Source organism: Bradyrhizobium sp. Pha-3 (assembly GCF_042258325.1).
GTDB lineage: Bacteria > Pseudomonadota > Alphaproteobacteria > Rhizobiales > Xanthobacteraceae > Bradyrhizobium > Bradyrhizobium elkanii.
On record NZ_CP170151.1, the window covers coordinates 1,358,693 to 1,470,615 of the forward strand.

Genomic DNA, 111,923 nt, shown 5'->3' on the forward strand with positions numbered 1-111,923 from the left:
TGCACGCATCTCCATCGAAGGCCGAGCTCCGGGCACTTGCTCTCGCCAAGCGCGATGCGCTGAGCGACGAGCAGCGCGCGACGGCTGCCGAAGCGCTCGCCAAGCGCGGCGCGCCGTTCGAGATCGCGCAGGGCATGATCGTCTCGGGCTATGCGCCGATCCGCAGCGAGCTCGATCCGGCGCCATTGATGAAGAAGCTTGCCGACAAGGGCGCGCGGCTCGCGCTGCCCTGCATCAACGCGCGCGGCCAGTCGCTGATCTTCCGCAGCTGGTCGCCGCAGGACCGGCTGATGCTCGGGCCGCTCGGCATTCCCGAGCCGTCGCCGGCCGCCGCCGAGGTGCATCCGGACGTGATGCTGGTGCCGCTCGCGGCTTTCGACAAGCTCGGTCACCGCATCGGCTACGGCGCCGGCTATTACGACTATACCTTCGCGCATCTGCGCAAGGCCAAGCATGTGATCGGGGTCGGACTTGCCTTTGCTGCACAGGAAACCAAGGCGATTCCGGCGCTGTCGCACGACGTCCCGCTCGATTATGTGCTAACGGAGCGCAAGACGTTCGATTTCCGGAGTAGCTAGCCTTGCGAATTCTCTTCGTTGGTGACGTCGTCGGCAGGACCGGCCGCACCGCCATCGCCGACCACCTTCCCGGCATGATCAGGGACTGGTCGCTCGATCTCGTGGTCGTCAATGGCGAGAATTCCGCCGGCGGCTTCGGCATCACCGAGGCGATCTATCAGGAGCTGCTCGACGCCGGCGCCGATGCGATCACGCTCGGCAACCACGCCTGGAATCAGAAGGAGGCGCTGGTCTTCATCGAGCGCGCGCCGCGCCTGATCCGCCCGCTGAATTTCCCGCGCCATTCGCCCGGCCGCGGCGCCACGCTGGTCGATACCAAGAGCGGCAAGCGAGCGCTGGTCATCAACGCGATCGGCCGCGTCTTCATGGAGCCGTCCTCGAACGATCCGTTCAGCGCCATCGAGCGCGAGCTCGAGGCCTGCCCGCTGCGCGAGGGCTGTGACGCCATCGTGCTCGATTTCCATGCCGAGGCGACCAGCGAGAAGCAGGGCGTCGGCTTCTTCTGCGACGGCCGCGTCAGCCTCGTGGTCGGTACGCATACCCATGTGCCGACATCAGATCATCAGGTGCTGCCCGGCGGCACCGCCTATATGAGCGATGCCGGCATGACCGGCGACTATGACTCGGTGATCGGCATGCAGAAGGAGGAGCCGCTGCAGCGCTTCCTCACCGGCATTCCCTCCGGCCGTTTTGAGCCGGCGGGCGGTGTGGCAACGCTGAGCGGCGTCGCGGTCGAGACCGACGATGCGACCGGGCTCGCGGTGAAGGTCGCGCCGGTGCGCGCCGGTGGGCGGCTCGAGCCCGCGGTGCCGGGATTTTGGGTGACCCGTTAGTGCGCGGAGGGGGGAGCCGCGTTAGGGTCGTCCCGATAGGCTGACGCATCCGGAGCCACGGCAAAAACCGGCACTTGCTCATCGTATCCCTTGATCGTAACGCTCCCAAGAGCCAGCAGCGGTATATGTCCATCGACCGCTGTAGCAACAGCCTGATCAACAAGGATCTGGCCATCGATCGCGGCAGAGCACAGTCGAGCCGCCAGGTTCACTGCGTTTCCTATTGCCGTGTAGGCAAACTGACCTTCGTATCCAATGCGCCCCACTGTCGCCGGGCCCATCGCAAGTCCAATTCCCATGCCGATCCCGTAATTGTGCTTGCGCCAGCCGGCCACGAGGCTTTGCGCCACGGATCGCATCTCGATTGCGAGGTTGAGCGCTGCAAGCGCGGGATCCGGGCAACTCACTGGAGCGTTGACCAATAGCATGAGGCCATCGCCGGTAAAATTGGTCAGCGTCGCCCCATGTCTTACGATGATCGTTCCGACAGCCGCGTGATACTCATCGAGGACTCTCATCACGACCTCAGGCTCGTTGCGATTCGAAAACGACGTGAAATCGCGCAGGTCGACGAAAACGGCCACCACCTCCCGCCGCTGCCCCTCGAGCACGGTATCGTCGCCGGCACTCTCGACAAGTTCGGCAATCTGCGGGGCGAGGAAGCGCTTCAATCGATTGATGCGATCTGATTTCTCCTTTGAGAGGCCAAGCTCCCTTGCCATCCCGTTGAAGCGAACGGCTAACCGCTCGAGTTCGTCACCCGTCGAGATCGTCACGCGGTGATCGAATTGACCGGCACCGACCCGCTGTGCGCCTTCTTCGAGCAGCCGAATCGGTCCCGACATCCGGCCTGCAAGCCAGTAGGCCAGGACGATGGCAAGCAAGGTGCCGATCGCCGCCAGCAGCAGCGAGCGCCACAGAGAGGCCCGGAAGGGAGCAAATGCTTCCGCCGCCGGCTGCTGGACGACCACGGTCCATCTCAGGCTGGGGATTTCCGCCGCCAGGGCAACGACCGGGCGACCCTCGATATCTTCTGTTTCGGTGGCGGAGTCGCCCGATTTGGCTATATCGTGCCGCAGACGATTGAAGGCGTCGGCCGTCGCGTCACCGCGCAGCACAAGGCTGATGTCGGGATGAGCCACCAGCCGGCCAGTGTCGTCGACGACGAACGCGTCTCCGGTCTCGCCGATCTTGATGGCCGTGACCACATCCCAGATCAGCTTCAGGTTGACGTCCGCAACGGCGAACCCGGTCGCGTTCCGGTTTCCGCTTATTGCGATTGCCATGTGAGGCTCCGAGCCGCGCTGGTATCTGACGGGGCCGTACCACACCTTGGAGCCGCCCTCGCGGAGTTTGTCCACGGCCGGGTCGCTCCGAGAACTCGTGTCTTCGCCAACGCGGTTGATTGCCAGTCGGGATATCATCGCGTGTCGGACACCTGCTCCATCGAACAGCGAAACCGAGGAGATCGCCGGCACCTGCCGCAAGAGGCGCTGAGCATCAATTTTGTGCTGCTCGTCCTGGCTGTCCGTCCAGGGAAACTGCACGAGCCATCCGAGCTGGTCACGAATGCCATCGGTAAAGGTCTGAATCCGGTCGGCGGCTGATCGGGATTCGGATCGGAGGAGTTCGGTTAGATGAACGCGTTGCTCGCGATAGCCAAACCAGGCTTCCCCCATCGCTCCCAATGCCAAAGGCAAAACCACGGCAACGAACAGCGTGAAGAAATATTTGACAAAAAGCGTCCGGTGCGGGTTCGGCACGTGGAGTACCTTTTGAAAGCACCACTTCTCGCCTGATACTATCACGCCATCGAGCCCAAGGCAGGTTCGGCGACGGCCGCCTTAGGCCGAGTGAACCTTTCAGGGGGAGCAAGGACAAATTTCTATTACTACGTCCGTTCGGGAGGAGGCGCGATATGCATCGACGCGCGTTCCTTGCTTCGACACTAGCCGCGACGTTCGTGCCGAAGTCGCTGGTGGCGCAATCCTCGGAGAGGGTTCGTCGCATCGGCTGGGTGACCGCACAGACGGCGGCGAGTCTTGCACCCTATATCGAGGCATTCCGCCAGGGCCTCAGCGAGCATGGCTATACTGAAGGGCGAAACCTTGCGATCGAATATCGCTACGGCGAGGGGGTCGACGGCCGCGTGTCGGAACTCGTTCGCGAGCTGGTGCGGCAGCCGGTCGACCTGATCGTGGCTCAGGGGACGGCGGCCTTCGAGCTTCCTCAGCTCGATCTACCCGTCGTCTTTGTGATCAGCGCGGATCCCGTTTCTTCCGGCTTTGCGGACAGTCTCGCGAAGCCTCGCGGGAATAAATCCGGCCTCACCCTGATGGCGGTCGAACTCAACGGGAAACGCCTCGACCTGCTCAAGGATATCATCCCGAAGCTTCGCCGCGTCGCGGTTATTGGCAACCCCGAACATCCCGGCGCGCATCTCGAGCGCGGTTTTTCCGAAGAGACGGGACGCCAGCTCGGAATCACGATCGACTACTTCCCAACCCAGACCCGGGACAAGCTCACAGCCGCGCTGGCAGCGATGGCCGACGATCCTCCGCAGGCGGTCTCCATTCTCGCCGACGGCTTCGCGATCCAGAACCGGCAGATGATCATTGATTTCGCGATGAGCAAGCATATCCCGGCCATATCCGGATGGCCGATTTTCGCTCAGAGCGGAGCGCTGTTTACCTATGGACCGAAGGTCGCTGATTCCTACCGGCGTCTCGCCTATTATGTCGATCGCGTCTTCAAGGGGGCGAGGCCGGTCGATCTGCCGATCGAACAGCCGACCACGTTTGAATTCGTCATCAACATGCGCACGGCGAAGGCCCTGGATATCGCGATCTCACCGTCCCTGCTCATGAGGGCCGATCGCGTCATCGAGTAGGACGGACTCTAGTCTTGCCGAAAACCCATCCGGAATGCGCCCGAGTGGCGGCCGTTCACGACGATCGGCGAACACAGGTCTTTCATCAGCACGAAATTGCCGCCGCCCATGTCGCGGAGCCCGCGGTGCCGGGTTTTGGGTGAAGTGAGTTTCAGCGCTCGCTCGCTGCAGATTTTTTCGTCATTGCGAGCGAAGCGAAGCAATCCATCTTACCACAAGCGGCGGCATGGATTGCTTCGCTTCAGCGCAAAATTGCTTTGCAATTTTGTCGCGAGCTCCTCGCAATGACGTGGGATGGAGCCGCGGATTCCGCGACGAGGAGTGTTCGTACTATTTCGGAATAATAGAAGAATAATTCCGAGTTGCCCGACATGTCAAGTGCAGTGTCGACCGCCGGCAGCCGCCGGCTACTGTGCATGGGGTTGTTTTCCATTTTTTTGGCCGTGCACCCCGCCATCCCGGCGAGGGGCTGGGCTAGCCCTGGCGAAAACCCATCCGGAATGCGCCCCAGTGGCGGCCGTTCACGACGATCGGCGATGACAGATCCTTCATCAGCACGAAATTGCCGCCGCCCATGTCGCGGCGATAGGTCTGCAGCAGGAACGGTTTTGTGTTGGCCGCGACCTTGCTCACGGCGCGGTCGTTGAACAGGCGGCGGTTGCGGCAATTGGCGTTGTTCCAGACCGGGTCCGGCCCCTGCGGTTGCCGGTAGTTCGGATTGTGGGTCGGCAGATAGCCGCTGCGCGCCCAGGCGACGCAGAACACGATGCGCGGGTCGCTCTTCTGGATCGGATCCTGGATCGCGGGCAATACGCGGTCGGTGAAGGCGACGTAGTCGGTCAGGTACTGCTTCGGATTGGTGCCGGCGATCTCGCGATAATTCTCGTCCATCAATTGCGCGAGCGTGATCTCGCCGCGCGCGACGGCAGTCTCGAACAGGTCCGAGATCTGCCTTGCGGTGTCGATCACGACGCGGATCAGCGGCGTGTCACTGGTCTCCACGCCGCTGTCGGCGATGGTCACGATCAGGCTCTCGGAGAGCTCGAGCAGTTTCGCGACGCGGCTGTCGGCGTGCTTGAGGTCGCGCGAGGAGAGATCGACGCCCTTGGCCAGTTCGTTCAGCTCGGCGATCACGCTGTCGCAATGGCCGAGATTGGAGGTCGCGGCGCGCGCCACGTTGCCGATCTCGGCGCCGACGGATGAAAAGCCTTCCTGCACGCGCATGATGATGCCCGAAATCTGCTGCGCGCCTTCGCCGGCGCTTTTGGCGCGCAACGAGGCATCGCTGCTCTCGCCGATCAGGCTGCCGATCTGGCCGTCGAGATCGCGCACGGTGTCGGAAATCTGATGCGTCGCCTGGCGGGTCGCTTCCGCAAGGTTCTTGACCTCGCTCGCGACCACGGCAAAGCCGCGGCCGGCATTGCCGGCGCGCGCCGCCTCGATGGTGGCGTTGAGCGCCAGCAGATTGGTCTGCTTGGCGATCGCCTCGATCGAACCGGAGACCTTGGCGACCTGGCTCAGCGCGGAGCCGACCGCGGCGAGCCGTGCCTCGATCCGTCCGACCGCGGCGACGAGCTCGGCAATATGGCTGACCGCCGTCTCGACCACATGGCGGGACTCCGCGATCTGGCCGACCGCGGCGGATGCGGTCGTTTGCACCGCCTGCGATGCATTGGCGATGTCGTGATTGGCGGCGACCATCGTCTCGGCCGTCGTCTGCAAATGATGGAAGCGCTCGGACTGGCTGCTGACGCGGTTCGCGACCTCCTGGACGTTGCCTGCGATGTCGGCGAGTTCCACCCCGAGGCCGCCGATGCGGTCGGCGAGCTGGTCCACCAGCCGCTCGGCCAGCGTTCGGTCCGATGACGTATCCAGAACTGCAAGCTGCGCGGCCGACATATCGACGCTTCCTCCGTTACAGCGGCCTGTCGGCCGCCGCAGCATTCCCCATTCCAATCCTAGAGCGTGATTCGCGCTGCCGGTCTTGCCTGAGCGCGCACTGTGTAGCCCGGATGCAGCGCAGCGAAATCCGGGGCTCCTGCCCGTGGAAACACGTGTCCCGGATTACGCTTCGCTTCATCCGGGCTACGAAGTGTTCAAAGCTTGTAGGCGGTGCGGAACCCGCCCCAGTGCCGGCCGCGCACGCGGATCGGTACGTCGATCTCGCGCATCATCACCGTGTTGCCGCCTCCCATGTCGCGCGCATAGGTCTGGATCAGATAGGCGCGTTGGTTGCGGCCGGCGGCGAGACCCGCGGCGTCGTTGAAGATGCGGCGGTTGCGGCTGTTGGCGGTGTTGTATGCCACGTCGCCCGGCCGCTGCGGCTGCGAGTAGACCTTGTTATGGACCGGCAGATAGCCGTTCTGGTCGATCATCACGCAGAACGCCATCCGCTTGTCCCTGGCGAGGAACGCCTCCTGGAACGCCGGCAGCGTGCGCTCCGCCCAGTCCAGCATTTTGGTGCGGTACTGCACCGGATTGGTGCCTGCGATCTCGACATAGTCGGTGTCGAACATGTCGGCGATCGTGATCGCGCCGCTCGCCAGCCCGTTCTCGAAGATCTTGCTCAGCGCGCTGCCGGCTTCGATCGCGCGGGTGACGAGCTCGGCGTTCTCCTCGTGGATCGCCCACATCCGGTCTTCGATTTTTTCGCGCAGCTCGGCGGTTGCCGCCTCGAAGCGGGCCTGGCTGCCTGCCTTGGAGCGCTCGCCGATCCGGATCCGGCAAGCGCCGATCTCCTGCAAGGTCGCGTTCAGGGTCTCCTGCACCGGCAGCTTCTCGGCATCGGGGCCGCCGATCAGGATGCCGTCCATCGCGATCTCGTAGACCGGTGCGATGACGATGCCGCGCGCGGTCGTGATCTCGATCTTGAGGCTGCAAGGCAGGCGCTCGTTCTTGCGCGGATCGCCGCGCTCGTCCTGGCGCAGCAGCACCGCGCAGCGCGCTTTCAGCTTCTGCGCAAAGGCGGTCACCGCCTTGCCGGCCTTGGCGACATTGTCACCATGCGCGGCGGCTTCGCGCGTTGCCGAATCGATCTCGCCGGCGCTGGTGCCGACCGAGATGATGAAGTGCGAGGCGGAGGCGGCGTTCTGGCCCATCTCGCCGGTGATTTCATTCTGCTCGGCGACCGAGCCGTTGACGTTCTCGAACACCGGGCGGATCTTTTCGATCGCCTGCGAGATGCGGTGCACCGCGTCGGCCGATCCGGTGGCGTCCCTCTGCAGCGCCTCGATCTTGCGGGTGATCTCCTCGGTCGCGCTCTGGGTCTGCACCGCCAGCGCCTTGACCTCGGTTGCGACGACCGCAAAGCCCTTGCCGGCGGCACCGGCGCGTGCCGCTTCAATGGTCGAGTTGAGCGCGAGCAGCGTGGTCTGCCGCGCGATCTGCGCGATCAGATTGACGACGTTGCCGATCGCGGCTGAGGACTCGCGCAGGCGATCGACATTGGCGGTGGCCTCGCGCGCCGCGGCCGCGGCTTCGTCGGCGAGCTGGCTCGCGCTGCGCACCTGCGCCCCGATGCCCTCGGCGGAGTGGGTGAAGCGATCAGCGGCTTCCGAGAACGTCGTCGCGGTGCTCTGTGCATCGCTGCTGCGGCCGGTCAGCGCGTCGGTGCGGGCGCGGATGGTGGCGAGCTTGGCTGCGGTCGCCTCGGTGCCGTCGGCGACCGAGCTCGCGGCACGCTCGAGCTGGCGGATCATCGCGCCGAGCTCGAGTTCCAGCAATTCCAGGATCTCCTTGGACGAATCCTTAGCCGAATCCTTGGCCGAATCAGTCTCGGTCGAGACACCAGGGGCCGTGGCCGCGGTTGGAACCTGCGGCGCGACGGCCGGCGTAGCCGGCTCCGGCACTTGCTTTCGAAACAAACCGAACGCCATGTGGGCTCTTTGGGGGCTCTGGAAAGTTGCGGCGGGACGGGGCGATCCTCGCACCCGGGCATGAAGTCATGGTTAACAAGTGCCTCATATTCCGGCTTGCGGTAGTATTCCTCCGCCGGAAGGCCCCGCCGATCCTTTGATTTTGACCGTGAGGGGCCTATAAGGCCGCGTTTTCCATCCCTGTTCAGACCCTAAGCTCCGAAGAGACGTCGCATGGCCGGCCATTCCCAATTCAAGAACATCATGCACCGCAAGGGCCGGCAGGATGCCCAGAAGTCGAAGCTTTTCGGCAAGCTGGCCCGCGAAATCACCGTGGCGGCCAAGCTCGGCACCCCGGACCCGGCGATGAATCCGCGGCTGCGCGCCGCCGTGGTCGCGGCCCGCGCCGAGAACATGCCCAAGGACAATATCGACCGCGCCATCAAGAAGGCGGCGGGCAATGAGGGCGAGAACTATGACGAGATCCGCTACGAGGGTTATGGCCCCGGCGGCGTCGCCGTGATCGTCGAGGCGCTGACCGACAACCGCAACCGCGCCGCCTCCGATATCCGCTCCTTCTTCACCAAGTCGGGCGGCAATCTCGGTGAGACCGGCTCGGTCGCCTTCATGTTCGACCGCACCGGCATCATCGAATACGACGCCAAGGTCGCCTCCGACGACGCCATGCTGGACGCCGCGATCGAGGCCGGCGCCGACGACGTGGTCTCCAGCGAAGGCGGCCATGAGGTCTACGCCTCGCAGGACACCTTCCGCGAAGTGGCAAAAGCGCTGGAAGCGAAGTTCGGCGAGCCGCGCAAGGCGGCGCTGACCTGGAAACCGCAGAACACCGTCGCGGTCGACGACGAGACCGGCGAAAAGCTGCTGAAGCTGATGGACCTGCTCAACGAGCACGACGACGTGCAGAACGTGTTCGCCAATTTCGAGGTGTCCGACGCGCTGATCGCGAAGATGGGCGGCTAGAGCTTTTCCCGTTCCGATGGAATCGGAACGGGGCTCTAGATTCTTGTTTTGACGCGTTTTCTTCACGCGAACCGGTATCCACTTCGCTCGAAAACGCTCTAGTCGCTTGCACTGCTGTCGTCGCCCGGCTGGACCGGGCGACCCAGTATTGCAGAGACCCGCATTCGAGCCGAGAAGCCGCGGCGTACTGGATTCCCGCTCCCGTGCGCAATTGCGCCTAGGCGGGGATGACGAGTGGGCCGAGTTCAACGACCGCGGCAGGGGATGAGGCTCCGTTTGTGTTTCGTTCTCCCGGCGCAGGCGGTATCACTAGCCCATGACATCCCAGCCGATTCGCTCTCCCGTCCGCATCATCGGTATCGATCCGGGTCTCCGCCGCACCGGCTGGGGCGTGATCGAGACTGAAGGCAATCGTCTCGTCTATATCGCCTGCGGTTCGGTCGAGCCGCCGGACGATCTGCCGCTGGCGAGCCGGCTGCTCGCGATCCATGAGGGGCTCGCCGCCGTGCTCGGCGACTACAAGCCTGCGGAGGCGGCGGTCGAGCAGACCTTCGTCAACAAGGACGGCGTTGCCACGCTGAAGCTCGGCCAGGCGCGCGGCGTCGCCATGCTGGCGCCCGCAATGTTCGGTATCTCGGTTGCCGAATACGCGCCCAACCAGGTCAAGAAGACCGTGGTCGGCGCCGGACATGCCGAGAAGAACCAGATCCAGGTGATGTTGAAGATCCTGCTGCCGAAAGCCGAGCCGCCGTCCGCCGACGCCGCGGACGCGCTCGCGGTCGCGATCACCCACGCGCATCACCGCCAGAGCACCGCGCTGCGGCTCAGGGTGGCGAGCCTATGATCGGCAAGCTGAAGGGCCTGATCGATTCCTATGGCGAGGACTACGTGATCCTCGACGTCGGCGGCGTCGGCTATCAGGTGCACTGCGCGAGCCGCACGTTGCAGGCGCTGCCGTCGCCAGGCGGTGCCGCCGTGCTCTCGATCGAGACCTATGTCCGCGAGGATCAAATCAAGCTGTTCGGCTTCCGCAGCGATCATGAGCGCGAATGGTTTCGCTTGCTGCAGACCGTGCAGGGGGTCGGCGCCAAGGTCGCGCTCGCGGTGCTCGGCACGCTGCCGCCGACCGATCTCGCTAATGCCATCGCGCTGCGCGACAAGGCGGCGGTGGCGCGCACGCCGGGGGTCGGGCCGAAGGTCGCCGAGCGCATCGTCAGCGAATTGAAGGACAAGGCGCCGGGCTTTGCCGATGTCGATCCCGCGGTGGTGCAGCTCTCGGGTGCGATCGACAACAATCGCGCGCCGCGTCCAGTCACCGACGCGATCTCCGCGCTGGTCAATCTCGGCTACGGCCAGCCGCAGGCCGCCGCCGCCATCGCCGCCGCCTCGCGCAGCGCCGGTGAGAAGGCCGAGACCGCGCAGCTGATCCGGCTGGGCCTGAAGGAATTATCGAAGTGATCAGTGGATACCCGTGCCAGCCGTTCTTCACCTCTCCCCGCAAGAGCGGGGCGAGGGGGAACTACCAGCCTCGTGTTAGTCTCGCATCATGAATACGCCCTCGCGCATGGTCTCGCCCGAACGCCGCTCCGATGATGTCGGCGACACCGCGCTGCGGCCGCAGTCGCTGACGGAGTTCGTCGGCCAGGCCCAGGCGCGCAAGAATCTCTCGATCTTCATCGAGGCCGCGAAGAAGCGCGGCGAGGCGCTCGATCACGTGCTGTTCGTCGGTCCCCCCGGCCTCGGCAAGACCACGCTGGCGCAGATCGTCGCGCGCGAGCTCGGCGTCGGCTTTCGGGCCACCTCCGGCCCTGTCATCGCCAAGGCCGGCGATCTCGCGGCGCTGCTGACTAATCTCGAAGAGCGCGACGTGCTGTTCATCGACGAGATCCATCGCCTCAGCCCGGCGGTCGAGGAAGTGCTCTATCCCGCGATGGAGGATTTTCAGCTCGACCTGATCATCGGCGAAGGTCCGGCGGCGCGCTCGGTCAAGATCGAGCTGTCGAAGTTCACGCTGGTCGGCGCGACGACGCGCGCAGGCCTGCTCACCAATCCGTTGCGCGACCGCTTCGGCATTCCGATCCGGCTCAATTTCTACACCGAGGAAGAGCTCGAGAAGATCGTCACCCGCGGCGCCCGCGTGCTCAATATCGGCATGAGCCCGGATGGCGCCAACGAGATCGCGCGCCGCGCCCGCGGCACGCCGCGCATCGCCGGCCGCCTGCTGCGCCGGGTGCGCGACTTTGCCTCTGCGGCGGACGCCGATTCCGTCGACCGCGGCATCGCCGACCGGGCGCTGAGCGCGCTCGAGGTCGACAGCGCCGGGCTCGATGCGATGGACCGACGCTATCTCACCACCATCGCCTTGAACTATGGCGGCGGGCCGGTCGGCGTCGAAACCATGGCGGCGGCGCTATCGGAGCCGCGCGATGCGATCGAGGACATCATCGAGCCCTATCTGATCCAGTGCGGCTATCTGCAGCGCACCCCGCGTGGCCGGCTCCTGACCTCGCACGCCTTCCGCCATCTCGGCCTCGCCGAGCCGAACCGCGACCCCTCGCAGTTCGGCCTGTTCGGCGGCAATGGCGACGAGGACTGACGCATGCTCCGGAACAGCGCGAAGCAGTTTTCATGCTCGAACAAAAGGCCTCCGCTCCCAAAGACGTGAATGACGTGTTGATGCAGCGCGTCGCGCTTACCGGTAACCTTGCCTACTAACCATTGCGGCATCTCTGCAGGCCGTCTGCACAAACGCGGCCCAATTTCGCTCCAATCAAAGGGCCTATGATAGCCCAGAGTGTTTTCGACAAGCGCCAGGCATCACCGATCACACATCCATGATTTCACGTCGTCATTTTCTGCGCGGGTTCGGCGGATTGACCGCCGCCACCGCTTCGACCGCGGCCTATGGCTTGAGCGAACCGGTCGTCCGCCTCGCGCTCACGCGCTACGATCTGTCGCCGCGGCAATGGCCGGCGGACTTTCCGCTCAAGATCGCCGCGCTCGCCGACATCCACGCCTGCGATCCCTGGATGTCGCTCGATCGCATCGCTGAGATCGTCGAGCGGACGAACGCCCTGAACCCCGACATCGTCGTGCTGCTCGGCGACTATGTCGCCGGGCTACGTCATGTGACGCGCTTCATTCCGGCCTCCGACTGGGCCGCGGTACTCAAGGGCCTGAAGGCGCCGCTCGGCGTGCACGCCGTACTCGGCAACCACGACTACTGGGAAGACAAGGCGGTCCAGCGCTTGGGGCGCGGCATCCCGCTCGCGCGCCGCGCGCTGGAGGGGGCGGGGATTCCGGTCTACGAGAACGACGCGGTGCGGCTCGCCAAGGACGGTCGTCCGTTCTGGCTCGCCGGTCTCGGCGACCAGCTCGCCTTCATGGCGGCGCGGCCCTATCGCCAGGTCTCGCGCATCGGCGTCGACGATCTCAACGCGACGCTTGCCAAGGTCACCGACGACGCGCCGGTGATCCTGCTCGCACATGAGCCCGACGTCGCGCTCCGCGTGCCCTCGCGCGTCGCGTTGCAGCTGTCCGGCCACACCCATGGCGGACAGGTGCGGCTGCTCGGCTGGTCGCCTGCGGTGCCGGTGAAGCACGGCATGCGGCTCGCCTATGGCCATATCAAGCTGAAATGCGACGTCGTTGTCTCCGGCGGCCTCGGCTGCAGCATCATGCCGTTCCGCCTCGGCGTGCCGCCCGAGATCGTCCAGATCACGCTTGGCGCAAAGGGGCCGGTGCTGTCCTGATCGCGCTTGCGTGATCGCGCGATTTGCGCAACACGATTGTTCTTCCAGAGCATGATCCGGAAAAGTGCGAAGCGGTTTTCCGAAAAGATTATGCTCAAACGACGAAGCCTTAGCGCGATGACGCTTCAAGCTGAATTCATCGCGCTCTAGCGCAATCGAGGGCCGCAATTGACCTTACCCCATATCGACGGCGCGATCCGAGATGGCCGCCACCATATGCAGGTCCGCGTCTATTACGAGGACACCGATTTTTCCGGCATCGTTTACCACGCCAATTATTTGCGCTTCATGGAGCGCGGGCGCACCAATCATCTCCGATTGATGGGCGCCGAACAGAACGCGCTGTTCGAAGAGGCGCAGGAGGAGACCGGCGGCTTCGCCTTTGTGGTGCGCTCGATGACGCTCGACTTCCTCAAACCGGCGCGGATGGACGACATGCTCGATGTCGTGACCTGGCCGATCGCGGTGAAGGGCGCCTCCATCATGCTCGCGCAGGAGGTCAGGCGCGGTGATGACGTGCTTGTGAATGCGCATGTGCGCGTCGCCTTCGTCAGTCAGGGCAGGGCACAGCCGATTCCGAAGTCCATCCGTGCGCTGATGAAGGCCGATCTGGCTTAACTATGGGGCGATAGGAAAGGGCCTATCGACTCTTCATCCGGCGGCGATAGATTTGCGCGTGACAAAACAACCGCGAGGGATCGCCGATGTCACGCCCGCCGCTGCCACCCTTCACCCGCGAGACCGCCGCGCAGAAAGCGCGCATGGCGGAGGACGCCTGGAATTCGCGCGACCCCGTTCGGGTTGCCGGCGCCTATACCGAGGACAGCCGCTGGCGTAACCGCTCCGAGGTGATTCAGGGCCGCGAGGCGGTCGTGGCCTTCCTGACCCGCAAATGGGAAAAGGAGCAGGAGTATCGCCTGATCAAGGATCTCTGGGCATTCGACGGCAACCGCATCGCGGTCCGCTTCCAGTACGAATGGCACGATGCCGGCGGCAACTGGTTTCGCTCTTACGGCAACGAGCAGTGGGAGTTCGACGAGCACGGCCTGATGCGCCGCCGCGAGGCCTCGATCAACGACATCGCGATCGCAGAGAAGGATCGCCGCTTCCACTGGCCCGCCCCGGGCCCGCGTCCGGCCGATGTGCCGGGCCTGGGGCCGGAGCCGTTCTGACTGGCGCGTAGCCCGGATGGAGCGAAGCGAAATCCGGGGCGGCGGTCTCGTCTGTGGCTGACCCTCCCCGGATTGCGCTTCGCTCCATCCGGGCTACTTACAAACGGCGGGAGCTGGGCCGTCGTGCTTCGAGACGCGCGTTCCGCGCTCCTCAGCATGACGGGGATGAGATTGAGTGCGCGGCTAGAGTTAAGCGCGCGGATCCTCGCTCCGTCACCCCCGCGCAAAGGCTTCGCCCTGGCCGCTGGAGGTGCGAGCGGAGCGAGCCTCGAAGGGTGGACGGCCCCGCGCTCGGAGCCGTCGCATCTCAGTGTCCCTTACGCCGCAGCCTTATGCCGCGCGATCTCGGCCTTGTAGAGTTCGAACTCCTCCGCGAGCGCCTTCGCAACCGAGGGCCGAGTGCGCAGGCGCTCGTAATAGGCCTTCAGCGCCGGCCATTTCGCGAGCTCGATCGGCGGCGTCGCCATGGTCCAGTTGATCACCGTGACGAGATAGGCGTCGGCGACGCTGAAATGATCGAGCAGGTAGTCGCGGCCTTTCAGATGATCCTCGAGATAGTCGAGCCGCGAGACGTATTTCTCCAGCGCATAGGTCTTGGCCTCCGGCGGCGCCTTCTTGTCGAGCAGCGGCAGGAACAAGCCCTTGTGCAGCTCGGTGCCGATGAAGCACAGCCATTGATGCAGCTTTGAACGCTCGGCGTTCGATACGGTGCCGATGCCGGCCCGCGGAAACTGGTCGGCGACATATTGCAGGATCGCGGCGTTCTCGGTCAGCACGACGCCGTCGTCGGTGCGCAGCGTCGGCACCAGGCCGAGCGGGTTGACCTTGTTGAAGTCGGAGCCGTCGTTGCGCACCGCCTTGGTCTTCGGGTCGACCTCGAGATAATTGGCCGGCTGGCCGGCTTCATAGAGCGCGACGCGGGTCGCCATCGAGCAGGCGAGGGGCGAGAAATAAAGGTCCATGGGTGCCTCCAGTGTCTGGCGCGGGTGTCCGGCCGTTGTTGATTTTTGTACTGTCTTGGATAATATTGGCGGCGTCAAGGAATTAAATGCGAAATGGTACAAAAAACTAGGAAGCCGCCATCTGCTGCCAAAATCGCGGCGCCGGTCGCCCCGAAGCGCCGCGGGCGGCCGCGCGCCTACGAGCCCGATGTCGCGCTCGGCAAGGCGCTCGATCTGTTCCGGCGCGACGGCTTCGCCGCGACCTCGCTCGACGACCTGAGCGCGGCGACCGGCATGAACCGGCCGAGCCTCTATGGCGCGTTCGGCGACAAGCGCGAGCTCTACATCAAGAGCTACCAGCGCTATCGCGACGACGCGCGCGCCGCGATGGTCGACATCTTCCGCGCCGACGCGCCGCTGCGCGAGCGGCTCGAGCGCATCTATCGGATCGCGCTCGACATCTATCTCTCCGGCGAATCCGGCCCGCGCGGTTGCTTCACCGTGATGACGGCTGCGTCGGAGGCGGTGTCGGATCCGGACATCTGCACCATGGTGGTCGAGGGCCTGACCGAGCTCGACAAGGCGTTCGGCATCTGCTTCCGCCATGCCAAGGAGCGCGGGGAACTGCCTGAGGGGACCGATCCGGCGGCGCTGGCGCATCTGGCCTCGGCCACCATCCACACCATCGCGATCCGCGCCCGTGCCCGCGTGCCGCGCAAGGAGCTCGAGGCGATCGTGAAGGGCGCCGTCGACGTGCTGTGCGGGGCGAAGTAGCGGCCGAAGAAACTTTCTCGCGCGGCGAATGTCGGGCGCTGGCTTTCCCGCCCGTCTTCCGTAAGGTCTCCCCACTCACGGAAGCGGAACATCATGGGAAAAGTCAGGACTTCAGTATTCACGGTCTCGATCGACGGATTTGGCGCGGCGCTGAATCAGAGCCTCGAACATCCGTTTGGCGTGGGCGGCCTGGCGCTGCCCGCCGCCTGGTTCTTCGAGACGCGAACCTTTCGCGCGATGACCGGCCAGGACGGCGGCACCACCGGGCTCGACGACGAGATCGCCCGCAAGTCGATGGAGCGGATCGGCGCCTGGATCATGGGCCGCAACATGTTCGGCCCGATCCGCGGGCCGTGGCCGGATCATGCCTGGAAGGGCTGGTGGGGCGACAATCCGCCGTACCACACGCCGGTGTTCGTGCTCACCCATCACGCGCGGCCGGACATCGAGATGGAAGGCGGCACCACGTTCCACTTCGTGACCGGCGGCATGCTTGCCGCACTCGAGCGGGCGCGCGCGGTTGCGGGCGACAAGGATATCCGCGTCGGCGGCGGCGTTTCGGTGGTGCGGCAATTCCTGCAGGCGCGCCTGCTCGACGAGCTGCAACTGGTGTTGCCGCCGGTCGCACTCGGCGCCGGCGAGAGTTTGTTCGCGGGCCTCGATCTGCCCGCCCTCGGCTATGCCGTCGTCTCGCGTGTCGCGAGCCCGCACGCGACCCACGTCACCTTCGCGCGCAAATCCTAGACCGCTCACGCCTGCGTCAGCAGCGCCACCTCAACTCCGGCATCCAGAAGGGCGTCGAGCTCGCCTACGACCGGCTCGCCGAACTCGTTGCCGGGATGGGAGAAGCGGCCTCTCCACTTGTCGTCCCGGCGAAAGCCGGGACCCATAACCACAGGACCTCGTTGTTGCGCAGGATGGTTTCCCCGCATGCCCCAATGAGGGGCCGCGGAGTATGGGTCCCGGCTTTCGCCGGGACGACACTCTGTGTTGGGTGACGGCGGTGCTAATACCCCCGCTTGCGATCGACGAGGTTCTCCAGCGCGCCGCCGGCCTCGAAACGCGCGATCTGCTGCGCGACATATTTCGAGATCTCGTCGGCGTCGGTGTCGGCGGCGTTGTGCGGCGTCAGCACCACCTTCGGGTGGCTCCAGAACGGGCTCGCCTCGGGCAGCGGCTCGGTCTCGAAGACGTCGAGCGAGGCGGCGCCCAGCGTGCCGTCATCGAGCGCGCGCAGGATGTCGGCCTCGTTCTGCAAGCCGCCGCGGCCGGCATTGATGATGACGGGCGCGCCAAGCGGGCTCTCGCGGTTCAGCTTTGCGAACGCGTCGCGGTTCAGCACGTGCCTTGTGTCCGGCGTCAGCGGCAGCAGGCAGACCAGGATGTTGGTCTCGCGCAGGAATGCGTCGAGCCCGTCCGCGCCGTGATAGCAGGCGATGCCGTCGATCCGCTTCTCGCTGCGGCTCCAGCCGACGACGCGAAAGCCGAGCGCGCGCAGCACCTGCGCCGAGGCGGCGCCGAGCGTGCCGAGCCCCATCACGCCGACGGTGATCGCGCTCGCCGCCCATTGATAATCCGGCGCCCAACGCTTCACCCGCTGCGACTCGCGCAAATAGAGCTCCTGGCGGTGATGCATCAGCACATGCAGCACGACATATTCGGTCATGCGGTCGGTGAGATCGGAGACCGCGACCCGCACCAGCGGCACGTCCGGCAGCGAGCGATCGGCCATCAGCGCGTCGACCCCGGCGCCGAGATTGAAGATGACGCGCAGGTTCTTGAATGCCGCGAGCTCGCCCGGCTTCGGCTTCCACACCGCGGCGTAATGCACCTCGGCGGGATCGAGTGCGCCGTCCGGCAGCAGCACCACGCGGCGGTCCGGGCAGACCGCATCGAACCGCGCCTTCCAGCGCGCCGACGACCAGTTTTCCGAGCCGCCATTGATCAGCAGCGCGAGTGCGCCCTTACCCATCCCGATACCTCCAACATCAATGTGACGTATGTCACAGAGCGGGTCCAGCCCGCATTCATCTCCTGCCATCAACAGGGGAGAACTTCCATGCGCAAACTGATCCTGGTGTCGGCTCTCATCCTCGCCGCCGTCGCCACGGCCCACGCCGATCAAAGCCGCGGCCTCGTGCTCGCAAGCGCTGATGCGCCGGCGCGGGCGCAACCGGCCGTTGCTCCAGCTCAGGGCGAGGCCCAGCGGGCCCCATCACAGGCCCAGGCACAACCCGTGGAGTCCCCGCGGCAGCAGGCGTCCCGTCCGGCGACGAGGAGCCACGTCCGCCATCGCGAGAGCGATGAAGCCAAGGCGCGTCGGATCGACGGCCGCTACGGCGTCTATTGGTGACAGCGTGCTCATCGTCGCGGTGACGGCCTGACATGCCGTCGCCGCGGCTGAGGTCCAGTTTGTCGAAGCTCGCCATGGAGCCTCGATCAAAATCCACCGTCGGCATCCGGAACCTAAATTTCTTTCGCGCCCCCTGTCGGCAGCGGGCATAATCGTTCGTTCTTGCAATGAACGGAGATGCCTTTTCGATGCTGTACGCCATCCTCTGCTATCATGACGAAGACATGGTCGGTTCCTGGAGCAAGGAACACGACGCCTCCGTCATGCAGAAACTGTCCGTCGTGCAGGACAAACTCGCCAAGCAGGGCAAGCTCGGCCCGGTGGCGCGGCTGTTGCCGACCACCGCGGCGACCACGCTGCGCAAGGAAAATCCGCCGCTGGTGCTGGACGGCCCGTTCGCCGAAACCAAGGAGCAACTGCTCGGCTTCTATCTGGTCGAGGGCAAGAACCTCGACGAGGTGCTCGACATCGCGCGCGACCTCGGCGAGGCCAATCCCGGCGGCACCTATGAGATTCGCCCGGTCGGCTACTTCAATCAGGGGGGTACCAAGGCGTGAGCGTGACCGACACCGCCTGGATCGATGCTGCGTTGACGTCCGCGCGTCCCCAGGCGGTTGGCGCACTGCTGCGCTACTTCCGCAATCTCGACACCGCCGAGGAAGCGTTCCAGAACGCCTGCCTGCGGGCGCTCAAGAGCTGGCCGCAGAACGGCCCGCCGCGCGATCCCGCGGCGTGGCTGATCATGGTCGGCCGCAATGTCGCGATCGACGAGGTCCGCCGCAACAAGAAGCAGCAGCCGCTGCCCGACGACGACCAGGCGATCTCCGACCTCGACGACGCCGAGGACGAGATCGCCGAGCGGCTCGACGGCTCGCACTACCGCGACGACATCCTGCGGCTGCTGTTCATCTGCTGTCACAAGGATCTGCCGGCGACGCAGCAGATCGCGCTCGCGCTGCGCATCGTCTCAGGTCTCACGGTGAAGCAGATCGCGCGCGCCTTCCTGGTCTCGGAAGCCGCGATGGAGCAGCGCATCACGCGGGCCAAGGCGCGCGTCGCCGATGCCAACGTGCCGTTCGAGACGCCGGGTGCGGTCGAGCGCAGCGAGCGGCTCGCCTCGGTCGCGGCGATGATCTATCTGATCTTCAACGAGGGCTATTCGGCGAGCGGCGACACCAACGAAATCCGCGCGCCGCTGTGCGAGGAGGCGATTCGCCTCGCCCGCCTGCTGCTGCGGCTGTTCCAGAGCGAGCCCGAGATCATGGGGCTGACGGCGCTGCTGTTGCTGCAGCACGCCCGCGCCGAGGCGCGCTTCGACGTTGACGGCCAGGTGATCCTGCTCGATGACCAGGACCGCAGCCTGTGGAATCAGAAGCAGATCGCCGAGGGCCTCGCGCTGATCGACAAGGCGATGCGCCACCGCCGCAGCGGGCCGTATCAGGTGCAGGCGGCGATCGCAGCGCTGCACGCCCGTGCGGAAAAGCCCGAGGATACCGACTGGACCCAGATCGATCTGCTGTACGGCGCGCTCGAGGTCATGCAGCCGTCGCCGGTGATCACGCTCAACCGCGCCGTTGCGGTCTCCAAGGTGAAGGGGCCGGAAGCCGCGCTCGAGATGATCGAGCCCCTGGCACCGCGGCTCGCCAATTACTTCCATTATTTCGGCGTGCGCGGCGCCTTCCTGATGCAACTCGGCCGCAACGAGGAGGCCCGCATCGCCTTCGACCGCGCCATCGCGCTCGCCAACACCACCGCCGAAGCCGCCCACATCCGCATGCATATCGACCGCCTGATGCGCGACAGCCAGCCGCGCAACGCGAAGGCGGGGAAATAGTCGTCAGGCTGTCGCGCGGCCGTCACGCTCTGCGTCGCTTCCTCCCCGAACACGATGCTTCCCCCGAAGCCCCGATTGCCGCCCGGCGTCGAAACGACGCCGCTGCTGCCATTACCTGCTTCCCTGCGGCGCACCTCCGCAGTAGCCTGCATGAATTGCACACAAAACCATTGCCCGGAGAATGAAATGATTGATCGCCCGCTCGATGAATCGATGCATTCAGCCGCAAGGCAATCGCCAAATAAATCGCCGCGATCTCCTGTTGAACGGCAGCTCGGTCCTGGCCATGCTTGCGTTGGCCTCAATTGCGACTGCGAACCCCACGTCTGCCGCCGCGCAATCGACCGCGCCGCGCCCGCACATCGTTTGCATCGTCGCGGACGATCTCGGATGGAAGGACGTCGGATTTCACGGCTCCGACATCAAGACCCCAAATATCGACAAGCTTGCGCAGGACGGGGCCCGGCTCGAGCAATTCTACGTCCAGCCGATGTGCACTCCCACCCGCGCAGCATTGATGACCGGCCGTTATCCGTGCCGCTACGGCCTGCAAACCCTGGTCATTCCGACGCCCGCCAAATACGGATTGCCGACTGATGAATGGCTGCTGCCGCAGGCGCTCAAGGAACCGGGCTACAGGACCGCCATGGTCGGCAAGTGGCATCTTGGGCACGCCGACCGCAAGTTCTGGCCGCGTCAACGCCGGTTTGATTACCACTATGGATCGATGGTGGGCGAGGTCGATTACTTCACCCATTCATCTACAAATGTGCGCGACTGGTATCGCAACGACAAGCCGGTGAACGAGCCGGGCTACGTCACTCAATTGTGGGGTGCGGATGCAGTCGCGCAAATCGACGCCCATGATCCAAAGACACCGCTGTTTCTGTATCTAGCCTTTACCGCTCCGCATTCCCCTTACCAGGCTCCGAAGGAATACATCGACAGGTACCGGCATATCGAAGATCCGACGAGACGCACCTACGCCGCCATGATCACGTGCATGGACGACGAGATCGGCAAGCTGGTCTCCGCGCTCGAACGGAAGAAGATGCGCCAGAACACCTTGATCGTTTTCATGAGCGACAACGGCGGCAACCAGACCGCGCTCCTTGCCGGGGATGCCGACGTGTCGAAGCTGAAGCTGCCGGCCGACAACGGTTCTTACCGCGGCGGAAAAGGCATGTTGTACGAAGGCGGGACGCGCGTCGCCGCGTTCGCGAACTGGCCCGGGCAAATCAGAGCCGGGGAGGTGAGGGAGACGATGCACGTCGTCGATATGTTCCCGACGCTCGCCGGCGCCAACCTCGCCAAGCCGGGCAAGGGAAAGCCGCTCGATGGACTGGACGTCTGGGCCACCGTCAGCAAAGGCGCCCCCTCGCCCAGGCAGGAGGTGGTCTACAACATCGAGCCGTTCCGCGGCGGTGTGCGCGCAGGTGACTGGAAGCTGATCTGGCGGACACCGCTCCCTTCGGCGACCCAGCTGTACAATATCCCGCAAGACCCGTCGGAAAAAAAACCAATCTGGCCGAAAGCAATCCGCAGAAGGTCAGGGAGCTGCAGTCCCGCATCGAACAACTCGCCAGGGAGAGCGCCAAGTCCCTGTTTCTTGCCGACGCGTTCGCGGCGGTCAAGGGGGTCGCTCACGGGCCGCCTTCGCTGCCCAACGAGGGAGCCTTTTTCACGCAAGGTGACTGAGGGCGAGGGACTGCGGGGCCGACCCCGTTGAAGGGGCAAACCACATTGAATCTGGCTGGATGCCCGTGACTCGAGCTCCCGCACCGGGAGCCTCGATCATGCATTGCGACGACATGCAAAAATCTTCACCGGGGGTGTCGGCCTCGCATTCCGCCGTACGTCTTGATGACAGAGCATCACCAAGCGTTACGGAGCCTGTCATGCCGACGATCGTCGACACCGAAGTCTCAAAGCCCGCCCGCATCACCGGACGCGTCATGAGCGGCGTGGTCGTCCTGTTCCTGCTGTTCGACGGCGCGATCAAGCTAGTGCCGCTCTCTGTCGTCACCGAGACCATGGACAGGATGGGCTTCGGCGCGAGCGATGCGCTGGCGCGCAGCCTCGGCATCATCACCATCGTCTGCACGCTGCTGTACTCGGTGCCGCCGACCTCGATCCTCGGCGCGATCCTGCTCACCGGCTATCTCGGCGGCGCGATCGCATTACATGTGCGGATCGGCAGCCCGCTGTTCACCCACACGCTGTTCGGGCTTTATCTCGGCCTGATGTTGTGGGGCGGGCTCTATCTGCGCGACGGCAATCTGCGCGCAATGCTTCCATTTCGCCGGTGAGGTATTGTTCAATCCATCCTTGTGGAGACTGTCATGTTGGAGACCATTGTCGTCATCGCGATCGTCCTCGGCATCGCGATCGCCGTCATCCTCGTCCTCGCGGCGACCAAGCCGGGCACGCTCCGCGTCACGCGTGCGATCAGCATCAACGCGCCGGCCGAGCGGATCTTTCCATTGATCGACGATTTCCATCAGTGGACGCTCTGGTCGCCCTACGAGAACCGGGATCCGGCCATGAAGCGGATTTATGGCGGCGCCGGGCGCGGGCAGGGTGCAGTCTACGCCTGGGACGGCAACAAGAATGTCGGCGCCGGCCGCATGGAGATCCTGCAATCCTCCGCGCCGTCGAAGATCGTCATCAAGCTCGACTTCATCAAGCCGTTCGAAGGCCACAACACCGCCGAGTTCACAATGCTGCCGCAGGGAGATGCGACCAGCGTCACATGGACCATGTATGGTCCGGCCGTCTTCATGTCGAAGGTGATGCAGGTGTTCATGAACCTGGATCGCATGATCGGCAGGGATTTCGAGGTCGGTCTCGCCAATCTGAAGAAGCTGACTGAAAAGTAGCGCGTTTTCGCGCGAAGTGATTACCGGTTCGCGTCAAGAAAACGTGTCAAGATAACAATCCAGAACCCTCGTTCCGATACCATCCGGACGAGGCTCGAATGACCCAAGGGAGCGTGCGATGCAAGTCAACCCCTATCTCTCCTACGACGGCAATTGCGGCGCCGCGCTGAAATTCTACGAGAAGGTTCTCGGCGCGCGGATCGAGGAAACCTTCCCCTACGGCGAGGGCAGTGCGGAGATGCAGACGCCGCCCGGCTGGAAAGACAAGATCATGCACGCTCGCCTCACGATCGACGGCGAGATCATCATGGCGTCCGACGCCCCGCCCGGCCACTTCCAGAAGTCGCAGGGTTTTCACGTCGCGTTGCAGGTCGAGGATCCCGCGGAGGCCGAACGCCGCTTCAAGGCGCTGTCCGAGGGCGGCACGGTGACGATGCCGTTCGGCAAGACCTTCTTCTCCAACGGCTTCGGCATGTGCGTCGATCAGTTCGGCATCCCCTGGATGGTGAACTGCCCGCAGGGGATGTAACCCCGAGCAGCCTGATTGGACCGTCATCCTGAGGTGGCCGCTTCTTCAGCGGCCCTCGAAGGATCGACGGCCACCGGCGGGGCCGTTCATCCTTCGAGGCTCGCAAGGGCTCGCACCTCAGGATGACGGTCCGGTAGCGTCGGCGGGTCAAGAAAGACGCAATCCACGCCGCTACCTGCACCGCGGATAGATCGCCGCGAGCTCGCGGCCGCGCAGCAGCAAGAGGCGCGAGGTCAGGCCGCCGCGGCGGACGATCCAGCCGCGCACCGGTGCCGGATAGGCTTGCAGCACCGCGACGGACGCTTCCGGCTCGGCATACGTGCGGCCGCGCTGGTCGATCGAGCGCGCGGCGTGGAAGCCGAGCACGGCGCGCCGCGTCACGCAGATGCGGTCGCCCGGCACCATCGAGAGCACCAGGGTGCAGGCCGACAGGCAGGGCCCGTCGATCACGACGCGCTCGCCCGACTCGCGCACCTTGTCGAACAGTTCGATGAACGGGCCGACCTCCCCGCCGGGGCTGGCGAGGATACGAACATCGGCTTGCGCGCAGCTAACCGTTGCGCAGAGAGCTGCCGCCGCGACAAGTATTTTCATGCGCGCAATCCCTGCCACGATGCGATCGAGGTGCCGCATCTGAAGCCGCAAGGCTCGCGCCGGAATGGGGCATCGTCAAGACCGATGTCCCGGTCGCGACAGCAGGTGGCTCAGGCCGCGCGGTTCTTGAGCGCCCCCACGATCGCAGTGAGCACGGCGCCGGCAACGCCGCCGCCGGCGACCTGGCCGATGATGCTGCCGATGTCAGGCGTCGCGCCGGAATTGGCGAGCAGCGGGATCAGCATGCCCAGAAGCTGTCCGCCCGCGCCGCCGCCGATGGCGCCTGCGATGGTGTTACCGAGCGTGCCGAGATCGATGTTCTTGGCCGCTCCCGCCGCGACATTGCCGCCGACGGCTCCGCTGATGACTTGAATGATCAGATTGATGAGAACGCCCGACATGAGGTAATTTCTCCCCGGCATCTGGTTCAGCACGGCTGAGACGCCGGCCGGCGCCCCACCGCCGCGAAGGTTAGGCCCTAAGCGCGTGGAGGTCATGCTGCACACGCGAAGATTGCGGCCCGTGCCGACGCTATGCACCGGCTTTTTGAGGGACCTTCCGGCTCTCCCGAGAGCCTCAGTCCGCGCCGGAGACGCCGGCCTCGGCAAAGGTCGCCATGCCGCCATGACAGGCGAGCGCCGCGCGCAACAAAAGGATCGCAACCCCCGCGCCGGAGCCTTCGCCGAGCCGCATGTTAAGATCGAGCAAGGGGGCGAGTTCGAGCTCGCGCAGCAATTCGCGGTGGCCGAGTTCGGCCGACACATGTCCGGCGCGGCAATGCGCGAGGCTGTCGGGTTGAAGCCGCGCCAGCGGCAGCACCGCGGCTGTCGCCACGAAGCCGTCGAGCAGCACCGGAATGCAGCGTGCGCGCGCCGCCAGCACGGCGCCCGCGATCGCCGCGAGCTCGCGTCCGCCGAGCGACATCGCGGTGGCGAGCGGATCGTCGATCACGCCGCGATGCAGCTTGAGCGCCGCGTCGATCGTGGTGCGCTTGCGTATCAGCCCGGCATCGTCGACGCCGGTGCCGCGGCCGGCCCAGCGTACGCCGCGCCCGCCCATCAATGCCGCGCACAGCGTCGCGGCGACCGTGGTGTTGGCGATGCCCATCTCGCCGACCACGAGCAGATCGCATTGCTCGGGCACCGTGCGCCAGCCGGTATCGAGCGCGACGAGGAAATCGGCGGCGTCCATCGCCGGCCCGGTCGTGAAGTCGCGGGTCGGGCGCGCCAGCTCGAGCGGCTCGACGCGCAGCTCGGCACCGGCAAGCTTGGCGATCTGGTTGATCGCAGCGCCGCCGGCGGCGAAGTTCGCCACCATCTGCGCGGTGACCTCGGAGGGATAAGCTGAAACGCCGCGCTCGGCGATGCCGTGATTGCCGGCGAACACGGCGATCGTGACGTGATCGAGCCGGGGCATCTCGCGCCGCTGCCAGCGCGCCAGCCAGATCGCAACCTCTTCCAGGCGGCCGAGGCTTCCCGGCGGCTTGGTCAGGTTCTGCTGGCGCTGCGTGGCGGCCGCGGCACTGGCCTCGTCGCCCTGCGGCAGGTCGCGACAAAAGCCGCGGATGTCGTCTAGAGTACTGAACTGCATGCGATTCCCTCGTCGAGCGGGCCGCAAGCTAATGCATGATCCGGAAAAGTGTGAAGCGGTTTTCCTCGCGACAAATGCGTGGCATTTGCGCGGAGATCATGCCCTAACAGGAAGCTAAAGCGCGATGAGATCGAGCCCGATCTCGTCGCGCTTTAGCCCAATTTCCAGGCCTTCACCATGAATCAATGGCTCGACGAACTCAGGACCGCCACCGCCTTCCTGACCCGCCTGCCGATGCCGCATCCGGGCGGCGCGCGGCCGGAGAGCTTTGCCCGGGCGCAGCGGCTGTTTCCCTTGGTCGGGGCCGCCATCGGGGCGGCGATCGGCCTGTTTTGCCTGCTGCTGCGGGCGATCGGTGTGCCGGATCTGGCCGCTGCCGCGCTCGCGCTCGGCGGCGGTGCGCTGCTCACCGGCGCGCTGCATGAGGACGGGCTCGCCGATGTCGCCGACGGGTTCGGCGGCGGCCGCGATGTTGCGGCCAAGCTCGAGATCATGCGCGACAGCCGGCTCGGCACCTATGGCGCGCTGGCGCTGGTGGTGAGCTTTGCCGCCAAGCTCGCGGCGCTGGCTGCACTTCCGAACGGATTTGTGGTGCAGAGCCTGATATCTGCGCACGCGCTCGGCCGCGGCGTGCTGCCATGGATCGCGATCAGCTTGCCTTATGCGCGCAAGGACGGGCTCGCCGCCAATGCCGGAAGGCCCGATGGGACAATTGCCGTGGTCGCAGCCGGCGTGGCGCTGCTGATCGCAGTCCTCGCCTTGCCGTTCGGCAGCGCGCTGCTGGCGGCGATCGCGGCCGGTGCGAGCGCACTGATCATGGTGCTCGTGGCAAAGCGGCAGATCGGCGGCCAGACCGGCGATGTGCTCGGCGGCGCCGAGCAGGTCGCGGAGACCGCGATCCTGGTGTTGCTTGCGGCGCGGTTAGGTTAGAGCGTCGATGGACAGTGAAACGCGTCTTTGGCTGATCCGCCACGCGCCGGTCGACGGCCCGCGCGGTGTGATCCATGCCCCCGATGCGCCCGCGGACCTCAGCGATGCCGCCGCGTTCGCAGCGTTGCAGGCGCGGCTGCCGGCTGAAGCCTTCGCGGTCTGCAGTCCGGCGCGTCGCACCCGCGAGACCGCAGCAAAGCTCGGCCTGACGGCAGCCGAGGACGACGCGTTTCGCGAGCAGGATTTTGGCGATTGGACCGGCCGGCGTCACAGCGAGATCGAAGCCGAGCTCGGCGCAGCCTATCGCGCGTTCTGGCTATCGCCGGGCAGCAACCGGCCGCCGGGCGGCGAAAGCTTTGCCGATCAGATCGTGCGAGCGCGGGCAGGGCTCGCGCGTCTGCCGGCTGGCGATGTTGTGCTGGTCGTGCATTCCGGCACCATCCGCGCGATCCTGGCAATCGCGCTCGAGCTTGCGCCGGAGCTCGCGCTGCGCTTCGTCATCGATCCGCTGTCATTGACGCGGATCGACCGATTGGCCGATGCCTGGCGCGTGGTCGCGGTGAACGGGCGCTAAGCCAATTGCGCTAATGTTAGTTCCGTCATCCTGAGGTGCGAGCGAAGCGAGCCTCGAAGGGTGCACGGCCACCAGCCGGGCCGTCGACCCTTCGAGACCAGCTGAAGAAGCGGCCACCTCCAGCGACAAAGGCGAAGCCTTTGCGCGGGGGTGACGGTGATAGATTGCGCGCGTAGCGTCGGTTCTGTCATTGCGAGGGGCGATGGATTGCTTCGCTTCGCTCGCAATGACGGGAGGACTTGCGTGTCCTCAGCCATTCCGTCGCGCGCCGCGCAGGGTCGGCAGGCCGATGCCGGCGGCGTCGAAGCCGCCGTCGACGGCGAGGATCTGGCCGGTGATGTAGCTGGCACGGTCCGAGCACAGGAAGAAGATCGCTTCCGCCAGCTCTTCCTCCAGCCCGTAGCGGTTGAGGGGAATGGCGTCGTGGTAGTCGGCGCGGATCTCCGGCGTGTGCACGGCTTTCGCCATCGCGGTCTCGACCGGCCCGGGCGCGACGCCGTTGACGCGGATGCCGAGCGAGGCGAGTTCGACCGCGAGCTGCTTGGTGAGGTGCGCGAGGCCAGCCTTGCTGGTGCCGTAGGCCGAGCGGAGCGTCGAGGCGCGCACCGCCGAGATCGAGGTGATGTTGACGATCGCGCCGCCGCCATGCTCGCGCATCACAGGCGCGGCCGCCTTGGTGCACAGGAACGGGCCGGTGAGGTTGACCGCCATGATCCGGCTCCAGTCGGCGTCCGAGGTCTCCAGCACCGGCGTGAACACGGCAATGCCGGCATTGTTGATCAGCGCGTCGAGCCGGCCGAACCGGTCCGTGATCGCAGAGATCGCGGCTGCCACGCCAGCGGCATCCGATACGTCGCAGGTGAGCGCCAGCGTGTCGTCGGGCTGCCTCAGCGCCGCGACCGCCGCGCGCAGCAATTCGCCCTCGATATCGAGCAGCGCGACGCGCCAGCCGTCGGCGAGAAAGCGTTTCGCCGCGGCAAGCCCGATGCCACGCGCGGCGCCGGTCACGAGTGCGACTTTGGGGGAAGCGGAATTCATTGGATGGTCCATCGGTTCGGGCGGGAAGTCCCGACCGTCTGCGACCTTTACTCTGACGTGTCAACCCGATGGCGTCCTGAGAAAGGGAGCGCGTCTCGAAGGATGCACGGCCCCCAGCCCGGGCCGCCCATCCTTCGAGGATCGCACCGTGGCTTACGCTGCGAGTTCGGCAGAGGCGCGCTGCATGTTGGTGGACATGTCCTGCGTCACGATGCTCTGCTCCTCGACCGCGGCGGCGGTGGAGGTGATGTATTCGTTGACGCCGGCGATCGCCGCCTTGATCTCGGACAGCGAGCTCACGACTTCGGCGGCGATCGAGTTCAGCGCGTCGATTTCGGAGGAGATCGTGTCGGTCGCCTGCTTGGCCTGATTGGCGAGGCTCTTCACCTCGGAGGCGACCACCGCGAAGCCGCGGCCGGCTTCGCCGGCGCGTGCCGACTCGATCGTGGCGTTGAGCGCCAGCAGGTTGATCTGCCCGGTGATGCTCGAGATCATCTCGACGATGCCGCTCATCGCCTGAGCTGCGGCATTGAGCTTCTGCGCCTGTCCGTCGGCAGCCTCGACCCGGCCGGTGGCGACCGCGGCGTTCTGCTTCGACTTGGTCATGGTTTCCGAGATCTCGCGGATCGAGGCGCTCATCTCCTCGCTGCCGGCGGCGACCGCCTCGATCAGGCCGCGCGCGCTGTCTGCCTTCTTGCGGCCGATCGCCTGCGCGGTGATGTCGGTGGCGTACTTCACCACCTTGTAGGGCTTGCCGTTGAGATCGAGGATCGGGTTGTAGGAGGCCTGGATCCAGATCTCGCGGCCGCCCTTGGCGATGCGCTTGTATTCGGCGGCCTGAAATTCGCCGCGGTTCAGCGCCCCCCAGAACTCGCGGTAGCCGGCCGCGCTCGCCTCAGTGGGCTCGACAAACATGCTGTGATGCTTGCCCTGGATCTCGGCAAGCGAATAGCCCATCGCGGCGAGGAAGTTCGGGTTCGCGGTGCGGATCGTGCCGTCCATGTTGAACTCGATCACCGCCTGCGACTTGCCGATCGCATCGATCTGGCCGTCATTGTCGGCGGTTTTCACCTTCTGCTGCGTGACGTCGGTGGCGAACTTGACGACCTTGAACGGCTTGCCGCGGTCGTCGAGGATCGGGTTGTAGGTGGCGAGGATCCAGATTTCCTTGCCGCCCTTGCCGAGCCGCTTGAATTCGCCGGCCTCGAACGCGCCCCGGTTCAGCCGTGCCCAGAAGTCGCGATAGGTCACGCTGTCGCGGTCGGCCGGCGGCACGAACATGCTGTGGTGCTTGCCCTGGATCTCGGCGAGCGAATAGCCGAGCGCGCTTAGAAAATTCTCGTTGGCATTGACGATGGTGCCGTCCATGTTGAACTCGATCACCGCCTGCGCCCGGCCGATCGCGGCGATCTTGCCGGCATCCTCCATGCTGTGGATCTTCTGCGCCGTGATGTCGGTCGCGAACTTGATCACGCCGACCGGCTTGCCACCCTTGTCCAGGATCGGGTTGTAGGAGGCCTGGATCCAGATCTCGCGGCCGCCCTTGGCGACGCGCCTGTATTGGCCGGCCTGGAATTCGCCGCGGTTCAGGTTGGCCCAGAACGCGCGATAGTCCTGGCTGTCGCGAATGGCCGGATCGACGAACATGCTGTGGTGCTTGCCCTTGATCTCGTCGAGCGTGTAGCGCATCGCATTGAGGAAGTTCTCGTTGGCGTCGACGATGGTGCCGTCGAGCTTGAACTCGATCATCGCCTGCGACTTGCCGATCGCGGCAGTCTGCGCCAGCGCATTCTCGATCTTGGCCTTGTTGCTGAAACTGAACATCAGGGCTCCGTGAAGGTCCAAAATGAAAGGGATGGGGAAAAGCGGATCGCGGCAACTCACGGAAAGGTTGCAGCGAGCCGTTTAGCATCGGTAAAGCCTGTTGCTCGCGCGCGCCTGGCACGATCTGCATAATGGGCCGATGCATCCGCGCATCTCTTTCAACTTGCGGCGTATTTTTTCAGTATGCACGTTATCATCCGTAGTCTGCATGCGATGTTCACCGTAATCTTACGGGCGAAAATCGATGACAACCTTCGTCTGATGCGGATGATCGCATCGCGTTCACTTCAGCAGCGCTGATAGGCCTATTACGAAGTTTGATATTACTGGCCGCTTCGTCGATCGATCTCGCTCTCTAATTCGCGTCCTCGATGAAGGCGCGTCGAGGTTCGAGTATCTGCTCACCGCGATCGCAAAATAATCGTGGCACGAGATGTCGGCCGGGCGGCCTCCGATTCGTCCTCCGGGCACTGGTTCCATGATGGAGTTCCGATGTCGCTCACCCTGCATTACCACCCGCTGTCCTCGTTCTGCTGGAAGGCGCTGATTGCGCTCTACGAGAACGGCACGCCGTTCAAGCCGAACTTGGTCAATCTCGGCGATTCCGCCGAGCGCGCGGCGCTGCTCGCGCTGTCGCCGATCGGCCGTTTTCCCGTGCTCCGCGACGAGACGCGGGACGAGACGGTGCCGGAATCGAGCATCGCATCGAATATCTCGACCGGCATTATCCCGGTGCCGTCAGGCTGATCCCCGAGGATCCGGACCTCGCATTGCAGACCCGGCTGCGCGACCGCTTTCTCGATCTCTATGTCCATCTGCCGATGCAGAAGGTCGTCGGCGACCGCCTGCGGCCTGCCGATCGCAAGGACCCCCATGGCGTCGCCGAGGCGCGGGCGCAGCTCCGCACCTCCTATGCGATCCTTGATCAGCAACTGGATCCGCAACGCGCGCAGGGCGGCTGGATGATGGGCGAGCATTTCTCGTTGGCCGATTGCGCGGCTGCGCCGACGATGTTCTACGGCAACAAGGTCGAGCCGTTCGGAGATGGGCATCGGCAACTGGCCGCCTATCTCGAGCGGCTGATGGCGCGGCCGTCCTTCGCGCGCGTCCTGAAGGAGGCCGAGCCCTATTTCGGCATGTTCCCGCAGGAAACCTGAAGCAGGCGGGCTTCCGATCGGGTTCCAAAAATAGACTGTGGCGTGATGTCGCTTTTGCGGCGTCTCGCTCGTCATCTCCCTGAGGCCCGGGTTTCCGGAGCGCTGGCCGCTCCGGAGGCCCGGGCGATACGTGTGGGGGACGACATGGCTGCAGCTGGCAACAGGGCGGAGATCATCCGCTCCCTTTTCGCCGCCTACCTCGCCAATGACCGCGCGAGTGTCGAGGCGGCGTTCGCGGAGGATTTCCGCTTCTCGACGCCCAATGGCGAGAACATCGACAAGCCGACCTATTTCGCGGAGTGCTGGCGCGACTCCGGCTGGATCGGCCGCCACGAGATCGAGCGCATCATGGTCGACGGCGTCGAGGCCTTCGTCACCTATCGCTGCGTCGCCCGGGACGGCAAGAGCTTTCGCAACACCGAGTTCTTCGTGTTCGACGGCGACAAGGTGTCGCGCATCGACGTCTATTTCGGCCCGTCGCACCAGGACGGAGAGCTCGTCAGGCAGGAGCGCTGAGGGCTGTGGCGCGCGACGCAATGACCTCCGAAATAATTTCGCAAACCCTGTCGGCGTGGCAAGCCCCGCGTCGTCCTTGAGACGAGCACCGGAGATACCGGCAAAGCAGTTGAACAAGACAACGGAGCAGGACGATGAAGTTCATGGTGATCGTGAAGGCGAGCAGGGATACCGAGGCCGGCGTGATGCCGAGCACCGAACTGCTCGCCGCGATGGGCAAGTTCAACGAGGAGATGGTCAAGGCCGGCGTCATGCAGGCCGGCGAGGGCCTGCACCCGACCAACAAGGGCGCGCGGGTCAAATATGCCGGCGGGCAGAGCACCGTGACCCACGGACCGTTCAGCCTGACCGGCGATCTCGTCTGCGGCTTCTGGCTGATCGAGACCAGGTCGCTCGATGAAGCGATCGACTGGATGAAGCGCGCGCCGTTCGACGTCGGCTCCGAGATCGAAATCCGCCAGGTGTTTGCCGCGGAGGATTTCGGCGAGGCGCTGACGCCCGAACTGCGCGAGCGGGGAGAGCGCCTGCGCGCGCAGGTTGGCAAGAAATGACACCCGACGTCATTCCGCGATATCGCGCCGGCGATGCGCTCCGAATACATGATCACCGTCGCAAGTCATGGATTCCGGGCCGGTGCCGTGCGGGGCTTCCCGGCATGACGAGGGTGAGGATTGCGAGTGATTCAACAGGCAAGGAAATCCGACCAATGCGTTTCATGATGCTGATGATCCCGCTCGGCTACGAGTCCGCGCCGGCCAAGCTCGAGCTCGACCCCGAACGGGTCGCCGCGATGATGCGATACAATCAGGCGCTGAAGGACGCCGGCGTGCTGATCACGCTGGAAGGCCTGCATCCGCCGGCTGCCGGCGCGCGCGTCAAGTTCGATACCGGCATGCCGGTCGTGATCGACGGCCCGTTCACCGAGGCCAAGGAAGTGATCGGCGGCTTCTGGATGATCGAGGTCGCCTCGCGCGCCGAGGCAATCGAATGGGCCAGGAAATGCCCGGCCACCGCGAACGAGATGATCGAGATCCGCCAGGTGCAGGAGATGGCCGATTTCTCCGAAGAGGTGCAGCAGGCGGCCGCGACCTTCGAGCATCCGCAGGGCGGCTGGGGCAAGGCGCTGCGCTGACACCGCATGATCCAAGTCGCGATGCTGCCGCAGGGCGGCATCGCATCACTAACCATCGTCAACCAGCAACAACTACAATGGAGACGCAAGATGAGCACCAACACCTTCCTCGCCGTCTATCTCGGTGGCGGCAGCACCGGCTCGCGCATGGCCGCCTGGAACGCGCTGCCCGAGGCCGAGCGGCGCGCCAAGGAGCAGCAGGGCATGGCGGCCTGGGGCGCCTGGGTCGAGAAGCACCATGACGTGATCGTCGAGATGGGCGGACCGCTCGGCAAGACCAAGAAGGTCGGGCAGGGCGGCGTCACCGACATCGCCAATCTGATGACCGGCTTCACGGTGGTGCGCGCGCCCTCGCATGAAGCGGCGGCAAAGCTGTTCGAGGACCATCCGCATTTTTCGATCTTCCCGGGCGAAGCCGTGGAGATCATGCCGGTGCTGCCGATCCCGGGGCGATAGTGCCCCCGGGGCGATAAGGCAGGAGCATTCACCTCCCCTTGAAAAGGGGAGGTCGCTTTGCTCGCCAGAGCAAAGCGGGTGGGGATTTGCTCTCCCCGCATGCAGCGTCGCCTGCGGCAGACCCCCATCCCGACCTTCCCCCTTTCAGGGGGAAGGGGAAGACGGAGCCATTGGCTTGAGCCGGTCAGGCGAGAGCAGCGAGCCCCAAGCCATCTATCCGTTAATCTTGATTGACGCGCCGCCGCCCGCTAGTGACCTTTACCGCAGGCTCATGTAAAAGCCGTTCACATGAGCTGGCGCAAGGACCAAGGCCGCGCCGAGCGCGGCTATCATCACGGCAATCTCAAAGAGGCGTTGCTGCAGGCTGCCCTCGACCTGATCTCGAAGAAGGGGCCGGCCGGCTTCACCTTCGCCGATGCGGCGCGGATGGCCGGCGTCAGCCCCGCCGCGCCGTACCGCCACTTCCGCGACCGTGACGAGTTGATCGCCAGCATCGCGCAACGCGGCTTCGAGCAGTTCGAATCGCTGCTGACGCAGGCCTGGGACGACGGCCGCCCCGACACCGTCACGGCGTTCGAGCGCGTCGGCAAGGCCTATCTGGCCTTCGCCCGCGAGGAGCCCGCGTTCTATTCGGCGATGTTCGAATCCGGCCTGCCGGTCGATTCCAATCCGACCTTGATGGCGGCAAGCGAGCGCGCCTTCGCGATCATCCGCGCCGCCGCCGAACGGCTCGCGGCATTGGCGCCGCCCGGCATGCCGCGTCCGCCGGCGATGATGATGGCGCTGCACATCTGGGCGATGTCGCACGGCGTTGCCTCGCTGTTCGGCCGCGGCGATGCCGCGCGGCGCAAGCTGCCGATGTCGCCGGAGGAGCTGCTCGAGGCCGAAGTGCTGATCTATCTGCGCGGGCTGGGCTTCCCGACCGACCGCAGGCCTGGAACCGCGGCAGCCGACGAAAAGCCGGCCGGTCCGTGGGGCAAGCCGAAATAAGGTTCAACGGCAGAGCCAAAAATATTCCGAAGAGTGCGTCATCCGCGCTGCTTGACTTTCCCAAGGGATCGGCTACCTATGTAAATGTTATTTACATTCACAACGGCGTGATGCCGTGATGGAGAAGGAAATGGCCTACACCGCTGATGTCAATCGCTGGCGCGGCCCCGTCGAAGAGCCCTACCGTCCCTACTTCTACGCGACGCCGTGGCATCCCCTGAAGATCGCCGGGATCATCCTCGGCTTCATGATCTGGTGGCCGATCGGCCTCGCCCTTCTCTTTTTCACACTCGGGAGCAGAAAGATGGCCTGTTGGAGTCACAACGACATGGATCGCTGGCAGAACAAGATGGAGCGGATGAAGAGCCGCATGGAGCGCCGCGGCTTCCCGTTCGGCGGCTTCGGTCCGCCTTCCAGCGGCAACCGCGCCTTCGACGAGTACCGTCAGGACACGCTGCGCCGTCTCGAGGAGGAGCAGGTCGAGTTCAAGAACTTCCTCGATCGCCTGCGCCACGCCAAGGACAAGGAAGAGTTCGACGCCTTCATGGCGCAGCACAAGACCCGTCCGACCCCGCCGACCGACCAGCCGCCGCAGAGCTGATCACGCGAGGCAACAGCTAGCCTTCAGGCGATGTGCCCCCATAGAACCTGATGGCCCTGAGCCGCCCGTTTGCGATGAGCAAGCGGGCGGTTTGCATTTTGGCGGGGCCACGCCCACTCTATCGTTTGGGATCCGGACGATGAGGTGAAGACCATGGCGGGATCGGTGACTGTGACGGCTGGCGAGCTCTGGCTTGCGATCCGGCGCGAAGCGGCAGCCGCGATCGCGGCTGATCCCTTCCTCGAGGCGTCGGCCGCCTTCATCCTCGATCAGGGCGACCTTGGCGGCGCTCTCGCCTTTCTGATCGGCCGGCATATCGGCCGCGCGGAAGAGGATCGTGCGCAGTTTATGCGTGCGGCCCGCGAAGCCTATGCGGCCGAGCCCGCGCTGGTCGATGCCGCGGCCACTGATCTCACGGTCATCGTGCGCCGTGATCCGGCGATCACGGGCTTTCTGCCGCCGCTGCTCAACTTCAAGGGCTTCGTCGCGCTGCAAGCCTGGCGGGTATCGAACTGGCTGTGGCGCGAGGACCGCCCCGACCTTGCGCTCATGATGCAAAGCGCGACGGCGGACCAGTTGCAGATCAGCATTCACCCGTCGGCCCGGATCGGAACCGCTGTTTTCCTCGATCACGGCACCGGCATCATCATCGGCGCGCTGGCCTCGGTCGGCGACGAGGTCACGATTTTGCAGAACGTCACCATCGCGCGGCATCAGGATGATCCGCGCCGCGCGCCGAAGATCGGCCGCGGCGTGCTGCTCAGCGCCGGCGCCACGGTGATCGGACATTTCTCGATCGGCGATTTCGCCAGAATCGGCGCCGGCGCGCTTGTCACGACGGATGTGCCCGCCGGCTGCACCGCCGTCGGCGTTCCGGCGCGGCTAACGAATTGCGCGGAGGCAGGGCCGCTTTCGTGAGGTGAGCACTCTCTCAGGCTCCCTCTCCCCTTGCGGGAGAGGGTGGGGAGAGGGGGGCCCCGGGCGTGGTGTCAGAGATTGGATGATGCTGTTGCATCAGCGCGCAGCAGGTGTCGCCGCTCTAACTGAGTGCGGAGCAAGCGGTACCCCTCTCCCCAACCCTCCCCCGCAAGGGGGGAGGGAGCCCTACTAGAGCGTTTTCGAGCGAAGTGGGCACCGGTTCGCGTGAAGAAAACGCGTCAAAACAAGAATCTGGAGCTTCGGTTCTGATTCAATCAGAACCGAAAATGCTCTAGCGTGCTCGCCTCACTGCATGATGCGAAGCGACCGCCCCCTCACACATTCGACCCATGGATCGCGTCGATCACCGCGTCGGTGACTTCCTTGGTTGTCGCCTTGCCGCCGACGTCGGGCGTCAGCACGCCGGCGGCGCACACCTTCTCCACCGCCGCCATCAGGCGCGCCGCGGCGTCCTTCTCGCCGAGATGCTCCAGCATCTGCGCACCGGTCCAGAAGGTCGCGACCGGGTTGGCGATGCCCTTGCCGGTGATGTCGAAGGCCGAGCCGTGGATCGGCTCGAACATCGAGGGGTAGCGGCGCTGCGGGTCGATGTTGCCGGTCGGCGCGACGCCGAGGCTGCCGGCCAGCGCGCCGGCGAGGTCGGAGAGAATATCGGCGTGCAGATTGGTCGCGACGATGGTGTCGAGGCTCTTCGGATTGAGCGTCATCCGCACCGTCATGGCGTCGACCAGCATCTTGTCCCAGGTGACGTCGGGGAAGTCCTTCGCCACCTCGGCGGCGATCTCGTCCCACATCACCATGCCGTGGCGCTGCGCGTTCGACTTGGTCACCACGGTGAGGAATTTGCGCGGCCGCGACTGCGCCAGCTGGAACGCATAGCGCATAATCCGCGTCACGCCGACCCGGGTGAAGACAGCGACTTCGGTGCCGACTTCCTCCGGCAGGCCCTTGTGTGCGCGGCCGCCCATGCCGGCATATTCGCCTTCGGAATTCTCGCGCACGATCACCCAGTCGAGATCGCCGACGCCGACATTGCGCAGCGGCGAGGCGACGCCGGGCAGGATCTTGGTCGGCCGCACATTGGCGTACTGGTCGAAGCCCTGGCAGATCGGCAGGCGAAGGCCCCACAGCGTGATGTGGTCGGGCACATCGGGCGCGCCGACCGCGCCGAAATAGATCGCGTCGAAGTTCTTCAGCTCCGCGAGCCCGTCGGCCGGCATCATCACGCCGTGCTTCTTGTAATAGTCCGAGCCCCAGTCGAAGGTTTTGACGTTGAAGCTGATGTCGCCGCTGCGCTTCGCCAGAGCCTCCAGCACGCGGACGCCCGCGGAGATCACTTCGGGGCCGATGCCGTCGGCGGGGATGGCGGCGATGGAATGGGTACGCATGGGTTGTCTCCGGATGAGTGGTTAGCGGGTTCGCACGGGATTGGGTTGCGGTTCGGATTGTGCCGGTGCGCTCTGCGCGCGCGACAGCAGCAGCGTGAGCACGGCCGAGAGCACCAGGAGGCCGGCGACGAAATAGAGGCCGCCGTCGAAACTGCCGGTGCGTTCCTTGATCCAGCCGATCATCGCCGGCCCGACGAAGCCGCCGAGGTTGCCGATCGAGTTGATGGTGGCGATCCCGGCCGCCGCGGCCGAGCCGGACAGGAACATGGTCGGCATGCTCCATAGCGGCGGCTTCGACGAGGAGATGCCGATATTGACCAGCGTCAGCGCCGCGATCACGGCGGCAAGGCCGGTCCACAGCCCGGCAAGCGCAAGTCCCGCCGCGGCCATCAGGCAGGCCAGCACCACGTGCCAGGTGCGCTCGCCGGTGCGGTCGGAATGCCGCGCCCACAACACCATCGCGATCACGGCGATGGTCGCCGGCACCGCGTTGAGGAAGCCGACCTGGATCGACGACAGGCCGAACGCCTTGATGATCTGCGGCGCCCACACCCCAAGTGTGTAGAGCCCGGCCGAGGTGCCGAAATAGACCAGCGCCAGCGCCAGCACGCGCGGGTCGGCGAGGCCGCGCCAGATGCTGTGGCTGGCGGTTGAGGCCTTGCCGTCGGTCTCGGCCTTCATGGTCTTGACCAGCCAGGCGCGCTCGTCGTCGGCAAGCCATCTGGCCTGCTCCGGACGGTCGGTCAGGAAGCCCAGCACGACGAAGCCGAGCAGCACGGCGGGCACGGCCTCCAGCACGAACAGCCATTGCCAGCCTTTGAAGCCGAGCATTCCGTCCATCTCCAGCAGTGCACCTGAGAGCGGCGAGCCGAGCACGGTCGAGAGCGGCGCCGCCGCCATGAACAGCGCGGTGACGGCGGCGCGCTGCCGCGCCGGGAACCAGTAGGAGAGATAGAGGATGATGCTGGGGAAGAAGCCGGCCTCCGCAGCGCCGAGCAGGAAGCGCAGCACGTAGAAGCTGGTCGCGCCCTGCACCAGCGCCATCGCCGCGGAGACCAGGCCCCAGGTGATCATCACCCGCGCGATCCAGATCCGCGCGCCGATCTTATGCAGGATGATGTTGGAGGGCACCTCGAACAGGAAGTAGCCCCAGAAGAAGATACCGGCGCCGAAGCCATAGACGGTCGGCGACAGGCCGATGTCCTTGTTCATGGTCAGCGAGGCGAAGCCGATATTGACGCGGTCGATGAAGGCCACGAAGTACAGCAGCATGATGAACGGCACGATGCGCAGTGAGATCTTGCGCAATACGCGCGTGCCAAGCTCGCTTTCCATGGGCTTCTTCCCCGGGTTCGTCTTGTTTGTTGGGACGGCGCCTGTCGCGCGCCATCGGAAAGCCTAGAAGCTCGCGCCCTTTCGCTTCAACCCGCGCCGGTTTATACAAAAAAATGATATAATCCCCGCAGCCGGCAACGGCGGCTCGGAACGCACAGGAATCAGCTTGGAACTGCACCAGCTTCGCTGCTTCGTCGCGGCTGCCGAGGAACTGCATTTCGGCCGCGCCGCGCAGCGCCTGCAGATGATGCCGTCGGCGCTGGGCCGCCACATCAAGCTCTTGGAAGAGGATCTCGGGGTACGGCTGTTCGCGCGCACCACGCGCGCGGTGTCGTTGACCGAGGACGGCGCTGTTCTGCTGCGCGAGGGCCGCGCGCTGCTCGGCCGCGCCGAGGCGATCGAGAACGGCTTTCGCCGCCGCCTGCGCAAGCCACAGGCGCGGCGCTTCCGGATCGGCGCGATCGACAGCGCCGCGGCCGGCCTCTTGCCGCCGCTACTGCGCGACGTTCGCGCCGCCTATCCGGACGTCGCGGTGCAGTTGCTCGAGGAGAAGACCATCCGCCTGCTGCCGAAGCTCTTGTCGGGCGCGCTCGACCTTGCGTTCGTGCGCCCGCCGGAACGGCCCGACCGGCGCATCGAGTTTGTCCCGCTGTTGCAGGAGACCGCAGTGGTGGCGCTGTCGCACAAGCACGCACTGGCGCGGCGCAAGCAGATCGTGCTGCCCGACATCGCGGATCAGCCCTTGATCGTGCCGGAGCGCCGTTCGCGGCCGCACAGCCACGATCTGACGACAAAACTGTTCGACGAGGCCGGGCTGACGCCGCGCATCCAGGAGATCGCCGACGAGAAGCAGACCATCGTCAACATGGTCGCAGCGCGGCTCGGCGTTGCCATCGTGCCGCGCTGGACCGCGCGGATGGCGATCCCCGGCGTCCGCTTTGTGCCGCTCCGCCTGAAGCGCGGCAGCAGCGCCGGCCGCCTGCCGCTCGCCGCCGCCTGGCTGAAAGGCTCCCGCGATCCGGTCCGCGACCAGGTGATCACGGTGCTCGAGGCAAGGTTGAAAAGTTACGCGCGCGAGGCGTGAGGCTGCCTCGTTGCGTGATGCCTCGACGGCCGACGAATGATTTTGGCCGGTTGACCTAGGTCAACGCGGCCTGCGCCGGCCAGGGTGAGCCTGTCCGGCATGGCGAAGCGTCAGGACTGGGTCATGATCGCAGGGTGCGTCGCTACCGCTTTGGCGGTGGTGGCGCTCGTCGCGCTTTTCTCTGCCTGAGCTGTTTCGTCCCCGTAGTATTACGGGAGCGTCCAGCTAGGTACCGGAGATAACTCGCTAATTCCCGAAGCCCGAACACCGCTGGCACAAACTGCACTGGCTTGCCGAGTTCCTCCCGGCATAGCTTCCCGTTCCAACGTAGGGCGGCGTTATGAGCAACCTACTTTACAGCGTGTTTGTCGTGCTGATGGGGCTAAGCCCGGTCATCCTCATGGCGATTGCCATGTTCTTGTATTGAGGGCCGGGGCTGTGTCTTTCGGCGTGCCAACCACCAATCCATTCCGCTGGCGTGCTTAGTGAACAAATCCGCGATGCCTTAACCTGGTGAAAGGTTGGTGTCAGCGCGGGCGTGTACGCTCGCGCCCATGAGTCGGGACCTGCTGTATTTCCGTCTCTCGCTCGTCTGGATGGCGATCACCGCTGCCGTGCTGGTCTATGTGCTGGTCGCATAGGGGCTGTCTCTCGGTCGCCGAAGGCCTTCCGCCGGTATTTTCCTCACGCGCCAATCGAAAACATGCCGCGAGACTGCGAAGCTGCGTCACCATTAATGCTGTCATCGCCCGGCTCGCCCCGGGCGATCCAGTACGCCGCGGCCTCTCGGCTCAGGCACCACTGCCTCTGGGATACTGGATCACCCGCCTGCGCGTGCGCGGGTGATGACACCGCGTGCTCGGCTGTTTGACAATTGAATCTGCTCTACATCCCGTCATCCTGAGGTGCGAGCTCCTGCGAGCCTCGAAGGATGCACGGCCACCAGCCGGGCCGTCGCCCTTCGAGGCTCGCTCTGCTCGCACCTCAGGGTGACGGGATTGGCAGCTTTGGGTCTGGCTCACATGGACAAGCTGGTAGACAAGCGACTTGCACCCCCGCCGCAGCTCAAATCTCCCCGGTTTTGCGGGTCGGCCATGAGTTCCTCGTTTGTAGACTCGCGTTATGTTATAATATAACAGTCGTTCCATGGCGCATACGCACACCCACGAGGACCACCATCACGGCCACGCCCATCCCCACGGGCACAGCCACGCCCCGCAGGCGCATCCGGCGCAGGCCGCGCACTGGTCGATCTTGCGCATGCCCGTGCCGGCCCGGCTGCTCGCGGCGCTGGCGGTCAGCGCCGGCCTGTGGGCGGTCGTCTGGCTGGCGATGAGGTGAGACCCGTGGCTGCTCTTGTTACCTTCCGCGACGTCACGCTCGGCTATGACCGCCACCCGGCGGTGCATCATCTCAATGGTGCCGTCGAGGCGGGTGCGCTGCTCGCCGTGATCGGCCCGAACGGCGCCGGCAAGTCGACCCTGCTGCGCGGCATCGCCGGCGTGCTCAAGCCGCTGTCCGGCGTGATCGATCTCGACGGGCTGGATCATCGCGATATCGCCTATCTGCCGCAGTCTGCCGACATTGACCGCAGCTTCCCGATCTCGGTGTTCGACTTCGTCGGAACCGGGCTGTGGCGCTCGACCGGATTCTTCGGCGGCATCGGCAGGGCCGCGCGCGAGAAAATTTTGGCGGCACTCGCCGCGGTCGGCCTCAACGGTTTCGAGAACCGCCCGATCGGCACGCTCTCCGGCGGCCAGACCCAGCGCATGCTGTTCGCGCGCGTGCTGTTGCAGGACGCCCGCCTGATCGTGCTCGACGAACCGTTCAACGCCATCGACGCCAAGACGACCGCTGACTTGCTGGCGCTCGTGAAGCGCTGGAACGGCGAGGGGCGCACGGTGCTGGCGGCGCTGCACGACCTCGACATGGTGCGCAACAATTTCCCGGAGACGCTGCTGCTGGCGCGCGGCCCGGTGGAATGGGGACCGACCGCCGAGGCGCTGACGGCGGACAATCTGATGGTCGCGATGCGAATGTGCGAGGCGTTCGACGACAGTGCCGCGGCCTGCGCCGCCGATCCGCGCCCGCGGGCCGCCTGACGCCGATGCTATCCGACGCGCTGGTCACGCCCTTCACCGAATTCGAGTTCATGCGCCGCGCGCTGGCGGCGGTGATCGCATTGTCGCTCGGTGGTGCGCCGATCGGCGTGTTCCTGATGCTGCGGCGGATGAGCCTGGTCGGCGACGCCATGGCGCATGCGATCCTGCCGGGGGCTGCGATCGGCTTTCTGCTGTCCGGGCTCAATCTGTTCGCGATGACGACCGGCGGCTTGATCGCTGGCTTCGCGGTGGCGCTGCTCGCGGGCCTCGTCGCCCGTACCACCGAATTGAAGGAGGACGCCTCACTGGCGACCTTCTATCTGGTCTCGCTCGCGCTCGGCGTCACGATTGTTTCGATCAAGGGCACCAATATCGACCTGCTGCATGTGCTGTTCGGCAACATCCTGGCGATGGACGACCAGACGCTGCTGGTGATCGCGTTCAACGCCACCCTCACGTTGCTGGTGCTTGCGGTGATCTATCGCCCGCTGGTGATCGAATGCGTCGATCCGGTATTTTTGCGCACCGTGAGCCGGGCCGGCGCTCCAGCGCATCTCGCCTTCCTCGCACTCGTCGTGGTCAACCTCGTCAACGGCTTCCACGCGCTCGGCACGCTGCTCGGCGTCGGACTGATGATCCTGCCCGCGGGCATCGCGCGGTTCTGGTCGCGCGACATCACCACCATGATCTGCATCGCGGTCGCGAGCGCGATTGTGTCGGGTTATGCCGGACTGGTGCTGTCGTACCAGACCCGGATTCCATCCGGTCCTGCGATCATCCTGGTCGCGGCGGGGCTCTATATTGTGTCGCTGCTGTTCGGCAATGTCAGCGGCCTGGTGCGGCAGCTGTTTCCAGGCCGCCATCTCGAGGCATGAGTACGATGCGGCGATTGTTCGGTTTGATTGGTCTGGCGCTACTGCTGGCGAGCGGACCGGCGCGCGCCGCGGAACGCATCAATGTCGTCGCGAGCTTCTCGATCCTCGCCGACATGGTGCGCAACGTCGGCGGCAATAATGTCGACGTGACGGCGCTGGTCGGGCCCGACGGCGACGCACATGTCTACGCGCCGACGCCGGCAGACGCCAAGAAGGTCGCCGACGCCAAGCTCGTGGTCATCAACGGCCTCGGCTTCGAAGGCTGGATGCCGCGGCTGCTGCAGGCCTCGGGCAGCAAGGCGTTGGTCGCAGTGGCGACCAAGGGGATCATGCCACGGAAGATGGGCGGCCATGACGACCCGCATGCCTGGCAATCCGTGGCCAATGCGAAGATCTACGTCGTCAATATTCGCGACGGGCTGATCGCCGTGGCCCCCGACCAGGCGGCTATCTTCAAGGCCAATGCCGACGCCTATCTGGCCAAGCTCGAGGCGCTCGACGGCGAGGTACACGAAGCGGTGGCGAAAGTGCCGGAGGCGCGGCGCAAGGTGATCTCGACCCACGGCGCCTTCGGTTATTTCGCCGATGCCTACGGGGTCACGTTCTTCTCGCCGCTCAGCGTGTCCACCGATTCCGAGCCCAGCGCGCGCGATATCGCCGCGATCATCGCCCAGATCAAGCTTGCGAAAATTCCGGCGGTTTTTCTCGAAAATATCAGCGATCCCCGCCTGATCGAGCGGATCGCGGCCGAGACCGGCGCCCGGGTCGGCGGCACCCTGTATTCGGACGGTTTGACGGCCGAAAAGGGCGATGCACCCACTTACATTGATATGGTCAGGCACAATATAAAGGCCCTGACCAGCGCGCTCGCCGAGTAGGGCAGGGGCCTCCTTGCCGGGGTTGAGTGCCGTGATCCAAGTTCCTTCGGAGTTGTTATGGCTGAAGCTTCGCAAAAAATTCCTGTGACCGTGCTGACGGGCTATCTCGGCGCCGGCAAGACCACGCTGTTGAACCGCATCCTGTCGGAAAACCACGGCAAGAAATACGCCGTTATTGTCAACGAATTCGGCGAGATCGGCATCGACAACGACCTCATCATCGGCGCCGATGAGGAAGTGTTCGAGATGAACAATGGCTGCGTCTGCTGCACCGTGCGCGGCGACCTCGTCCGCATCATGGACGGCCTGATGAAGCGCAAGGGCAAGTTCGACGCCATCATCGTCGAGACCACCGGCCTTGCCGATCCGGCGCCGGTCGCGCAGACCTTCTTCGTCGACGAGGACGTGCAGAAGAACGCCCGGCTCGACGCGGTCGTGACCGTCGCCGATGCCAAATGGCTCAGCGACCGGCTCAAGGACGCGCCGGAAGCCAAGAACCAGATCGCGTTCGCCGACGTCATCGTGTTGAACAAGACCGACCTGGTCTCCAAGCCCGAGCTCGCCGAGGTCGAAGCCCGCATTCGCGGCATCAATCCCTATGCCAAGCTGCACCGCACCGAGCGTTGCCAGGTCGGGCTGACCGATGTGCTGGAGCGCGGCGCGTTCGATCTCGACCGCATCCTGGAGATCGAGCCGGATTTCCTCGAGGCCGGCGACGATCACGACCATGGTCACGATCATCACCATGACCATAATCACCACCACCATGATCACGACCACGGCCATGGCGGGTTGAAGCATTATCACGACGAGGACATGCAATCGCTGTCGCTGCGTTCCGAGAAGCCGCTCGACCCGACCAAGTTCATGCCCTGGCTGCAGCAGCTCGTCGCCACCGAGGGCCAGAAGATCCTGCGCTCGAAGGGCATTCTCGCCTTCACCGGCGATGACGACCGCTACGTCTTCCAGGGCGTCCACATGATGCTGGAGGGCGACCATCAGCGGAAATGGAAGGACGGCGAGAAGCGCGAGAGCCGCGTCGTGTTCATCGGTCGCGAACTGCCCGAGCAGGCGATCCGCGACGGCTTCGAGCAGTGCATCACCACGTGATGAAAGAGTTCGATCCGGGCGAGGCCCGTTCTTCCATCGTTTCGATCACTGACCGCGTCAAGCCGCTGTCGCTCGGCGCGGCGGTGAGCTCGGTGCATTTCCTCGGCGACCGCGCGTTCTTCGTCGGCGCCGAGGAGGGTGTTGCGATCGCGACCGCCGACGGCGAGATCACACGGACGGAGACGCATTTCGGCGCCATCCTGTGCGCCGCCTCCGACGGCAAGCGGCTCGTCACCGGTGGAGACGACGGCAAGCTGATCGCGATCGACGCCAAGGGAGAGACCTCTGTCATTGCGACCGACGCCAAGCGGCGCTGGATCGACAACGTCGCCCTGCACAGCGACGGCACGCTGGCATGGTCGGCGGGCAAGACCGCCTTCGTGCGCAATCCCAAGGGCGAGGAGAAAACCTTCGAGGTACCGTCGACCGTCGGCGGGCTTGCTTTTGCGCCGAAAGGCCTGCGGCTCGCAATCGCGCATTACAACGGCGTGACCTTGTGGTTTCCAAACATGGCGGCCAATCCGGAGTTTCTGGAATGGGCCGGCTCGCATCTCGCCGTCATGTTCAGCCCGGACAACAAATTCCTCGTCACCGCGATGCACGAACCCGCGATGCATGGCTGGCGCCTCGCCGACAACCGGCACATGCGGATGAGCGGCTATCCCGGCCGCGTCCGCTCGATGTCATGGAGCGTCGGCGGCAAGGGGCTCGCGACCTCGGGCGCCGATACCGTGATCGTCTGGCCGTTCACCAGCAAGGACGGGCCGATGGGCAAGGAGCCGGCGATGCTGGCGCCGATGCCGGCGCGGGTCGCGGTGGTCGCCTGCCATCCGAAGAACGACATCATGGCGGTCGGCTATGCCGACGGCACCGTGCTGATGGTCCGGCTCGAGGACGGCGCCGAGATCCTGGTGCGCCGGAACGCCGGCACGGCGGTGTCGGCGCTCGGATGGAATGCCAAGGGCACGCTGCTCGCCTTCGGCACGGAAGATGGTGACGCGGGCATCGTGGAAATGTAAGAGATCGCGGCAGACGAGGCGTTTTCGAGCGAAGAAAACGCGTCAAAAGACGAAGCTCGCGCCGGGGCCGCAGCGTCATGCGATTTCTCACCACGTTCCAGCTCGCCGACTTCATCGACACGCTGGTCAGCCTGACCACGGCCTTTGTGTTCGGCACCCTGATCGGCGCCGAGCGGCAGTACCGGCAGCGCACCGCGGGTCTGCGCACCAATGTGCTGGTCGCGGTCGGCGCTGCCGCCTTCGTCGACCTCGCGATGCATCTGGCCGGCGCCGACGGCGCGGTGCGGGTGATCGCCTATGTCGTGTCGGGGATCGGCTTCCTCGGCGCCGGCGTCATCATGAAGCAGGGCATGGACGTGCGCGGCCTCAACACCGCGGCGACGCTGTGGGCCTCGGCCGCGGTCGGCTCCTGCGCCGGTGCCGACCTCGTGGCGCAGGCGGCGGCGCTGACCGTGTTCGTGATCGCCGGCAACACGCTGCTGCGTCCGCTGGTCAACGCCATCAACCGCATCCCGCTGAACGAGAAGGCCTCGGAGGCGACCTACTACTTCAAGCTCGCCGTGACTCCCGAGGCACTGCCCGACATGCGCGACCGCCTGGTCGAGAAGCTGGAGGCCGCGAACTATCCGGTCGCCGATGTCGACGTGGTCGAGGCTGGCGACGACTTCCTCGAGATCGTGGCGACGCTGGTCTCGACCGCGGTCGAGCCCAACGAATTGAACGCCGTGGTGGTCGACCTGCAGCATCAGCCCGGCGTTCGGCACGCGACCTGGGAGGTCAGCACCACGGATTGAGCCGAGGTTCCCGCAGGCGCAGCTTCGGAACCATGCCGTGGCAGGATCGTTGACCTCGCTGACAGGACGGGGTGAACGAGATGGCTGCGGATCGGACCAGGCTGCGAATCGACATGCTGATCGCCTCGACGCTGGTGGCAGCGGGCGTTGCGATCGCAGTGCTTTCGCTGCACGCGATCAATGCGACGCCGCCGCAGGAGATCGCGCAGGCGACCCAGCCGCTGCAACCGACGCCGACGCCGGAGCCGCAGAAGACGGCGCCGCCGGCCGAGTCGAAGCCGGGCGGCGAGCGGCCGACCACGCCGGCGCCGCAGCCCGCGCGTCCCGACGATGAGGCACAGAAGTCCGGCGCCAAGCCGGTGCTGCCGCCCGCGCCCGCGGAGAAGACCGCGCCGCCGATCGAGAAAAAGTAAGCGCGCGGCGGCCCGCATTGTGACGCGGATTTGACGGACGCTGCCGATTATACGGTCTCGCCTCCGCCGCCGACGCCCTCCATAATCTGTCGTCTTGCCAACGACAGATGGGGCCTGCCATGAAGATCGAGGACGTTCGGCGCACCGCCTATTCGATGCCGCTCACCAACCCGTCGTTTCCGCCGGGGCCCTACCGGTTCTTCGACCGCGAATATTTCATCATCACCTACAAGACCGACCCGGAAGCGCTCGCCGCCGTGGTGCCGGAGCCGCTCGAGGTCGCCGAGCCGGTGGTGAAGTACGAGTTCATCCGCATGCCGGACTCGACCGGCTTCGGCGACTACACCGAGACCGGGCAGGTGATCCCGGTTCGCTTCAGGGGCGAGGAGGGGGCCTACACCCACGCGATGTATCTCGACGACGAGGGTCCGATCGCCGGCGGCCGCGAGCTGTGGGGATTTCCGAAGAAGCTGGCCAAGCCCAGGATCGCGGTCGAGAGCGACGTGCTGGTCGGCTCGCTGCATTACGGCTCGGTGCTCTGCGCCTCCGCCACCATGGGCTACAAGCACCGCAAGGTCGACCATGACACCGTCTTGAAATCGATGACGGCGCCGAACTTCATTCTGAAAATCATCCCGCATGTCGACGGCAGCCCGCGGATCTGCGAGCTGGTGCGGTTTCATCTGGAAGACATCACGCTGAAGGAGGCCTGGACCGGTCCCGCCGCGCTCGGGCTGTTTCCACACGCGCTGTGCGACGTCGCCCGCCTGCCGGTGCGCGAGGTGGTCTCGGCGCTGCATTTCAAGGCGGACCTGACGCTCGGCCTCGGCTCGGTGGCGTTCGACTACATGGCGAGATGAGCCGCGCCAAATAGCAAAATGCCCGGCACAAGGCCGGGCATTTTCGTCTCAAGGCGCGATGCGCGATCAGCGCACCAGAATATTCTTGAACTGCCAGGGATCGCTGGTGTCGATATCTTCCGGAAACAGTCCCGGACGATCCGTCAGCGGGGTCCAGTCGGTGTAGAAGCCCTTCACGGGGCCGAGATACGGCATCTGGATTTCCAGCAGACGATCGAAGTCCATCTCGTCGGCCTCGACGATGCCTTCGTTCGGGTTTTCCAGCGCCCACACCATGCCGCCGAGCACGGCGGACGTCACCTGCAGGCCGGTGGCGTTCTGATAGGGCGCGAGCTTGCGGGTCTCCTCGATGGAGAGCTGCGAGCCGTACCAGTAGGCATTGTTGTCATGGCCGAACAGCAGGACGCCGAGCTCGTCGATGCCATCGACGATTTCGTTCTCGTCGAGGATGTGGTGCTTCTCCTGCATCTTCGCTGCGCGGCCGAACATTTCATGCAGCGACAGCACGGCGTCGTCGGCCGGGTGATAGGCATAGTGGCAGGTCGGCCGATAGATCGCCGTGCCCGATGCGTCACGCACCGTGAAGTAATCGGCGATCGAGATCGACTCGTTGTGAGTGACGAGGAAGCCATACTGCGCGCCGCGGGTCGGGCACCAGGTGCGCACGCGCGTATTGGCGCCGGGCTGCATCAGATAGATGGCTGCGCCGCAGCCGGCTTCGTGGGTATGGGCATTCTCGGGCATCCATTTCTCATGGGTGCCCCAACCGAGTTCGGACGGCTGCACGCCTTCCGACAGGAAACCTTCTACCGACCAGGTGTTGACGAAGACGTCAGGCTCTTTCGGCGACTTGGAGCGCTGGGTGTCGCGTTCGGCGATGTGGATGCCCTTCACACCGGCCTGCCGCATCAAGTCCGCCCATTCGGCCTTGGTCTTCGGCTTCGGGGCATTGAGCTTCAGATCCGCGGCGACGTTGAGCAGCGCCTGCTTGACGAAGAACGAGACCATGCCGGGATTGGCGCCACAGCAGGAGACGGCCGTCGTCGAGCCCGCGGGGCGCGCCTTCTTGGCGGCCAGCGTCACTTCGCGAAGGGCGTAGTTGGAGCGCGCTTCCGGGCCCTTCGACGAATCGAAATAGAAGCCGAGCCAGGGTTCGTTGACGGTGTCGATGTAGAGAGCGCCGAGTTCGTTGCAGAGCTCCATGATGTCGGTCGAGCCGGTATCGACCGACAGATTGACGCAAAAGCCCTGGCCGCCGCCTTCAGTGAGCAGCGGGCTCAGCAGGTCGCGATAATTGTCCTTGGTCACGGCCTTCTGGATGAATTTGACGTTGTGCTTCTCGCAATGCGCCTTGCGGCCCTCGTCCTTGGGGTCGATCACGGTGACGCGCGACTTGTCGTAATCGAGATGCCGCTCGATCAAAGGCAGCGTGCCTTTGCCGATCGAGCCGAAGCCGATCATGACAATGGGACCTGTGATCTTCGCGTAGATCTGCGAGGCGGGGCTCATCATTTTCTCCAGGAGAGTGCCTAGCGGCGGATAGAGTGGATCAGGGGTTGCGACGCTTCGCGGTGACTTCGATCTCGACCTTCATCTCGGGCTTGTAGAGCCCCGCGACGATCAGCATCGTTGCGGCCGGGCGGATGTCGCCGAGGACCTCGCCGCAGACCGCGAAATGGGCATCCACGTCACGGGCATCGGTGAGGTAGTAGGTCGCGCGGACGATGTCGGCCATCGCAAAGCCTCCCTCCTTGAGGGCGGCCTCGATGGTCTTGAAGCAGTTCCGTGACTGGCTCGTGACATCCGATGGCATGGTCATCGTGGCGTAGTCATAGCCGGTGGTTCCCGCGACGAAGGCGAAGTCGCCGTCGATCACGGCGCGGCTGTAGCCGGCGGTCTTCTCAAAGGGCGAGCCGGTGGAAATCAGGCGGCGGGACATCTGGACCTCGACGAAAAATGGCTTTGCGCGGGGTTTACGGGCATTTTTGCCGCCCGCGCAACCCCTTGGTTCAGGCCTGGTGCGGCCGGCACTAGTGGGACTGCAGCGTGGTGTCCGGCGGCGATGGCGGCGTGCCAGTCCAGCGTCGGACCAGGATATCCCTGACGATCATCACCGAGATCAGGATCAGCATGACCGTGGTGACGAGGCCGCGCCAACGCGGGCGCGCGCCATCGGTGATGGGAAGGTGCTCCGACATGACGGCCCGCCTTACGCCGCGTGCGGCACGGCGAGCGGTGCCTTCCGGGTCCGGGATCGCGTCCGCGATGCCTTGGCCTCGGGCAGCGGCGCGCCGGTCGGCCTGATCATGCCCCAGGCGCCGTCCAGCGCGCCGGCGACAAGCTCGAGGCCGAGCAGCCGCTCGCGCTCGAACGTGCCAGGCAGCGACAGCTCGCCGGTCTTGGCCGCGGTGAAGCCGAAGCGGGCGTAGTAGGGCGCATCGCCAAGCAGGATCACGGCGCCGTGGCCGCGCGCCTTCGCGACCGCCAGCGCGCGCTGCATCAGCGCGGCGCCGACGCCGAGGCCGCGGCAGTCGTCGTCGACTGCCAGCGGCCCCAGCATCAGCGCGCTGCGGCCCCCCGCGCTGACGTGCCACAACCGCACGGTTCCAACCAGCCGGCCGTCCTGGCGCACGGCCGCAAGGCTCAGGCCTTCGGCGGGCGCGCGTCCGTCGCGCAGGCGCTGGCAGGTGCGCGTATGGCGATTGCAGCCAAAGCAGGCATCCAGCAGCGCTTCGCGTGCGACGACGTCCGAGCCACGCTCCGCACGGATCGCGAACGGGGCGGCATCTCGGATGAGGGCAACGGGGGTGTTCCGTTTTGCAGTCATGGCACGTCAGTCCCCGCTTGCAACGGCATGTCGTACGCCGCGGCAAGCGTCGTTCAGGAAAATCAAAAATGATCGGGGAGGAGCCGGCGCGGCCGGCTCCCGGTTTATCGGGCCTCGAAAAGGAGGCGGGTCAGATGTGGTAGGTCTTCAGCGGCGGAATGCCGTTGAACGCCACCGACGAGTAGGTCGACGTATAGGCGCCGGTGCCTTCGATCAGCAGCTTGTCGCCGATCTCGAGCGTCACCGGGAGCGGATACGGCAGCTTCTCGTACAGCACGTCGGCGCTGTCGCAGGTCGGGCCCGCGAGCACGCACGGCGTCATGTCCGCCCCGTCATGCGGGGTGCGGATGGCGTAGCGGATCGACTCGTCCATCGTCTCGGCGAGGCCGCCGAACTTGCCGATGTCGAGATAGACCCAGCGCACCTCATCCTCGTCGCTCTTCCTCGAGATCAGAACGACTTCGGTCTCGATGATTCCGGCATTGCCGACCATGCCGCGGCCCGGCTCGATGATCGTCTCCGGGATCTGGTTGCCGAAATGCTTGCGCAGCGCGCGGAAGATCGACCGGCCATATTGCAGGACCGGCGGAACGTCCTTGAGATACTTGGTCGGGAAGCCGCCGCCCATGTTGACCATGGTGAGGTTGATCCCGCGCTCGGCGCAGTCACGGAACACGGTCGACGCCATCGCGAGCGCGCGGTCCCACGCCTTCACCTTGCGCTGCTGCGAGCCGACATGGAACGAGATGCCGCACGGCTCCAGACCCAGGCGCTTGGCGAGGTCGAGCACCTCGACCGCCATCTCCGGGTCGCAGCCGAACTTGCGCGACAGCGGCCACTCGGCGCCGGCGCAGTCATAGAGGATGCGGCAGAACACCTTGGCGCCGGGGGCGGCGCGGGCGACCTTCTCGACCTCGCCGGCGCAGTCGACCGCGAACAGGCGAATGCCGAGCGCGAAGGCACGCGCGATGTCGCGCTCCTTCTTGATCGTGTTGCCATAGGAGATGCGGTCAGGCGTCGCACCGGCAGCCAGCGCCATCTCGATCTCCGCGACGGTCGCGGTGTCGAAGCAGGAGCCGAGCGAGGCCAGCAGCGAGAGCACTTCGGGCGCAGGATTGGCCTTCACCGCGTAGAACACGCGGCTGTCCGGCAGCGCCTTCGCGAAGGTCTGGTAATTGTCGCGCACGACTTCGAGGTCGACGACGAGGCACGGCTCGGTGTCGAGACCATCCTGGCGGCGGTTGCGCAGGAATTCCTGGATACGTTCAGTCATGGCACTCTCCAACGGCCCCAGCGACGGGATCCGCATCAACGTAACGTCGGGTAAGAGCGCTTCGGCCACATCGCGCGATGGAGGCGCGTTGAGGCCAAGAGACTCAAACCAGACTGTGCTGCCGTGGATTGGTTGGGAGAGTTTCCCGCCCGCTCACCTGGCAATGAAGGACAAGCCTTTTCAGTAGCCCGGGCCGGCGTTGGACCGCCGGTAGAGACCAAAAAAGCCCGATCCGTCGTTGCTTTAAGTCGCGTCCCCCGTTGAGAGCGGGGTGCGCCGGTTCGCCTCCGGCTGCCAGTCACGGTTGCAAAGAGTGGTGAGACCTTCAACGGCATCCCTGGAGAGAGATGCTGGCCGCCTCGTGTCCTGATGGACGTAAGCGACCCTCGGTTCTTCCACCCCTTGGCGGCTGTCCGGCCTCTTGTCCGGATACCTACCGACTGACACACGACCACAGGCACGTGCGAAATTGGGCAAGGCAGGAAATAAGTCTTTTGACTTCGCGGCGCAAGAATTTTTTTGCGATAGCGGCAAATTTCCCTAACGCGTGCTTGCGATGTCGCGCGCAGCACACGTCGGAGGCGCTGAAGATGAACGGCTGTTAAGAATGACTAACGAAGCGTGTGTGCGTTTTAGCCCTGTGCCGCAGCGCTTTCTTGAATCGCTCAAAGCTCACGCGCGACGCGTGAACGGCTCGACGCGCTGCGCGGCGCGGATGAAGGCGATCATGATCAAGACGCCGATGCCGAACAGCACCGCCTGCAGGATGTGCGCGGCGACGTCGTCGAGCCCGAGCAGGATCGCGAGCGCCCAGCCGCCGGCGAACGCCGCGCCGAACACTTCCGCGCCGATCAGGATCGCCGCCGAGATCACAGTGATGACGCTCGGCCAGACGATGGTGCGGTTGCCTGAGGTGGAGGGCTGCATGGTCATGGAATAGGTCCTGTTCAGGGGGCGCAATCTCTCCGAAAAGTGCCCATCTATCAAGCGCAAAAGGCCCAAAAATGCCGTATCGCGTGATATAGATCGGGCAGCATTTTCAAGGCGAAAAACGGGACATTCGATGTCAGGAACCAGCGCAGACGCCAAGGTCGAGACTTTGGCCAATCCCCTCCTGAAGGCATGGCAGACGCCGCTCGAGACGCCGCCCTTCGCCGAGATCAAGCCGGAGCATTTCCTGCCCGCCTTCGAGCAGGCCTTCGCCGATCATTCGGCGGAAGTGGCTGCGATCACCCACGATCCGGCACTGCCCGACTTCGACAACACCATCACGGCGCTGGAGCGCTCCGGCAAGCTGCTGTCGAAGGTCTCGGCGGTGTTCTACGATTTGGTCTCGGCGCATTCGAGCCCGGCGATCCTGGAGATCGACAAGGAAGTGTCGCCCCGAATGGCGCGCCACTGGAATCCGATCATGATGAACGCTGTGCTGTTTGGCCGCATCGCCATGCTGCACGAGAAGCGCGCCGCGCTCGGCCTGACCGGCGAGCAGATGCGGCTTCTGGAACGCACCTACACCCGCTTCCGCCGCTCCGGCGCCGGCCTCGACGATGCGGCAAAGGCCCGCATGGCCGAGATCAACGAGCGCCTCGCCCATCTCGGCACCTCGTTCAGCCACCATCTGCTCGGCGACGAGCAGGAGTGGTCCATGGAGCTCGGCGAGGACGACCGCGCCGGTCTCTCCGACACATTTGTGGCGGCTGCCAAGGCTGCGGCGGAAGAGCGCGGCATGCCCGGCAAGGCGATCGTGACGCTGTCGCGCTCTTCGGTCGAGCCGTTCCTGCAAAGCTCGTCGCGGCGCGATCTGCGCGAGAAGGTCTATAAGGCCTTCACGGCGCGCGGCGACAATGGCAACGCCAACGACAACAACGCGACCATCGTGGAGATCCTGAGACTCCGCGAGGAGACCGCCAAGATCCTGGGCTTCCCGACCTACGCCGCCTACCGCCTCGAGGATTCCATGGCGAAGACGCCGGAGGCCGTGCGCGGCCTGCTGGAGCGGGTCTGGAAGCCGGCGCGGGCCCGGGCGCTCGCCGACCGCGACGCGCTGCAGGCGCTGATCGCGGAGGAGGGCGGCAATTTCACCTTGGCGTCCTGGGACTGGCGCTACTACGCCGAGAAGCTGCGCCAGCGCCGCGCCAATTTTGACGATTCCGCGATCAAGCCCTATCTGGTGCTCGACCACATGATCGAGGCCGCGTTCGACTGCGCCACCCGCCTGTTCGGCGTCACCTTCGAGGAGCGCAAGGACGTCCCGGTGTGGCATCCGGACGTCCGGGTCTGGGAGGTCAAGGGTCGCGACGGCCAGCACAAGGCGCTGTTCTACGGCGACTACTTCGCGCGGCCGTCAAAACGTTCCGGCGCCTGGATGACCTCGCTGCGCGACCAGCAGAAGCTCGACGGCGAGGTCGCGCCGCTGGTCATCAATGTCTGCAACTTCGCCAAGGGCGCCGACGGCGCGCCGTCGCTGCTGTCGCCCGACGATGCGCGGACCCTGTTCCACGAGTTCGGCCATGGCCTGCACGGCATGCTGTCCAACGTGACCTATCCGTCGCTGTCCGGAACCAGCGTGTTCACCGACTTCGTCGAGCTGCCCTCGCAGCTCTACGAGCACTGGCAGGAGCGGCCCGAGGTGCTGCAGCGCTTCGCCCGCCACTACCAGACCGGGGAGGCGCTGCCGGACGACCTGCTCAAGCGCTTCCTCGCCGCGCGCAAGTTCAACCAGGGCTTTGCCACCGTGGAGTTCGTCTCCTCGGCGCTGGTCGACCTCGAATTTCACACCCAGCCGGCGGCGGCGAGCTGGGACGTCCGCGCCTTCGAACAGAAGGAGCTGGAGAAGATCGGCATGCCCACCGAAATCTCGCTGCGGCACCGGCCGACCCAGTTCGGCCATATCTTCTCCGGCGACCACTATGCCTCCGGCTACTACAGCTACATGTGGTCGGAGGTGATGGACGCCGACGCCTTCGGCGCCTTCGAGGAGGCCGGCGACATCTTCGATCCCGCGACCGCCAAGCGGCTGCATGACGATATCTATTCGTCGGGCGGCTCGCGCGATCCGGAGGAGGCCTATGTCGCCTTCCGCGGCCGCGAGCCCGAGCCGGACGCGCTTTTGCGCCGTCGCGGTCTGCTCGAGACGCCTGAGGCGGCCTGAAGGTGCGGCCGTCGTTGAAGCGCCTGATCGCTGGGCTCGTGCTTGCGGTGTCCGTCGTGCTCGGCACGGCGGCCGCCGAGGCCCATCCGCATGTCTGGATCGTCGCCAGGAGCGAGCTGATCTACGCGCCCGACGGCACCATCACGGGGGTCCGCCACGCCTGGACCTTTGACGACATGTTCTCGACCTATGCGCTGCAGGGCATCGAGACCAAGGTGAAGGGCGCCTACAGCCGCGAGGAGCTGGCGCCGCTGGCGCAAACCAATGTCGAGTCGCTGAAGGAATACGCCTACTTCACCTTCGCCAAGGGCGACGGCAAGAAGCAGAAGTTCACCGAACCGGTCGACTACTTCCTCGAATACAAGGATTCGGCGCTGACGCTGCACTTCACTTTACCGCTGAAGACGCCGTTCAAGGCGAGGCAGCTCTCGCTCGAAGTGTTCGACCCGACCTATTTCATCGACTTCCAGTATGCCGAGAAGGAGCCGGTCAAACTGGTCGGTGCCGCGGCGGACTGCAAGATGCAGTTCGAACGGCCGAACAGCGACGGCACCGCCGCCGCGCAGAAGCTCGGCGAGCAGACCTTTCTCGACGGCGGCCACGGCAATTTCGGCATGATGTTTGCCAACAAGGTCTCGGTGGAGTGCCCATGACGCGAATCGTCTTGCGCATGACGCGCGGCTTCGCTGTGTCCGCGGCCGTGCTGGCGGCATTCGCGCTGCTCGATGGTGCCGTTCATGCGCTGCTCGCGCAAAATCCGTTCGGCGCACCGCGTGCGCCCGAGCCGCAGGGCGGGCTGGTCGGCTGGCTCTTGGCCAAACAGTCGGAGTTTTATCGCGAGATATCGCAGACCATCCGCGCCGCAAAATCCGACGGCTCGGCGGTCTGGACGCTGCTCGTGATCTCCTTTGCCTACGGGATTTTCCATGCCGCCGGCCCCGGCCATGGCAAGGCGGTGATTTCCTCCTACATGGTCGCCAATCGCGAGACCGCGCGGCGCGGCATCGTGCTGTCGTTCGCCTCGGCGCTGATGCAGTCGGTGGTCGCGGTTCTCATCGTGGGCGTCTGCGCCTGGCTGCTCAATGCGACGGCGAAGACCATGTGCGGGGCGGAGAAGGCGATCGAGATCGCAAGCTACGCGCTGATTGCGGCGTTCGGCGCCCGGCTGGTGTGGGTCAAGGGCGGTGGCTTCTTCCGCGCGCTGCAGATGCCGCGCCCGGCGCTGGCGATGGCCGGCGCGCATCAGCACGATCACGATCACGGCCAGCATGACCACGATCGCCACGACCACGGCCATGATCACCATCATCGTCACGCGCACGACGATCACGGGCATCATCATGACCATGGCCACGAGCACGGTCACGACGCGCAGCACGTCCATGACGAGCATTGCGGCCATTCGCACGGGCCGACGCCGGCCGAGCTTGCCGGTCCCGGCGGCTGGCGGCGGGGGCTCGGCGCGATCTTGACCGTCGGGATCCGGCCCTGCTCGGGCGCGATCCTGGTGCTGGTGTTCGCGCTGGCGCAGGGTCTGTTCTGGGCCGGCATTGCCGCGACCTTCGTGATGGGGCTCGGCACCGCGATCACGGTGGCGGCGATCGCGCTCGTCGCGGTGTCGGCGCGCGGCGTGGCGGAGCGGCTGAGCGCGGCGCGCGACGGCGGCGGCATGGTCATCATGCGCGGCCTGGAGTTCGCCGCCGCGGGCCTCGTGCTGCTGTTCGGGCTCGGCCTGCTGTTCGGCTACGTCGCGGCCGAGCGCGCGACCTGCCTGTAGGGTCCTAACTTCAAGTGATCCGTCATCCTGAGGAGCCTGCGCAGCAGGCCTCTCGAAGGATCGACGGCCACCAGCTGGGCCGTGCATCCTTCGAGACGCGCGCAAGGGCGCGCTCCTCCAGCGACAAAGGCGGTTGCGCGGGGATGACGGGGAGGTGAGCGGATTCGCGGCTCAACTCGTCAGATATCCCCTGATCGCCGGCAGCAGGAAGATCGCGATGTTGATCGCAAAGCCGATGCTCCAGAGGATCGAGCGCAGCGTCGGGCGGTTGCCGATATAGGTGAAGACGTAGGCGATCCGCACGATCAGGAACAGCACGGCCAGCTCGTCGATCAGCCGCAGCGGGCCGACGCGGAATTCGGCGAGCAGCACGGCGAAAGCGAAGAACGGGAAGGCCTCAATGCCGTTCTGGTGCGCGCCGAGCGCCCGCGAGCGGATCGGATCGTCGTAGAAGTCGGGATCGCGCGGCCTGGCATTGTCGAAGCTGCGGAAGCCGGTCCACTTCACCGATACGATCGTCAGCAGCGAGAGCATCAGCGTCCCGAAGACGCACCATTCGGCGATCGTCATGGTTCCCCCTTATTCCGCACGGGAACGTAGCCAACCCGCACTCGGCTTGACAAGGTTGGAGCAACGCGCGAAGCCCAAAGCTCCCAAGCGAAGGATATCAAGCGCAAGGCTATCATGAGCACGGTGATCCCCTTCGAGAGCGCGAAGCCTGCCGGGGCGCCGAAGCCGGAACGCGTCGGCGTGCTCCTGGTCAATCTCGGCACGCCCGATACGGCGGATGCCGCCGGCGTGCGGGTCTATCTCAAGGAGTTCCTGTCCGATCCGCGGGTGATCGAGGATCAGGGCCTGCTCTGGAAGCTGATCCTCAACGGCATCATCCTGCGCGTCCGTCCGGCCCGCAAGGCGCGCGACTATCTGAAGATCTGGAACACCGAGAAGAACGAGTCGCCGCTGAAGTCCATCACGCGCTCGCAGGCCGACAAGCTGGCGGAGGCGATCGCCGATCACGACCACGTCGTGGTCGACTGGGCGATGCGCTACGGCAACCCTTCGATCAAGGAGCGCATCGAGGCGCTGGCGGCACAGGGTTGCGGCCGACTCCTTGTGGTGCCGCTCTATCCGCAGTATTCCGCCGCGACGTCGGCGACGGTCTGCGACGAGGCGTTTCGCGTGCTGGCCGGCATGCGCGCGCAGCCGATCCTGCGGGTGACGCCGCCTTACTACGACGATCCCGATTACATCGAGGCGCTCGCGGTCTCGATCAATGCGCATCTTGCGACTTTGGCGTTCCAGCCCGAGATCATCGTCGCCTCGTTCCACGGCATGCCGAAGGAATATGTCGACAAGGGCGATCCGTATCAGGCGCAATGCATCGCCACGACCAACGCGCTGAGCAAGCGGCTCGGGCTCGATGCCAACGGGCTGATCCTCACCTTCCAGTCGCGCTTCGGCAATGCCGAGTGGCTGCAGCCCTATACCGACAAGACGGTCGAGAAGCTGGCCAAGGACGGCGTGCGGCGCATTGCCGTGGTGACGCCCGGCTTCTCCGCCGATTGCCTGGAGACGCTGGAGGAGATCGCGCAGGAGAATGCCGAGATCTTCCGGCACAATGGCGGCGAGCAGTTCGCGGCGATCCCCTGCCTCAACGACAGCGACGGCGGCATGGACGTGATCCGCCAGCTCGTGCTGCGCGAGCTTCAGGGCTGGATCTGATTGTTAACGATCAGTGACACCGGACACGGCTATTCATTTGCATCTGGTAGTCGGACGGCAGCTTCCTATGTGCTAGGGAGAACAACAGCCGGCTGAACCGGCGGAGCGGTCCTGCCGACCAATGCACGACCGTGACTGGCGACGGTCTCGCCGGCCCTGGAGGACTTTATGACTGGCTTCGACGTCTTCGCGATCGCGTTTGTTCTTCTCGTCATCGTTACGCTGTTCGCCGGGATCAAGACCGTTCCGCAGGGTTATGACTGGACCATCGAGCGGTTCGGCAAATACACCCGCACGCTGTCGCCCGGCCTCAATCTGATCGTGCCCTATTTCGACCGCATCGGGCGCAAGATCAACATGATGGAGCAGGTGATCGACATCCCCGAGCAGGAGGTGATCACCAAGGACAACGCCACCGTGACGGTAGACGGCGTCGCGTTCTACCAGGTGTTCGATGCCGCCAAGGCGAGCTACGAGGTCGCCAATCTCAACCAGGCGATCACCGTCCTGACCATGACCAACATTCGCTCGGTGATGGGCTCGATGGATCTCGACCAGGTGCTGTCGCATCGCGACGAAATCAACGAGCGGCTGCTGCGCGTGGTCGACGCCGCAGTGTCGCCCTGGGGCGTCAAGGTCAACCGCATCGAGATCAAGGACATCGTGCCGCCGGCCGACCTCGTCGAGGCGATGGGCCGGCAGATGAAGGCCGAGCGGGTCAAGCGCGCCGACATTTTGCAGGCCGAGGGCCAGCGGCAATCCGAAATCCTGCGCGCCGAGGGCGCCAAGCAGGGTCAGATCCTGCAGGCCGAGGGCCGCCGCGAAGCCGCCTTCCGCGACGCCGAGGCGCGCGAGCGGCTCGCCGAGGCCGAGGCCAAGGCGACCCAGATGGTGTCGGAATCGATCGCCAAGGGCGACGTCGCCGCGCTGAACTATTTCATCGCCGACAAGTACATCAAGGCGTTCGGCCAGCTCGCGGAATCGCCGAACCAGAAGGTCTTGATGCTGCCGATCGAGACCTCCAGCGTGCTGGGCTCGCTGGCCGGCATCGGCGAGATCGCCCGCGCCACCTTTGGCGAGAGCGCGGCGTCCGCTACGGCCGCGGCGCGGCGCGGCGGCTCGGTGCCGCCGGCCGGCCCGACGGCGCCGCCGCCGGTGCCGCCGCAGCGGTGAGGGCGTGACGGCGTCGCGCCCGCAATGGTAGAGGTCGTGTCATGGCCGAGATGTTTTCGACATTGGGTACCTGGAACTGGCTGATCTTCGGCTTCATCCTGATGGCGCTGGAGCTCGCGGCGCCCGGGGTATTCCTGTTCTGGCTCGGGCTCGCGGCGCTCCTAGTGGGCTTGCTGTCGTTCGTTTTCACGCCGTCCTGGCAGATGCAGCTCTTGATGTTCGCGGTGTTCGCCGCGTTGGCGGTGCCGGCATGGCGGCATTTTGCCAAGGGCGCGACGGCGGCGAGCAAGACCAACCCGTTCCTCAACCGCCGCAACGAAGCCCTGGTCGGCCGCGAGTTCACGCTGGAGAAGCCGATCATCGACGGATCGGGCACGGTGCGGATCGACGATACGGTCTGGCGCGTCGCCGGCCCCGATGCGCCGGCCGGCAGCCGGGTGAAGGTGGTCCGCGCCGACGGCGCTAGCCTGACGGTGGCGATCGCTTAGTTTGACCTGAGCCATCGACGACGACTTGGCCCGAGCGTCGAATGCTGCTTCGGACGAGTAATCCGTAGCCCGGGTGAGCCAACGGGTCGCGCGAATGCGCGCCCGATGACAGGCTCCGCGATACCCGGGGAAACCGCTCCCGCATATCGCTCCGCTCATGCGGGCTACACACTGACGGTCGCCGAGGTCTTGCTGCCGCCCCGCTTGCTCCAGCGCTCGGCGAAACGATGGAGCGGCGTGAAGGTCTGGAACAGCTCCCGCCCGAGCGCGGTGAGGCCGTAACCATCCTCCGTCAGCTCGACGAAGCCGGCCTCGCGCAGCTCGGTCAATCGCGTCTGCAGGATGGTCGGCGAGGCCTCGTCGCAGGCAGCGCGCAGCGCGCGCGAGGTCAGCGCGCCCTCCCGCAGCTCCCAGATGATGCGCAAGGTCCAGCGCCGTCCCAAGAGATCGAGCAGCGCCATGATCGGGCGGCCGGTCCGCGAGCCGCGAACGCCGGGCCTGGTGGCCGGAGCCTGTTTCGGCATGTCGCGAATCCCTCTTCGAATCCCGCTTGCGTCATCCGCTACAGATACTGTAGCGTGTTGCTACATTAAATGTAGCAACGGGATCAGCCCATGTCACGCCTCGCGCCGCTCGATCCGCCCTATCCGGCGGACGTTCAACAGCATTTCGACCGCATCATGCGCGGCAAGCCGCCGCTGCTGCTGTTCCGCATGATGGCCGGCCATCCGCGCGCCTGGGAGAAGTTTCGCGGCGGCAGCCTGCTGGATCGTGGGCCGTTGTCGCTCAGGGAGCGGGAGATCGTGATCGACCGCACTTGCGCGCTCAACGCCTGCGAATATGAATGGGGCGTCCATGTCACGGCGTTCGGCGCGGCCGCCGAACTGACGGAGCAGCAGGTCTACGCCACCGTGCGCGGTGCGGCCGATGCCGACTGCTGGTCGCCGGCCGAACAGGCGATGATCGCGGCGGTCGACGCGCTGCATGCCCGCGCGACGCTGGATGACGCGGAATTCGCGGCGCTGTCGGCGCATTACGATGAGGACCAGATCCTGGAGATCATCCTGCTGTGCGGCTTCTACCGCACGGTCTCCTACCTCGCCAACGCGTTGGCTCTGCCGCTGGAGCCGACCGCGGCAAGATTTCCCAAGTAACCGCTGTCATTCCGGGGTTCGCGCCAACAGGCGCGCCCTCAGATGCGCCATTGCGCATCGGGGAATGACAAAGGACCTACGCCACACCCGCGCGCAGCAGATCGTGCAGATGGATGATGCCGACCGGCTTCTTCGCATCGGTCACGATCAGCGTCGTGATCTTCGAGGCGTTGAGCAGCTCCAGCACTTCGCCGGCCAGCGTGTCGCGGCTGATCGTCTTCGGCGTTTTGGTCATGACCTCCTCGACCGACAGCGTCAAAAGGTCGGGGCGCATCTGCCGGCGCAGATCGCCGTCGGTGACGATGCCGACGAGATGGCCGTGGCGGTCGACGATGCCGACGCAGCCAAAGCCCTTGGAGGTCATCTCGACCAGCGCGTCGGACATCTTGGTGCCGAGCGGCTTCAGCGGCAGCGCGTCGCCGCCATGCATGAGGTCGCGGGCATATTTCAGGAGTGCGCCGAGCTTGCCGCCCGGATGCAGCACGCTGAAATCGGTCGAGGTGAAGCCGCGGCCCTCGAGCAGCGCGATCGCCAGCGCATCGCCGAGCGCCAGCATCATCAGCGAGGAGGTGGTCGGCGCCAGATTGTGCGGGCAGGCCTCGCGGGCCTTCGGCAGCGTCAGCTGCACGTCGGCGGCCTTGCTCAGCGTCGAATCCTTGTCGGCCGTCATCGCGATCAGCGGAATGCCGAAGCGCGCGGCATAGGCGATCAGGTTGCGCATCTCCGGCTGCTCGCCGGACCATGACAGCGCCAGGATCACGTCATCGATCGTGATCATGCCGAGGTCGCCATGGCTCGCTTCGGCGGCGTGCACGAAGAACGCCGGCGTGCCGGTCGAGGCAAAGGTCGCGGCGATCTTGCGCCCGATATGGCCTGACTTGCCGAGTCCGGTGACGATCAGCCGTCCCTTTGCATTGCCGATCAGCTCGGACGCTGCCGCGAACGGCGCGCCCAGGTCGGACTTCAGTGCCGTGGAGAGGGCTGCGACGCCGCTTGCTTCGGCATCGAGGGTGCGGAGCGCCGATTGAACGGCGCCGTCATCGGGGCCGGATGATTTGGTCATCAGCGGTTTCGGTTTGGCCATTACGGATTCCAGGGGAGGGGTTTTGCACCCGGGCGTCTCCCTTAGCACGTTCGATTCCGCGATGCGACGCGCGGCGACCGATCCTCAACGGCTCATTAACCATAATTGTTTTAACTCCATTAACGACGTTTTCCGCCGCCCGGTGGAGAGCGTCCAACAAGTATATGAATTCGTTGGAGTATTTCCATCGTGTTGCGGCGGCCAGCAAGCGGCCCAGACCGGCGTGGATGCGTTGTCCGCGCGGTTTTGCCATGTCTTGCCGTGACTGTTCTGGCGCTGACCGTGACCACCGGGCTCGCCCAGGCCCAGACCGTGACGCCCGATCTGTTCAGCCCCAATCGCCAGAGCCAGGTGATCACGCAGGATTCGCCGCTGCGCCGGACCACGGCCGACGCCATGGATCCGCTCAACGGCCTGAAGCTGCCCGACGCCGATCGCGATCGCCGTTCCTCCTCATCCTCATCGATATCGACGACGACGCGGATCGGGCAGGTCCCGACCTACGGGCTCCCCGCGGCGAACGGCGCCTCGACGTCGGGCTATGACTCGCTCAACCGCAAACGCCAGAAGCCGAAATATTATCCGGGCCAGGCCAAACCGAAGCCGCCGGCCGGACCCGGCTCGCCGCAGCCGACGCCATTGAACGCCACGGGGCAGCTGCGGCTGTCGATCCCGCCCTCGGAGACCGCCAACAAGACGCCGCTGCCGCCGTCGATGGCCGGCACCATCGTCGGCCAGCCGCCGCGTAAGCGGCTCAAGATCGACGACGATCCGTTCGGCGCGGTCGGCGACTACGCCGGCTCGTTCATGGTCAAGACCGCGGTCGAGGTGATGGCGGGCTACGACACCAATCCGGGCCGGCTCTACTCGCCGCAGGGCAAGGCGTTTTACATGGTCGCGCCGGAATTCCTCGCGGTCTCCGACTGGGAGCGTCACGCCGTCGTCGCGGATTTGCGCGGCTCCTTCACCGGCTATGGCTCCGGGCTGACGCCGAACGCCGACGGCACGCCGCTGTCGGCGCCGCTCGACATCGACCGTCCGAACTTCACCGGTCATATCGACGGCCGGCTCGACGTCTCAAGAGACACGCATCTCCTGGGGCAGGCCCGCCTGCTTGTCTCGACCGACAATCCCGGCAGCCCGAACGTGCAGGCCGGCCTCGCCAGATATCCGATCTACACCGCCGTCGGCGGCACCTTCGGCATCGACCAGAATTTCAACCGCATGCAGGTCTCGCTCGGCGCCACTGTCGACCGCACCGATTACCAATGGTCGAAGCTCACCGACGGCACCTCGTCGTCGAACGACGATCGCAACTTCACGCAATATGGCGGCGTCGGCCGGGTGAGCTACGAGCTCAATCCGGCGGTGAAGCCGTTCGTCGAAGTGCAGGGCGACAGCCGCTTCCACGATCTCTATCTCGACCGCAATGGTTACGCGCGCAACTCCTCGGGCGGCTACGTCAAGGCCGGCACCTCGTTCGAGTTCACGCGGCTGCTGTTCGGCGAGGTCTCGATCGGCTACGCGATGCGCGATTACGCCGACACGCGGCTCAACCGTCTCGAAGGCCTGCTCACCACCGCCTCGCTGACCTGGACCGCGACGCCGCTGACCACCGCAAAATTCTATTCCGACACCCAGATCGGCGAGACCACGCTGCCCGGCACCTCGGGCGTGCTGTCGCGCACCTACACCGTCGAGGTCGACCACGACTTCCGCCGCTGGCTGACCGGCATCGGCAAGTTCACCTACGGCACGCTCGATTACCAGGGCGACAACCGCAACGACACGATCTACTCGGTGTCCGCCGACCTGATCTACAAGATGACCCGCAGCCTCTGGATCAAGGGCACCGTGCGCCGCGACTGGCTGGATTCGAATTTGGCGGGACAGAGCTCGGCGTCAACGGTGGTGATGCTCGGCGTGCGGGTGCAGAACTAGCGGTGGGGATGCGCGAGTCGCATCTCAATGAGGCGTCAGCCCCGCGAAGGCGGAGCATCCGGTACGCCGCTGCTTGTCCGTTCAAGCTCTGACGTCTCTGGAATACTGGATCGCCCGCTTTCGCGGGCGATGACAGCTGAGTTTGTGGGATGCAGTTAGGCGAAATCGCCGGGGTGCTTACCCCGGCAGATCAGTCTTCCCCATCAGGAAGGTGTCGATCGAGCGCGCGCACTGGCGGCCTTCGCGGATCGCCCAGACCACGAGCGACTGGCCGCGGCGCATGTCGCCGGCGGAGAAGATCTTCGCGCGCGAGGTCTGGTAGTCCTGCAGGGAGGCGCGGACGTTGCCGCGCTGGTCGAGCTCGACGCCCAGCGTCTTGAGCAGGCCCTCGTGCACCGGATGGACGAAGCCCATCGCCAGCAGCACGAGCTCGGCGTCGAGCGTGAACTCGGTGCCGGGCAGCGGCTTGAACTTGTCGTCGACCTTGACGCAATGCAGCTTGGTCACCTTGCCGTCGGCGCCTTCGAACTTCGTCGTCAGCACGGCGAATTCGCGCACCGCGCCTTCGGCCTGGCTCGACGAGGTCCGCATCTTCAGCGGCCAGTTCGGCCAGGTCACGCCCTTGTTCTCGTGCTCGGGCGGCGCCGGCATGATCTCGAGCTGGGTCACCGACTTGGCGCCTTGCCGGAACGAGGTGCCGATGCAGTCCGAACCGGTATCGCCGCCGCCGATCACGACGACATGCTTGCCGTCGGCGAGGATGTCGGCGGCGCCGTTCAGCGGCTCGCCGGAGACGCGGCGATTCTGCTGCGGCAGGAAGTCCATCGCGAAGTGGATGCCGGAAAGCTCGCGGCCGGGGATCGGCAGGTCGCGGGGGGCTTCCGCGCCGCCGGTCAGCGCCACGGCGTCATACTGCTTGGCGAGCTCCTGCGGATCGATCGCGCCCGGCGTCGAGCCGCCGACAGCCTTGCCGTAATGGAAGGTGACGCCCTCGGCTTCCATCTGGGCCACGCGGCGGTCGATGACGCCCTTCTCCATCTTGAAGTCGGGAATGCCATAGCGCAGCAGGCCGCCGGCCTTGGCGAATTTCTCGTAGACATGCACCTCGTGGCCGGCGCGCGCGAGCTGCTGCGCAGCGGCCATGCCGGCGGGACCCGAGCCGATCACGGCGACCTTCTTGCCTGTCTTGACGGCTGCGATCTCCGGCTTCACCCAGCCATTGTCCCAGGCGCGGTCGACGATCGCGCATTCGATGGTCTTGATGGTGACCGGGTTGTCGTCGATGTTGAGCGTGCAGGACGCCTCGCACGGCGCCGGGCAGATGCGGCCGGTGAATTCGGGGAAATTGTTGGTCGAGTGCAGGTTGCGCGAGGCTTCTTCCCAGTTGCCCTGATAGACGAGGTCGTTGAAATCGGGGATCTGGTTGTTGACCGGGCAGCCCGGCGTGCCCGGCGCGGTCGAGCCGGTGCCGTGGCAATAGGGGATGCCGCAATTCATGCAGCGCGCAGCCTGGTCGCGCGTGTCCTTCTCGCTCAGCGGAATGACGAACTCGTTGAAGTTCTTGAGCCGCTCGGCGACCGGCTCGTACTTGCGGTCATGCCGCTCGATCTCGAGAAAACCTGTGATCTTGCCCATTGAAACCCGATGCCCCTGCATCATGTGTTCGTCTGTTCTGTTTGACCCTCATCCTGAGGAGCGGCGCGTGCGCCGCGTCTCGAAGGATGGAGGCCCGTGTGGCGGCCTCATGATTCGAGACGGCGCTGCGCGCCTCCTCACCATGAGGGTCTTTCAGGCTTACGCGCCGATCGCGATCTTCGGCTCGGCGTCGGCGTTGGCCTTCATTTCCTTCAGCGCGCGGCGGTACTCCACCGGCATCACCTTGCGGAATTTCGGCAGCCAGCTCTTCCAGTCGGCGAGGATCTCCGCCGCCTTCTTCGAACCCGTCAGCTTGGCGTGACGCGTGATCAGGACGTGCAGCCGCTCCACATCGGAGTCGAGCAGGTTCTGGAACACGTCGACCCGGCCATGTGCCTCGAGATCGCCGGAGTGGTGGTAGGTGTCGGCGTTGATCATCTCCTCCGACAGCACCGGCTCGAGCTCGACCATCGAAAGATTGCAGAGCTTGTCGAAGTCGCCGGCCTCGTCCAGCACATAGGCGATGCCGCCGGACATGCCGGCCGCGAAGTTGCGCCCGGTCTTGCCGAGCACCACGACGATGCCGCCGGTCATGTATTCGCAGCAATGATCGCCGGCGCCTTCGACGACCGCGACCGCGCCGGAGTTGCGCACCGCGAAGCGCTCGCCGGCGATGCCGCGGAAGTAGCACTCGCCCGCGATCGCGCCGTACATCACGGTGTTGCCGACGATGATCGACTCTTCCGGCACGATGCCGGAGATCTTCGGCGGCTTGACGATGATGCAGCCGCCCGAGAGGCCCTTGCCGACATAGTCGTTGCCTTCACCCTCGAGGTCGAAGGTGACGCCCTTGGCGAGCCAGGCGCCGAACGCCTGTCCCGCCGTACCCTTCAGGCCGACATGGATGGTGTCGAGCGGAAGGCCGGCATGGCCGTAGATCTTGGCCACCGCGCCCGACAGCATCGCGCCGGCGGAACGGTCGGTGTTGTTGATCTCTTCCTCGATCTTGACCGGGGCGCCGCGATCGAGCGCGGCCTGCGCCTTCCCGATCAGCCGGCGGTCGAGCACGGCTTCCAGATGGTGGTTCTGGCTTTCCGAGTGATAGATCGTCTGGCCCTTCTCCTCCTTCTGCCGCACGAACAGCTTGGAGAAATCGAGGCCCTTGGCCTTCCAGTGCGAGACCAGCGCGGTCTGGTCCAGCATCTGGACCTGGCCGACCATCTCGTCGAACGTCTTGTAGCCGAGCTGCGCCATGATCTCGCGGACTTCCTCGGCGACGAAGAAGAAGTAGTTGATGACGTGCTCGGGCTGGCCGGTGAAGCGCTTGCGCAGCACCGGATCCTGGGTCGCGACGCCGACCGGGCAGGTGTTGAGGTGGCACTTGCGCATCATGATGCAGCCCGCCGCGATCAGCGGGGCGGTGGCGAAGCCGAACTCGTCGGCCCCGAGCAGCGCGCCGATCACGACGTCACGGCCGGTGCGGAAGCCGCCGTCGACCTGGACCGCGATGCGGCTGCGCAGCTGCTGGCGCACCAGCGTCTGATGGGTCTCGGCAAGACCGATCTCCCACGGCGAACCGGCATGCTTGATCGAGGTCAGCGGCGAGGCGCCGGTGCCGCCCTCGAAGCCCGCGATGGTCACATGGTCGGCGCGCGCCTTGGCGACGCCGGCGGCAACCGTGCCGACGCCGACCTCGGACACCAGCTTCACCGAGACCTGGCCGTCCGGATTGACGTTCTTGAGGTCGTAGATCAGCTGGGCGAGGTCTTCGATCGAGTAGATGTCGTGATGCGGCGGCGGCGAGATCAGGCCGACGCCCGGCGTCGAATGCCGCACGCGTGCGATCGTCGCGTCGACCTTGTGGCCGGGCAGCTGGCCGCCTTCGCCGGGCTTGGCGCCCTGCGCCATCTTGATCTGCATCATGTCGGAGTTGACGAGGTATTCCGTCGTCACGCCGAACCGGCCCGAGGCGACCTGCTTGATCGCCGAGCGCATGCTGTCGCCGTTGGGCATCGGCTTGAAGCGGTCGGACTCCTCGCCGCCTTCGCCGGTGTTCGACTTGCCGCCGATCCGGTTCATCGCGATCGCGAGCGTGGTGTGCGCCTCGCGCGAGATCGAGCCGAACGACATTGCGCCGGTCGAGAACCGCTTGACGATGTCCTTGGCCGGCTCGACGTCCTCGAGCTTGACCGGCTTGCGCTTGTCGTCCTCGGCGCTCTTGATCCGGAACAGGCCGCGCAGCGTCAACAGACGCTCGGACTGCTCGTTGAGGATCTTGGCGAACGCCCGGTAGCGCTCCTGCGAATTGCCGCGCACTGCATGCTGCAGCGTCGAGACCGATTCCGCGGTCCAGGCGTGGTCCTCGCCGCGGGTGCGGTAGGCATATTCGCCGCCGACATCGAGCGCGCTCTTGTAGATCTGGCCGTCGCCGAACGCGTCGGTGTGGCGACGAACGGTCTCCTCGGCGATCTCGCCGAGGCCGACGCCCTCGATCCTTGTGTGGGTGCCGGCGAAATACTTGGCGACGAAGTCCGCCTTCAGGCCGACCGCGTCGAAGATCTGCGCGCCGCAATAGGACTGGTAGGTCGAGATGCCCATCTTGGACATCACCTTGAGCAGGCCCTTGCCGATCGACTTGATGTAGCGCTTGACGATCTCGTAGTCGTCGAGCGCGCCGGGCAGCCGGTCCTTCATCGCGAGGATGGTTTCGAACGCGAGATAGGGGTTGATCGCTTCGGCGCCGTAGCCGGCGAGGCAGGCGAAGTGATGCACCTCGCGCGGCTCACCGGATTCCACGACGAGGCCGACCGAGGTGCGCAGGCCGGTGCGGATCAGGTGATGATGCACGGCGGCGCAGGCCAAGAGCGACGGGATCGGAATCCGGTCGGTGCCGGTCATGCGGTCCGACAGGATGATGATGTTGATGCCCTCGCGCACCGCGCCCTCGGCGCGCGCGCAGAGCTCGTCGAGCACCTGCTCCATGCCCGCCGCGCCGAAGCCGGCGTGGAAGGTGGTGTCGAGCGTGCGCGACTTGAAGTGGGTCTCGGCGACGTCGGAGATCGAACGGATCTTTTCCAGATCCGCGTCGGTCAGGATCGGCTGCCGCACCTCGAGGCGCTTGGTCGAAGCGACGCCCTGCAGGTCGAACAGGTTCGGCCGCGGCCCGATGATCGAGACGAGGCTCATCACGATTTCCTCGCGGATCGGGTCGATCGGCGGGTTCGTCACCTGCGCGAAGTTCTGCTTGAAGTAGGTGAACAGCTGCTTCGGCTTGTCGGACAGCGCCGAGATCGGCGTGTCGTTGCCCATCGAGCCGGCGGCTTCCTCGCCGGTGGCCGCCATCGGCGTCATCAGGATCGCGATGTCTTCCTGGCTGTAGCCGAACGCCTGCTGGCGATCGAGCAGCGGCAGGTTGGAGCGCACGCCCTTGGCCGGCGCATCCGGCAGCTCCTCGAGCTGGATCTGGGTGCGATGCAGCCAGTCGCTGTAGGGATGGCTCTTGGCGAGGTCGGCCTTGATCTCGTCGTCGGGAATCAGGCGGCCCTGCTCGAGGTCGACGAGCAGCATCTTGCCGGGCTGCAGCCGCCACTTGGTGACGATCTGGTCCTCCGGAATCTTCAGCACGCCCATTTCGGACGCCATCACGATGCGGTCGTCCTTGGTGACGAGATAGCGCGCCGGGCGCAGGCCGTTGCGATCGAGCGTGGCGCCGATCTTGCGGCCGTCGGTGAAGGCGATCGCGGCCGGGCCGTCCCACGGCTCCATCAGCGCGGCATGATATTCGTAGAACGCGCGGCGCTGCTCATCCATCAGCGGATTGCCGGCCCAGGCTTCCGGAATCATCATCATCACGGCGTGGGGCAGCGAGTAACCGCCCTGCACCAGGAATTCGAGCGCGTTGTCGAAGCAGGCGGTGTCGCTCTGGCCTTCATAGGAGATCGGCCAGAGACGGCTGATGTCCTTGCCGTAGAGCTCCGAATGCACGGAAGCCTGCCGCGCCGCCATCCAGTTGACGTTGCCGCGCAGCGTGTTGATTTCGCCGTTATGGGCGATCATCCGGTACGGATGCGCCAGCGACCAGGTCGGGAAGGTGTTGGTCGAGAAGCGTTGATGCACCAGCGCCAGCGCGCTGTCGAAGTCGGCCTCATGCAGGTCGGGATAGTACTTGCCGAGCTGGTCGGCGAGGAACATGCCCTTGTAGATCACGGTGCGGCACGACAGCGAGCACGGATAGTAGCCCGCCATGCCGCGGTCGCGGCGTTGATAGATCGCCTGCGAGATCGACTTGCGCAGGATGTAGAGGTGGCGCTCGAAATCGTCCTCGGTCTTGGCCGCACCATTGCGGCCGATGAAGACCTGCATGTGGTAGGGCTCGGTCGGCTTCACGGTGACGCCGAGCGAGGAATTGTCACTGGGCACGTCTCGCCAGCCGAGCAGCTTGAAGCCCTCGTTCTTGATCTCGTCGGCGATGATGCTCTTGATCACGTTACGCCACGCGGCATCGCGCGGCATGAACAGCGCGCCGATGGCGTATTCGCCGGGCTGCGGCAGCTTGAAGCCGAGCTCCGCGGTCTTGCGCGCGAAGAAGGCGTGCGGGATCTGCACCAGGATGCCGGCGCCGTCACCGGCGCGCGGGTCGGCGCCGACGGCGCCGCGATGCTCGAGGTTGCACAGGATGTTCAGCGCGTCGGAGACGATCTGGTGCGACTTCTGGCCCTTGATGTTGGCGATGAAGCCGACGCCGCAGGAATCCTTTTCCAGGCTCGGATCAAACAGGCCTTCGGCTTCCGGGCGCCAAGTATGCAACTCACGCGCGGGCTCGGCGGCTTTCGAGTCCGCGGTCGCCGACAGCGTTCCTGCCACGATGTTTTCGCGCTCGAATTCCGACCCGCTCATGTGTCCTCTCCCTTTCGTAAGGGCCCCACCGTATTTGGCGCACCTTGGACGTTGCGGCACCCACCGGGCCACCGCTCGTCCGCCGCGAGCCGCATTTTCCTAAATTCAGACGACGGGCGTTTCAACGTCCCCTGAGGGACGGCCCTGCCTGCAGCATTCTCGGAGCTCGGGGCGCCGAGGTCTCGTTGCAATCCCTATGCCGGGATGGCCGCGAAATTGAGACAGCTTTGCTGTCCTAACTACGACCTTGCCAAATTTTTGTCTATCACACAAGCGCGAGGAAGTCCTCGCCCGCATGCTCGGATCGAACGGCTCGGCGGGCCGCGCCGCGCCCCTGATTCGAAGCAAACACGCCGTGATCTGGCCCAAGGAGCGACCAAGGACCGCCGAATTTGAAACTGAAATTTTGCCCCGGGGCAAGCCGGCAAGAGAGCGGGAACGCTCCCAAGGGCGGGCAGACAGGAGTTACGGCGATGAAGTTGTTCACAGGTTCGGTTGCTGCCGCGGCCCTCGCGCTCAGCGCAGCCGCGGCCGAGGCCCAGCTGGCGACGCCCGCCCGGATCGGCAGCCCGCTTTTGGTCAGGGTATCCGACATGGACGGGCCCTATGCCGCCATGCCCGAGGTTCCGCCGCCGCCGCGCTACGGCCGTGTGCCGAGCCTGTTGCCGCCGGTCGAGGTCTACACCGTGCTCCGCGAGAACGGCTATCTGCCGCTTGGCGCGCCCCGGCAGCGCGGGTTCGTCTACACGATCTCGGTGATCGACCAGGGCGGCGACGACGGCCGGCTGGTGATCGATGCCCGCGACGGCCACATCATCCGCTTCACGCCGGCCTCTCGACTCGGCGACAATTATGAAGAGGAAATGAGCGCGACCGACGGTCCCGCCGGGCCGATGCCGCGGCCGATCCAGGCCCGGGTGCCGCGCCCGCCACTCCCGATCCCGCATGTCGCCAGCCGCGTGCCGGTGCCCAAACGCAGCCCGCTCTCGGCCAAGGCCCAGGCTCCGGCCCCGGCTGCCCAGGTTCCGGCGGCGGCAGCTCAGGCTCCCGCCCCGGCGGCTCAGGCCGCCGTCCCGCAGGCGGCCACGCCGCAGCCTGCCCAGGGAGCCGCACCCACGCCGTCCGAGCAAGCCGCAGCTGCCCCGAAGCCGGCCGAGGCCCAGGCTGCGCCGCAAGTCGTCCAGCAAGCTGAGGCTCCGACCGTCGGTCAGGGTGCTCCGCCGCCGGCGCCCGCGATCCTGCCGACTCAGGCGATGCCCAAGGTGCAGGGATTGGAGTGAGATCCGTAGCCCGGATGGAGCGCAGCGAAATCCGGGGACGTCTCGGCGGCAAGACCTTCCCGGATTGCGCTTCGCTCCATCCGGGCTACGAAGGCCTGAACTGGGCCACGGCCCGCCGCAACAAAAAACGCCCCGGTTTCCCGGGGCGTTTTCGCGATCAGCCAATATCTGCTGACGCGGGGTTTGTTGCTCAGGCGGCGACCTTGCCGGCCGAGCCGTCGACGACCTGGGGAGCCTTCTCGCCGCCGCCGATCGGAATGCTGCGGGGCTTCTTGGCCTCGGGAATCTCGCGGACGAGATCGACGTGGAGCAGACCGTTCTCGAGCGAGGCGTTCTTCACCTGCACGAAGTCGGCAAGCTGGAAGACGCGCTCGAATGCGCGGGAGGCGATGCCGCGATAGAGCACTTCGGAGCCGTTGCCGGAATTCTCGTTGGCGCTCTTCTCGCCCTTGATCGTCAGCGTGTTCTCCTTCGCGACGATCGAAAGCTCGGCCTGCGAGAAGCCGGAGACCGCGACGCTGATCCGGTAAGCATTCTCGCCGGTGCGCTCGATGTTGTAGGGGGGATAGCCGGGGCTGCCGTCCGAGGTCACCTGATCGAGCAGGTTGAAGAGGCGGTCGAAGCCGACGGTGGAACGATAAAACGGAGTGAGGTCGTAGCTACGCATAGGAATAGTCCTCCATTGAGCGACTGTTTCAGTTACCCGCCCGCCATCGGGCCGGGCTTAGATGTGTGCAGCCTGATGTTTCGGTTCCGAAACACTGGAAGCGGCCTGCACGGAGGTGATATGGGAGGGGTCACGTCGCGTTCAAGAGGCGGAAACCGCGTCGCATTTTTCGGCGCCGGCGTCCTTGATCTCCACCCTGTCTCACCACTCCGGTCCCCTTCATGACGCTCGTCTCGATTCCCGCCAACCCGGTTCCGGACGACGTTGTCAGTGGCACCATCAAGACACCAGATGGTGCCGAGCTGCGCTTTGCACGCTGGGCGCCGCCGCCCGGCCGCAAGGGCACGGTCTGCGTGTTCGGCGGGCGCGGCGAGATGATCGAAAAATATTTTGAAACCGTGCGCGATCTGCGCGACCGCGGCTTTGCGGTGGCGATGATCGACTGGCGCGGGCAGGGCCACTCGTCGCGGCGGCTGCGCGATCCCCGCAAGGGCTACGTGCGCGACTTCGCCGACTACGAGGTCGACGTCGAGACCTTCGTGCAGCAGGTGGTGCTGCCGGATTGCCCGCCGCCTTATTTCGCGCTGGCGCATTCGATGGGCGGTGCGGTGATGCTGCGCCTCGCGCATGCCGGCAAGCGCTGGTTCGACCGCATGGTGCTGTCGGCGCCGATGATCGACCTGCCGCGCCGCCGCGTGTCGTTCTTCCCGAGCGCGCTGCTCAGGATCATGCGGCTGGCCGGGCAGGGCGGCCGCTACGTTCCCGGCGGCGGCGACGAACTGGTCGGCCTCGCGCCCTTCATCGGCAATCCCGTGACCAGCGATCCGGTGCGCCACGCCCGCAACGCGGCGATCCTGGAGGAAGATCCGACGCTCGGCATCGCGGCGCCGACGATCGCCTGGGCCGACACCGCGTTCACCGCGATGCGCACTTTCCGCGGCATGTCGTATCCGTCCGAAATCCGCCAGCCGATCCTGATGCTGGCGGCGAGCAATGACGAGGTCGTGTCGACGGCCGCGATCGAGGAGTTCGCCTATCACTTGCGCGCCGGCTCGCATCTCGTGATCGCCGGCTCCAAGCACGAAATCCTGCAGGAGCAGGACCGCTACCGCGGCCAATTCTGGGCGGCGTTCGATGCGTTCGTGCCGGGCACGCCGCTGTTCAAGTGAAACATGGCGTTTTCGAGCGAAGTGGATCCCGGTTCGCGTGAAGAAAACGCGTCAAACAAAAATCTAGCGCTGTAGCAGCGCGATGATCCGATCGGGAAAGCGCTTGTCCACGAACAGCGTCCTGACCTCGGCTACGCTGAGATAGCGGTCCTTGCCTTCGCCTTTGCCCATGATGTCGAGCAGCACCGGCCACTCGCCGAGCATCAGGAGCGGATAGTAGCAGTGCAGGATGCCGTAAGACGGCGGATGCTCGTTCTTGGCGCGCTGGAAGTTCGCCGCCATGAAGGTCTTGATCTCGGCGGCCGACAGCCCGCGTTCGACGCTGCCGTCGGGGGCCTTGTAATCCTTGCCGAAGGTCGCGAGCCGCGCAATCTCGTCCTCATGGACCACCGCGTGCTGGTCGAGGATGCGCGAGCCGGCGCCGTGCTTGTCGAGTGGGCCGTTGCGCAACGCGTCGAGAATGGCGCCCTGGAACAGGCTGCGCAGCTGGCTGAAAGGACCGAGGCCGTTGGCGATCTGCGCCACCATGAAGATCTTCGCCCGTGCGGTGAACCCCTCGAACCCGGTCTTGCCGGTTGCGCGTCCGATGGTGCCGGTCAGTTCAGGCAGCGGCACGATATGGCCGCCGACATAGTTGCCGGCGACGAGCGCCCGCAGGAACGGGCAGGGATTGTCAGGGGAAATCTGCGGCGCGGGCGCCCTGCTTGCAGCCGTATCGGACATCAAACCACATCCTGAAAAGCGTCAGCCTAAAAAGCATCCATTACCGGTGGATGAATTCGCTCAGGAGTCGACGGCGAATTTCGATGTGGACGCAACCAGAGCGAGTTTGCCGAACGGCAGGCCGGCTTTCAAGAGGCCGTCGCGATAATGCGCGATGTCGGCCGGGTTCTTCCAGTGGAAATTGCGCAAGTGACGCTCGACCGTCAGCTCGGGATGGTTGGCGAGCAGGGCCTCGGCTGCCTGCGCGGCCTCGTCGGCGCGGCCGAGCTGGGCGAGCGCTGCGGTGCGCACCGCAAGGCACTGCAGATGGTTCGGGTTCAGATACAGCCCCTCGCGCGACCACGACAGCGACGCGTCATATTGCCCGAGCAGATAATGGCTGAACGCGTTCAGCGCCGCCCATTGGTAGCGCGGGTCGCTGTTGCCGCGCTGGACCGCCGTCGAGAACAGATCGACCGCCTTGCGATGGTCGCCGATCACCATGTGGCAGATTCCCAGCACGCCGCGCGCGCCCATGTCGTAGGGGTTGAGCTCGATCGCCCGCTTGATGGCGTCCATCGCGGCTTCGTAGTGGCCCTGCATCGCATGCAGATAGGCCAGCAGCGAAAACGCGAACGAGGAGCGCGGGTCGAGCCGCACGCTGCTCTCGGCCAGGCTGACCGACGAGGCCCACAATTCGCGCGTGCTCGGAATCCAGCCGAACTGGATGCTCTGGATCTGGATCAGCGCCAGATAGGCGCGCGCGATCGACAGCGCGGGGTCGAGCTCGATCGCCTCCTTGAACAACGCGATCGCGGTTTCGCAATCGTCCTTGGTCTGGTGGTAGTAGTGCGACAGCCCCTTCAGGAAGCGATCCCACGCCGTCAGTTCGGCGTTCGGCGAGCGCGCCGGTGCCGAGGCCTCGGCGCGATAGATCTCCTGCGCGACGGCGGCGGAGAGATTCGCGGTGATCTCGTCCTGCATCGCGAACAGGTCGCCCATGTCGCGGTCGTAGCGGCCGGTCCACAGCTGCTCGCCCTTCTCGGGCGCGATGAGTTCGGCGGAGACGCGGATCTTGTTGCCGGCGCGCCGTACCGAACCCTGGATCAGATAGGTTGCGTCGATCTCGCGCGCGATCAGCCGCGTCGAGACGTTCTTGCCCTTGTAGGCGAAGGTCGAGTTGCGGCTCAGCACGCGATAGAAGGATTGCAGCGACAGCGCGTGGATCAGGTCCTCGGTCAGGCCGTCCGAGAAATATTCGTCGGCGCCGCCGCTCAGATTGTCGAACGGCAGCACGCCGACGATTGCGGTCCGGTATTGCCCCGGCAGATGCGGGCCGTCGTCCGGAACCTGCTCCTGAGCATCGGACCCGGCCGGCGCCCAGGTCCAGACATTGACCGGCTCGGCGATGTTCTTGAAACGGTGCGGGCCGGCGTCGACGAGGGTGACGGCAAGCCGCCGTCCCGCTTCGGTGCGGGCCTTGTCCGACACCGCGATGCCGCCCGGCGTTGCCACCGTCTCGAGACGGACCGCGATGTTGACGTCGTCGCCGAACACCTCGTCCTCGTCGGCCATGACGTCGCCCATGTGGACGCCCATTCGGAAGTGCATGGCACGGTCGGCCGGCAGATGTTCGTTGCGCTCGGCCATCAGGGTCTGCATCGCGACTGCGGCCTCGATCGCGCCGATGATGCTCGGAAATTCCAGCAGGAAGCCGTCGCCGGTGTTTTTGACGATACGGCCGCCATGGTTGAGGATGATCGGGTAGATCGCGCTGCGGTGCGCCTTGAACGAGGCATGCGTCCCCGCCTCGTCGGCACCCATCATGCGGGAATAGCCGGCGATGTCAGCGCAAAGAATGGCAGCGAGCCGTCTTTCCATGTCTCCTGTGCCCTGGAATGGCCACTTAGCCGAGGTGACCGAATCCGATACTTACAAGACAGGCCGGGTCCGGCGGAAGCCCGGTTTGCAGGCACCTATAATGCATAGTAGCAGGAATTGGCACGCGACCAACGGATGGTACAGTCGTTTCTCTACTGAATTCGTGTGTCGCTGGGATGGCGCCGGCTGGCCGATCATCCTTTCCGGCCGGTTACTTGCATAGGTTAACGTCGCTGACATGCTGGGAATTCACGAGCTTTGGCTGTTTGTCCTGTCCGGGCTGCTGCTCAACGTCACACCGGGCCCGGATACCGCCTATATCATCGGGCGCACGATTCAGCTCGGATGGCGCGGCGGAGCCGCTGCGGCGATCGGAATCAGCAGCGGCTGCCTGGTCCATGTGCTGGGTGCGGCGATCGGGCTGTCGGCGCTGCTGATGGCCTCTTCGACCGCGTTCCTGGCCGTCAAGCTGGTCGGCGCGGCCTATCTGGTGCTCACCGGTCTGCAGATGCTGCTGGCGCGCGCCAAGCCAATCGCTGACATCACAGGGCAGGGCGGCGAGACCTCGATCTCGCGCGTGTTCTGGCAGGGGGCGCTGACCAATATCCTCAACCCCAAGGTGGCGCTGTTCTTCCTGGCTTTCCTGCCGCAATTCGTGGCGGCCGATTCGCCGCACAAGACGCTCGCCTTCCTGGTGCTCGGGCTGATCTTCATCACCGGCGGCACGCTGTGGTGCCTTGGCCTTGCGGCCTTCGCGGCGCGGGCTGCCGGCCGCATCAGGCAATCGGCCGGCGTGATCGCCTGGATCAACCGCTCGCTCGGCGCGCTCTTCATCTATCTCGGCGTCCGCGTCGCGACGCTGGAGGCGCGCTAGTTCGCGCCTTGGCGCTCTGGCTCTGCCACTCTAGCCGTGGATCTTGAGCAGCGCGCTGCCGGCGAGATAGGTGCCGAGCAGGATCATCGAGATCAGGAACCAGCGGCGGAACACCTCGGGCTGCATCCGTGTGCGAACCGCCTGGCCGATGAACATGCCGGTGAACGACGCCGCCATCGCGACCGCGCCCGGCAGCGCGGTGGCCGCCGTCAGCAGGCCCGAGGCCGTGAGGTTGAAGGCTAGCGCCACGGTCGCGGTGGTGAAGAACACGCCGAGCGCCTGCACCAGTTCGTCCTTCTCCATGCCGATCGCCTGCATGAACGGCATCGAGGGGATGACCTGAACGCCGGTCGCCGCCGAGATCAGCCCGGTGATGACGCCGACGATGCCGCCGATCCATTTCTCGTCGCGCCGCGCGACCTTGAAGCTGAACCGGCTCAGGCCGACGATCGCGTAGATCACCAGCAGCACGCCCAGCACCACGGTGCCGTAGGCCGCGTAAGGCCCGGTCAGCAGCCCGGCATTGATCCAGATCCCGGCCACGGTGCCGAGCATCAGCGGCCACAGCCGCTTGAGGATGTCGCGCAGATAGGGACCGACAAAGGTCTGCCAGATATTGGTGACGATCGCCGGCACGATCACGATCGCAATCGCCTGGCCCGGCGCCATCGTGGTTGCGAGCAGCCCCATCGCGACCGTCGGCAGGCCGAGGCCGACCGTACCCTTGACGAAGCCGGCGAGCAGGAAGGCGAAGGCGATGAAGATCAGGAGATGGTCGACCATGGCGGCACATTGACCGATCGATGCGAACGGCACAATCTGGAGGTTACGGAGTTAGCCTTCGGGTAGTCCGAAGGTACAGGGCGGGAAACGTCATGCGGTTCGACCTGACCGATTTGCAATTGTTCATCGCGGTTTCCGATGCGCGCAGCATCACGCAGGGTGCGGCGCGCGCGAACCTTGCGCTGGCTTCGGCCAGCGAGCGGATCAAGGGCCTCGAGGAGGCGCTCGGCGTCGCGCTGCTCAAGCGCGGCCGCCGCGGCGTCGAACTGACTGCGGCGGGCGAGAGCCTGCTCGGCCACGCCCGCATCGTGATCCACAATGTCGAGGCGCTGCAAAGCGATCTCGCCGCCTATGCCAGCGGCGTGCGCGCCAACGTGCTGCTGCTCGCCAACACCTCGGGCCTGTCGGAGCATCTGCCGCGCGCGCTCGCGGCCTTCCTGCACGAGCATCCCGATATCAGCGTCGACGTCGAGGAGCGCGAGAGCACCGATATCGCGACCGCGATCGCCAGCGGCGCCGCCGATCTCGGCTTCGCCGCGGAACACGCGCTGCCCGACAGCGTCGAGCGCTTCCTGTTCAGCGAGGACCGCCTGATGCTGGTGGCGTCGCGGCGCAGCGATCTCGGCGGCCGCCGCCAGATCGACTTCCAGGAGGTGGTCGGCCGCGATTTCGTCGGGCTCACGGCAACCTCCGCGCTGCAGGTTCATATCTCGCGGCACGCCGCAAAGCTCGGTGCGCGGCTGCGCTTCCGCGCCCGCCTGCGCGGCTTCGATGCGATCTGCCAGATGGTCGCCGCCGATGTCGGCATCGCCGTGATCCCGGAGACCGCGGCGCGGCGCTGCGCGGCGTCGATGCCGATCACGACGATAAGGATCCGCGACGCCTGGGCCAACCGCCGGCTGACGATCTGCGCGCGCAGCTTCAAGGCGCTGCCGCGGGCGGCCAAGCAGCTCGTGGACTATCTGCGCGCCGAAGCGCAGCGCTGACGGCTGGCTCATTTCGTCGTCACCACGCCGGCGTCCTGGATCACCTTCGCCCATTTCCTGATGTCGGCAGCGATGAAGTCGCGGAAATGCTCCGGCGTGTCGCCGGCCAACGTCAGGCCTTGCTCGGCGAGCTTTTGCTTGACCATCGGATCGGCCATCGCCGCGGTGGCGAGCTGGTTCAGCCTGGCGACGATCGCGGGCGGCGTTCCGGCCGGCGCGACCATGCCGTACCAGTTCTCGATAATCAGGTCGGGCATGCCGGCTTCCGCCGTGGTCGGCACGTCGGGCGCGGTCGGCGCGCGTTCGCGGCCGCCGAGCGCGATCGGCCGCAGCGCGCCCGCCTTGATCTGCGGCAGGATCACCGGCAGGTCGAGGAAGGTCATCTGCACCTGCTGACCCAGCAGGTCGTTCACCGCCGGCGCGGCGCCGCGATAGGGCACGTGCACGATGTCGATCTTCGCCGTCAGCTTGAACAATTCGCAGGCGAGATGCGGCAGGCTGCCGGGGCCGGAGGAGGCGAAGTTGAGCTTGCCCGGCTGCGCTTTGGCGAGCGCGACCAGTTCGTTCATGTTCTTCGCCGGCACGTTGGCGGCGACCACCAGCATCTCCGGCACGGTCGCGACCAGCGTCACCGGCGCGAGGTCCTTCAGCGTGTCGTAGGCGACCTTCTCCATGCTCGGGCTGATCGCCAGCGCGCCCGCGCTCGCGATCGCCACCGTGTAGCCGTCGGGCGCGGCCTTCGCGACTGCGTCGGTGCCGAGCACGCCGCCCTGGCCGGCGCGGTTGTCGACGATGACGGGTTGCCTTGCGAGCTCCGAGATCTTCTGCCCGATCACCCGCGCGATGATGTCGTTCGGCCCGCCGGGCGGGAACGGCACGATCAGCCGGAGCGGCTTGGTCGGGAAATCCTGGGCCGAAGCCGTGACGGGCGCGAGAAGCAGGAGAAGGGCTGCCAGCAGCCTGCCGCACATCGTCATGTCGCCCATCCCTGACTTTTCTGGTTGCGGTCAGGATGGGCGCAGATCAGACGCCCGGCAACTCAAGAATCAGGCCAGGAACTCAGGCGTTCAGCAGCTTCATCGCCGCTTCGTGCACGCGCGGGTCGCCGGCCGCGATGATCCGGCCGCCGCTTTGCGCCGGCTTGCCGTCCCAGGTGGTGACGACGCCGCCGGCGCCGGTGACGATCGGGATCAGGCCGGCAATGTCGTAGGGCTTCAGCTCGGTCTCGACCACGAGGTCGAGATGGCCGGCGGCGAGCATGCAATAGGAGTAGCAGTCGCCGCCATAGCGCGACAGGCGCGCCGCGTTCTCGATGCGGCCGAAGCGGGCGCGGTCATCCGGATTCATCAGCAGCGGGCTCGTGGTAAAGACGGTCGCTTCCTTCAGCGAGGCGCAGCGCCGCACCGAGAGCCGCCGTTCGCCCGACGGGCCGGAGTAATGCGCCGAGCCGTTGTCGCCGGAGAAGCGCTCGCCGATATAGGGCTGGTGCATCATGCCGAATACCGGCGTACCTTTGTGCAGCAGCGCGATCAGCGTGCCCCAGATCGGAAAGCCGGCGATGAAGGATTTCGTGCCGTCGATCGGATCGAGCACCCAGACATAGTCGGCGTCCTCGCGCTCATTGCCGAACTCCTCGCCGACGATGCCGTGCTGGGGGAAGTTCGACTTGATCAGCCGCCGCATCACGGCTTCCGCCGCCCGGTCGGCCTCGGTGACCGGATCGAAATCGTTCGAACTCTTGTTGTCGACCGAGAGCGAGGTGCGGAAGAACGGCAGGATGGTTTCGCCGGATGCGGTCGCGAGGCGGCCGATGAAGGCGGTAAAGTCGATGACCGTCACGGCATGTCCCTGAACTGCGCAAACGACGCGGTAGAAATCGGATGCGTTCTGCCTAGCTCAATCCGGCGCGGCCCGCACGATTAACGGAGTGTTATCCAGCCTGACGACGCGGTTCCGGACTTTCGATTTGGCTTCGGATTCGAAAGCGTCCCGGGTCTCGGCCTCGATCACGAAGTTGCGAATTCTGGTATACAAGCTATGCGCGGAGCGCCGACCGATCGGGGCTTCCCTTGTAAGGTATTGATCCTACATACGGAAAGCCGCTCCTGCCGGCCTGTTGCAGTTTCGCCAGACTTTCCAACATTACCCAAGAAATGTTTCGAAAGTTCTTGCGTTTTGTGCAGCGCGGTCGCATATTGTTGCGGTGCGGTAGCGCCTCGCGCTATCGCTGCCCTCCTTGGGCGTTTCCTCCCTAGACTTGGGCCGCTTGTTCATTCAAGCGGCCCTTTTTTCTTGGGCCGTCGTTTCCGCAAGTGAACTGAGAATCCCGTTCGGCGCTTTACCGCGCCGCCAACTTGAATTCCCGGTTCATGACTTCGTCGGGATCGCAGTGCCCGACGAAGGATTGATTACTCCGCAGCCGCCTGGAACGGGCCGAGATCGCCGAACGGGATTTTCGCGAGCGCATCCGCCAGGGCGGCGAAGTCGGCGGCCACCTGCGTGAAGCGCGGCCCGCGCTCGCGGCGCCGCTCATCCATATAGACCGCGCGGTTGAGCTCGATCTGCACGGTGTGCAGGCCGCTCGCCGGGTTGCCGTAATGCTCGGTGATGAAGCCGCCGGCATAGGGCTTGTTGCGGCCGATCGAATAGCCGAGCGAGCTCATGATCTCCTCGACGAGGTCGGGCAACAGCGGCGCGCAGCTGGTGCCGTAGCGGTCGCCGATCACGACGTCGGGCCGGCGCGGCTCGTCGCGCGACACACCGACCGACGGCATCGAGTGGCAGTCGACCACGATCACCGCGCCGAACGCCTGGTGCGCCTTGTTGATCAGCCGGCGCAGCGCGCGGTGATAGGGCTTGTAGAGCACCTCGATCCGGCGCAGTGCCTCGTCGACGTCGAGCCGCTCGCGATAGATCTCCTGGCCGTCGCCGACCACGCGCGGAATGGTGCCGAGGCCGCCGGCCACCCGCATCGAGCGCGTATTGGCAAAGCTCGGCAGCCGCCCGGTGAACATGCGCGGGTCGAGCTCGTAGGGCTCGCGGTTCACATCGACATAGGAGCGCGGGAAATTGACCCGCACGATCGGAAAGCCGCGATCGCTGAGGCCCGCGATCAGCTCGTCCATGAACGAGTCTTCGGAGCGGCGCAGCGACACCACATCGATTCGCGACGCCTCGAGGAATTCGGCCGGATAGATCGAGCCCGAATGCGGGGAATTGAAGATGATGGGCGCGCGCCAGGCCTGCGGCTCAACGATCTCGAACGGGGGCGACAACTCGCCAGCAAATTCGGTCATTCCCTTGGCGCCGTCCCTTGCGTCCGCCTCGCCCCGCAACAACTGAGTCTGCCGGAAAAGCGGAGATTTATGGGCAGACATTGTCGGTAATCGCGATCATTCTGCCAAGTGAAAAGAGTGTGGTTTCAGCTGGAACGCGTCTTAAAAGCAGCAAATGCGGCCCCCGGTTGATTCGATGTCCGGTTCAGTCCACAAATGGGTGGCGCGCATTTGCCGCTGGCTTGACGCAAATTTCACCCGAAATTTACCGTCTGTCGGGCTAACTGTTCGGACTGCCCCTCAAGCCGGATTCGACGATTCCTGCCATGCCGAAAATACTTCTCGCCGAAGACGACACCGATATGCGCCGCTTCCTGGTCAAGGCGCTCGAAAACGCGGGTTTCAAGGTCTCGCCGCACGACAACGGCATGTCGGCCTACCAGCGGCTGCGCGAGGAGCCGTTCGAAATGCTGCTCACCGACATCGTGATGCCCGAGATGGACGGCATCGAGCTGGCGCGCCGTGCCTCGGAACTCGATCCCGATATCAAGATCATGTTCATCACCGGCTTTGCCGCGGTGGCCCTCAATTCCGATTCGGAGGCGCCGAAAAACGCCAAGGTGCTGGCCAAGCCCGTGCACCTCAGGGAATTGGTTAGCGAAGTGAACAAGTTGCTGGCGGCCTGATTCGCCAAAAAACCTTCACTTTGTATCCTTGCCTGCCCCGCCGCCGTCCGTTATAGGGACCCGATCCAAATACGCTTTGGGTGCGTAGCTCAGCGGGAGAGCACTACCTTGACATGGTAGGGGTCACAGGTTCGATCCCTGTCGCACCCACCATCGCTTTCAATGACTTAGCGGTGGTCATTTGTTTCCTCATTTTCTGTGGCCCAAGCTTCGCCCAGAGAATCCGGTTCGGGCTTCGTTCAGGTGATCGGGCGAGTGATGCCCGTAAACCTTTTCGATGATCTTCTCCGACACGCCGGTGAAGCCTGAGACCTGTCGCGTCGATACGCCGTTCTGCAGCAGCCAGGTGATGCACGTGTGCTTGAGCACGTGCGGAGTGATGTCTTCGAGGCCGGCTAGCTCTGTAGCGCGTGCCCATCCTGTCCGTTCCTTGAGAATGAGGCGGCCGGCGTACTCGACTGGTCCATTCGTCGTAAGCCGGCGCCATCGCTTCAGGTGTGGCAGCAGTCGATCGGGAATCGGCGCCGGGACGCGCCGCTTGTTGGTGTCAGCTTCGCCCTGGCCCCGACGATAGAGTACGCCGCGATCGAGATCGAACCAGCCGCCCTTCGAGTTCACGCCCCAGCGCATCATCAGATTCGCCTCGTGGCGCGTGCCGGTGTAAACGCCGATCAGAATGAAGCGCGCAACGTGGTAGGAGGGTTGATGCGTCCGGCCCCACTTTACCGGCTTGCGCGATTTGATGTCGCACGCGACGCACGTGATTCCCAATGCGCCGGCGATCAATGCTGCGGCTTCGCGGCGCTCGAGCCAGCGGTGCCGAGGCTCGCTGTCGTCTGGCAACGGCACCTTAATAGGCTGGGATAGTTTGCGCTCGTCGTAAGCGAAGGTCAGGGCTGCGCTGAGAGTGACGAGTTCTCGGCGCGCCGTGCTCTCCTTCACTTTTCGGCCGAGTTGTCCAGCCATGCGCAGCTCTGTGTAGGAGCGGCACGTGTCAGCGTTAACGTCCCAGCATGTTCCGGTGCCGAAGTGCTTCAGCAGTGGCACCATGTGATAGCCAACGAGTTCAGGATGCGCGAGCTTTGGCGCCTTGTTGGCGCCGTAGTAGGCAAGCACGTCGGCCAAAGCTACCTCTGCAGGGTGACTATTCTGCCAGTCTGGCCGGTGCTTACGGGCAATGTGCTCGGCGAGGGCTTTTTCAGCGCCTCGGCGATTGTCTGAGCTGCAACCAGTGCCGACCTCGCCTTTTCCGTCGAGGATAACCCAGACCGGCTCGCGGCCCCGTCGTTCTCTAAGGTAGAGGCGGGCACCTTTCGACTTTCTCGACATAGCTCCCTCATCTGCTTGATACCGGCCAGGGTGACGTACTGCTTGCCGGCCACGCGCTCACATTCGAGGCGGCCGCGCGAGATCTCGCGCCGCAAGCCGCTCGCTGTCATTGAGCCATCAGGATATGCGAGGCGCGCCGCAACATCGAGGCGCAGTGGCGTATTCAAATCAATTGCAGCAAGGTCGATCTGCAGCGCCTTTTCAGGAGCTCCACTTGGGACAGTCTGTCGCTTCAACACGACCAATCTCCAACACAATCGTCCTCTCGATTTGTTGGCCTTCCGAACTCCCCGGCGTCATCCCGTCAGAAACGGTTCGCAGTCGGTACTGTTTCTGACGTAGCTGAGGAGAGATTGCGTCAGGAGGGTTGCCTCCAGTTTGCCCACGCAATCGTCCCTCTGCACTCTCGCGACTCGCAGGGATCAGCAAGCATCCTAGCAGACCCATCGGAAGGGGGGAACGCCCCCCGTCCCCCCTTCCTGTGAGCAAAGTGAGCTTCCTCCCAAAACCCTCGACAATTGTCTTGACTGAGATGATCTGGCCGCCATCTCGCCGTCCCATCCCTACTCTGTGCCTGCGCAAATTTGCGCAGGCACAGGAGGAAATTCCGCCATTTGGCGGAATTTCGCACGCGGCTCCTAAACTTCGCAATCTGCGAACATTTCAAGCTGCAACGCTCAAACACCCATCCAGCTCGCCGGCCATCACTCCGATGTCGAAGGTCAGGGCGAAGTTCAAATCGTCGCCCCAGTCTTCTGTGCGCTGGCTGAGCTTTCGGGCGGCGCGCGCCTTCGCCGCCAGGCCCTCAAAGGAAACGGGTTGCAAATCGGCCAGGTCTGCGACGATCTCTTCGATGCGTTCCTTCGTCTGGAACGCCGCGTCGCCGACGTCGTCAATCTCGAGCCGCCGCGCCGCGTTGTCTCTTCTGCTCTTCCACACCCTTCTCGCTTCCGTAACCTCACTCATCGCCAGCTTTAGATCTCGATTTGGGTCGCTCAGCCTGAGGGCTTCCCTCGTCGAATCTTCTTCGGCGTCCCACCATAGCCTTTGCCAGCGCTGATACTCTGCGTCACTGCCGACCGTTACGTCTCGCATCTCGGGCTTGGGATTTCGGCTGTCCCAACGACGCAGGACCCGTTCGGCTTTGGTGCGACGCTCCTCGATCGATACCAGCAACCGCTCCGTCTCGATCAATTCGCTCACAAGGGCGAGAATCGGATCAGGAACGGGGGCTGCCGCGATCGAGGGCGCGGGCAGTGTGGCGAGGGGCAGCAGCGCGGCGATTGAACTCATAACGCTTCTCCTGGTTACGCCCGACACAGACTGTGCGGGTGCGCGACCTTCGCCCCGCGATGCGACGTTCTTTTGATGTGCCATGAAGAATGGGCTCTCGGTTTTCGGCTTATCAGGGCCGTCGCCGGTGGCGGACCGGCAGCCGGGAGCTGATAACCAGCCGAGAGACTGGCGGCGGCGCTTTTACCCTTTCGGGCTGGACATGGCGCGGCCCTCCCGGCCATAATGGCCAGGTCGGAGCGCACGCCAATGCGCTACCACTTCAGCCGCCGTCATCCCGACGCCAATCGGGACGCATGCTGACCAGGCATGGTGCGGCTATATCTCGGTCCGGGTTATCAGGCCCACGGAACAGAATCGTTGATTTGCAGCCGGTTGCCAAGCCCCCTTTTGGGGCAAGGCGTAGCTGTGCTTAAATAGTCGGGTGCAGCAGAGCTGACCCCCTACCCAGGGCCTCGCCGCGTGAAATCGGCGGGGCCTTTCCAACCGGCCGCTGCCCGCACGTCCTCGATCGAGGACCTGGCGATAAACTGCAGCTCCAGCTTCATCGCTTCCATGTCGCCGCGCTCCTTCGCGTCCCATGCGCGCTTCATCGCTTCGCGGCGCTCGGCACAGCGACAGGTCATTTGCCCAGCTTCGGGTTGGGCTTGAATTTTTCGATTTGGCCGACGACTACGCCGCCGAGATTGTTGTTCGGATCTGCGAGCGTGCCGGTGTTGCGTGCCTTCTTCCAGTTGGCGCTGCCGTGCACCAGGATCTCGGGCTTCTTGCCCAGGAGGTCGCTAGCCTTCTTCAGGGGAGCCGGGCTGCCATCCTTGGTGATGAAAGCTCTCCGGACGTTCTGTTGCGAGGAGTCGACCGTGACGCCGGTAAAAACCTGAGCCTCGCCCATCTCGATCCGCTTGCTCATGTCAACGAAGGGAGCGGCCGCGGGGAAGCTGACTTTTCCCGGCGCGAAAGCCGCCGGCGTGTACCTGAACTTCGGTTGCTGCTGAACCTGGACGTTGGTGATGTTGTTGCCCCAGCAGTCGTCGATCGTTCTGCTCATGCTGACCGTCACATCGTCGGCGACATAGTAGCCGTTCACCGGAAGGATTGCGTTTGGATCGCTGTAGCCGGAAGGCCAGTAACTCGACAACGCCTTCTTGGTGAGATTCACATCGTCAAAAGAGATCCACATCCGGCAGGCACTCGACGTCCTGTGTCCTTCTGTGTCGTTCAACGTACCGAAGGTGGTTCCGTCGCTGAGAACGCCGTCCGTAGAGCAGGAATTCGTCAGGTCGATCGAAAGCAGCAGGTGATGCCACTCATCCGGCGTCACCTTCTGACCGCCACCGAGCGCCGCGCTGCTCATGAGCTCTCCGAACGACAGTTCGCCGACATTACCGGCGGGCACCGTCCGGAACGTCTCCGGACGATAGCCCATGACAACCTCGGCATTGCTCTCGTATGTGTCTGTGTTCGTGATGTCGTTGAATGGCAGCACTGACGGCTTGTGCTCGAGGTCGCAAATCGACCCGTCGCCAGGAGCATGATTGTTGACCGGCGGCGTGCACTCGGCGGTGGCCGTCACTGTACCGTAGAGTCCCATCGCAGCCGGCCTATCCGTCGTCTTGATCGCGGGCCAGGCGCCTTCGAACGAAGCGAGATTGTTGCTCGGCATCACGATGTTCACGGAGAGCTTCGGAACGTCACCGCTGCAATCGATGCCGATGTAGGATGGATCGATATTTCGAGTCTCATCATTGAAGACGTAGTAGGCTACTTGTTCCGGCTGCGCTGGAGTCGTCGGGCCATTCTGTCGCCACCCGCATATGCTGGTGTCCCAGATGTAGTTTGTAATCGCCGGTATCGTGCCGACTTCCCTGAAAGCAACATCGAACTTGCGAGCTGTGCGGGGTGAGCCAAACACCGCAATCGGCACGATGCCTGTCAACGGCGCGCGATCTATGCCGCTGTCCCTCCACGCCTCGAACTCCGCTTTCGCCGCCGCCAGAGATTCCGCGGGCGCGCGAAACCAGATAGACCAGAGCATCTTCTTCGAAGGCGGTACAATTTGCGGGATCTCAATGAAGCTCTCATCGGAGAACTCGACGGCGAGCGAGCCGAAATTCACATTGACGATGTTCTGCAGTGGATCGAGCCGCCAGGGCGGATTGATCTGACCGGGACTATAAGACCTGTCCGGCATTTCGGCGGCATCGATCAACGGCTGGTTGTTGTAGGAGATCGCATAGACCTGATCCGCGTCGCGGAAGGCACGCTTTTGCACGAACTCGAAGTCTAGATATTGCTCCTTGTCCTTGGTGGAGGCCTTCTTTTGATAGTCCTCCTTTGGGATCACGCCACCTTCTGGATAATCGTCGTCGACCGTGGTTTCATAATTCACGATGCGCCGCACAGCGACCTTGCGGCCCATGTTCTCGGCGCTGTTGTCGAATGAATGATAGATCACCTGATCGGCGTCCTGAATCTTGATCCGGTCGATCGTGTCGACCTCGAACCAGACCGACGGCTTGTCGGGATCCTCCTCGTCCGGCGGGATGATCTTGCGCGTCGTGGTTTCACGCGACGGGTTCGGGACCTTGCCTGTGTCGTCCATGTACCACTTCAGGCGAACATTGGTTTGCTTCCAGTCCGGTCCGCCGCCCTCGACCAATTTGAAGTACTCGGAGCGCTCGATGTCGAGATAGGCGCTCGGCTCGTCGACAACCTGTCCCGTCTCGTCGAGCGTCTTGCCAATCACACGGAAGATATGGGTCTTGCGCTCGTCGTCAGCCATTGTCGTCCGCGCCCTTGACAAGCTTCAACTTCGGCTGAGCGAGGGTATCCAAATTTATACTCCCTTGTTCTGGCGTCAGGCTGCTGAGCAGCGTTTGCCCGCGGTCGGCGATGCCCAGCATCGCTTGCCCCACGGTCCGGATGTTTTCCAGCATGCCCTGGACGGCCGCGCGCTGAGTGGTGAGGGTCTCAACCACGGTCGCCTCATCGTGGGCGGACAGAGCGATGATGTATTTGATTGCTTCGCCAGCGCGGTCCCAGTTCGGCACCGGCTCCTTGCGCCGCCCCCCCAGTCGATTGATCCGATCCGAAAACTTGCCCATCACCGACGACCTCTGCTCGGTTGCCGGCCGGACGCCGATAGGCGCTCGAGCGCCAATTCGCGGCTCAGCTGGTCGACGACGCTCGGCGGCGCGAGCAGACCTGAAACCGTCTTCCCGGAGGGCAGGTGCAGATGGACCGGATGCAGCTGGCCGCCGGCCGCCGGGCGCGCCGCGACCACACCGCCGCCAGCGAAAGCAAAGCGCGGCGGATCGAAAGCCAGTCTCTGCGACAGCGAGTCGACGACACCACCGAGCGAGAAGCCGCGCGGCTTCATGCCAAAGCTCTCAAAGACCCGGCCAAGATCGCCGCGGAAACGACGCAGCAGCTCGAGGAATTCGAACACGCCCGGCTGCCGCACGACGTGGGCCGGCTGAACGTATTCACCGTGGCTCAACCAGGCGGGGATCGAATCCGAGGTGCCGGTGCCGGGCCCAGACACCGGACCGCCAGGCGCGTAGCCTCTGGGCATGACGCCGAAGCTCGCGAACACGCGTTTCAGATCGCCGCCGACGGCGCGCAGCTGCTCCATGAAGGCGAACACGCCGGGCTGCCGCACGACGTGGGCGGGCTGGACATATTCGCCATTGCTCAGCCAGGCAGGGACCGAATCCGAGGTGCCAGTGCCCGGGCCCGACACGGGGCCGCCACCGGCGAGCTCCGCGGCGCCGCCGCCGACCAGGCCGCCGCCCGCGAAACCCGACACCGCGTCGCCGATCGAGGACGCGGCGCTCTTGATCGCCTCGATCGCCGACAAAACCCTTTGGACGATTCCGCTGAAGACCGACCCGATCGATTGCGCAATGCCGTCGAACGCGCCAGAGATTTGACCAGCGAGCGCGGAGGCGCCCTGTTGGATCATCGACCATGCCGACTGTGCGCTGGTCGTGATCGAGGTCCAGGCCGATTGCGCACCCTGGCTGATCGTGCTCCATGCGGATGCCAGACCGCCCGCGACCGCTGAGGCGCCATTCGTGATCGCGCTCCAGGCGCTGGTCGCGGCATTCGCGATCGCGCTGAAGGCGCTCTGGGCCGCGTCACCGTTGATGGCCGAGGAAACCAGATCGCCGATCCCGGAGAACGCCCCCGAGATCGCGCCGGTCAGGCCGGCAACCCCGCTCCGGATCGATTGCCAGGCGCGCTGGGCGGCATCCGCGATCTGATTCCACACCGGCCCGAGCGCGCTGCCAAGGCCCGCTACGCCGTTCTGGATGGCTTGCCAGGCCGTCTGCGCGGCACCGGTGATATCGTTCCACGTGAGCCGCGCGCCTTGCGATAGGGCATTCCAGAGAGCCTGCAGGCCGCCTGCGACGGCCGAGGCTCCATTCGTGATCGCGCTCCAGGCACCGGTCGCCGCCCCACCGATGGCGCTGAACGCACGCTGCGCCGCCTCGCTGTTGATCGCTCGCGACACGAGGTCGCCCATCCCGGAGAATGCCCCTGAGATCGCGCCGGCCAGGCTGGAGACGCCGTTCTTGATCGCGTCCCACGCGCCCTGCGCACCCTGCGAGATCAGGCTCCAGATCGGACGGAGGCCTTCCGCGACGGATTGAGCAAGGTTCTGGATGCCCTGCCAGGCCGCCTGGGCGCCGCGGGTGATGTCGTTCCAGGTGAGCCGCGCGCCTTCGCTGACCGCCGTCCAGACCGCGGAGAACGCATTGCCGATCGCACGCGCCACGTCGCCAAACTGGCGCGGCAGCTCGCCGATCGCCGCGCCCAGCCGGCTGGCAAAACTCTTCGCGTCCGCGATGACACCAAGCAGCTTCTGCTTGATCGCCTCCGACATGCTGGAGATCCCGTCGACGAGGGCCTGCCCAACCGAGCTTCGCCCGGGCCCGCCGGTGAGCGCGTCGAAGACTTGCTTCGCGTCAAGCTTCACCTTCTCCAGCGCCTCCGACAGATTGCGCGGGTGCTGCAGCAGATCCTTGAACTTGGCGTCGGTCGAGGTGGCCGCGCTTCCCAGGCTGTCCTTGAAGCGGTCGAGCGAAATCGGAAACTTGTCGATCTGGTTCGCCAGTTCCGCCGCGCTTACGTTCGAGCCGGTGAGGAGCCTGCTGAGATCGCGCGCAGCGGCCGGCGCGACATCGCTGATCTTGCGCAGCATGTCTCCGGTCACTTCGCCTTTCTTGGTCGCCTCGCTGAAGAAATCGTTGACCGCTTTTGCCGCTTGCTCGGTGTCGGCGCCGCCAAGCCGGAGACGCTCAAACAATTGCCTCACCGCGCGGAGTGTGTCGCTCGTGCTCGGCCCCAGCGCATCCGTGAGCTGCCCGAACTTGGTGAGCGACTCGACCGCGGGAGAGAGCTGCTCGGGCAGCGCGCCGACTTGCCTCGACATGTTTTGAAGACCGGAGGCGAGCTTATCGCCAGCACCGGCGCCCGCGAGACCGGTCAGTCGATCCCTGAGCTTGTCCGTCGCCTCGTTGGCTTTCGCGCCCTGCAGCGCGATCTCGCCGATCGCGGCCGCAATCGTGCCGATCGTCGCGGCGACGCCGCTTAGCCTTGCAAAGGCCGTCAGGCCCTGCCCAACGCTCTGAACGCCGGAGGCGCTTGACGTGACGCCGCTGTTGAAGCGCTGAAACAGATCGTTGAGGCTGCCGAACGTGCTGCTGAACAAATTGCCGACCTGGCTCAATCCGCTCGCGGTCGTCGTCAACTGGTTGACGGCGCTGCTGGCGGCGAGGATCCGCTCCTTCATTTCGTCGACCGAGACACCGGCGCGCCTCGCTGTCGCCTCGATCGTTCTCAGGCTCGGCAGTTGAAGCGCCTGGTCGGCTTGCTTGACGGAGTTTGCGAGGCCGCTAAACGTCTGCTCGCCCTGCTGGCCGATATCCTGCAGGTCCTTCTTGATATCGCTGGCGCCATCAAGCGCGATGCGCTGTTTGATCGTATCGGCCATAACTCATCCTTCCTTGATATGTCTGTCGTAGAGCGCGGGAAACGAAGTTGCGGCGGTGCGCACCGCTGCCGAGGTCGCAAACTTCTTGCTGATCTGAACCGCGGGCACGCCTACGAACACGGGCAACGGACGCGTCTTCTGTTTGGCGTAGGCGCCGCGTGCTCGGCGACCCTTGCGGGAGTTTGCAGCCGACGGCAGGGCGAGCACGCCGCCGGCGGGACCAACCGGAACATCGGCGACGAGAAGCGGGTTGCCGCCGGCGCGGATCACCAGGCGAAGCGGTCCGACGCTCTGGGCAAATTGCTTTGGCGTCAAACGGCGGCCGCCGGCCGCGAGTGGCAGGTTCGCCTCGATCGGCAGCCAGAGCCGCGGGTGCCCCTGAATGGTCGCGCCGTTTTCGAACACGCCGGCATGGGGGACCTTGTGCGAGATGAACGCGGCCGGGCTCATCGAATCCGCACCGCGCGGGTAGACGGTAGCGCGGAGCGCGTTCTGCCATTTCGACGAGAAACCGGCGCTCGCGATACTCTGCCGGCCGGCTCCCTTCGCCATGTCGGCGGTGTCGCGCATCGCCGCCGTCGCAGCCTTCGCGATCGGCTTCGTGACGTTTGCGAAGATCGTCTCGGCGAACTCGCCCGGCTTGTAGCTGAAAGTCAGCTTCATTGGAGCCCCCTTCTGCCTAGAGATTTCCTCCTCCGGCCGGAGTCGGAGAGCCGGAGGAGGTTTTCCCTGCAACGCGTCGCCAGGATCGGAGAGCTGGCTTCGACTTGCCCCCGTTGCGCAAAGGCGCGGGAATTCCACAATCACGCGCGAGCGTCAGCTGTCCGCTGAAGCGTTTAACCGCCTATAGGTTTCGACGATCGAGGCAGCCATGGCGCCAGCGCGCTGCTCATCATTCATGTTGCCGAGGTCGCCGCTGTTGTCCGCGCCAACCTGCGGGTTTGCAATCGCGTTCATCGCGGCGAAGAAGGGATTGCTCGCCCGCAGATCCTCGACCGGCGACGCCGCCAGCATCGTCGCAACGTCGCTCGGCGCAATGTTAGTCTTGAACGCAAGGTGGTTGGCCAGGTCAGCGCGCCCCTTGGCCTCCGTGCAGGAGAGGATGGCACTGATGCGATCGCGCTCCAGGCTGGCGCCTTCCTTTAGACCTTCGGCCTTGCCGGCCGCGTGTCCTTCGGCGAGCCCCTCCGCCTTACCGGTTTTGTGACCCTCGGCGATCAGGTGGTTCCTGATGATCGCATCCGGCTGCTGCAGTTGCGGCGCTTTCGACATCACCGCCCCCCTTTCTGTTTGTGTGTCCGGTACGCTTCCACGATGGACGCCGCCATCGCGTCGGCCTGACCATGGGTCGGTTCCGACGCGGTCGGCTCCGACGCCGCCATAAACTGGCGGTACGTCGCCATGATTGACGCTGCAAGCGCGGCAGCGGCGGCATCTTCATTCGCAGCACTGAGTGGTGGCCTAGTCATGTTTGACATCCTCCTCGTTCACCGTTGAGCCGCCGGCGGCATATCGTCGGCCAGGCCGAGCACCGCGCGCGGATCCGCATCCGGCCGGAACAGCACCAAAGCTCCCGCTGCTTTCGCGCCCCGCACCAGCGCGCATTCCTCGCGCTCGACGGCGAGCGCGTCACGCTCGGCCTCGCCGACCAGCCTGGCGCGATCCGCGTCCGAGAGCGCCGCGTCATCATCCGCCACCGCCTCGATCGCAGCCTTCGCCGCGGCGATCATCTGGTCGCGGAATAGGTGCGCGATGAGCGGCAACGCATCGCCCGTCTCGAATTTGATACGACCGACGACTGGAAAGAATTCCAGGTACTTGAACATCGGCCACTTCACGTCGGCGCCGCGCTCGATCGCATCGAACGCATCCGGAGCGCCGAGCTTGGCCAGATCATTGATCCGTTCGATCTCGCGCTGCAGGACGATGTCGCTCCGCAGCGGCGCCGCGCGAAATTTGTCGGCATTGGCGCGCAGCTCGCGAATCCGGCGCCGGCGTCCTTCGATCGCTTCGATCCAAGTTTCATTTTTCGCCAACCGGGGCTGCTCCACGGGCTTGCCCAGGAGGCTTGCCACGATGCCCTTGAAGGCGGCCTTGGCGTAGTTTTCGAGATTCCGCAACAGGACACCGGTCTGCGAGATCGTCGCTGAAAGCAACTCGGCGCGTGGCCGCAGGCTCTCGATCTCCGCGTTGGCCTCGGCGATCTGGCGATCGAGCTTGGCGATGTGCAATTGCTCGAGTTCGATGCCCCTGGACACCGCCACTCTCAGCTCCGCTACGCGTTTCGCGGCCTCTTCCCGCCGCTCGCACACTCGATGGACTTGATCCTCGATGACCCGTGACGCTGCAACGGCTTCGCCATGCTCGAGCTGGAACGCCCTCACGATCGCAGTCACCGCGCTCGGCTGGCCCTTGAAGGCCTGCGGCAATTCCGAGCCCAGTTCACCCATGGTCCTGATCGTCGACATTCGGAACACCCCTCTCTCGCCTCAACTGCCGCGACGGTCGTTCGGAGCGTTGGTCATTTCAAACTGACCAACTATTTTCCTGATGCGCTCGGCACTTAGCGGACGGTCGACCACCTTCAGTATCTGCCAAAAAGCGCCTTTCTCGGTGCCGGCGATTCGCGCCGGGCACGTCTGTGCCGATCGATCGCGAAGCCAGGCGGTCGATGCGTAGCGGTTGAGCCCGGCTGCGATCTCGTGCGCGGCATCGAGGTCGGCTCGATTGTGAAAAAACCGGCTTCGCACGCCCACGATCAACGCATCGCGCTCGGCAAATCGCGGCACGTCTCGGCGCAGCGCTGCCGCTACGGCGCGCCGCTGCTCGAGCGTCAGCTCCTCGCCGGCCTCGATGGCCTCGACGATACGCTGCAACTCGCTCGCTGGCGTGCTCACGGCTGCGGCCTTTCGTTCTCAATGCGGCTCCGCACCGCGTCGAACCCCGAAAGCAGTATCTGCAGGACCTCACTCTCCGGCATGCCGAAATTGGCGGCGAGCGCGGCGGCCATCTCCGAAAGACCGCCCTCGATGGCGGATAGAACGCGACTACCGACGTTCGACAACTCGGCACGAACTGCCGCGGCATCGACGTAGCACCCGGCACGCGCGGCCTCCTCCGCGGCGCGTCGGCGGTTCTCGCGCTGCAAACCCTCCAGGCGCTCGCGCTTGAAATCATCGTCGAGGGATGATCTGCCCGGCGGAACGTCGATCAGCGACGGGTTAGCCGTAGGTGGTGCGAAGGGCATCTCGTCGAGATTGGCCCTGCCGTTGGCCATTCGCTGCGTGACGTCCAGCCGCGCCCTCAGCTGTTCGGTCGCAAGCTCGACGTTGATCCTCGCCCGATGCCCGGTGCCGACCAGCGCGTCAGCGCCGATCTTGCCTTCGGCGATCCACTGCGACACGCGCGCCGGCGACACGTTTCGCAGAAGAGAAAAATTTTTCTTCGACAGCGTCCTCATCAAGCGCCCGCCTGAATTTCACCCTGTCGGTGAATTTCACGCCCCCTAAATTTCAGCCTTTCAAAAACCCAGCATGACTGGAGAACCCGAGCGCGTAGTCCGCCCGCATTTGCGGTCAATCGGGGAAGGACCCGCGCACGGCGCGAGAAACGGTCGGCAATCTGTACCGTTTCTCCAAAACTGTTCGTGTTGAGGACCAGTTTCCGACAGCTGAATCTTCTCTGCGAGGGTTTGCGATAGTTTGGAGAAGGTTTGGAGAGGGTTCGAATAGCGGAATACGTTAATGATGGCCGATGGATGGGCGAGAAATAGCGAGGGTACGAGGGTTTTGCCCCTATACGCGCATAGCCAAGGTCACTCCAATATTCCCTGATAAACCGACCACATATGTGCGCCGTCGCCCCTCCTCGAATTCTTATACGCGCGCGCGAAAACCCTCGAACCCTCGCGCAGGAGAGGCCAACATCCTGATGGAATTTACAAATCTTACTAGCGAGAGTTTTTGCAAACTCTCGCCAAACCATCGCAAACCATCGGTGCCATTTCAGCAACACCTCAATGGGAGGAATGTCGGGAGGATGGCGGGAGCTTAGGTGGTTGCGACCCGCTCTAAAAAAGATTGATGGATCAATGCTGGTGGGAGCTTGATCAAGTTTTGGGAAGAATGGGAGCTTCTCTACGCATGCATAGAGGCTTTCAATTATCCTTGGACCACATCGCGCGCGCACACATGCATGCATGCGTACGCGCGAGAATAAGCTCCCATATCCTCCCACGCGTTGATTTTGCTGCGGTTTAAAGCTCCCACCGCTATCTTCCCATGGGAGCTTATAAGCTCCCAGAAGATATGAAACCGGCCCTTTCACGACTTGCCGCCGACGTCGATGAGCCGAATCCCGACGAACCAAACCAGATTCGAGGTGTGGCGCTTATAACCTAGTCTCATGAGTCGAAGGGTGAAGCTTTTGTGCGAGAGCGGTTCGGCGCCACTGTTGATGCTGAACGCGCGATAAGCTTCGTACAGCACCATTGACCGCACACGGTGGCCAACGTCGAGGACGACGCATCTCTTCAGAAATTGATCCACTGTTGCGTCATCGTCGCCAGGAGCGGATGCCACTGCACCTCGCTTAGGCCTCTTGCAAACTGGAGACAGAATCTCGGATAGAAACTGCTGCCGGGCGTTCTCACCCGCGGCTGCCCACGTCACGCGAAGCAGATCAATTTCCGCCTTCGTTGTGCGCCGGCGAGCCTGAGTTTTTCGCGAGGGTTGCGGGAGCTTGGCTGGGCCCGCCCCGAGGGGGGCGCGGGGGAGGGCGCTCGCGGTCATGACTGCCCGCCTTCTGCGCCCAAGAAACGCCCATGAATGGCACGATTCAAACATGAACGAACAGGAACATTCGAGGCTTCGCCCGAGTGGATTTCCCTGTAGTTTCCGTCAACGCGCTGCGTTGACATGGTAGGGGTCACAGGTTCGATCCCTGTCGCACCCACCATCCTTCGCTCGCGCAGCGAGAGAAGGATGCCGCGCCGAAGCCCGACGGGCGGAGGCGGGCTTGTGGCCGCGAGCTTCGGCTCGGCAGGCCACGCGTCACAACGACGAAGTCGTGGTTTCTGCTTCAACCTGTCAAACAGCGCGATGTCATCCGCGCAGGCGGGTATTCCAGAGACAGCAGTGTTTGAACCGAGGGGCCGCGGCTCCCTCCAGGCGTCGTCCCTGCCTGGTGCGCAATTGCGCACGGGAGCAGGAACCCATACTCCGCGGCGGATGCTGTTGAAGGGATTCGTCGTTCAGTCATTGCGCAACAGACACCTTCGGTGGTTATGGGTCCCTGCTTTCGCAGGGACGACACTGAGTGTGCGGCACTGCCGGCGAGTCATACGCCCGCATTCGCGTGACATCGTTTTGTCCGAGCTTGGCCGCCGCTATGGCAGGCGGTCGGACGGAAGCCGGTAGCGCCACGTTTCGCCGGCGAGCACCCCGCGCTGTCGACGCACAACGGAGGGCCATTCGGAGCGAACCATGCTCAGCACCGCAGCATCGGCGGACGGACCTTCATCGGCGGCAAAATATGCGCGAAGCCTTCCTTCGCAGCGGAAGCCGAGGGCGGCGTAGAGATCAAGCATGTGCCTCAGGCGCCAGTCCAGATGCAGCTCGGTCCGCTCGACGTCGAGCACCTCGAATGCATACCGCGTCATGAGATGTGCAACGTGACTGACGAGCATGGCCTCGTCCAGTCGTCCGATGCTCCAGATGGGGGCGAACGTAGCCCGCTTTTCGTGCCGGTCGATCGCGCCGAATCCGGAAACGCCGAGCAGGTCTCCCGATCCCGCGGCCTCGATTGCGAACGCGGCTGCGGTGTCGACCTGGTCCCGGGCCACCGCCAGGCGCGCGGTGTTCGGCCGGTCAGATGTGCCGCGATCGAGCCGTCGCAGCACGGCCGCCTCGCGAAGCTGCTGCGCGCGCGATGACTCCGGGCCGGTGATCCTGGTCAACAGGATGCGGTCGGTGGCGAGGCTCGCATGGTTGCTCGACGGGTACATGCCCTATTGACGCACCCGATCAGCATGCCGTCAAATGACCGGAACGCCAGTTCATATGCAAATTGGTTATGCCCCTGAATCCAAGACATATCGACCTGTTTCGAGAGGTCGTGCGCCACAACGGAATCACGAAGGCCGCCTTGAGCCTTCGGGTGGGCAGCCTTTCATCAGCCGCGCGATCGCACGTCTCGAGCGCGAGATCGGTTTTGCGTTGTTCGAACGCGGGCGAGGCGGCGTCACGCTGACGCCGGAAGGCGAGATATTCCTGCGCGAGGTCGAGAGAAACCAGGCCGGCCTCGAGTATCTGGCGCGCGCCGCGCGTGGCATTCGCGAGCGCGGCAGCGGGACGCTCAGGATCGCATGTCTTCCGGCGTTCACCTTTTCGTTGATGCCGCAGATCGTCAGCAGCTTCCTGCGGAAGAATCCCGACATCGTCGTATCCGTGGCTGTCCACAGCCCCGAGCGCGTCTGGAGTCTGGTGGCCTCCGGACAATGCGACGTCGGGCTGGCGCGGCCGCAGGCGGGGTTTGCCGCGGTCGACGACGAGCTCCTCATGACAACGGAGGCGGTCTGCGTCCTGCCCCGCCAGCACCGGTTGCGCTCGAAGCGATCGATCGCAGCGCAAGATCTGCGGGGAGAGCCCATGATCGCAGCTTCCCCGAGCGCACCGCATCGATCCCGCTTTGAACGCATCCTCGATGAGGCCAAGGTCGAGATCAAGACGGTTGCGGAGATCCAGTACAGCATGCAGCGTTGTGCCCTGGTTGCGCAGGGACTGGGTTTCTCGATCGTCGACCCGATCGTGGCCCGGGATTTTGCAAGCTCCAGAATCGTACTCAAGCCGTTCGTGCCACGGCTGGAGATCGCCACCATGTTGCTGCTTCCTTCGCAGCGGCCGCGAAGCCGTCTCGCACTTCAATTCTGCGATCTGCTGCGCGCCGAAACCGCTGATTACAGGAAGTCCGCGCGCATGCAGGCTTGAGCACCAGCGGCAACGCCTTCTCTCGCGTTGCGCTCGGCATGACCTCGCGGGACGGCGCGAGCCGCCTGCGACGCAATCGCTTTGCTCAGCGCGCTGTGCTCGCGGAAAAATTCGACGGGCACTTGTGACTTTCGTCATCTCGACGCTCATATGTGAATGCCGCAGCTTGCGCGCGCATGTACGTCTCGCGCGTGTTCGATTCGTACGGATTGCATTCACGTCGCACGCGGTGGATTGCCGCATGATTGGGCAAGAGCGTTCGCAATGTGATCATGCACGGGATTCTCGATATGTCATCTACCGTGCTTAGGTCGCGCCTTCGCCGCGACATGCGTTTCGTCCAGGCGCGGAGATCGAGAAAATTTTCTGAAGACTCTGCGATGATGCGTTGCCCGATCGCATCGCATGAACGCAATCTTGGATTTCTGCACGCCGCGTGTTGCCGCCCCTCTGGTTCTCGCGCAGATTGTTCTCTAGATCAGTCGAGCCTGCTCGTGACGGAGCATCCGAGCCTGACACGGCAGTGACGCGACAATGATGAACGCCATGTGCGAGCACGACTGCCAGAGGAACCTGCGTCAACCCTATCAGGAGCGGCCGGCGTAAGCGGTCGATGTCCGCATCCCGAAATGCCTCTTCCTTGTCTCCCCGAAATTCGCCGGTCTGTGAGCGGCCGGCGACGCAACCTTGGGAATGCGCTTCCGTTGAGCCAACGTTCGTCGTTCGCGCCAACGGGGCACGAAAGTACATGCAAGAAGACGACAAGACGCCGGCACACGCAGCGCAGTTCCTGGAGCACGTTCCCTTGCCGCGCGAGCCGCGGAACATCAGGGATGTAACCCCCGCGCCGCCGCGGCTGTTCTCGACACGACACTATCCGCCCTCGGAGCAGTTCGAGGTCTGGAAGACGCGGATGGCTTCGCTGGTCGACGTTGCGCCACCGGAAGGTCATAGCCCTGCAAACGGGTTCCTGGTGGAGTACCTGACCTGCAACATGGCCGATGTCGTCTTCACGTCGGGGCGATTCGCCGCGCAATCATTCGCCCGTGTCATCAAACCGTCGCATGGCATGCCCGTCGATATCTGGTGGCTGTACCGGGTGCGCTCCGGCGAAGCCCGCTTCGAGACCGCAGAGCGGCGGATTCACGCCGGGCCGGGCGCCATGTTCCTGATCTCGCTCGATGAGGATTTCCGCGGCAGCATCACGGACTATGACGGCCTGGTGCTGGGCTTGCCGCGCCAGTCGTTCGCCGATGTGGCCGATCGGCTCGACGGTGTCTGCAATATTCTACTCGAAGGCAATCTGATCGAATTGTTGGCCGATTATTTCGACCGACTCGAAACGCGCATCACCTTCATGTCCTCGGAGGAGTTGAGGCAGGCGGGGCGGGCGACCGCGCAGATGATCGCCGCGTGCATCCAGCTCTCCTCGGATCGACTGGAGCAGGCGCGCGGCGCGATCGAGTCGGTGCTGTTCGAGCGTGCGCGTCTTTATATAGAGTCGCACCTCGCCGACTTCGACCTGACGCCGGACCGCATTGCGCAACAATTGCGGATCTCGCGTTCTGCCCTCTACCGTGCATTCGAGAGCGTCGGCGGCGTTGCCGGCTACATCCTGCGCAAGCGGCTGCGCTCGGCGCATGCAGAACTTGTCTCGTCCGCCGAGAGGCAGGTGCAGGAGATCGCCTATCGCCACGGCTTCAAGCTGGCGTCCGATTTCACCCGCGCCTTCCGCCGCGAATTCGGCGTCAGCCCGCGCGAGATGCGCGAACGCATGCGCCGCCGATCAACTACCGGTTGAGGTGCGTGCAAACAACTCATGGTGCATCGAGCGAATCCTTCAACTTGTGAGACGATCTGCGTGTTATTTGGACGGCCTGCTGAGTGACGCTGGCAAAATTGTGTCTATCATTTTGCAACATGACGACTCGGGGCACATTGATGGGGCAGTCGAGCGAGCGCCGGGTGGCAAGATGCGCTCGTTGAATTCGACACATCGTTGGCCAGGACGGGACGATGATCGTGTGCACGATCATCGTTATTTTTTCGCGCGTGCGGCCGACGGGCCCGCGCGTCGGCCCGGTCCATGGCGCGTCGCCTCCGGCGTCTGGACCAGATGTCGCGAAAGGGGCGCACCATGGCTGTCGCACACAACTCAACAAAATCGCTGAAGCGTCGAGGGCGCGCCGGCTTCGTCCGGAGCTGGGTCGCATCGGGCGATGCGGGCAGCACTTCGCTGCGGCGACGGCTGCTGGCCGTGCTGCGTCAGGCGCACCGTGTCCTTGGCGTGAAGCGGGATCGCTTAAGCCTCGGGTCACTGGGAATCGGCGGGTCGGCCGTCGCGACGGCACTTGCGTTAGGCGTCGCGGTGCTGACCGCCTCGGCCGCGAGCGCGGGAAGCGTGCAGCTCGGTGGTGGAAGTGCGACCGGCACCGATTCCGTAGCGATCGATACCAATTCGTCAGCCAGCGGCCTGCGCGCCATCGCGATCGGAAGTGGAGCAAACGCGGCCGGCTTGGATGCCGTTGCCCAGGGCACCGGCACCAGCGCAGGCGCCCAGAACGCCATCGCGATCGGTTTTCAGTCGATCGCTTCACAGCTAAATTCGCTCTATCTCGGCTCGCGCACGGCCGCGGGAACCGGTGCGCTTGCTACGAGTGCCATCGGCATTGGCACGGACGTAACGGCATCCCAGGTCGACGCGATTGCGGTTGGGCGTTCATCCGTTGCGTCAGCGCAGTACTCCGTGGCGCTCGGCCTGAATGCCAAGGCAACGGGCACCGGCGGCGCGATGGCGCTGGGCCAGGGCACGGTCTCGAGCGGCGTCAACTCAGTCGCGCTCGGCGTCCAAGCCATCGCCACCGGCGCCGGCACCAGCGCCTTGGGCACCTTCGCCAATGCCACCGGAGGCAATGCCACTGCGGTCGGCGTCAGCTCCTTGGCGAGCGGCAACTATTCGTGGGCCGGAGGCTGGGCATCCGTTGCCTCGGCGGACAGTGCGACTGCGCTTGGCAAGCAGGCGACCGCGTCGGGGATCAACTCATTCGCCGGAGGCAGCTCCAGCAACGCAGCCGCAGATTTTGCCGTGGCCGTGGGTAATCAGGCGCAGGCGCTCAGCACGGGGGGCTCGGTCGCGATCGGATCGGGCGCGGTCGTCAACACTGCGGCGACGGGCGGCATCGCGATCGGCAACAATGCGGCATCCGCCGGCATCAATTCGCTCGCGACCGGCGTTGGGGCCAGTGCCGCCGGCACAAGTTCGCTGGCGATCGGCACTGCCTCAAATGCGAGTGCCGCCGCCAGCACTGCGGTTGGCAACACAGCCGTTGCCAGCGGCCAAAACTCCTCCGCATTCGGGTCTGGAGCGCACGCGACAGGAGACAACTCTCTTGCGGCCGGCGTCAGCGCCAGCGCCAGCGGAATCGCCAGTACCGCACTCGGCATCGGCGCCAATGCGTCGGCTACGAGCGCCATCGCCGTCGGCAACAATGCCGCGGCCAGTTCCGCCAACGCGGTCGCCATCGGCACCAGCGCGACCGCAACCGGCGGCCAGGCGGTTTCCATCGGTGCGAACAACGTCGCCTATGGCGATGGCGCCGTGGCGATCGGCGATCCCAGCTATGCTAGCGGCACCGGCGCCTTCACCGGCGGCGCGAACAATATCGCCAACAGTGACGGCACCGCCAGCGCCACCGCCGCCAACCAGGCCAACGGCGCCGTTGCGATCGGCAACAACAACAAGGCGATCGGACAGGGCTCGGTCGCGCTCGGCAACGGCTCGACGGCGGGCGCCGCCGGTCTTGCCGGCAATGTCGCACTGGGCAACGGCGCCACCGCGACGGCAAGCTCCGGCGATGTTGCGCTCGGTTCGGGCAGCGTCACCGCTGCCGCCGTCAACACGCCGAACACGGTGATCAACGCCACCACCTACAGCTTCGCGGGGACGACGGCGACCTCGACCGTCAGCGTCGGTGCGCTCGGCGCCGAGCGCACCATCACCAATGTCGCGGCGGGCCGGATCAGCAACTCTTCGACGGATGCGATCAACGGCTCGCAGCTCTGGGCCACCAACCAGGCGGTCGACGGCCTCGCCACCACCGTCAACAACATCAACACCGGCGGCGGCATCAAGTATTTCCACGCCAATTCGACGCTGGCGGATTCCTCCGCGGTGGGCACCGATTCGGTTGCGATCGGCCCGGTGTCGACCGCGACCGGCAGCGGCTCGGTGTCGATCGGCAACGGCGCCAACGCCGCGAATGCCAACGATATCGCGCTGGGCTCGGGCAGCCAGACCAGCACGGCGGTTCAAACCGCCAACATGGTCATTGGCGGCGATACCTACAGCTTCGCCGGAACGACACCGACCTCGACGGTCAGCGTCGGCTCGGTCGGCAACGAGCGCACCATCACCAATGTCGCGGCGGGGCGGGTCAGCAACGGCTCGACCGATGCGATCAACGGCTCGCAGCTGTTCGCCGCGACCTCGGCGATCGACAGCCTCTCGACCGTCGTCTCCAGCGGCCTGACGCATTACTATGGCGTCAACGACGGCGGCACCCAGCAGGCGAACTACAACAACAACGGCGCGACCGGGACCAACTCGATGGCGGCCGGCGTTGCTGCCTCGGCAACTGCCGCGAATTCGGCCGCGCTGGGCTTCAACACCCAGGCGACGGTCGATGGCGGCGTTGCGCTCGGCTCGGGCTCGATCTCCAACCGCGCGCTCGCGCCGGCGTCCGGCACGATCGGCGGCACCATCATCCCCTTCAATACCACCGACCTCGCGCTGCTCGGCGCGGTGTCGGTCGGCAACGCGACGAGCTATCGGCAGATCACCAATGTGGCCGACGGCACCCAGGACAGCGACGCCGTCACCGTGCGCCAGCTGACCGGCGCACTGACGTCGTTCGCGACCACGACGACGAAATACTTCCACGCCAACTCGACGCTCGCCGACTCGCTCGCGGTCGGCAACAATTCGGTCGCGGTGGGCCCTGCGACCGTGGTCAATGGCGACAACGGCATCGGCATGGGCTTTGGCGCAACCGTGGCGCAGACCGCACCCGGTGGCATCGCGATCGGACAGAATTCGGTGTCCAACTTCGCCGATTCGATCGCATTCGGAACCAGCGCGCAGGCGAGCGGCGTCCAGTCGGTGTCGATCGGCGCCGGATCCCAGACCACCAACCCGACCAGCGTCGCGCTCGGTCCGAACGCCAAGGCGACGGCGCAGGCCGGCGACGTTGCGCTCGGTGCGAATTCGACCACCTCCACTGTGGTCGCGACTTCGAGCACCTCGATCGGCGGCACCACCTACAACTTCGCCGGCACGACGCCGACCTCGACCGTCAGTGTCGGCAGCGCCGGTGCGGAGCGCACCATCACCAACGTGGCCGCGGGCCAGATCACCCAGACCTCGACCGACGCGATCAACGGCTCGCAGCTCTGGGCCACCAACACCTCGCTTGCCGCTCTCTACACCACGGTGAGCAACATCTCGACCGGTGGTGGCGGCGTGAAATATTTCCACGCCAATTCGACCGCGGCGGATTCCATCGCGACCGGCGCGGAGAGCGTTGCGATCGGCCCGCAGTCGGTCGCGAGCGGCGCCAATGCGATCTCGATGGGCAACGGCTCGGCCGCATCGGCCGACAATTCGGTCGCGATCGGTGCCGGCGCCAAGGCGACGGCGGCCAACTCGCTGGCGCTCGGCGCCAACGCGACCACCACGGCCAATCTGAGCGACGCGGCCTATACGCCTGTGGTCGGCAAGAGTGTCGCAGGGGTTGCGACCGGCGAAGTGTCGGTCGGTTCGTCCGGCGCCGAACGCCGCGTCACCAACGTCGCGGCAGGCTCGGCTGCGACCGACGCGGTCAATGTCAGCCAACTCCAGGCACTCGCCTCGAGCTCGATCCGCTACGACACCGACGGCTCCGGCAACACCACCAACAAGCTGACGCTGAACAGCGGCAACGGCGCGCCGGTGAGGATCAGCAACGTGGCGCCCGGCGTCCTCGGCACCGATGCGGTCAACGTCAATCAGCTCAATAGCGCGTTCCAGCAGCTCAACGGCCAGATCGGCGAGGTGCGGCAGGACGCCTGGCGGGCGGCCGCGATCGGCATGGCCGCCGCATCGCTGCGCTATGACGACCGGCCCGGCAAGGTGAGCGCCTCGGCGGGCGGCGGCGTCTGGCGCAGCCAGGGCGCGCTCGCCTTAGGCATCGGCTACACCAGCGAGAACGGCAAGCTGCGCACCAACGCGGCGGCAACCACCGCCGGCGGCGACTGGGGCGTCAGCGCCGGCGTGAGCCTGACGCTCAATTGACCCTGACGTCGACGAGGCGGCTGGCGTGTCTGGCTTTGGCGATCTGGCTCGGGGCGGCGGCGAACGCCGCCGCGCAGGGCGCGCCGCCTGCCGCCTACGCCGTGAAGCCGTCGGACGTCGCGGTGCCGGAGGGCGAGACGCTCGGCGAGTTCAGGCGGATGATCCAGCCGTTCAAGAACTGGACCTTGATTTGCGACGAGAGTCTCAAGTCGAAGCGCCGCGTCTGCAACGTCACGCAATCGATCGTCAACGTACAGGGTGCAATCGCCTTCAACTGGTCGCTGATCGCGACCGCCGACGGCAAACCGCTGATGGCGATGCGGATTCCCGCAGCCGCCGGGGTCGGCGCGGAGATCGAGCTCGCGATGGGCGACAGTCCGGACCGCATCGTCGCGCAGACCGATCGCTGCGATGGCAATTTCTGCTTCGCCACAGTCGCGATCGGCAACGTGCTGAGGCGGCACATCCGCGCGGCGACGCCGTGCCGCGTGTCCTATCAGCTGCCGCAAGGGCCGATCGTGCTGGAAGCGCCGCTGGACGGACTATCCGGCGTGCTGGCGAAACTGAAATGAAGCGAGGTCGGACATGCGGATGTGGAATTCCGGCATCCGGCACGAAACTGAAGTGCGAAGTGAAAAGGACGGATTGTCGATGCGGCGCACCCTTGGATTGATCTTTGTTGCGGTCGTCGTAGCCGCGCTCGGTGCCGCCGGCGTCGTGGTCTACGCGCAGCAAACGCAACCTGTACCCTTGCAGCCGGCCGCACCTGCGCCGGCCAAGAAGCCTGCTGCCGCCGCCGCGAAGCCCCAGCCGCACAAGTCGCAGCCGCGTCCGCAGGAAACGCCGACGCTGCCGTCTGCCGCGGCATCCGTTCCGCCGCAGCAGGCGGGCCAGCAACCGACCGTGTTCGACGAGCACGCGCGGCAGGGCAACATCGTGACCTGCGCCAATCTGTTCGGGACGCTCGGCCGCGGCCTCGCGATGAACTCCAACTACACCGCGCAGTCGCAGTGGGACGCCAAGGCCGGCAATTCGCATTCGGTGCAGTCGCTGGTCGCGCTCGCACCTAACCAGCCCAGCCAAGCCACCCCCGCCGCCAATCAGCAGGCCGCCGGCATCGTGTTTGCCGCGCCGGTCGGATCGTCCTGCGAAGGCAATCTGGTGCGGGTGACGCCGCGGACGGAGAATTGCTCGACGGTTGCCGCCGAGCTCGCCAAGCTCAACGGACAGACCGGCGCGCTCGGTGAACTCGCGACGATGGCGCTGCCGAACGGTGCGCAGGTGGTTCTGATTCCGTTAGGCAACGCCTGCATCGCGGTGACCGCGCTGCGGGTCGCCGGGTAGCGCTGCTGCTCAACCCGGTCGACCCATGCCGTCGCCGGTCAGCCCGGCTGGCCGCGCCGCGTCGGTCCGGCCGATCTCACCAATGACGCCAGCGATGATGCCAGCGCGGGTAGCCGCCGCGATAATAGGCGTATGCCGGGCGCACCACGTGACGATAGCGGTAGCCGTAATAGGCCGGCCGGTATCCGCTATAATATGTCGTGGTGTAGCCGCCGCCCCAACGATACGGCGCAGCGTAATAGCCATCATCATAGGCATAGCCGCCGCCGTAATAGGCGGGCGAATAGCCGTAACCGTAGCCGGGGTAGCCGTAACCATAGGCATAGCCCGGATAGCCGTAGGCTGACGAGGCGAGGCCGCCGACGACTGCGCCGGCAATCAATCCGCCTGCGAGCGCGGGACCCCACCCCCACCCGCCGTGTCCCCACCGTGCTTCGGCGGGCGCCGGGGCTGCGATGGCGCTCACCCCAAGCGCACCGACGGTTGCAAGAACAAGGCCTGTCTTCCTCATGGGATCCTCCTCGATGATAGTTGCCCAGCCGGTCAACGGCGCAGGGGGGGCATTGGTTGCGAATGGCGGCGCCTGCAACGAACCCGGGCCTGCAACAGGCCTGGCTGGCGAGATGGGCGCAACGGTGCTGCCGTTGACGGCGAAGCAAATGTTCAAAGCCGAACGGAACCTGTTCCGATCTTCCGCCGGTCGCAGCGGATGATGATCCGCGCAAGCTCGCTGAACATCGACGTGACGGCGAACCCACGCTTCATTTCAAAACGGGAAAGCGCGGCCATCGGTTCCTGAAGGATGATCGCGCGGCAGTTCCCTTGGTGCGAAATGTCGCGTCGCGCCGGCATCTAGGAACGGTGCGGGCGGCGCCGCTGTTTTCTCACAGTTCACCGGTGAAAAGCGCGCACGGCTGTGCCGCGTCCTCGCCGGCTTTGTTGGAATGCGGCCGCGGTGCGGAGCGTGCCGGCCATTGGCGCCGGCCTCGCAATCCGGGTAGCCGCCAAACTCCAGGAGGAATCGGTAATGCAGAGCAAGATCATGAAGAGCAGGTTTCTGCTGACGACGGCCGTGCTGTTGGCCGGCGTCAGTCTCGCTTCGGCGCAAGGCATGCGCGAGGGCGGCGGCGGTGGCAGCGTGGGTGGCGGCGGAAGCGTCGGCGCGGGCGGTGGCGGTGGTGAACACGGCCGATCCGCAGGCCCGTCGGCCGGCAGTTCCGGCGGTGCAATGCATGGCAGTCCCGGGGCGTCGCGAAGCGAAGGCATGACGGCCGGCCGCGGCCAGGGCGGCGCACGAGAGAGCCAAGGTGCACGAGAGAGCGGTCGGGCTGAAGGTCAGATGGGCCGCGGTGCGGCCGAGCGCAGCCAGAGCACCGGCCAGGCTCGCGAGAGCGGCCGCGCCGAGCAGGGTCAGCGCAGCCAGACCAAGCAGGAGCAGACCGTCGGCCAGAGCCGAAACCAGCGCGAGCAGATGGGCCGATCTGAATCCCGCGAACGCGGCAGCGCCACGACGCGGCAAAGCCAGCAGCAGGAGAATCGCGCCAACAGCGCGAACCGCAGCCAGGGCACCACGACCGGCCAAGGGACGGCTCAGGACAAGGCTCAAGGCAAGACTCAAGGCAAGGCGGACACGACGACCGGCCAGAGCACGACCACGGGCCAAGCAAAGGGCGCGAACACGACCGCCGGCCAAGGCACAACGGCGGCCCCGAATACACGAGCCGGCCAGACCACGGGCGCGGCCGCTCCGCAGTCCGGTACGACGCAAAACCGGATGAACTCCGGACAGACCACCGGTCAGGCTCAGGGACAAGCCGGGACAACCGCTCAGACCCAGGCCCAGTCGAACGCCACGATCCAGACCGAGGCCGGGCGCACCGTGACCGCGCAGCAGCAGAGCACGATCCAGCGCTCGGTGCTGTCGGCGCGTAACGCACCGCGCGTCAATGTCAGTACGATCAACTTCGCGGTCAATCCGGGCGTGGTGGTGCCGCGCAGGTTCAACGCGGTGTCGGTTGCCGCCTTCCCGGCGCTGATCGATGCGTTCCCCTATTATCGCGACGACAGCTTCTTCGTCGTCGAGGATGAAGTCGTGTTCCTCGATCGCGAGCGCCGCGTCGTCGACGTGGTCCCGGTCGGACCGCGGACGCGCTTCAGCCATCGCGGCGGAGGCGGTGGTGGCGGTAGCGTTGCGATGATGGACCTGAACCCGCAGCAGATCCGCGAGGTGCAGCAGGTGCTGATCGACCGCGGCCTGCTGGTCGGCGAGGCTGACGGCGTATTGGGATCGCGGACCCGCGAGGCGCTGATCACCTTCCAGCGTCAGGAGGGCATCACGACCAGCGGCAGCGTCGATACGCGCACGGTGACCGCACTCGGCCTGTCGGATCGGATCGGTCAGGGCGCGGGCGCATCGTCGACGGTCGGCCAGAGCCGCACCCAGCAGAACACGACTGGACAGACGAGCGGACAGACCAACAACGCGCCGCAGAACCAGTCGACCGGCCAGACCGGTGCTCAGCAGCCTGCCCAGCAGAATACGACCGGGCAGACCACGGGTCAGGCGAACTCGCCGCAGAACCAGTCGACAACCGGCCAGAGCGGAAATCAGCCGTCCGCTCAGCAGCAGGCTCCGCAGCAGAATACGACGGGCCAGGCTGCACCGCAGAACCAGTCGACCGTCGGTCAGGGCAGCGGCAACCAGCCAAACGCCGGCCGGGACACGCAGTCCAGCCAGCCCAACCAGAACAACAATCCGCCGTCGTCAGGCTCAGGCCAGAGCCCGCAGACGCCGGCGCAAAACTCCGATCGGAAATAGGATCTCTGTGCAGGAGCCCCGCTGCAGAGCGGGGCTCTTTTTTGCGATGTTGCGATCAGCCTTTCACGTCGGACTTCGGCACCAGGCCGAACCGGCCGTGCAGCCCGCGCCAGAGGCCGGCGCACAGAATGCTCAGAAGCTTGCGCATCGAACTCCCCTCGACATCAGCCATCGTGTGATCCTGCTGACGCCGGTGACGAAAGGACAGAGCCAATTCTGAGCAGGTCTGCGCAATCTTTAAGCAAGGCGCCGTCGCCGCGGCGCGGTGCGTGCGAAAAAATCTCATGAGATTCAAACGCCGGTGCTGTGGCACGCCTCGTGCATCAATGGCGCCGAGTTGGCCGCTAGGGTTCCGACCTTGAGACACAAGGTGCTGGTCCGAGAGCAGCCGCTTGCGGGGGAGACATCCCCGCAGGTGCACGGCGGGATAAAAGCCCGGGAGACCTCGTCAGCCAAGGGATTGGCGGAGCGATGGTCTTTTCGCCAGTCCCTTTTTGTGAAATTTCGCAAGAGGGATCGGCAATGAACAAATTCGTTTTCTTCCTTCGCTCTGTTGTCATCGGCTGCGCGGTCGTGCTGGCGGCTGCGCCTGCGGCCGACGCCGCGCCGAAGAAAAGCTTCAAGGTCGCCTGGTCGATCTATGTCGGGTGGATGCCGTGGGGTTATGCGGCCGACACCGGCATCGTGAAGAAATGGGCCGACAAATACGGCATCGCGATCGAGGTCAAGCAGTTCAACGACTACGTCGAATCGATCAACCAGTACACCACCGGCGGCTATGACGCCGTCACCATCACCAACATGGACGCGCTGTCGATCCCCGCCGCCGGCGGCGTCGACACCACTGCGGTCGTGATGGGCGATTTCTCCAACGGCAACGACGCCGTGATCCTCAAGAACAAGTCGGATCTCGCCGCGATCAAGGGGCAGACGGTCAATCTGGTCGAGTTCTCGGTGTCGCACTATCTGCTCGCCCGGGCGCTCGAGAGCAGCAAGCTGAGCGAGAAGGACGTCAAGGTCGTCAACACCTCGGATGCCGATATCGCCGCGGCCTACAAGACGCCCGATGTCAATGCGGTCGTGACCTGGAATCCGATCGTGACCGAAATCCTCGGCTCGCCCGATGCCAAGAAGGTGTTCGATTCCTCGCAGATCCCCGGCGAGATCATGGACTTGATGGTGGTGAACACCGCGGTCGCCAAGGACAATCCGGATTTCGCCAAGGCGCTGGTCGGCATCTGGTACGAGACGCTCTCCAGGATGACGGCGAACGATCCCGCTGCCAAGGCCGCCAAGGAGGCGATGGCCAAGGCCTCCGGTACCGATCTCGCCGGTTTCGACAGCCAGCTCTCGACCACCAAACTGTTCGACAAGGCGACCGACGCCGAAGCTTTCACGCGCAGCAAGACCGTCGGGGCAACCATGGATCGGGTCCGCAAGTTCCTGTTCGAGAAGGACCTGCTCGGCAAGGGCGCGAAATCCGCCGACGCCGTCGGGATCGAGCTCGCCGACAAGTCGGTGCTGGGTGACAAGTCGAACGTCAAACTGCGCTTCGACCCGACCTACATGGACGAAGCCGCCAAGGGCAAGCTGTGACCATGTAGTGCCGCATCAGGCAGGAGCCGACCATGCGACTTGTGAACATACGGCCGGGACGGCAGACGCGGTTCTACCTGCTCGCGCTGCCGTTCCTGTTGGTCGCAATCGCCTACTTCGCCGGCTCCAGCGCGCGGCTCGCGCAGAACCCGAACGACAAGCTGCTGCCGGCGCTGCCGAGCATGGTGCAGGCGGTCAAGCAGATGGCGTTCGAGGTCGATCCGCGCACCGGCAGCTATCTGATGGCCTCCGACACCGTCGCCAGCCTGGGGCGGCTGGGCTCGGCGCTGGCGATCTCGACGGTGGCGGCGCTGGTGCTCGGCATCGTGATCGGGCTGTTGCCGGGCGCCAATGCCCTGCTCGGGCCATTCGTGTCGGTCACCTCGATGGTGCCGCCGCTGGCGCTGTTGCCGATCCTGTTCATCGTGATGGGGCTCGGGGAGAATTCCAAGATCGCGCTGATCGTGATCGGGACGTTGCCCTGCATGATCCGCGATCTCGCCATGAAGGTGCAGGAGCTGCCGCGCGAGCAGATCGTCAAGGCACAGACGCTCGGCGCCTCGACCTGGCAGATCGCGCTGCGCGTCGCGATGCCGCAAACCCTGCCACGGCTGATCGACGTGCTGCGCCTGCAGCTTGGGCCGGCGTGGCTGTTCCTGATCGCAGCCGAGGCGATCGCCTCGGATTCCGGGCTCGGCTACCGGATATTCCTGGTCCGCCGCTATCTCGCGATGGACGTCATCATCCCCTACGTCGCCTGGATCACGCTGCTGGCGTTCCTGATCGACGTCGGCCTGCGCGTCACGCAGCGGAAACTGTTTCCGTGGTTTGCCTCGGTGAGGGCGGAATGAGCGCGATCCGTTTCGACGACGTGTGGAAGGAATATGGCGACCACATCGTGCTCGAGCGCATTACGATGGAGGTCGAGCCGCGCGCCTTCATTGCGCTGGTCGGCCCGTCCGGCTGTGGCAAGACCACGCTGCTCCGCATGCTGCTCGGCGAGGAGCAGCCGAGCCGCGGGCAGATCCTGGTCGACGGCAAGCCGTTGCCAGGCGAGCCGGACGCCGACCGCGGCGTGGTGTTCCAGCGCTACTCGGTGTTTCCGCATCTGACGGTCTTGCAGAACGTCATGCTCGGCCGCGAACTGCGCGACGCCAAATTCACCGGCCGGCTGTTCGGCGCCGCGCGCCGCGCCGCTACCGACGATGCAATGACGCTGCTCGCCGAGGTCGGGCTCG

Annotated in this window: 107 protein-coding genes, 1 tRNA gene, 1 pseudogene and 1 riboswitch (2 of these 110 running past the window's edge); of the genes and pseudogenes, 62 read left to right on the plus strand and 47 right to left on the minus strand. The window is 65.1% G+C overall.

Annotated elements, in window-relative coordinates:
- On the plus strand, positions 1-578 hold the 3' portion of the coding sequence (locus ACE10X_RS06555; RefSeq protein WP_028343974.1) for a 5-formyltetrahydrofolate cyclo-ligase. Its footprint begins 1 nt before the window's first position; only the last 578 of its 579 coding nucleotides appear in the window; its start codon straddles the left edge of the window (only 2 of its three bases are visible, at positions 1-2); it ends in the stop codon at positions 576-578.
- A gap of 2 nt (positions 579-580) precedes the next feature.
- A complete protein-coding gene (locus ACE10X_RS06560) occupies positions 581-1,411 on the plus strand; it encodes a TIGR00282 family metallophosphoesterase (protein ID WP_038386564.1) in 831 nt (276 codons plus the stop codon).
- Here ACE10X_RS06560 and ACE10X_RS06565 read toward each other — a convergent pair.
- On the minus strand, positions 1,408-3,174 hold the full coding sequence (locus ACE10X_RS06565; protein WP_038386572.1) for an adenylate/guanylate cyclase domain-containing protein: 1,767 nt from the start codon (positions 3,172-3,174) through the stop codon (positions 1,408-1,410). The genes ACE10X_RS06560 and ACE10X_RS06565 overlap by 4 nt on opposite strands.
- Positions 3,175-3,329: 155 nt before the next feature.
- Here ACE10X_RS06565 and ACE10X_RS06570 point away from each other — a divergent pair, with 155 nt between their 5' ends.
- Positions 3,330-4,301: an ABC transporter substrate-binding protein gene (locus tag ACE10X_RS06570; RefSeq protein ID WP_038386563.1), complete on the plus strand. Its 972-nt coding sequence runs from the start codon at positions 3,330-3,332 to the stop codon at positions 4,299-4,301.
- A 474-nt stretch (positions 4,302-4,775) separates the two neighbouring features.
- Here the strand turns inward: ACE10X_RS06570 and ACE10X_RS06575 are convergent, their stop codons facing one another.
- Positions 4,776-6,200 carry a methyl-accepting chemotaxis protein gene (locus ACE10X_RS06575; RefSeq protein ID WP_038386571.1) on the minus strand — a complete coding sequence of 475 codons (1,425 nt, stop codon included), beginning with the start codon at positions 6,198-6,200 and terminating at the stop codon, positions 4,776-4,778.
- Between the two features lie 197 nt (positions 6,201-6,397).
- Positions 6,398-8,176 (minus strand): methyl-accepting chemotaxis protein, encoded by a 1,779-nt coding sequence (locus tag ACE10X_RS06580; protein ID WP_375764094.1) that lies wholly within the window; start codon positions 8,174-8,176, stop codon positions 6,398-6,400.
- Between the two features lie 213 nt (positions 8,177-8,389).
- Between ACE10X_RS06580 and ACE10X_RS06585 the strand changes: the two genes are divergently transcribed.
- The 7 genes from ACE10X_RS06585 (at position 8,390) to ACE10X_RS06615 (ending at position 14,060) form a co-directional block, all read left to right on the plus strand.
- Positions 8,390-9,136, plus strand: a complete 747-nt coding sequence (locus ACE10X_RS06585; RefSeq protein ID WP_016842553.1) for a YebC/PmpR family DNA-binding transcriptional regulator — start codon at positions 8,390-8,392, stop codon at positions 9,134-9,136.
- Between the two features lie 316 nt (positions 9,137-9,452).
- The gene (gene ruvC, locus ACE10X_RS06590) at positions 9,453-9,980 is read left to right on the plus strand and encodes a crossover junction endodeoxyribonuclease RuvC (RefSeq protein WP_028343970.1); all 528 of its coding nucleotides are present in this window, start codon (positions 9,453-9,455) and stop codon (positions 9,978-9,980) included.
- A complete protein-coding gene (ruvA, locus tag ACE10X_RS06595; RefSeq protein WP_038386561.1) occupies positions 9,977-10,594 on the plus strand; it encodes a Holliday junction branch migration protein RuvA in 618 nt (205 codons plus the stop codon). The genes ruvC and ruvA overlap by 4 nt, the downstream gene beginning before the upstream one ends.
- An 88-nt stretch (positions 10,595-10,682) precedes the next feature.
- Complete coding sequence (gene ruvB, locus ACE10X_RS06600) at positions 10,683-11,732, plus strand: Holliday junction branch migration DNA helicase RuvB (protein ID WP_016842550.1); 1,050 nt, start codon at positions 10,683-10,685, stop codon at positions 11,730-11,732.
- A gap of 238 nt (positions 11,733-11,970) precedes the next feature.
- Positions 11,971-12,888 (plus strand): metallophosphoesterase, encoded by a 918-nt coding sequence (locus tag ACE10X_RS06605; RefSeq protein WP_038386560.1) that lies wholly within the window; start codon positions 11,971-11,973, stop codon positions 12,886-12,888.
- Between the two features lie 168 nt (positions 12,889-13,056).
- Entirely contained in the window at positions 13,057-13,506 is a 450-nt protein-coding gene (gene ybgC / locus ACE10X_RS06610; RefSeq protein ID WP_375764095.1) for a tol-pal system-associated acyl-CoA thioesterase, read from the plus strand.
- An 86-nt stretch (positions 13,507-13,592) separates the two neighbouring features.
- Complete coding sequence (locus ACE10X_RS06615) at positions 13,593-14,060, plus strand: nuclear transport factor 2 family protein (protein WP_038386558.1); 468 nt, start codon at positions 13,593-13,595, stop codon at positions 14,058-14,060.
- A gap of 317 nt (positions 14,061-14,377) precedes the next feature.
- On the opposite strand, the gene ACE10X_RS06620 is transcribed toward ACE10X_RS06615, so the two are convergent.
- Positions 14,378-15,022: a glutathione binding-like protein gene (locus ACE10X_RS06620; RefSeq protein ID WP_038386557.1), complete on the minus strand. Its 645-nt coding sequence runs from the start codon at positions 15,020-15,022 to the stop codon at positions 14,378-14,380.
- A gap of 93 nt (positions 15,023-15,115) precedes the next feature.
- Here ACE10X_RS06620 and ACE10X_RS06625 point away from each other — a divergent pair, with 93 nt between their 5' ends.
- Complete coding sequence (locus tag ACE10X_RS06625; RefSeq protein WP_038386556.1) at positions 15,116-15,775, plus strand: TetR/AcrR family transcriptional regulator; 660 nt, start codon at positions 15,116-15,118, stop codon at positions 15,773-15,775.
- Between the two features lie 93 nt (positions 15,776-15,868).
- The gene (locus ACE10X_RS06630) at positions 15,869-16,519 is read left to right on the plus strand and encodes a dihydrofolate reductase family protein (protein ID WP_038386555.1); all 651 of its coding nucleotides are present in this window, start codon (positions 15,869-15,871) and stop codon (positions 16,517-16,519) included.
- A gap of 5 nt (positions 16,520-16,524) precedes the next feature.
- Here the strand turns inward: ACE10X_RS06630 and ACE10X_RS06635 are convergent, their stop codons facing one another.
- Positions 16,525-16,665 carry a hypothetical protein gene (locus ACE10X_RS06635; RefSeq protein WP_375764096.1) on the minus strand — a complete coding sequence of 47 codons (141 nt, stop codon included), beginning with the start codon at positions 16,663-16,665 and terminating at the stop codon, positions 16,525-16,527.
- A 116-nt stretch (positions 16,666-16,781) separates the two neighbouring features.
- On the minus strand, positions 16,782-17,747 hold the full coding sequence (locus ACE10X_RS06640) for a glyoxylate/hydroxypyruvate reductase A (RefSeq protein ID WP_038384392.1): 966 nt from the start codon (positions 17,745-17,747) through the stop codon (positions 16,782-16,784).
- An 87-nt stretch (positions 17,748-17,834) separates the two neighbouring features.
- On the opposite strand from ACE10X_RS06640, the gene ACE10X_RS06645 reads away from it, so the two are divergent.
- The 7 genes from ACE10X_RS06645 (at position 17,835) to ACE10X_RS06675 (ending at position 23,370) form a co-directional block, all read left to right on the plus strand.
- On the plus strand, positions 17,835-18,128 hold the full coding sequence (locus ACE10X_RS06645) for a hypothetical protein (RefSeq protein WP_038384391.1): 294 nt from the start codon (positions 17,835-17,837) through the stop codon (positions 18,126-18,128).
- Positions 18,129-18,316: 188 nt separating this feature from the next.
- Positions 18,317-18,685 carry a YciI family protein gene (locus ACE10X_RS06650; protein WP_028332829.1) on the plus strand — a complete coding sequence of 123 codons (369 nt, stop codon included), beginning with the start codon at positions 18,317-18,319 and terminating at the stop codon, positions 18,683-18,685.
- On the plus strand, positions 18,682-19,962 hold the full coding sequence (locus tag ACE10X_RS06655) for an RNA polymerase sigma factor (protein WP_375764097.1): 1,281 nt from the start codon (positions 18,682-18,684) through the stop codon (positions 19,960-19,962). Before ACE10X_RS06650 ends, ACE10X_RS06655 begins: the two co-directional genes overlap by 4 nt.
- 190 nt (positions 19,963-20,152) lie before the next feature.
- Complete coding sequence (locus tag ACE10X_RS06660; RefSeq protein ID WP_375764098.1) at positions 20,153-21,691, plus strand: arylsulfatase; 1,539 nt, start codon at positions 20,153-20,155, stop codon at positions 21,689-21,691.
- A gap of 169 nt (positions 21,692-21,860) precedes the next feature.
- Positions 21,861-22,271 carry a DoxX family protein gene (locus tag ACE10X_RS06665; RefSeq protein WP_375764099.1) on the plus strand — a complete coding sequence of 137 codons (411 nt, stop codon included), beginning with the start codon at positions 21,861-21,863 and terminating at the stop codon, positions 22,269-22,271.
- Between the two features lie 33 nt (positions 22,272-22,304).
- Positions 22,305-22,841: an SRPBCC family protein gene (locus ACE10X_RS06670; RefSeq protein ID WP_038384395.1), complete on the plus strand. Its 537-nt coding sequence runs from the start codon at positions 22,305-22,307 to the stop codon at positions 22,839-22,841.
- 118 nt (positions 22,842-22,959) lie between these two features.
- A complete protein-coding gene (locus tag ACE10X_RS06675; RefSeq protein WP_038384389.1) occupies positions 22,960-23,370 on the plus strand; it encodes a VOC family protein in 411 nt (136 codons plus the stop codon).
- A gap of 171 nt (positions 23,371-23,541) precedes the next feature.
- Here ACE10X_RS06675 and ACE10X_RS06680 read toward each other — a convergent pair whose 3' ends face one another.
- The 3 genes from ACE10X_RS06680 to cobT form a co-directional block, all read right to left on the minus strand.
- Positions 23,542-23,964 carry a hypothetical protein gene (locus ACE10X_RS06680; protein WP_038384394.1) on the minus strand — a complete coding sequence of 141 codons (423 nt, stop codon included), beginning with the start codon at positions 23,962-23,964 and terminating at the stop codon, positions 23,542-23,544.
- A gap of 110 nt (positions 23,965-24,074) precedes the next feature.
- Positions 24,075-24,365 (minus strand): hypothetical protein, encoded by a 291-nt coding sequence (locus ACE10X_RS06685; protein WP_016842535.1) that lies wholly within the window; start codon positions 24,363-24,365, stop codon positions 24,075-24,077.
- Positions 24,366-24,540: 175 nt separating this feature from the next.
- On the minus strand, positions 24,541-25,554 hold the full coding sequence (cobT, locus tag ACE10X_RS06690; RefSeq protein ID WP_038384388.1) for a nicotinate-nucleotide--dimethylbenzimidazole phosphoribosyltransferase: 1,014 nt from the start codon (positions 25,552-25,554) through the stop codon (positions 24,541-24,543).
- A 177-nt stretch (positions 25,555-25,731) separates the two neighbouring features.
- Here cobT and cobS point away from each other — a divergent pair, with 177 nt between their 5' ends.
- Both cobS and ACE10X_RS06700 read left to right on the plus strand, forming a co-directional pair.
- Entirely contained in the window at positions 25,732-26,484 is a 753-nt protein-coding gene (gene cobS / locus ACE10X_RS06695; protein ID WP_375764100.1) for an adenosylcobinamide-GDP ribazoletransferase, read from the plus strand.
- A gap of 7 nt (positions 26,485-26,491) precedes the next feature.
- Positions 26,492-27,058 carry a histidine phosphatase family protein gene (locus tag ACE10X_RS06700; protein ID WP_038384386.1) on the plus strand — a complete coding sequence of 189 codons (567 nt, stop codon included), beginning with the start codon at positions 26,492-26,494 and terminating at the stop codon, positions 27,056-27,058.
- A 249-nt stretch (positions 27,059-27,307) separates the two neighbouring features.
- Here ACE10X_RS06700 and ACE10X_RS06705 read toward each other — a convergent pair whose 3' ends face one another.
- Entirely contained in the window at positions 27,308-28,096 is a 789-nt protein-coding gene (locus ACE10X_RS06705; RefSeq protein WP_038384385.1) for an SDR family NAD(P)-dependent oxidoreductase, read from the minus strand.
- A gap of 153 nt (positions 28,097-28,249) precedes the next feature.
- Complete coding sequence (locus ACE10X_RS06710) at positions 28,250-29,920, minus strand: PAS domain-containing protein (RefSeq protein ID WP_375764101.1); 1,671 nt, start codon at positions 29,918-29,920, stop codon at positions 28,250-28,252.
- Positions 29,921-30,412: 492 nt separating this feature from the next.
- Between ACE10X_RS06710 and ACE10X_RS06715 the strand changes: the two are divergent.
- The 8 genes and pseudogenes from ACE10X_RS06715 to ACE10X_RS06750 all read left to right on the plus strand — a co-directional run bounded on the left by ACE10X_RS06715 (position 30,413) and on the right by ACE10X_RS06750 (position 35,690).
- Positions 30,413-31,077: pseudogene (locus ACE10X_RS06715) on the plus strand (glutathione S-transferase family protein).
- 144 nt (positions 31,078-31,221) lie between these two features.
- Positions 31,222-31,593, plus strand: a complete 372-nt coding sequence (locus tag ACE10X_RS06720; protein WP_038384382.1) for a nuclear transport factor 2 family protein — start codon at positions 31,222-31,224, stop codon at positions 31,591-31,593.
- Positions 31,594-31,727: 134 nt separating this feature from the next.
- Complete coding sequence (locus tag ACE10X_RS06725) at positions 31,728-32,144, plus strand: YciI family protein (RefSeq protein WP_038384381.1); 417 nt, start codon at positions 31,728-31,730, stop codon at positions 32,142-32,144.
- A 155-nt stretch (positions 32,145-32,299) separates the two neighbouring features.
- Positions 32,300-32,725 carry a YciI family protein gene (locus tag ACE10X_RS06730; protein ID WP_038384380.1) on the plus strand — a complete coding sequence of 142 codons (426 nt, stop codon included), beginning with the start codon at positions 32,300-32,302 and terminating at the stop codon, positions 32,723-32,725.
- A gap of 90 nt (positions 32,726-32,815) precedes the next feature.
- Entirely contained in the window at positions 32,816-33,181 is a 366-nt protein-coding gene (locus tag ACE10X_RS06735) for a YciI family protein (RefSeq protein WP_038384379.1), read from the plus strand.
- A 288-nt stretch (positions 33,182-33,469) separates the two neighbouring features.
- A complete protein-coding gene (locus ACE10X_RS06740) occupies positions 33,470-34,171 on the plus strand; it encodes a TetR/AcrR family transcriptional regulator (protein ID WP_028341375.1) in 702 nt (233 codons plus the stop codon).
- A 130-nt stretch (positions 34,172-34,301) separates the two neighbouring features.
- Positions 34,302-34,772: a DUF2852 domain-containing protein gene (locus ACE10X_RS06745; RefSeq protein WP_038384393.1), complete on the plus strand. Its 471-nt coding sequence runs from the start codon at positions 34,302-34,304 to the stop codon at positions 34,770-34,772.
- Between the two features lie 153 nt (positions 34,773-34,925).
- Complete coding sequence (locus ACE10X_RS06750; protein ID WP_375764102.1) at positions 34,926-35,690, plus strand: serine acetyltransferase; 765 nt, start codon at positions 34,926-34,928, stop codon at positions 35,688-35,690.
- A gap of 335 nt (positions 35,691-36,025) precedes the next feature.
- Here the strand turns inward: ACE10X_RS06750 and ACE10X_RS06755 are convergent, their stop codons facing one another.
- Together ACE10X_RS06755 and ACE10X_RS06760 are read right to left on the minus strand one after the other, a co-directional pair.
- A complete protein-coding gene (locus tag ACE10X_RS06755) occupies positions 36,026-37,099 on the minus strand; it encodes a tartrate dehydrogenase (protein ID WP_038384377.1) in 1,074 nt (357 codons plus the stop codon).
- 21 nt (positions 37,100-37,120) lie between these two features.
- Complete coding sequence (locus ACE10X_RS06760) at positions 37,121-38,434, minus strand: MFS transporter (protein ID WP_304557480.1); 1,314 nt, start codon at positions 38,432-38,434, stop codon at positions 37,121-37,123.
- Between the two features lie 166 nt (positions 38,435-38,600).
- On the opposite strand from ACE10X_RS06760, the gene ACE10X_RS06765 reads away from it, so the two are divergent.
- The 10 genes from ACE10X_RS06765 to ACE10X_RS06810 all read left to right on the plus strand — a co-directional run bounded on the left by ACE10X_RS06765 (position 38,601) and on the right by ACE10X_RS06810 (position 47,569).
- Positions 38,601-39,518 carry a LysR family transcriptional regulator gene (locus ACE10X_RS06765; protein ID WP_038384373.1) on the plus strand — a complete coding sequence of 306 codons (918 nt, stop codon included), beginning with the start codon at positions 38,601-38,603 and terminating at the stop codon, positions 39,516-39,518.
- A gap of 1,146 nt (positions 39,519-40,664) precedes the next feature.
- A complete protein-coding gene (locus tag ACE10X_RS06770; protein ID WP_375764103.1) occupies positions 40,665-40,859 on the plus strand; it encodes a hypothetical protein in 195 nt (64 codons plus the stop codon).
- A gap of 5 nt (positions 40,860-40,864) precedes the next feature.
- Positions 40,865-41,620 (plus strand): metal ABC transporter ATP-binding protein, encoded by a 756-nt coding sequence (locus ACE10X_RS06775; RefSeq protein WP_038384371.1) that lies wholly within the window; start codon positions 40,865-40,867, stop codon positions 41,618-41,620.
- Positions 41,621-41,625: 5 nt separating this feature from the next.
- On the plus strand, positions 41,626-42,495 hold the full coding sequence (locus tag ACE10X_RS06780; protein ID WP_028341367.1) for a metal ABC transporter permease: 870 nt from the start codon (positions 41,626-41,628) through the stop codon (positions 42,493-42,495).
- Positions 42,496-42,500: 5 nt separating this feature from the next.
- Positions 42,501-43,373, plus strand: coding sequence for a metal ABC transporter substrate-binding protein (locus ACE10X_RS06785; protein ID WP_304557481.1), 873 nt, complete (start codon positions 42,501-42,503; stop codon positions 43,371-43,373).
- A 57-nt stretch (positions 43,374-43,430) separates the two neighbouring features.
- Positions 43,431-44,483, plus strand: a complete 1,053-nt coding sequence (locus ACE10X_RS06790) for a GTP-binding protein (protein ID WP_038384369.1) — start codon at positions 43,431-43,433, stop codon at positions 44,481-44,483.
- On the plus strand, positions 44,483-45,502 hold the full coding sequence (locus ACE10X_RS06795; RefSeq protein ID WP_375764104.1) for a WD40 repeat domain-containing protein: 1,020 nt from the start codon (positions 44,483-44,485) through the stop codon (positions 45,500-45,502). The genes ACE10X_RS06790 and ACE10X_RS06795 overlap by 1 nt, the downstream gene beginning before the upstream one ends.
- 77 nt (positions 45,503-45,579) lie before the next feature.
- The gene (locus ACE10X_RS06800) at positions 45,580-46,296 is read left to right on the plus strand and encodes an MgtC/SapB family protein (RefSeq protein WP_038384367.1); all 717 of its coding nucleotides are present in this window, start codon (positions 45,580-45,582) and stop codon (positions 46,294-46,296) included.
- An 80-nt stretch (positions 46,297-46,376) separates the two neighbouring features.
- Positions 46,377-46,709, plus strand: a complete 333-nt coding sequence (locus tag ACE10X_RS06805; RefSeq protein ID WP_304557482.1) for a hypothetical protein — start codon at positions 46,377-46,379, stop codon at positions 46,707-46,709.
- Positions 46,710-46,828: 119 nt separating this feature from the next.
- The gene (locus ACE10X_RS06810) at positions 46,829-47,569 is read left to right on the plus strand and encodes an acetoacetate decarboxylase (protein ID WP_038384364.1); all 741 of its coding nucleotides are present in this window, start codon (positions 46,829-46,831) and stop codon (positions 47,567-47,569) included.
- A 66-nt stretch (positions 47,570-47,635) separates the two neighbouring features.
- On the opposite strand, the gene ACE10X_RS06815 is transcribed toward ACE10X_RS06810, so the two are convergent.
- The 6 genes from ACE10X_RS06815 to ACE10X_RS06840 all read right to left on the minus strand — a co-directional run bounded on the left by ACE10X_RS06815 (position 47,636) and on the right by ACE10X_RS06840 (position 52,602).
- Entirely contained in the window at positions 47,636-49,078 is a 1,443-nt protein-coding gene (locus tag ACE10X_RS06815) for a homospermidine synthase (RefSeq protein ID WP_085970590.1), read from the minus strand.
- A 40-nt stretch (positions 49,079-49,118) separates the two neighbouring features.
- Positions 49,119-49,508: a RidA family protein gene (locus ACE10X_RS06820; RefSeq protein WP_028332860.1), complete on the minus strand. Its 390-nt coding sequence runs from the start codon at positions 49,506-49,508 to the stop codon at positions 49,119-49,121.
- 91 nt (positions 49,509-49,599) lie between these two features.
- The gene (locus tag ACE10X_RS06825) at positions 49,600-49,767 is read right to left on the minus strand and encodes a hypothetical protein (RefSeq protein ID WP_162832417.1); all 168 of its coding nucleotides are present in this window, start codon (positions 49,765-49,767) and stop codon (positions 49,600-49,602) included.
- Positions 49,768-49,778: 11 nt separating this feature from the next.
- Positions 49,779-50,396 carry a GNAT family N-acetyltransferase gene (locus ACE10X_RS06830; protein ID WP_038384362.1) on the minus strand — a complete coding sequence of 206 codons (618 nt, stop codon included), beginning with the start codon at positions 50,394-50,396 and terminating at the stop codon, positions 49,779-49,781.
- A 130-nt stretch (positions 50,397-50,526) separates the two neighbouring features.
- Positions 50,527-51,669 carry a type III PLP-dependent enzyme gene (locus ACE10X_RS06835; protein WP_038384361.1) on the minus strand — a complete coding sequence of 381 codons (1,143 nt, stop codon included), beginning with the start codon at positions 51,667-51,669 and terminating at the stop codon, positions 50,527-50,529.
- Between the two features lie 672 nt (positions 51,670-52,341).
- A complete protein-coding gene (locus tag ACE10X_RS06840; protein WP_028341358.1) occupies positions 52,342-52,602 on the minus strand; it encodes a hypothetical protein in 261 nt (86 codons plus the stop codon).
- A 130-nt stretch (positions 52,603-52,732) separates the two neighbouring features.
- Between ACE10X_RS06840 and ACE10X_RS06845 the strand changes: the two genes are divergently transcribed.
- Genes ACE10X_RS06845 through ACE10X_RS06855 form a run of 3 tightly spaced genes read left to right on the plus strand, consistent with a single transcriptional unit; the run spans position 52,733 to position 56,597 of the window.
- Positions 52,733-54,820 (plus strand): M3 family metallopeptidase, encoded by a 2,088-nt coding sequence (locus ACE10X_RS06845; RefSeq protein WP_038384360.1) that lies wholly within the window; start codon positions 52,733-52,735, stop codon positions 54,818-54,820.
- A 2-nt stretch (positions 54,821-54,822) separates the two neighbouring features.
- Positions 54,823-55,473 (plus strand): DUF1007 family protein, encoded by a 651-nt coding sequence (locus tag ACE10X_RS06850; RefSeq protein ID WP_375764105.1) that lies wholly within the window; start codon positions 54,823-54,825, stop codon positions 55,471-55,473.
- A complete protein-coding gene (locus ACE10X_RS06855; protein ID WP_085970587.1) occupies positions 55,470-56,597 on the plus strand; it encodes a nickel/cobalt transporter in 1,128 nt (375 codons plus the stop codon). The genes ACE10X_RS06850 and ACE10X_RS06855 overlap by 4 nt, the downstream gene beginning before the upstream one ends.
- A 171-nt stretch (positions 56,598-56,768) precedes the next feature.
- On the opposite strand, the gene ACE10X_RS06860 is transcribed toward ACE10X_RS06855, so the two are convergent.
- Positions 56,769-57,167: an MAPEG family protein gene (locus tag ACE10X_RS06860; protein ID WP_016842609.1), complete on the minus strand. Its 399-nt coding sequence runs from the start codon at positions 57,165-57,167 to the stop codon at positions 56,769-56,771.
- A 114-nt stretch (positions 57,168-57,281) separates the two neighbouring features.
- Between ACE10X_RS06860 and hemH the strand changes: the two genes are divergently transcribed.
- The 3 genes from hemH to ACE10X_RS06875 all read left to right on the plus strand — a co-directional run bounded on the left by hemH (position 57,282) and on the right by ACE10X_RS06875 (position 59,980).
- A complete protein-coding gene (gene hemH, locus ACE10X_RS06865) occupies positions 57,282-58,319 on the plus strand; it encodes a ferrochelatase (RefSeq protein ID WP_038384358.1) in 1,038 nt (345 codons plus the stop codon).
- Between the two features lie 168 nt (positions 58,320-58,487).
- Complete coding sequence (locus tag ACE10X_RS06870) at positions 58,488-59,492, plus strand: SPFH domain-containing protein (protein WP_304498607.1); 1,005 nt, start codon at positions 58,488-58,490, stop codon at positions 59,490-59,492.
- 41 nt (positions 59,493-59,533) lie between these two features.
- Positions 59,534-59,980 carry an NfeD family protein gene (locus ACE10X_RS06875; protein WP_038384355.1) on the plus strand — a complete coding sequence of 149 codons (447 nt, stop codon included), beginning with the start codon at positions 59,534-59,536 and terminating at the stop codon, positions 59,978-59,980.
- Between the two features lie 164 nt (positions 59,981-60,144).
- Here ACE10X_RS06875 and ACE10X_RS06880 read toward each other — a convergent pair whose 3' ends face one another.
- The gene (locus tag ACE10X_RS06880; RefSeq protein ID WP_038384354.1) at positions 60,145-60,504 is read right to left on the minus strand and encodes a helix-turn-helix domain-containing protein; all 360 of its coding nucleotides are present in this window, start codon (positions 60,502-60,504) and stop codon (positions 60,145-60,147) included.
- Positions 60,505-60,594: 90 nt separating this feature from the next.
- Here ACE10X_RS06880 and ACE10X_RS06885 point away from each other — a divergent pair, with 90 nt between their 5' ends.
- Positions 60,595-61,134 carry a carboxymuconolactone decarboxylase family protein gene (locus ACE10X_RS06885; RefSeq protein ID WP_038384353.1) on the plus strand — a complete coding sequence of 180 codons (540 nt, stop codon included), beginning with the start codon at positions 60,595-60,597 and terminating at the stop codon, positions 61,132-61,134.
- Between the two features lie 76 nt (positions 61,135-61,210).
- On the opposite strand, the gene ACE10X_RS06890 is transcribed toward ACE10X_RS06885, so the two are convergent.
- The gene (locus ACE10X_RS06890; RefSeq protein ID WP_038384352.1) at positions 61,211-62,218 is read right to left on the minus strand and encodes an SIS domain-containing protein; all 1,008 of its coding nucleotides are present in this window, start codon (positions 62,216-62,218) and stop codon (positions 61,211-61,213) included.
- A gap of 261 nt (positions 62,219-62,479) precedes the next feature.
- Between ACE10X_RS06890 and ACE10X_RS06895 the strand changes: the two genes are divergently transcribed.
- Positions 62,480-64,159 (plus strand): outer membrane beta-barrel protein, encoded by a 1,680-nt coding sequence (locus tag ACE10X_RS06895; protein WP_375764106.1) that lies wholly within the window; start codon positions 62,480-62,482, stop codon positions 64,157-64,159.
- Positions 64,160-64,336: 177 nt separating this feature from the next.
- On the opposite strand, the gene ACE10X_RS06900 is transcribed toward ACE10X_RS06895, so the two are convergent.
- Both ACE10X_RS06900 and gltB read right to left on the minus strand, forming a co-directional pair.
- Positions 64,337-65,794, minus strand: a complete 1,458-nt coding sequence (locus ACE10X_RS06900) for a glutamate synthase subunit beta (RefSeq protein ID WP_038384350.1) — start codon at positions 65,792-65,794, stop codon at positions 64,337-64,339.
- A gap of 159 nt (positions 65,795-65,953) precedes the next feature.
- Positions 65,954-70,690 carry a glutamate synthase large subunit gene (gene gltB / locus ACE10X_RS06905; protein ID WP_038384349.1) on the minus strand — a complete coding sequence of 1,579 codons (4,737 nt, stop codon included), beginning with the start codon at positions 70,688-70,690 and terminating at the stop codon, positions 65,954-65,956.
- Positions 70,691-71,163: 473 nt separating this feature from the next.
- Between gltB and ACE10X_RS06910 the strand changes: the two genes are divergently transcribed.
- Entirely contained in the window at positions 71,164-71,970 is an 807-nt protein-coding gene (locus ACE10X_RS06910) for a hypothetical protein (protein WP_038384348.1), read from the plus strand.
- 190 nt (positions 71,971-72,160) lie between these two features.
- On the opposite strand, the gene ACE10X_RS06915 is transcribed toward ACE10X_RS06910, so the two are convergent.
- Positions 72,161-72,637 carry an Hsp20 family protein gene (locus tag ACE10X_RS06915; protein ID WP_038384347.1) on the minus strand — a complete coding sequence of 159 codons (477 nt, stop codon included), beginning with the start codon at positions 72,635-72,637 and terminating at the stop codon, positions 72,161-72,163.
- 221 nt (positions 72,638-72,858) lie between these two features.
- On the opposite strand from ACE10X_RS06915, the gene ACE10X_RS06920 reads away from it, so the two are divergent.
- The gene (locus ACE10X_RS06920) at positions 72,859-73,806 is read left to right on the plus strand and encodes an alpha/beta fold hydrolase (protein ID WP_038384346.1); all 948 of its coding nucleotides are present in this window, start codon (positions 72,859-72,861) and stop codon (positions 73,804-73,806) included.
- 63 nt (positions 73,807-73,869) lie between these two features.
- On the opposite strand, the gene ACE10X_RS06925 is transcribed toward ACE10X_RS06920, so the two are convergent.
- A complete protein-coding gene (locus ACE10X_RS06925) occupies positions 73,870-74,529 on the minus strand; it encodes a hypothetical protein (protein WP_375764107.1) in 660 nt (219 codons plus the stop codon).
- Between the two features lie 60 nt (positions 74,530-74,589).
- A complete protein-coding gene (locus tag ACE10X_RS06930; RefSeq protein ID WP_038384344.1) occupies positions 74,590-76,389 on the minus strand; it encodes an adenylate/guanylate cyclase domain-containing protein in 1,800 nt (599 codons plus the stop codon).
- A 238-nt stretch (positions 76,390-76,627) separates the two neighbouring features.
- Here ACE10X_RS06930 and ACE10X_RS06935 point away from each other — a divergent pair, with 238 nt between their 5' ends.
- Entirely contained in the window at positions 76,628-77,263 is a 636-nt protein-coding gene (locus tag ACE10X_RS06935; RefSeq protein WP_038384343.1) for a LysE family translocator, read from the plus strand.
- 30 nt (positions 77,264-77,293) lie between these two features.
- Here ACE10X_RS06935 and ACE10X_RS06940 read toward each other — a convergent pair whose 3' ends face one another.
- Positions 77,294-78,046 carry a sulfite exporter TauE/SafE family protein gene (locus ACE10X_RS06940; protein WP_038384342.1) on the minus strand — a complete coding sequence of 251 codons (753 nt, stop codon included), beginning with the start codon at positions 78,044-78,046 and terminating at the stop codon, positions 77,294-77,296.
- Between the two features lie 92 nt (positions 78,047-78,138).
- Here ACE10X_RS06940 and ACE10X_RS06945 point away from each other — a divergent pair, with 92 nt between their 5' ends.
- Positions 78,139-79,032, plus strand: a complete 894-nt coding sequence (locus ACE10X_RS06945) for a LysR family transcriptional regulator (RefSeq protein ID WP_018269712.1) — start codon at positions 78,139-78,141, stop codon at positions 79,030-79,032.
- Positions 79,033-79,040: 8 nt separating this feature from the next.
- Here ACE10X_RS06945 and ACE10X_RS06950 read toward each other — a convergent pair whose 3' ends face one another.
- The 3 genes from ACE10X_RS06950 to ACE10X_RS06960 all read right to left on the minus strand — a co-directional run bounded on the left by ACE10X_RS06950 (position 79,041) and on the right by ACE10X_RS06960 (position 82,328).
- Entirely contained in the window at positions 79,041-80,018 is a 978-nt protein-coding gene (locus tag ACE10X_RS06950; protein ID WP_162136650.1) for a tripartite tricarboxylate transporter substrate binding protein, read from the minus strand.
- Between the two features lie 73 nt (positions 80,019-80,091).
- Positions 80,092-80,871 carry a histidinol-phosphatase gene (hisN, locus tag ACE10X_RS06955; protein WP_038384338.1) on the minus strand — a complete coding sequence of 260 codons (780 nt, stop codon included), beginning with the start codon at positions 80,869-80,871 and terminating at the stop codon, positions 80,092-80,094.
- Positions 80,872-81,440: 569 nt separating this feature from the next.
- Entirely contained in the window at positions 81,441-82,328 is an 888-nt protein-coding gene (locus tag ACE10X_RS06960; protein ID WP_038384340.1) for an N-formylglutamate amidohydrolase, read from the minus strand.
- A gap of 305 nt (positions 82,329-82,633) precedes the next feature.
- On the opposite strand from ACE10X_RS06960, the gene cpdR reads away from it, so the two are divergent.
- Entirely contained in the window at positions 82,634-82,993 is a 360-nt protein-coding gene (gene cpdR, locus ACE10X_RS06965; protein ID WP_016843340.1) for a cell cycle two-component system response regulator CpdR, read from the plus strand.
- A 78-nt stretch (positions 82,994-83,071) separates the two neighbouring features.
- A tRNA-Val gene (locus ACE10X_RS06970) sits at positions 83,072-83,146 on the plus strand.
- A 36-nt stretch (positions 83,147-83,182) separates the two neighbouring features.
- On the opposite strand, the gene ACE10X_RS06975 is transcribed toward ACE10X_RS06970, so the two are convergent.
- The 14 genes from ACE10X_RS06975 to ACE10X_RS07040 all read right to left on the minus strand — a co-directional run bounded on the left by ACE10X_RS06975 (position 83,183) and on the right by ACE10X_RS07040 (position 97,617).
- Complete coding sequence (locus ACE10X_RS06975) at positions 83,183-84,109, minus strand: tyrosine-type recombinase/integrase (RefSeq protein ID WP_375764571.1); 927 nt, start codon at positions 84,107-84,109, stop codon at positions 83,183-83,185.
- Positions 84,110-84,120: 11 nt separating this feature from the next.
- The gene (locus ACE10X_RS06980) at positions 84,121-84,561 is read right to left on the minus strand and encodes an excisionase (protein WP_375764108.1); all 441 of its coding nucleotides are present in this window, start codon (positions 84,559-84,561) and stop codon (positions 84,121-84,123) included.
- Positions 84,562-84,985: 424 nt separating this feature from the next.
- Positions 84,986-85,615: a hypothetical protein gene (locus ACE10X_RS06985; RefSeq protein ID WP_375764109.1), complete on the minus strand. Its 630-nt coding sequence runs from the start codon at positions 85,613-85,615 to the stop codon at positions 84,986-84,988.
- 443 nt (positions 85,616-86,058) lie between these two features.
- The gene (locus ACE10X_RS06990; protein WP_375764110.1) at positions 86,059-86,241 is read right to left on the minus strand and encodes a hypothetical protein; all 183 of its coding nucleotides are present in this window, start codon (positions 86,239-86,241) and stop codon (positions 86,059-86,061) included.
- Positions 86,238-88,397: a hypothetical protein gene (locus ACE10X_RS06995; protein ID WP_375764111.1), complete on the minus strand. Its 2,160-nt coding sequence runs from the start codon at positions 88,395-88,397 to the stop codon at positions 86,238-86,240. Before ACE10X_RS06995 ends, ACE10X_RS06990 begins: the two co-directional genes overlap by 4 nt.
- Positions 88,390-88,722, minus strand: a complete 333-nt coding sequence (locus tag ACE10X_RS07000; RefSeq protein ID WP_375764112.1) for a hypothetical protein — start codon at positions 88,720-88,722, stop codon at positions 88,390-88,392. The genes ACE10X_RS06995 and ACE10X_RS07000 overlap by 8 nt, the downstream gene beginning before the upstream one ends.
- The gene (locus ACE10X_RS07005) at positions 88,719-91,613 is read right to left on the minus strand and encodes a hypothetical protein (protein ID WP_375764113.1); all 2,895 of its coding nucleotides are present in this window, start codon (positions 91,611-91,613) and stop codon (positions 88,719-88,721) included. The genes ACE10X_RS07000 and ACE10X_RS07005 overlap by 4 nt, the downstream gene beginning before the upstream one ends.
- Positions 91,614-91,616: 3 nt before the next feature.
- Positions 91,617-92,276: a DUF6441 family protein gene (locus tag ACE10X_RS07010; RefSeq protein ID WP_375764114.1), complete on the minus strand. Its 660-nt coding sequence runs from the start codon at positions 92,274-92,276 to the stop codon at positions 91,617-91,619.
- Between the two features lie 153 nt (positions 92,277-92,429).
- On the minus strand, positions 92,430-92,885 hold the full coding sequence (locus ACE10X_RS07015) for a hypothetical protein (protein WP_375764115.1): 456 nt from the start codon (positions 92,883-92,885) through the stop codon (positions 92,430-92,432).
- A 215-nt stretch (positions 92,886-93,100) separates the two neighbouring features.
- Entirely contained in the window at positions 93,101-94,081 is a 981-nt protein-coding gene (locus tag ACE10X_RS07020) for a hypothetical protein (RefSeq protein WP_375764116.1), read from the minus strand.
- Between the two features lie 21 nt (positions 94,082-94,102).
- Positions 94,103-94,510, minus strand: coding sequence for a hypothetical protein (locus tag ACE10X_RS07025; RefSeq protein WP_375764117.1), 408 nt, complete (start codon positions 94,508-94,510; stop codon positions 94,103-94,105).
- Positions 94,507-95,016, minus strand: a complete 510-nt coding sequence (locus ACE10X_RS07030; RefSeq protein ID WP_375764118.1) for a hypothetical protein — start codon at positions 95,014-95,016, stop codon at positions 94,507-94,509. Before ACE10X_RS07030 ends, ACE10X_RS07025 begins: the two co-directional genes overlap by 4 nt.
- Positions 95,017-95,935: 919 nt before the next feature.
- A complete protein-coding gene (locus ACE10X_RS07035; RefSeq protein WP_375764119.1) occupies positions 95,936-96,103 on the minus strand; it encodes a hypothetical protein in 168 nt (55 codons plus the stop codon).
- Positions 96,104-96,999: 896 nt separating this feature from the next.
- Positions 97,000-97,617, minus strand: coding sequence for a GNAT family N-acetyltransferase (locus tag ACE10X_RS07040; RefSeq protein WP_038384337.1), 618 nt, complete (start codon positions 97,615-97,617; stop codon positions 97,000-97,002).
- Between the two features lie 34 nt (positions 97,618-97,651).
- Between ACE10X_RS07040 and ACE10X_RS07045 the strand changes: the two genes are divergently transcribed.
- From ACE10X_RS07045 to ACE10X_RS07065, 5 genes are all read left to right on the plus strand, one after another.
- Positions 97,652-98,599, plus strand: coding sequence for a LysR substrate-binding domain-containing protein (locus ACE10X_RS07045; protein WP_244435772.1), 948 nt, complete (start codon positions 97,652-97,654; stop codon positions 98,597-98,599).
- Positions 98,600-99,512: 913 nt separating this feature from the next.
- A complete protein-coding gene (locus ACE10X_RS07050) occupies positions 99,513-100,400 on the plus strand; it encodes a helix-turn-helix domain-containing protein (protein ID WP_244435771.1) in 888 nt (295 codons plus the stop codon).
- Between the two features lie 336 nt (positions 100,401-100,736).
- Positions 100,737-104,927, plus strand: a complete 4,191-nt coding sequence (locus ACE10X_RS07055; protein WP_375764120.1) for a beta strand repeat-containing protein — start codon at positions 100,737-100,739, stop codon at positions 104,925-104,927.
- Positions 104,924-105,499: an invasion associated locus B family protein gene (locus ACE10X_RS07060; RefSeq protein ID WP_304557486.1), complete on the plus strand. Its 576-nt coding sequence runs from the start codon at positions 104,924-104,926 to the stop codon at positions 105,497-105,499. The genes ACE10X_RS07055 and ACE10X_RS07060 overlap by 4 nt, the downstream gene beginning before the upstream one ends.
- A 79-nt stretch (positions 105,500-105,578) precedes the next feature.
- Positions 105,579-106,271 (plus strand): hypothetical protein, encoded by a 693-nt coding sequence (locus ACE10X_RS07065; RefSeq protein ID WP_038384332.1) that lies wholly within the window; start codon positions 105,579-105,581, stop codon positions 106,269-106,271.
- 76 nt (positions 106,272-106,347) lie between these two features.
- Here ACE10X_RS07065 and ACE10X_RS07070 read toward each other — a convergent pair whose 3' ends face one another.
- Positions 106,348-106,782 (minus strand): hypothetical protein, encoded by a 435-nt coding sequence (locus tag ACE10X_RS07070; RefSeq protein ID WP_304557487.1) that lies wholly within the window; start codon positions 106,780-106,782, stop codon positions 106,348-106,350.
- 152 nt (positions 106,783-106,934) lie between these two features.
- Entirely contained in the window at positions 106,935-107,060 is a 126-nt protein-coding gene (locus ACE10X_RS07075; protein WP_276325852.1) for a hypothetical protein, read from the minus strand.
- A 238-nt stretch (positions 107,061-107,298) separates the two neighbouring features.
- Between ACE10X_RS07075 and ACE10X_RS07080 the strand changes: the two genes are divergently transcribed.
- From ACE10X_RS07080 to ACE10X_RS07095, 4 genes are all read left to right on the plus strand, one after another.
- Complete coding sequence (locus ACE10X_RS07080) at positions 107,299-109,089, plus strand: peptidoglycan-binding protein (RefSeq protein WP_038384327.1); 1,791 nt, start codon at positions 107,299-107,301, stop codon at positions 109,087-109,089.
- 333 nt (positions 109,090-109,422) lie between these two features.
- Positions 109,423-109,533: riboswitch (guanidine-I (ykkC/yxkD leader) on the plus strand.
- A gap of 78 nt (positions 109,534-109,611) precedes the next feature.
- Complete coding sequence (locus ACE10X_RS07085; protein WP_038384325.1) at positions 109,612-110,685, plus strand: putative urea ABC transporter substrate-binding protein; 1,074 nt, start codon at positions 109,612-109,614, stop codon at positions 110,683-110,685.
- A gap of 32 nt (positions 110,686-110,717) precedes the next feature.
- Positions 110,718-111,536: an ABC transporter permease gene (locus ACE10X_RS07090; protein ID WP_038384324.1), complete on the plus strand. Its 819-nt coding sequence runs from the start codon at positions 110,718-110,720 to the stop codon at positions 111,534-111,536.
- Positions 111,533-111,923, plus strand: partial view of an ABC transporter ATP-binding protein gene (locus ACE10X_RS07095; protein ID WP_038384323.1) — the start only. 443 nt of this gene lie beyond the right edge of the window; 391 of the gene's 834 nt are visible here — the first part of the coding sequence; the start codon lies at positions 111,533-111,535; the stop codon falls past the right edge of the window. Before ACE10X_RS07090 ends, ACE10X_RS07095 begins: the two co-directional genes overlap by 4 nt.

What these genes read in the sequence shown, in the direction of transcription:
- ACE10X_RS06630 (WP_038386555.1), top strand. Translation starts at nt 15,869, where the DNA reads ATGGGAAAAGTCAGGACTTCAGTATTCACGGTCTCGATCGACGGATTT.
- ACE10X_RS06700 (WP_038384386.1), top strand. Translation starts at nt 26,492, where the DNA reads ATGGACAGTGAAACGCGTCTTTGGCTGATCCGCCACGCGCCGGTCGAC.
- ACE10X_RS06680 (WP_038384394.1), bottom strand. Translation starts at nt 23,964, where the DNA reads ATGAAAATACTTGTCGCGGCGGCAGCTCTCTGCGCAACGGTTAGCTGC.
- ACE10X_RS06790 (WP_038384369.1), top strand. Translation starts at nt 43,431, where the DNA reads ATGGCTGAAGCTTCGCAAAAAATTCCTGTGACCGTGCTGACGGGCTAT.
- ACE10X_RS06725 (WP_038384381.1), top strand. Translation starts at nt 31,728, where the DNA reads ATGAAGTTCATGGTGATCGTGAAGGCGAGCAGGGATACCGAGGCCGGC.
- ACE10X_RS06635 (WP_375764096.1), bottom strand. Translation starts at nt 16,665, where the DNA reads ATGGGTCCCGGCTTTCGCCGGGACGACAAGTGGAGAGGCCGCTTCTCC.
- ACE10X_RS06780 (WP_028341367.1), top strand. Translation starts at nt 41,626, where the DNA reads ATGCTATCCGACGCGCTGGTCACGCCCTTCACCGAATTCGAGTTCATG.
- ACE10X_RS06940 (WP_038384342.1), bottom strand. Translation starts at nt 78,046, where the DNA reads ATGGTCGACCATCTCCTGATCTTCATCGCCTTCGCCTTCCTGCTCGCC.
- ACE10X_RS07005 (WP_375764113.1), bottom strand. Translation starts at nt 91,613, where the DNA reads ATGGCCGATACGATCAAACAGCGCATCGCGCTTGATGGCGCCAGCGAT.
- cobT (WP_038384388.1), bottom strand. Translation starts at nt 25,554, where the DNA reads ATGCAGTTCAGTACTCTAGACGACATCCGCGGCTTTTGTCGCGACCTG.
- ACE10X_RS06720 (WP_038384382.1), top strand. Translation starts at nt 31,222, where the DNA reads ATGGCTGCAGCTGGCAACAGGGCGGAGATCATCCGCTCCCTTTTCGCC.
- ACE10X_RS07020 (WP_375764116.1), bottom strand. Translation starts at nt 94,081, where the DNA reads ATGTCGACGATCAGGACCATGGGTGAACTGGGCTCGGAATTGCCGCAG.
- ACE10X_RS06640 (WP_038384392.1), bottom strand. Translation starts at nt 17,747, where the DNA reads ATGGGTAAGGGCGCACTCGCGCTGCTGATCAATGGCGGCTCGGAAAAC.
- ACE10X_RS06625 (WP_038386556.1), top strand. Translation starts at nt 15,116, where the DNA reads ATGGTACAAAAAACTAGGAAGCCGCCATCTGCTGCCAAAATCGCGGCG.
- ACE10X_RS07080 (WP_038384327.1), top strand. Translation starts at nt 107,299, where the DNA reads ATGCAGAGCAAGATCATGAAGAGCAGGTTTCTGCTGACGACGGCCGTG.
- ruvB (WP_016842550.1), top strand. Translation starts at nt 10,683, where the DNA reads ATGAATACGCCCTCGCGCATGGTCTCGCCCGAACGCCGCTCCGATGAT.
- ACE10X_RS06585 (WP_016842553.1), top strand. Translation starts at nt 8,390, where the DNA reads ATGGCCGGCCATTCCCAATTCAAGAACATCATGCACCGCAAGGGCCGG.
- ACE10X_RS06870 (WP_304498607.1), top strand. Translation starts at nt 58,488, where the DNA reads ATGACTGGCTTCGACGTCTTCGCGATCGCGTTTGTTCTTCTCGTCATC.
- ACE10X_RS06915 (WP_038384347.1), bottom strand. Translation starts at nt 72,637, where the DNA reads ATGCGTAGCTACGACCTCACTCCGTTTTATCGTTCCACCGTCGGCTTC.
- ACE10X_RS06745 (WP_038384393.1), top strand. Translation starts at nt 34,302, where the DNA reads ATGGCCTACACCGCTGATGTCAATCGCTGGCGCGGCCCCGTCGAAGAG.
- ACE10X_RS06830 (WP_038384362.1), bottom strand. Translation starts at nt 50,396, where the DNA reads ATGACTGCAAAACGGAACACCCCCGTTGCCCTCATCCGAGATGCCGCC.
- ACE10X_RS07090 (WP_038384324.1), top strand. Translation starts at nt 110,718, where the DNA reads ATGCGACTTGTGAACATACGGCCGGGACGGCAGACGCGGTTCTACCTG.
- ACE10X_RS06985 (WP_375764109.1), bottom strand. Translation starts at nt 85,615, where the DNA reads ATGAGTTCAATCGCCGCGCTGCTGCCCCTCGCCACACTGCCCGCGCCC.
- ACE10X_RS06755 (WP_038384377.1), bottom strand. Translation starts at nt 37,099, where the DNA reads ATGCGTACCCATTCCATCGCCGCCATCCCCGCCGACGGCATCGGCCCC.
- ACE10X_RS06945 (WP_018269712.1), top strand. Translation starts at nt 78,139, where the DNA reads ATGCGGTTCGACCTGACCGATTTGCAATTGTTCATCGCGGTTTCCGAT.
- gltB (WP_038384349.1), bottom strand. Translation starts at nt 70,690, where the DNA reads ATGAGCGGGTCGGAATTCGAGCGCGAAAACATCGTGGCAGGAACGCTG.
- ACE10X_RS06880 (WP_038384354.1), bottom strand. Translation starts at nt 60,504, where the DNA reads ATGCCGAAACAGGCTCCGGCCACCAGGCCCGGCGTTCGCGGCTCGCGG.
- ACE10X_RS06580 (WP_375764094.1), bottom strand. Translation starts at nt 8,176, where the DNA reads ATGGCGTTCGGTTTGTTTCGAAAGCAAGTGCCGGAGCCGGCTACGCCG.
- ACE10X_RS07055 (WP_375764120.1), top strand. Translation starts at nt 100,737, where the DNA reads ATGGCTGTCGCACACAACTCAACAAAATCGCTGAAGCGTCGAGGGCGC.
- ACE10X_RS06860 (WP_016842609.1), bottom strand. Translation starts at nt 57,167, where the DNA reads ATGACGATCGCCGAATGGTGCGTCTTCGGGACGCTGATGCTCTCGCTG.
- ACE10X_RS06875 (WP_038384355.1), top strand. Translation starts at nt 59,534, where the DNA reads ATGGCCGAGATGTTTTCGACATTGGGTACCTGGAACTGGCTGATCTTC.
- ACE10X_RS06825 (WP_162832417.1), bottom strand. Translation starts at nt 49,767, where the DNA reads ATGTCGGAGCACCTTCCCATCACCGATGGCGCGCGCCCGCGTTGGCGC.
- ACE10X_RS06840 (WP_028341358.1), bottom strand. Translation starts at nt 52,602, where the DNA reads ATGACCATGCAGCCCTCCACCTCAGGCAACCGCACCATCGTCTGGCCG.
- ACE10X_RS07085 (WP_038384325.1), top strand. Translation starts at nt 109,612, where the DNA reads ATGAACAAATTCGTTTTCTTCCTTCGCTCTGTTGTCATCGGCTGCGCG.
- ACE10X_RS06810 (WP_038384364.1), top strand. Translation starts at nt 46,829, where the DNA reads ATGAAGATCGAGGACGTTCGGCGCACCGCCTATTCGATGCCGCTCACC.
- ACE10X_RS06730 (WP_038384380.1), top strand. Translation starts at nt 32,300, where the DNA reads ATGCGTTTCATGATGCTGATGATCCCGCTCGGCTACGAGTCCGCGCCG.
- ACE10X_RS06835 (WP_038384361.1), bottom strand. Translation starts at nt 51,669, where the DNA reads ATGACTGAACGTATCCAGGAATTCCTGCGCAACCGCCGCCAGGATGGT.
- ACE10X_RS06740 (WP_028341375.1), top strand. Translation starts at nt 33,470, where the DNA reads ATGAGCTGGCGCAAGGACCAAGGCCGCGCCGAGCGCGGCTATCATCAC.
- ACE10X_RS06620 (WP_038386557.1), bottom strand. Translation starts at nt 15,022, where the DNA reads ATGGACCTTTATTTCTCGCCCCTCGCCTGCTCGATGGCGACCCGCGTC.
- ACE10X_RS06820 (WP_028332860.1), bottom strand. Translation starts at nt 49,508, where the DNA reads ATGTCCCGCCGCCTGATTTCCACCGGCTCGCCCTTTGAGAAGACCGCC.
- ACE10X_RS06575 (WP_038386571.1), bottom strand. Translation starts at nt 6,200, where the DNA reads ATGTCGGCCGCGCAGCTTGCAGTTCTGGATACGTCATCGGACCGAACG.
- ACE10X_RS06815 (WP_085970590.1), bottom strand. Translation starts at nt 49,078, where the DNA reads ATGAGCCCCGCCTCGCAGATCTACGCGAAGATCACAGGTCCCATTGTC.
- ACE10X_RS06995 (WP_375764111.1), bottom strand. Translation starts at nt 88,397, where the DNA reads ATGGCTGACGACGAGCGCAAGACCCATATCTTCCGTGTGATTGGCAAG.
- ACE10X_RS06650 (WP_028332829.1), top strand. Translation starts at nt 18,317, where the DNA reads ATGCTGTACGCCATCCTCTGCTATCATGACGAAGACATGGTCGGTTCC.
- ruvA (WP_038386561.1), top strand. Translation starts at nt 9,977, where the DNA reads ATGATCGGCAAGCTGAAGGGCCTGATCGATTCCTATGGCGAGGACTAC.
- ACE10X_RS06665 (WP_375764099.1), top strand. Translation starts at nt 21,861, where the DNA reads ATGCCGACGATCGTCGACACCGAAGTCTCAAAGCCCGCCCGCATCACC.
- ACE10X_RS06645 (WP_038384391.1), top strand. Translation starts at nt 17,835, where the DNA reads ATGCGCAAACTGATCCTGGTGTCGGCTCTCATCCTCGCCGCCGTCGCC.
- ACE10X_RS06910 (WP_038384348.1), top strand. Translation starts at nt 71,164, where the DNA reads ATGAAGTTGTTCACAGGTTCGGTTGCTGCCGCGGCCCTCGCGCTCAGC.
- ACE10X_RS06760 (WP_304557480.1), bottom strand. Translation starts at nt 38,434, where the DNA reads ATGGAAAGCGAGCTTGGCACGCGCGTATTGCGCAAGATCTCACTGCGC.
- ACE10X_RS07040 (WP_038384337.1), bottom strand. Translation starts at nt 97,617, where the DNA reads ATGTACCCGTCGAGCAACCATGCGAGCCTCGCCACCGACCGCATCCTG.
- ACE10X_RS06685 (WP_016842535.1), bottom strand. Translation starts at nt 24,365, where the DNA reads ATGTCGGGCGTTCTCATCAATCTGATCATTCAAGTCATCAGCGGAGCC.
- ACE10X_RS06770 (WP_375764103.1), top strand. Translation starts at nt 40,665, where the DNA reads ATGGCGCATACGCACACCCACGAGGACCACCATCACGGCCACGCCCAT.
- ACE10X_RS06805 (WP_304557482.1), top strand. Translation starts at nt 46,377, where the DNA reads ATGGCTGCGGATCGGACCAGGCTGCGAATCGACATGCTGATCGCCTCG.
- ACE10X_RS06930 (WP_038384344.1), bottom strand. Translation starts at nt 76,389, where the DNA reads ATGGAAAGACGGCTCGCTGCCATTCTTTGCGCTGACATCGCCGGCTAT.
- ACE10X_RS06900 (WP_038384350.1), bottom strand. Translation starts at nt 65,794, where the DNA reads ATGGGCAAGATCACAGGTTTTCTCGAGATCGAGCGGCATGACCGCAAG.
- ACE10X_RS06960 (WP_038384340.1), bottom strand. Translation starts at nt 82,328, where the DNA reads ATGACCGAATTTGCTGGCGAGTTGTCGCCCCCGTTCGAGATCGTTGAG.
- ACE10X_RS07045 (WP_244435772.1), top strand. Translation starts at nt 97,652, where the DNA reads ATGACCGGAACGCCAGTTCATATGCAAATTGGTTATGCCCCTGAATCC.
- ACE10X_RS06935 (WP_038384343.1), top strand. Translation starts at nt 76,628, where the DNA reads ATGCTGGGAATTCACGAGCTTTGGCTGTTTGTCCTGTCCGGGCTGCTG.
- ACE10X_RS06800 (WP_038384367.1), top strand. Translation starts at nt 45,580, where the DNA reads ATGCGATTTCTCACCACGTTCCAGCTCGCCGACTTCATCGACACGCTG.
- ACE10X_RS07075 (WP_276325852.1), bottom strand. Translation starts at nt 107,060, where the DNA reads ATGGCCGCGCTTTCCCGTTTTGAAATGAAGCGTGGGTTCGCCGTCACG.
- ACE10X_RS06670 (WP_038384395.1), top strand. Translation starts at nt 22,305, where the DNA reads ATGTTGGAGACCATTGTCGTCATCGCGATCGTCCTCGGCATCGCGATC.
- ACE10X_RS06950 (WP_162136650.1), bottom strand. Translation starts at nt 80,018, where the DNA reads ATGGGCGACATGACGATGTGCGGCAGGCTGCTGGCAGCCCTTCTCCTG.
- ACE10X_RS06605 (WP_038386560.1), top strand. Translation starts at nt 11,971, where the DNA reads ATGATTTCACGTCGTCATTTTCTGCGCGGGTTCGGCGGATTGACCGCC.
- ACE10X_RS06855 (WP_085970587.1), top strand. Translation starts at nt 55,470, where the DNA reads ATGACGCGAATCGTCTTGCGCATGACGCGCGGCTTCGCTGTGTCCGCG.
- ACE10X_RS07070 (WP_304557487.1), bottom strand. Translation starts at nt 106,782, where the DNA reads ATGAGGAAGACAGGCCTTGTTCTTGCAACCGTCGGTGCGCTTGGGGTG.
- ACE10X_RS06925 (WP_375764107.1), bottom strand. Translation starts at nt 74,529, where the DNA reads ATGTCCGATACGGCTGCAAGCAGGGCGCCCGCGCCGCAGATTTCCCCT.
- ACE10X_RS06845 (WP_038384360.1), top strand. Translation starts at nt 52,733, where the DNA reads ATGTCAGGAACCAGCGCAGACGCCAAGGTCGAGACTTTGGCCAATCCC.
- ruvC (WP_028343970.1), top strand. Translation starts at nt 9,453, where the DNA reads ATGACATCCCAGCCGATTCGCTCTCCCGTCCGCATCATCGGTATCGAT.
- ACE10X_RS06795 (WP_375764104.1), top strand. Translation starts at nt 44,483, where the DNA reads ATGAAAGAGTTCGATCCGGGCGAGGCCCGTTCTTCCATCGTTTCGATC.
- ACE10X_RS06710 (WP_375764101.1), bottom strand. Translation starts at nt 29,920, where the DNA reads ATGTTCAGTTTCAGCAACAAGGCCAAGATCGAGAATGCGCTGGCGCAG.
- ACE10X_RS07065 (WP_038384332.1), top strand. Translation starts at nt 105,579, where the DNA reads ATGCGGCGCACCCTTGGATTGATCTTTGTTGCGGTCGTCGTAGCCGCG.
- cpdR (WP_016843340.1), top strand. Translation starts at nt 82,634, where the DNA reads ATGCCGAAAATACTTCTCGCCGAAGACGACACCGATATGCGCCGCTTC.
- ACE10X_RS07010 (WP_375764114.1), bottom strand. Translation starts at nt 92,276, where the DNA reads ATGAAGCTGACTTTCAGCTACAAGCCGGGCGAGTTCGCCGAGACGATC.
- ACE10X_RS06990 (WP_375764110.1), bottom strand. Translation starts at nt 86,241, where the DNA reads ATGACCTGTCGCTGTGCCGAGCGCCGCGAAGCGATGAAGCGCGCATGG.
- ACE10X_RS06920 (WP_038384346.1), top strand. Translation starts at nt 72,859, where the DNA reads ATGACGCTCGTCTCGATTCCCGCCAACCCGGTTCCGGACGACGTTGTC.
- ACE10X_RS07035 (WP_375764119.1), bottom strand. Translation starts at nt 96,103, where the DNA reads ATGGTGCTGTACGAAGCTTATCGCGCGTTCAGCATCAACAGTGGCGCC.
- ACE10X_RS07015 (WP_375764115.1), bottom strand. Translation starts at nt 92,885, where the DNA reads ATGTCGAAAGCGCCGCAACTGCAGCAGCCGGATGCGATCATCAGGAAC.
- ACE10X_RS06570 (WP_038386563.1), top strand. Translation starts at nt 3,330, where the DNA reads ATGCATCGACGCGCGTTCCTTGCTTCGACACTAGCCGCGACGTTCGTG.
- hemH (WP_038384358.1), top strand. Translation starts at nt 57,282, where the DNA reads ATGAGCACGGTGATCCCCTTCGAGAGCGCGAAGCCTGCCGGGGCGCCG.
- ACE10X_RS06885 (WP_038384353.1), top strand. Translation starts at nt 60,595, where the DNA reads ATGTCACGCCTCGCGCCGCTCGATCCGCCCTATCCGGCGGACGTTCAA.
- cobS (WP_375764100.1), top strand. Translation starts at nt 25,732, where the DNA reads ATGAATCAATGGCTCGACGAACTCAGGACCGCCACCGCCTTCCTGACC.
- ACE10X_RS06785 (WP_304557481.1), top strand. Translation starts at nt 42,501, where the DNA reads ATGCGGCGATTGTTCGGTTTGATTGGTCTGGCGCTACTGCTGGCGAGC.
- ACE10X_RS06615 (WP_038386558.1), top strand. Translation starts at nt 13,593, where the DNA reads ATGTCACGCCCGCCGCTGCCACCCTTCACCCGCGAGACCGCCGCGCAG.
- ACE10X_RS07050 (WP_244435771.1), top strand. Translation starts at nt 99,513, where the DNA reads ATGGCTTCGCTGGTCGACGTTGCGCCACCGGAAGGTCATAGCCCTGCA.
- ACE10X_RS06890 (WP_038384352.1), bottom strand. Translation starts at nt 62,218, where the DNA reads ATGGCCAAACCGAAACCGCTGATGACCAAATCATCCGGCCCCGATGAC.
- ACE10X_RS06735 (WP_038384379.1), top strand. Translation starts at nt 32,816, where the DNA reads ATGAGCACCAACACCTTCCTCGCCGTCTATCTCGGTGGCGGCAGCACC.
- ACE10X_RS06705 (WP_038384385.1), bottom strand. Translation starts at nt 28,096, where the DNA reads ATGAATTCCGCTTCCCCCAAAGTCGCACTCGTGACCGGCGCCGCGCGT.
- ACE10X_RS06675 (WP_038384389.1), top strand. Translation starts at nt 22,960, where the DNA reads ATGCAAGTCAACCCCTATCTCTCCTACGACGGCAATTGCGGCGCCGCG.
- ACE10X_RS06750 (WP_375764102.1), top strand. Translation starts at nt 34,926, where the DNA reads ATGGCGGGATCGGTGACTGTGACGGCTGGCGAGCTCTGGCTTGCGATC.